The 115,343-nt window shown below is 46.3% G+C and carries 101 protein-coding genes and 1 pseudogene (1 of these 102 running past the window's edge); 67 read left to right on the top strand and 35 right to left on the bottom strand.

Annotated features, from left to right (window positions below; genetic code table 11):
* Together HH301_RS14185 and HH301_RS14180 are read left to right on the top strand one after the other, a co-directional pair.
* Positions 1–1,108: the 3' portion of a Na/Pi cotransporter family protein gene (locus HH301_RS14185; protein ID WP_169569686.1), read on the top strand. Its footprint begins 599 nt before the window's first position; 1,108 of the gene's 1,707 nt are visible here — the last part of the coding sequence; the start codon falls outside the window, past its left edge; it ends in the stop codon at positions 1,106–1,108.
* A gap of 10 nt (positions 1,109–1,118) precedes the next feature.
* Complete coding sequence (locus HH301_RS14180) at positions 1,119–1,988, top strand: GNAT family N-acetyltransferase (protein WP_169569685.1); 870 nt, start codon at positions 1,119–1,121, stop codon at positions 1,986–1,988.
* Between the two features lie 11 nt (positions 1,989–1,999).
* Here the strand turns inward: HH301_RS14180 and HH301_RS14175 are convergent, their stop codons facing one another.
* On the bottom strand, positions 2,000–2,743 hold the full coding sequence (locus HH301_RS14175) for a glycerophosphoryl diester phosphodiesterase (RefSeq protein WP_169569684.1): 744 nt from the start codon (positions 2,741–2,743) through the stop codon (positions 2,000–2,002).
* Between the two features lie 29 nt (positions 2,744–2,772).
* On the bottom strand, positions 2,773–3,474 hold the full coding sequence (ung, locus tag HH301_RS14170; RefSeq protein WP_169569683.1) for a uracil-DNA glycosylase: 702 nt from the start codon (positions 3,472–3,474) through the stop codon (positions 2,773–2,775).
* Between the two features lie 220 nt (positions 3,475–3,694).
* Between ung and HH301_RS14165 the strand changes: the two genes are divergently transcribed.
* Genes HH301_RS14165 through HH301_RS14140 form a run of 6 tightly spaced genes read left to right on the top strand, consistent with a single transcriptional unit; the run spans position 3,695 to position 11,189 of the window.
* Positions 3,695–4,633 (top strand): FAD binding domain-containing protein, encoded by a 939-nt coding sequence (locus tag HH301_RS14165; RefSeq protein ID WP_169569682.1) that lies wholly within the window; start codon positions 3,695–3,697, stop codon positions 4,631–4,633.
* Positions 4,522–5,931: a 6-hydroxynicotinate reductase gene (locus tag HH301_RS14160; RefSeq protein ID WP_169569967.1), complete on the top strand. Its 1,410-nt coding sequence runs from the start codon at positions 4,522–4,524 to the stop codon at positions 5,929–5,931. The genes HH301_RS14165 and HH301_RS14160 overlap by 112 nt, the downstream gene beginning before the upstream one ends.
* A 3-nt stretch (positions 5,932–5,934) precedes the next feature.
* Positions 5,935–6,804, top strand: coding sequence for a UPF0280 family protein (locus HH301_RS14155; RefSeq protein ID WP_169569681.1), 870 nt, complete (start codon positions 5,935–5,937; stop codon positions 6,802–6,804).
* Complete coding sequence (locus tag HH301_RS14150) at positions 6,801–7,388, top strand: amino acid synthesis family protein (protein WP_206378341.1); 588 nt, start codon at positions 6,801–6,803, stop codon at positions 7,386–7,388. Before HH301_RS14155 ends, HH301_RS14150 begins: the two co-directional genes overlap by 4 nt.
* A gap of 35 nt (positions 7,389–7,423) precedes the next feature.
* Complete coding sequence (locus HH301_RS14145; protein WP_169569680.1) at positions 7,424–9,472, top strand: hydantoinase/oxoprolinase family protein; 2,049 nt, start codon at positions 7,424–7,426, stop codon at positions 9,470–9,472.
* The gene (locus HH301_RS14140; protein WP_169569679.1) at positions 9,459–11,189 is read left to right on the top strand and encodes a hydantoinase B/oxoprolinase family protein; all 1,731 of its coding nucleotides are present in this window, start codon (positions 9,459–9,461) and stop codon (positions 11,187–11,189) included. Before HH301_RS14145 ends, HH301_RS14140 begins: the two co-directional genes overlap by 14 nt.
* On the opposite strand, the gene HH301_RS14135 is transcribed toward HH301_RS14140, so the two are convergent.
* From HH301_RS14135 to HH301_RS14120, 4 genes are read right to left on the bottom strand one after another with little or no spacing between them, the layout of a single operon-like run.
* Positions 11,186–12,154, bottom strand: coding sequence for an ABC transporter permease subunit (locus HH301_RS14135; RefSeq protein WP_169569678.1), 969 nt, complete (start codon positions 12,152–12,154; stop codon positions 11,186–11,188). The two genes, HH301_RS14140 and HH301_RS14135, sit on opposite strands and share 4 nt — an antisense overlap.
* A complete protein-coding gene (locus HH301_RS14130; protein WP_169569677.1) occupies positions 12,144–13,001 on the bottom strand; it encodes a branched-chain amino acid ABC transporter permease in 858 nt (285 codons plus the stop codon). The genes HH301_RS14135 and HH301_RS14130 overlap by 11 nt, the downstream gene beginning before the upstream one ends.
* A gap of 1 nt (position 13,002) precedes the next feature.
* The gene (locus tag HH301_RS14125) at positions 13,003–13,707 is read right to left on the bottom strand and encodes an ABC transporter ATP-binding protein (RefSeq protein ID WP_169569676.1); all 705 of its coding nucleotides are present in this window, start codon (positions 13,705–13,707) and stop codon (positions 13,003–13,005) included.
* Positions 13,697–14,431: an ATP-binding cassette domain-containing protein gene (locus tag HH301_RS14120; RefSeq protein ID WP_169569675.1), complete on the bottom strand. Its 735-nt coding sequence runs from the start codon at positions 14,429–14,431 to the stop codon at positions 13,697–13,699. The genes HH301_RS14125 and HH301_RS14120 overlap by 11 nt, the downstream gene beginning before the upstream one ends.
* Positions 14,432–14,684: 253 nt before the next feature.
* Here HH301_RS14120 and HH301_RS14115 point away from each other — a divergent pair, with 253 nt between their 5' ends.
* From HH301_RS14115 to HH301_RS14040, 16 genes are all read left to right on the top strand, one after another.
* Complete coding sequence (locus HH301_RS14115; protein ID WP_169569674.1) at positions 14,685–15,854, top strand: substrate-binding protein; 1,170 nt, start codon at positions 14,685–14,687, stop codon at positions 15,852–15,854.
* Positions 15,855–15,880: 26 nt separating this feature from the next.
* On the top strand, positions 15,881–16,609 hold the full coding sequence (locus HH301_RS14110) for an isochorismatase family protein (protein WP_169569673.1): 729 nt from the start codon (positions 15,881–15,883) through the stop codon (positions 16,607–16,609).
* A gap of 168 nt (positions 16,610–16,777) precedes the next feature.
* The gene (gene phnA / locus HH301_RS14105; RefSeq protein WP_169569672.1) at positions 16,778–18,016 is read left to right on the top strand and encodes a phosphonoacetate hydrolase; all 1,239 of its coding nucleotides are present in this window, start codon (positions 16,778–16,780) and stop codon (positions 18,014–18,016) included.
* A 12-nt stretch (positions 18,017–18,028) separates the two neighbouring features.
* Entirely contained in the window at positions 18,029–19,456 is a 1,428-nt protein-coding gene (gene phnY, locus HH301_RS14100; RefSeq protein ID WP_169569671.1) for a phosphonoacetaldehyde dehydrogenase, read from the top strand.
* Between the two features lie 143 nt (positions 19,457–19,599).
* The gene (locus HH301_RS14095; protein WP_169569670.1) at positions 19,600–20,664 is read left to right on the top strand and encodes an ABC transporter ATP-binding protein; all 1,065 of its coding nucleotides are present in this window, start codon (positions 19,600–19,602) and stop codon (positions 20,662–20,664) included.
* Between the two features lie 10 nt (positions 20,665–20,674).
* A complete protein-coding gene (locus HH301_RS14090; RefSeq protein WP_169569669.1) occupies positions 20,675–22,018 on the top strand; it encodes an ABC transporter substrate-binding protein in 1,344 nt (447 codons plus the stop codon).
* Positions 22,019–22,047: 29 nt separating this feature from the next.
* Positions 22,048–22,914, top strand: a complete 867-nt coding sequence (locus HH301_RS14085; protein WP_338091386.1) for an ABC transporter permease — start codon at positions 22,048–22,050, stop codon at positions 22,912–22,914.
* Positions 22,911–23,741, top strand: a complete 831-nt coding sequence (locus HH301_RS14080; protein WP_169569667.1) for an ABC transporter permease — start codon at positions 22,911–22,913, stop codon at positions 23,739–23,741. Before HH301_RS14085 ends, HH301_RS14080 begins: the two co-directional genes overlap by 4 nt.
* 33 nt (positions 23,742–23,774) lie before the next feature.
* Positions 23,775–24,677 (top strand): ribokinase, encoded by a 903-nt coding sequence (locus tag HH301_RS14075; protein ID WP_169569666.1) that lies wholly within the window; start codon positions 23,775–23,777, stop codon positions 24,675–24,677.
* Between the two features lie 209 nt (positions 24,678–24,886).
* Positions 24,887–25,663: a FadR/GntR family transcriptional regulator gene (locus HH301_RS14070; protein WP_169569665.1), complete on the top strand. Its 777-nt coding sequence runs from the start codon at positions 24,887–24,889 to the stop codon at positions 25,661–25,663.
* 182 nt (positions 25,664–25,845) lie between these two features.
* Positions 25,846–26,808 (top strand): 1,2-phenylacetyl-CoA epoxidase subunit PaaA, encoded by a 963-nt coding sequence (gene paaA, locus HH301_RS14065; protein WP_169569664.1) that lies wholly within the window; start codon positions 25,846–25,848, stop codon positions 26,806–26,808.
* Between the two features lie 15 nt (positions 26,809–26,823).
* A complete protein-coding gene (gene paaB, locus HH301_RS14060) occupies positions 26,824–27,123 on the top strand; it encodes a 1,2-phenylacetyl-CoA epoxidase subunit PaaB (protein ID WP_169569663.1) in 300 nt (99 codons plus the stop codon).
* Between the two features lie 17 nt (positions 27,124–27,140).
* Positions 27,141–27,902, top strand: coding sequence for a 1,2-phenylacetyl-CoA epoxidase subunit PaaC (gene paaC / locus HH301_RS14055; RefSeq protein WP_169569662.1), 762 nt, complete (start codon positions 27,141–27,143; stop codon positions 27,900–27,902).
* Between the two features lie 10 nt (positions 27,903–27,912).
* Positions 27,913–28,413 (top strand): 1,2-phenylacetyl-CoA epoxidase subunit PaaD, encoded by a 501-nt coding sequence (gene paaD, locus HH301_RS14050; RefSeq protein WP_169569661.1) that lies wholly within the window; start codon positions 27,913–27,915, stop codon positions 28,411–28,413.
* A 14-nt stretch (positions 28,414–28,427) separates the two neighbouring features.
* Positions 28,428–29,507 carry a 1,2-phenylacetyl-CoA epoxidase subunit PaaE gene (gene paaE, locus HH301_RS14045; protein ID WP_169569660.1) on the top strand — a complete coding sequence of 360 codons (1,080 nt, stop codon included), beginning with the start codon at positions 28,428–28,430 and terminating at the stop codon, positions 29,505–29,507.
* Between the two features lie 86 nt (positions 29,508–29,593).
* The gene (locus HH301_RS14040; RefSeq protein WP_169569659.1) at positions 29,594–31,270 is read left to right on the top strand and encodes a glycosyltransferase; all 1,677 of its coding nucleotides are present in this window, start codon (positions 29,594–29,596) and stop codon (positions 31,268–31,270) included.
* A 20-nt stretch (positions 31,271–31,290) separates the two neighbouring features.
* Here HH301_RS14040 and HH301_RS14035 read toward each other — a convergent pair whose 3' ends face one another.
* Positions 31,291–32,523: a glycosyltransferase family protein gene (locus tag HH301_RS14035; RefSeq protein WP_169569658.1), complete on the bottom strand. Its 1,233-nt coding sequence runs from the start codon at positions 32,521–32,523 to the stop codon at positions 31,291–31,293.
* A 479-nt stretch (positions 32,524–33,002) separates the two neighbouring features.
* Between HH301_RS14035 and HH301_RS14030 the strand changes: the two genes are divergently transcribed.
* Positions 33,003–33,608, top strand: coding sequence for a Flp family type IVb pilin (locus HH301_RS14030; protein WP_169569657.1), 606 nt, complete (start codon positions 33,003–33,005; stop codon positions 33,606–33,608).
* Here HH301_RS14030 and HH301_RS14025 read toward each other — a convergent pair.
* The 4 genes from HH301_RS14025 to HH301_RS14010 form a co-directional block, all read right to left on the bottom strand.
* Positions 33,522–34,388 carry a DUF1853 family protein gene (locus tag HH301_RS14025; protein WP_169569656.1) on the bottom strand — a complete coding sequence of 289 codons (867 nt, stop codon included), beginning with the start codon at positions 34,386–34,388 and terminating at the stop codon, positions 33,522–33,524. The two genes, HH301_RS14030 and HH301_RS14025, sit on opposite strands and share 87 nt — an antisense overlap.
* Before the next feature lie 72 nt (positions 34,389–34,460).
* On the bottom strand, positions 34,461–35,291 hold the full coding sequence (locus HH301_RS14020; RefSeq protein WP_169569655.1) for a sulfite exporter TauE/SafE family protein: 831 nt from the start codon (positions 35,289–35,291) through the stop codon (positions 34,461–34,463).
* Between the two features lie 79 nt (positions 35,292–35,370).
* Positions 35,371–36,837, bottom strand: coding sequence for a VWA domain-containing protein (locus tag HH301_RS14015; RefSeq protein ID WP_169569654.1), 1,467 nt, complete (start codon positions 36,835–36,837; stop codon positions 35,371–35,373).
* Complete coding sequence (locus HH301_RS14010; RefSeq protein ID WP_169569653.1) at positions 36,837–37,784, bottom strand: AAA family ATPase; 948 nt, start codon at positions 37,782–37,784, stop codon at positions 36,837–36,839. Before HH301_RS14010 ends, HH301_RS14015 begins: the two co-directional genes overlap by 1 nt.
* A 234-nt stretch (positions 37,785–38,018) precedes the next feature.
* On the opposite strand from HH301_RS14010, the gene alaS reads away from it, so the two are divergent.
* Together alaS and htpX are read left to right on the top strand one after the other, a co-directional pair.
* Positions 38,019–40,673 (top strand): alanine--tRNA ligase, encoded by a 2,655-nt coding sequence (alaS, locus tag HH301_RS14005; protein ID WP_169569652.1) that lies wholly within the window; start codon positions 38,019–38,021, stop codon positions 40,671–40,673.
* Positions 40,674–41,003: 330 nt separating this feature from the next.
* A complete protein-coding gene (gene htpX / locus HH301_RS14000; RefSeq protein WP_169569651.1) occupies positions 41,004–41,954 on the top strand; it encodes a zinc metalloprotease HtpX in 951 nt (316 codons plus the stop codon).
* Here htpX and HH301_RS13995 read toward each other — a convergent pair.
* Complete coding sequence (locus HH301_RS13995; protein ID WP_169569650.1) at positions 41,951–42,580, bottom strand: TetR/AcrR family transcriptional regulator; 630 nt, start codon at positions 42,578–42,580, stop codon at positions 41,951–41,953. The two genes, htpX and HH301_RS13995, sit on opposite strands and share 4 nt — an antisense overlap.
* 133 nt (positions 42,581–42,713) lie before the next feature.
* Here HH301_RS13995 and HH301_RS13990 point away from each other — a divergent pair, with 133 nt between their 5' ends.
* From HH301_RS13990 to HH301_RS13980, 3 genes are read left to right on the top strand one after another with little or no spacing between them, the layout of a single operon-like run.
* Positions 42,714–44,564, top strand: a complete 1,851-nt coding sequence (locus HH301_RS13990) for an AMP-binding protein (protein ID WP_169569649.1) — start codon at positions 42,714–42,716, stop codon at positions 44,562–44,564.
* Between the two features lie 20 nt (positions 44,565–44,584).
* The gene (locus HH301_RS13985) at positions 44,585–45,619 is read left to right on the top strand and encodes an NADP-dependent oxidoreductase (RefSeq protein WP_206378340.1); all 1,035 of its coding nucleotides are present in this window, start codon (positions 44,585–44,587) and stop codon (positions 45,617–45,619) included.
* 50 nt (positions 45,620–45,669) lie between these two features.
* Positions 45,670–47,754, top strand: a complete 2,085-nt coding sequence (locus tag HH301_RS13980) for a 3-hydroxyacyl-CoA dehydrogenase NAD-binding domain-containing protein (protein WP_169569648.1) — start codon at positions 45,670–45,672, stop codon at positions 47,752–47,754.
* Positions 47,755–47,811: 57 nt separating this feature from the next.
* Here the strand turns inward: HH301_RS13980 and HH301_RS13975 are convergent, their stop codons facing one another.
* Positions 47,812–49,284, bottom strand: a complete 1,473-nt coding sequence (locus HH301_RS13975; RefSeq protein WP_169569647.1) for a DHA2 family efflux MFS transporter permease subunit — start codon at positions 49,282–49,284, stop codon at positions 47,812–47,814.
* A 1-nt stretch (position 49,285) separates the two neighbouring features.
* Positions 49,286–50,410: a CaiB/BaiF CoA transferase family protein gene (locus HH301_RS13970; RefSeq protein WP_169569646.1), complete on the bottom strand. Its 1,125-nt coding sequence runs from the start codon at positions 50,408–50,410 to the stop codon at positions 49,286–49,288.
* 190 nt (positions 50,411–50,600) lie between these two features.
* Between HH301_RS13970 and HH301_RS13965 the strand changes: the two genes are divergently transcribed.
* Together HH301_RS13965 and HH301_RS13960 are read left to right on the top strand one after the other, a co-directional pair.
* A complete protein-coding gene (locus tag HH301_RS13965; protein ID WP_169569645.1) occupies positions 50,601–51,692 on the top strand; it encodes a substrate-binding domain-containing protein in 1,092 nt (363 codons plus the stop codon).
* A 79-nt stretch (positions 51,693–51,771) separates the two neighbouring features.
* A complete protein-coding gene (locus HH301_RS13960) occupies positions 51,772–54,267 on the top strand; it encodes an ATP-binding protein (RefSeq protein WP_169569644.1) in 2,496 nt (831 codons plus the stop codon).
* Positions 54,268–54,276: 9 nt separating this feature from the next.
* Here HH301_RS13960 and HH301_RS13955 read toward each other — a convergent pair whose 3' ends face one another.
* Both HH301_RS13955 and HH301_RS13950 read right to left on the bottom strand, forming a co-directional pair.
* Positions 54,277–56,550, bottom strand: a complete 2,274-nt coding sequence (locus HH301_RS13955) for a xanthine dehydrogenase family protein molybdopterin-binding subunit (RefSeq protein WP_169569643.1) — start codon at positions 56,548–56,550, stop codon at positions 54,277–54,279.
* 3 nt (positions 56,551–56,553) lie between these two features.
* Positions 56,554–57,012 carry a (2Fe-2S)-binding protein gene (locus HH301_RS13950; RefSeq protein ID WP_169569642.1) on the bottom strand — a complete coding sequence of 153 codons (459 nt, stop codon included), beginning with the start codon at positions 57,010–57,012 and terminating at the stop codon, positions 56,554–56,556.
* Positions 57,013–57,184: 172 nt separating this feature from the next.
* Here HH301_RS13950 and HH301_RS13945 point away from each other — a divergent pair, with 172 nt between their 5' ends.
* Positions 57,185–57,844: a TetR/AcrR family transcriptional regulator gene (locus HH301_RS13945; RefSeq protein WP_169569641.1), complete on the top strand. Its 660-nt coding sequence runs from the start codon at positions 57,185–57,187 to the stop codon at positions 57,842–57,844.
* Between the two features lie 18 nt (positions 57,845–57,862).
* Here HH301_RS13945 and recQ read toward each other — a convergent pair whose 3' ends face one another.
* The 7 genes from recQ to HH301_RS13910 form a co-directional block, all read right to left on the bottom strand.
* Positions 57,863–59,656 carry a DNA helicase RecQ gene (gene recQ / locus HH301_RS13940; RefSeq protein WP_169569640.1) on the bottom strand — a complete coding sequence of 598 codons (1,794 nt, stop codon included), beginning with the start codon at positions 59,654–59,656 and terminating at the stop codon, positions 57,863–57,865.
* A 58-nt stretch (positions 59,657–59,714) separates the two neighbouring features.
* Positions 59,715–59,972 carry a transposase gene (locus tag HH301_RS13935; RefSeq protein WP_169569639.1) on the bottom strand — a complete coding sequence of 86 codons (258 nt, stop codon included), beginning with the start codon at positions 59,970–59,972 and terminating at the stop codon, positions 59,715–59,717.
* A gap of 42 nt (positions 59,973–60,014) precedes the next feature.
* Positions 60,015–60,341, bottom strand: a complete 327-nt coding sequence (locus tag HH301_RS13930) for a RebB family R body protein (protein WP_169569638.1) — start codon at positions 60,339–60,341, stop codon at positions 60,015–60,017.
* A 41-nt stretch (positions 60,342–60,382) separates the two neighbouring features.
* Positions 60,383–60,748, bottom strand: coding sequence for a RebB family R body protein (locus HH301_RS13925; protein WP_169569637.1), 366 nt, complete (start codon positions 60,746–60,748; stop codon positions 60,383–60,385).
* A 111-nt stretch (positions 60,749–60,859) separates the two neighbouring features.
* A complete protein-coding gene (locus HH301_RS13920; protein ID WP_169569636.1) occupies positions 60,860–61,222 on the bottom strand; it encodes a RebB family R body protein in 363 nt (120 codons plus the stop codon).
* A gap of 44 nt (positions 61,223–61,266) precedes the next feature.
* Complete coding sequence (locus tag HH301_RS13915; protein ID WP_338091385.1) at positions 61,267–61,545, bottom strand: RebB family R body protein; 279 nt, start codon at positions 61,543–61,545, stop codon at positions 61,267–61,269.
* 91 nt (positions 61,546–61,636) lie between these two features.
* The gene (locus tag HH301_RS13910; protein ID WP_169569635.1) at positions 61,637–61,984 is read right to left on the bottom strand and encodes a RebB family R body protein; all 348 of its coding nucleotides are present in this window, start codon (positions 61,982–61,984) and stop codon (positions 61,637–61,639) included.
* 207 nt (positions 61,985–62,191) lie between these two features.
* Here HH301_RS13910 and map point away from each other — a divergent pair, with 207 nt between their 5' ends.
* Positions 62,192–62,929, top strand: a complete 738-nt coding sequence (gene map, locus HH301_RS13905) for a type I methionyl aminopeptidase (RefSeq protein WP_169569634.1) — start codon at positions 62,192–62,194, stop codon at positions 62,927–62,929.
* A 9-nt stretch (positions 62,930–62,938) separates the two neighbouring features.
* Here map and HH301_RS13900 read toward each other — a convergent pair whose 3' ends face one another.
* Together HH301_RS13900 and HH301_RS13895 are read right to left on the bottom strand one after the other, a co-directional pair.
* Entirely contained in the window at positions 62,939–63,385 is a 447-nt protein-coding gene (locus HH301_RS13900) for a RebB family R body protein (RefSeq protein ID WP_169569633.1), read from the bottom strand.
* Between the two features lie 47 nt (positions 63,386–63,432).
* Complete coding sequence (locus HH301_RS13895) at positions 63,433–63,825, bottom strand: RebB family R body protein (RefSeq protein ID WP_169569632.1); 393 nt, start codon at positions 63,823–63,825, stop codon at positions 63,433–63,435.
* A gap of 243 nt (positions 63,826–64,068) precedes the next feature.
* Between HH301_RS13895 and HH301_RS13890 the strand changes: the two genes are divergently transcribed.
* Positions 64,069–64,719, top strand: coding sequence for an RNA polymerase sigma factor (locus HH301_RS13890; protein ID WP_169569631.1), 651 nt, complete (start codon positions 64,069–64,071; stop codon positions 64,717–64,719).
* Between the two features lie 27 nt (positions 64,720–64,746).
* Here the strand turns inward: HH301_RS13890 and HH301_RS13885 are convergent, their stop codons facing one another.
* Together HH301_RS13885 and HH301_RS13880 are read right to left on the bottom strand one after the other, a co-directional pair.
* Positions 64,747–65,154: a DUF1801 domain-containing protein gene (locus HH301_RS13885; protein ID WP_169569630.1), complete on the bottom strand. Its 408-nt coding sequence runs from the start codon at positions 65,152–65,154 to the stop codon at positions 64,747–64,749.
* Positions 65,155–65,249: 95 nt separating this feature from the next.
* Positions 65,250–66,569 carry a DEAD/DEAH box helicase gene (locus HH301_RS13880; protein ID WP_169569629.1) on the bottom strand — a complete coding sequence of 440 codons (1,320 nt, stop codon included), beginning with the start codon at positions 66,567–66,569 and terminating at the stop codon, positions 65,250–65,252.
* A gap of 440 nt (positions 66,570–67,009) precedes the next feature.
* Here HH301_RS13880 and HH301_RS13875 point away from each other — a divergent pair, with 440 nt between their 5' ends.
* Positions 67,010–68,545, top strand: a complete 1,536-nt coding sequence (locus tag HH301_RS13875) for a SulP family inorganic anion transporter (RefSeq protein ID WP_169569964.1) — start codon at positions 67,010–67,012, stop codon at positions 68,543–68,545.
* A gap of 99 nt (positions 68,546–68,644) precedes the next feature.
* A complete protein-coding gene (locus tag HH301_RS13870) occupies positions 68,645–69,475 on the top strand; it encodes a mechanosensitive ion channel family protein (protein ID WP_169569628.1) in 831 nt (276 codons plus the stop codon).
* A gap of 47 nt (positions 69,476–69,522) precedes the next feature.
* On the opposite strand, the gene HH301_RS13865 is transcribed toward HH301_RS13870, so the two are convergent.
* From HH301_RS13865 to fahA, 4 genes are all read right to left on the bottom strand, one after another.
* Positions 69,523–70,002: a potassium channel family protein gene (locus tag HH301_RS13865; protein WP_169569627.1), complete on the bottom strand. Its 480-nt coding sequence runs from the start codon at positions 70,000–70,002 to the stop codon at positions 69,523–69,525.
* A 73-nt stretch (positions 70,003–70,075) separates the two neighbouring features.
* Positions 70,076–71,683: a GMC family oxidoreductase gene (locus tag HH301_RS13860; protein ID WP_169569626.1), complete on the bottom strand. Its 1,608-nt coding sequence runs from the start codon at positions 71,681–71,683 to the stop codon at positions 70,076–70,078.
* Between the two features lie 112 nt (positions 71,684–71,795).
* Positions 71,796–72,443: a maleylacetoacetate isomerase gene (gene maiA / locus HH301_RS13855; RefSeq protein ID WP_169569625.1), complete on the bottom strand. Its 648-nt coding sequence runs from the start codon at positions 72,441–72,443 to the stop codon at positions 71,796–71,798.
* A 4-nt stretch (positions 72,444–72,447) separates the two neighbouring features.
* Positions 72,448–73,767 (bottom strand): fumarylacetoacetase, encoded by a 1,320-nt coding sequence (gene fahA, locus HH301_RS13850; protein WP_169569624.1) that lies wholly within the window; start codon positions 73,765–73,767, stop codon positions 72,448–72,450.
* A 184-nt stretch (positions 73,768–73,951) separates the two neighbouring features.
* Between fahA and HH301_RS13845 the strand changes: the two genes are divergently transcribed.
* The 5 genes from HH301_RS13845 to HH301_RS13825 all read left to right on the top strand — a co-directional run bounded on the left by HH301_RS13845 (position 73,952) and on the right by HH301_RS13825 (position 80,103).
* Positions 73,952–74,914, top strand: coding sequence for an MBL fold metallo-hydrolase (locus HH301_RS13845; RefSeq protein ID WP_169569623.1), 963 nt, complete (start codon positions 73,952–73,954; stop codon positions 74,912–74,914).
* A 99-nt stretch (positions 74,915–75,013) separates the two neighbouring features.
* Positions 75,014–76,267 carry an NAD(P)/FAD-dependent oxidoreductase gene (locus tag HH301_RS13840; protein WP_169569622.1) on the top strand — a complete coding sequence of 418 codons (1,254 nt, stop codon included), beginning with the start codon at positions 75,014–75,016 and terminating at the stop codon, positions 76,265–76,267.
* Between the two features lie 97 nt (positions 76,268–76,364).
* On the top strand, positions 76,365–78,392 hold the full coding sequence (locus tag HH301_RS13835; protein ID WP_169569621.1) for a molybdopterin-dependent oxidoreductase: 2,028 nt from the start codon (positions 76,365–76,367) through the stop codon (positions 78,390–78,392).
* Between the two features lie 18 nt (positions 78,393–78,410).
* On the top strand, positions 78,411–78,806 hold the full coding sequence (locus tag HH301_RS13830) for a GFA family protein (RefSeq protein WP_206378339.1): 396 nt from the start codon (positions 78,411–78,413) through the stop codon (positions 78,804–78,806).
* Positions 78,807–78,822: 16 nt separating this feature from the next.
* Entirely contained in the window at positions 78,823–80,103 is a 1,281-nt protein-coding gene (locus HH301_RS13825) for a glycerate kinase type-2 family protein (protein ID WP_206378338.1), read from the top strand.
* Positions 80,104–80,109: 6 nt separating this feature from the next.
* Here HH301_RS13825 and HH301_RS13820 read toward each other — a convergent pair whose 3' ends face one another.
* Positions 80,110–80,685: a helix-turn-helix domain-containing protein gene (locus HH301_RS13820; RefSeq protein ID WP_169569620.1), complete on the bottom strand. Its 576-nt coding sequence runs from the start codon at positions 80,683–80,685 to the stop codon at positions 80,110–80,112.
* Between the two features lie 93 nt (positions 80,686–80,778).
* On the opposite strand from HH301_RS13820, the gene tdh reads away from it, so the two are divergent.
* The 12 genes and pseudogenes from tdh to HH301_RS13760 all read left to right on the top strand — a co-directional run bounded on the left by tdh (position 80,779) and on the right by HH301_RS13760 (position 97,206).
* Positions 80,779–81,837, top strand: coding sequence for an L-threonine 3-dehydrogenase (gene tdh, locus HH301_RS13815; protein ID WP_169569619.1), 1,059 nt, complete (start codon positions 80,779–80,781; stop codon positions 81,835–81,837).
* The gene (locus tag HH301_RS13810) at positions 81,834–83,027 is read left to right on the top strand and encodes a glycine C-acetyltransferase (protein WP_169569618.1); all 1,194 of its coding nucleotides are present in this window, start codon (positions 81,834–81,836) and stop codon (positions 83,025–83,027) included. Before tdh ends, HH301_RS13810 begins: the two co-directional genes overlap by 4 nt.
* Before the next feature lie 231 nt (positions 83,028–83,258).
* Positions 83,259–85,193, top strand: a pseudogene (locus tag HH301_RS17980) (serine protein kinase).
* A gap of 14 nt (positions 85,194–85,207) precedes the next feature.
* Positions 85,208–86,464 carry a YeaH/YhbH family protein gene (locus tag HH301_RS13800; RefSeq protein ID WP_169569617.1) on the top strand — a complete coding sequence of 419 codons (1,257 nt, stop codon included), beginning with the start codon at positions 85,208–85,210 and terminating at the stop codon, positions 86,462–86,464.
* 6 nt (positions 86,465–86,470) lie between these two features.
* Positions 86,471–87,928, top strand: a complete 1,458-nt coding sequence (locus tag HH301_RS13795; protein WP_169569616.1) for a SpoVR family protein — start codon at positions 86,471–86,473, stop codon at positions 87,926–87,928.
* A 78-nt stretch (positions 87,929–88,006) separates the two neighbouring features.
* Positions 88,007–89,470 carry a betaine-aldehyde dehydrogenase gene (gene betB, locus HH301_RS13790; protein ID WP_169569615.1) on the top strand — a complete coding sequence of 488 codons (1,464 nt, stop codon included), beginning with the start codon at positions 88,007–88,009 and terminating at the stop codon, positions 89,468–89,470.
* A gap of 98 nt (positions 89,471–89,568) precedes the next feature.
* A complete protein-coding gene (locus HH301_RS13785; protein WP_169569614.1) occupies positions 89,569–90,471 on the top strand; it encodes an EamA family transporter in 903 nt (300 codons plus the stop codon).
* A 121-nt stretch (positions 90,472–90,592) separates the two neighbouring features.
* Complete coding sequence (argE, locus tag HH301_RS13780; RefSeq protein WP_169569613.1) at positions 90,593–91,759, top strand: acetylornithine deacetylase; 1,167 nt, start codon at positions 90,593–90,595, stop codon at positions 91,757–91,759.
* A 132-nt stretch (positions 91,760–91,891) separates the two neighbouring features.
* Positions 91,892–93,487: an ABC transporter substrate-binding protein gene (locus tag HH301_RS13775; protein ID WP_169569612.1), complete on the top strand. Its 1,596-nt coding sequence runs from the start codon at positions 91,892–91,894 to the stop codon at positions 93,485–93,487.
* Between the two features lie 72 nt (positions 93,488–93,559).
* Positions 93,560–94,534 carry an ABC transporter permease gene (locus HH301_RS13770; protein ID WP_169569611.1) on the top strand — a complete coding sequence of 325 codons (975 nt, stop codon included), beginning with the start codon at positions 93,560–93,562 and terminating at the stop codon, positions 94,532–94,534.
* A 2-nt stretch (positions 94,535–94,536) separates the two neighbouring features.
* The gene (locus HH301_RS13765) at positions 94,537–95,466 is read left to right on the top strand and encodes an ABC transporter permease (protein ID WP_169569610.1); all 930 of its coding nucleotides are present in this window, start codon (positions 94,537–94,539) and stop codon (positions 95,464–95,466) included.
* 12 nt (positions 95,467–95,478) lie between these two features.
* The gene (locus HH301_RS13760) at positions 95,479–97,206 is read left to right on the top strand and encodes an ABC transporter ATP-binding protein (RefSeq protein ID WP_169569609.1); all 1,728 of its coding nucleotides are present in this window, start codon (positions 95,479–95,481) and stop codon (positions 97,204–97,206) included.
* Positions 97,207–97,282: 76 nt separating this feature from the next.
* Here the strand turns inward: HH301_RS13760 and HH301_RS13755 are convergent, their stop codons facing one another.
* On the bottom strand, positions 97,283–98,365 hold the full coding sequence (locus HH301_RS13755; RefSeq protein WP_169569608.1) for a M14 family metallopeptidase: 1,083 nt from the start codon (positions 98,363–98,365) through the stop codon (positions 97,283–97,285).
* Between the two features lie 121 nt (positions 98,366–98,486).
* On the opposite strand from HH301_RS13755, the gene HH301_RS13750 reads away from it, so the two are divergent.
* Positions 98,487–99,494, top strand: coding sequence for a glutathione S-transferase family protein (locus tag HH301_RS13750; RefSeq protein ID WP_169569607.1), 1,008 nt, complete (start codon positions 98,487–98,489; stop codon positions 99,492–99,494).
* Between the two features lie 32 nt (positions 99,495–99,526).
* Here HH301_RS13750 and HH301_RS13745 read toward each other — a convergent pair whose 3' ends face one another.
* Complete coding sequence (locus HH301_RS13745) at positions 99,527–101,734, bottom strand: PAS domain S-box protein (protein ID WP_169569606.1); 2,208 nt, start codon at positions 101,732–101,734, stop codon at positions 99,527–99,529.
* Positions 101,735–101,996: 262 nt separating this feature from the next.
* Here HH301_RS13745 and HH301_RS13740 point away from each other — a divergent pair, with 262 nt between their 5' ends.
* The 4 genes from HH301_RS13740 (at position 101,997) to HH301_RS13725 (ending at position 105,547) form a co-directional block, all read left to right on the top strand.
* Positions 101,997–103,019 (top strand): YeiH family protein, encoded by a 1,023-nt coding sequence (locus tag HH301_RS13740; RefSeq protein WP_169569605.1) that lies wholly within the window; start codon positions 101,997–101,999, stop codon positions 103,017–103,019.
* Between the two features lie 175 nt (positions 103,020–103,194).
* Complete coding sequence (locus tag HH301_RS13735) at positions 103,195–104,049, top strand: 5'-nucleotidase, lipoprotein e(P4) family (RefSeq protein WP_169569604.1); 855 nt, start codon at positions 103,195–103,197, stop codon at positions 104,047–104,049.
* A 288-nt stretch (positions 104,050–104,337) separates the two neighbouring features.
* Positions 104,338–104,973, top strand: a complete 636-nt coding sequence (locus HH301_RS13730; protein WP_169569603.1) for a CGNR zinc finger domain-containing protein — start codon at positions 104,338–104,340, stop codon at positions 104,971–104,973.
* A gap of 70 nt (positions 104,974–105,043) precedes the next feature.
* A complete protein-coding gene (locus tag HH301_RS13725; RefSeq protein ID WP_169569602.1) occupies positions 105,044–105,547 on the top strand; it encodes a DUF2867 domain-containing protein in 504 nt (167 codons plus the stop codon).
* Here HH301_RS13725 and HH301_RS13720 read toward each other — a convergent pair.
* Positions 105,534–107,042 (bottom strand): malonate--CoA ligase, encoded by a 1,509-nt coding sequence (locus HH301_RS13720; protein ID WP_169569601.1) that lies wholly within the window; start codon positions 107,040–107,042, stop codon positions 105,534–105,536. The two genes, HH301_RS13725 and HH301_RS13720, sit on opposite strands and share 14 nt — an antisense overlap.
* Positions 107,043–107,353: 311 nt before the next feature.
* Between HH301_RS13720 and HH301_RS13715 the strand changes: the two genes are divergently transcribed.
* The 8 genes from HH301_RS13715 to HH301_RS13680 all read left to right on the top strand — a co-directional run bounded on the left by HH301_RS13715 (position 107,354) and on the right by HH301_RS13680 (position 115,126).
* Positions 107,354–108,670 carry a malonyl-CoA decarboxylase gene (locus HH301_RS13715; protein ID WP_169569600.1) on the top strand — a complete coding sequence of 439 codons (1,317 nt, stop codon included), beginning with the start codon at positions 107,354–107,356 and terminating at the stop codon, positions 108,668–108,670.
* A gap of 133 nt (positions 108,671–108,803) precedes the next feature.
* Positions 108,804–109,169: a group I truncated hemoglobin gene (locus tag HH301_RS13710; protein ID WP_169569599.1), complete on the top strand. Its 366-nt coding sequence runs from the start codon at positions 108,804–108,806 to the stop codon at positions 109,167–109,169.
* Between the two features lies 1 nt (position 109,170).
* Positions 109,171–110,211 (top strand): adenylate/guanylate cyclase domain-containing protein, encoded by a 1,041-nt coding sequence (locus HH301_RS13705; protein ID WP_169569598.1) that lies wholly within the window; start codon positions 109,171–109,173, stop codon positions 110,209–110,211.
* Positions 110,212–110,308: 97 nt separating this feature from the next.
* Complete coding sequence (locus HH301_RS13700; RefSeq protein WP_169569597.1) at positions 110,309–111,253, top strand: 2-hydroxyacid dehydrogenase; 945 nt, start codon at positions 110,309–110,311, stop codon at positions 111,251–111,253.
* A gap of 184 nt (positions 111,254–111,437) precedes the next feature.
* On the top strand, positions 111,438–112,355 hold the full coding sequence (locus tag HH301_RS13695) for an SDR family oxidoreductase (protein ID WP_169569596.1): 918 nt from the start codon (positions 111,438–111,440) through the stop codon (positions 112,353–112,355).
* A 14-nt stretch (positions 112,356–112,369) separates the two neighbouring features.
* Positions 112,370–113,227 (top strand): MaoC/PaaZ C-terminal domain-containing protein, encoded by an 858-nt coding sequence (locus HH301_RS13690; RefSeq protein ID WP_169569595.1) that lies wholly within the window; start codon positions 112,370–112,372, stop codon positions 113,225–113,227.
* Between the two features lie 60 nt (positions 113,228–113,287).
* Entirely contained in the window at positions 113,288–113,959 is a 672-nt protein-coding gene (locus tag HH301_RS13685; RefSeq protein WP_169569594.1) for a nitroreductase family protein, read from the top strand.
* Between the two features lie 12 nt (positions 113,960–113,971).
* A complete protein-coding gene (locus tag HH301_RS13680) occupies positions 113,972–115,126 on the top strand; it encodes an acyl-CoA dehydrogenase family protein (protein WP_169569593.1) in 1,155 nt (384 codons plus the stop codon).
* The last annotated feature ends 217 nt before the right edge of the window (positions 115,127–115,343 follow it).

Genomic DNA, 115,343 nt, shown 5'->3' with positions numbered 1-115,343 from the left:
TCTCGTTAAAACTGGCGGGATTCCGCTTGATGTGGCGTTTGCTATGATTTTGGGGGCAAACCTTGGGGGAGCACTTCCACCGCTACTTGCGACGTTGAATGCAGATGCTGCGTCAAGACGTCCTCCACTCGGCAATTTGATTTGCCGGTTGACTGCCGTGATTGTCGTGCTTCCTTTCCTGACTCTGGTGCAGGCAGAGATGGCTCGTCTCACGCCAGATATCACCCGTCAGGTAGTGAATTTTCATACCTTCTTTAATTTAGGTTTAGCTGCCTTCTTTATTTTCTTTACGGGACCAATGGGCCGTTTAACTGAAATTCTCGCCCCTGAGCGGGCATTGACTGACAGTAATGCGCCTGGACCCATTCACCTTGACCGCGCAGCTCTTGAAAGTCCTCAGTTGGCGATTGCAAATGCAATCCGTGATACTTTGCGGCTTGGGGATGTCGTTGAACAAATGTTTCGTAATTATCAGGTGGCATTTGAGAAGAATGACCCTCAGCTTCTAGAGAAGGTTAGGGATGCGGACGAGAGCATCAAAGAGTTTAACGCTGGCATCAAAAGCTATCTAACTGAACTTGGGCGGGAAAGTCTGGAAGAGGAAGATGAAGCCCGCTGTACAGAGATCATGACGTTCACGACCAATATGGAAAATATTGGAAATATCGTAGTCTTGAACATGGCCGAGCTTCTTGAGAGAAGTCGGGTCGATCAGGTGGTTTTCTCAAAAGAAGATATTGATGATCATCATAAACTCTTTGAAATGTTATTGAACAATCTCAAGCTATCTTTCACGGTTTTCCTCACTCAAGAAGTCGGGCAAGCCACAAATTTGCTGTCTGGGAAGCAAGCTTTGAGAGACAAGGAGCGTAAAGCCGTTAATTCACACCTTCAAAGGCTTCGTCAGGGTCCCGGTATGGATGAAATGTCCAGTGGCCTGCATCTTGGTTTGTTAAGTGATCTTCGTCGGATTAATTCCATGATTACGGCGGTTGCCTATCCGGTACTTGCGAAAGAGGAGAAGAAAAAGAAGTCAGCTCTTCAAAAAAATGAAACAAAAAAGAAGGACAAGTCGAAGAAGAAGCTGAAACCGGAACACAAGCTTTAAGGAGTGAGGAATGCGCTCACCTGAATTGGAGGTAAAGTCGCTGACAGTTTCAGATGCAGATCGACTTTTGGCATTGTCGCTCTCATTGGACTGGGACTTTACTCTAAAATACTGGCAGGTACTTTTAACGCTGGGACAGGTTGTTGGATGTTGTGATGAGAATGGAGAGCTTGTCGGGACGGCGTCTTTCATTTGTTATTCAGATCAATATTGTTTTGTCGGCGCCGTGATTGTAGCCGAACATATGCAGGGTCAGGGTATTGGTAAATCATTGATGGCGGAACTTCATCGCCGGATTGATAAACTCGGGTTACCAGCAAAATTGATTGCGACAGAAGAGGGGTTTCCGCTCTATCAAAAGCTTGGCTATGAAGTCGTGGATCATTGTACGAAAATGGTCATTGAAGAAAGTCAGGAGAAGCCCGCTTTGCCTGAACTGCCGGGAGTGACATTCCGTCCCATAACTGCAGAGCTTAGGGGAAAGATACAAGAGTTTGATGCGCAATTTTTTGGGGGGGATCGCACCCATGTCTTAAGCGCACTGCAGCAAGCTGAATATCCAGGCATAGTCGCCTTAGACAAAGCATCAGAAAGGGTGCTCGGCTTTGCTATGATGATCGATCGTTTCGAACATCTTTGTATCGGGCCATTAGTGGCAGAAACGGAAAATCTTGCGATCGCACTTATTCAAATGATGATTTATGGTCAGTCCAGAGCTATTCGTACGGACAGCTTATCTGATAAAGCGTCCTTCCGAAGCCGCCTAAGCGACTTGGGTTTTAAGCAAGATCAAACATCCCCAATGATGTTGCGTAGCCAGACAGGGTTTCATCAGGCGCGAGAGCAAGTCTTTGGAATAGTCACTCAGGCTATCGGGTAGCTTTTGGCCTCTCAAAGAAGAGGGAGAAGCCGGTCTGGATAATCTGTGATAATTGCGTCAACACCCCAATCCAGGAGTGGCTTGGCTGTTTCAGCATCATTAACTGTATAAATCAACAATTTGATACCTGCTCCTTGAACTGACTTCACGATCTCTGGCGTGACAAAGTCTTTGTCCATATGAAGACTGACGGCGCCAACGGCTTTAAGTCGTCGTTCCCATTCATCGGGTAAGACGTCTGTCAAATAGCCTCTGGGAATTTCAGGGGAAATTTCCTGGACAACTTCAAGGGCTTCGATATCAAATGAGGAAATCAGTGTTGGGGGTGACTTCTCACCCAGGGTATTGAGTTCCTCGAGGACTTTGCGTGCCGTTGGAACTTGCCAGCCTTCAAGAGGTTTGATTTCTAGATTAACACTCATTCCGAGTTCAACCAATCGCTTGAAAGCTTCCGTCAGAGTTGGAATACGGGCATCTGCAAACTCTGGTGCAAACCAGCTTCCGGCATCCAGGGATTGTATTTCAGAAAGTGTTTTTAGGCGAACCTTACCTTCTCCGTTGGTGCAGCGCCGAACATTATGGTCGTGACAGATGACGCATTGGTCATCACGTGTGAGCATGACGTCAATTTCAACAGAATTGGTTCCAAGCTCTAATGCCTTTTCCATTGAGGCAATTGTATTTTCCGGAGCATGTCCACACGCACCTCTATGGCCGATAATTCTCGGCATTACTTTAAAAAACTGATTGGACATGGATTGCTCCTGAACGGGTCGAGTGGGTATCAAAATAGGGTTTGTTGTTCGTCTGTTATCGCCCAATTTATAGGAGAAATACCATGCTCCTTCAAATAGTTATTTGTTGCAGAAAAATGTCCATTTCCGAGAAAACCCCGATTGGCAGATAAAGGGGAGGGATGAACACTTGTGAGGACCAAATGCTTGGTAGGGTCAATTAATTTTGCCTTGGCGATAGCATGATTTCCCCACAAGAAGAAGACCAGGTTCTGGCGCTCCCTGTTCAGTGTTTGGATGACTTCATCGGTCAGCCTTTCCCAGCCCTTCTTTTGGTGGGAAGCGGCTTTTCCTTGCTCAACTGTTAGAACCGTATTGAGCAGAAGTACCCCCTGGTTAGCCCAGCTCTGTAGGTTTCCATGTGTTGGAATTGGAAGTCCAAGATCTCTCGATATTTCTTTAAAGATATTTTTTAGAGACGGTGGGGTTGGAACTCCTCGCTTAACCGAGAAGGCGAGCCCATGAGCTTGACCAATCCCATGGTATGGGTCTTGTCCAAGAATAACGACTTTAACATCGGGTAAGGGGGTGGATTTCAGAGCAGTAAAAATTTCAGCCTTGGGCGGTAGAATGACCTTTCCAGACAAATATTCCTGTTCAAGAAACTTCTCAAGATTTTGCATAGGCTCACTTTGAAAAGTCGAAGTGAGATGCTTATCCCATGTCGGTTCAATTGTCGTAAACTGCATCATCTTATTAGTAAAATCATCGTTTTTTGAATGGCTTAATTAACGTTCTTAAGTCATTCTGGTATTTCATTCGAACCAAACTACTGCTGCGAAAGATGGATGCCAAGTTGATTATCTTTCGTATAGAAAAATTGGGTTTCAATTAAGTTTGCCTTTTAAAGTTAGACTTGACTTGTTTCTAAATTATCGCATCATTGTTTGTGTACATATAAAGGGACTGAGCATGGGGGACTATATTCGGCCAACGGAGCTTGAAAATGCTTTGTCCGTCTTGTCAAAAGGCGGATGGAAAGTCCTTGCGGGGGGCACGGATTATTATCCGGCCAAAGTTAATCTTAATCTCGACGATAATATTCTAGATCTTACGGCCCTTGAGAGTCTCAGAGGCATCTCAAAGCAGAATAACGGATGGTTGATAGGGGCTACAACCACGTGGACAGATGTTGTTCGCACCAATCTGCCAACCTTATTTGATGGACTGAAAAGTGCGGCAAGAGAGGTTGGGGGTATCCAGATTCAAAACAGTGGAACCGTCGGCGGAAATATTTGCAATGCATCCCCTGCTGCAGATGGTGTAGCGGCGCTTATTGCTCTAGATGCTGAGGTTAAAATTATTGGCCCTAACAGTGAGCGGAAACTTCCTTTAAAAGATTTTGTTTTGGGCAATCGGAAAACCGCGTTGGCCGCCAACGAACTTTTAAAGGGAATTTGGATCCCAGAAATTAAATCTGAAAATCTATCCAGTTCATTTTTAAAACTGGGTTCTCGCAAATATTTGGTCATCTCGCTTGTCATGGTTTCTGGCGTCGTAGGTTGGACATCTGATGGAACAATTACAGATATTCGCATCTGCCTGGGTGCATGCTCCCCGGTTGCCACTCGTCTCCACAAACTGGAGCAATCTTTACTCGGAAATCAGCTGACTTCTGATCTTGCACAAAAAGTTGAGGATCACCACTTCAATGAGCTTCACCCGATAGATGATGTTCGTGCGTCTGCAGAATATCGCATTGAGGCAGCCCAGATACTGGTGAAAAGACTGTTGTCGGGATCCTTGATGATCAGGAAATTGTTCGCTGCGATGCCTGCCCCGTTCTTTGTCGCATTCGCAAAGGCAAAAGTGGAGCCTGTGATCGTTATGGGAATATTGAAGGCAAATTGACACGATTGGATCCGCTTGTCGTGATGGAGCGTGGTGGCGCAGCTGTGCCGCTTCCAGAGTCTCCAGATCAGTGGGACGGTGAATTGCTGGCATCGTCTATCATGGTAACGGGTGTCGGCTCTGGTACAACCTATCCAGATTATAAACCTGCCCCATTTATTGTCGGTGCCGAGATTAATGGTGCGGATACAGTGACTGTCGTATCTGAGGGGGTATTCAGTTATTGCGGCGCTAAAGTCAAGATCGATACCGACCGGTATGTGGGGCCGGAAACAGCTCCCGTTTATGCGAAGGGAGAGCAGGTAGGTCATGTCACAACAGCTGAATATGGCAGTCAGATGCTGTCTATTGGCGGGGTGCGCCATCTAACCGGGGGATCGAAGAAAGAGGGGCGTATCACCTGCGATACGCTTCTCAGCCTTTGTAACCGGGAGGCAGTGGAGCTCACTGTTGAGGGAGGAGCGGAGCTTGTTGTCCAAGCTGGAGAGCCACCTGTAATTGATGGTACCCGTGAAGAGCGGATGAGGGTTGGCTGCGGGTCTGCTACGATCGGGATTTTTGCCCCCCAATGGCATGGAAAGGTAGATGAGGTGATCGTTGTCGATGACCATATCACCGGTGTTTTGAGTGAGCATCAGGCAGGGCAGTTTTTAGAAATGCCGGTTTCTGGCATTCGGGTTCGTGGCCGTCGTTCCACACCTGGTCGGTATTTTCAGGTTGCTGACCACGGTGCAGGGTGGGGCGGGACGAATGTAACCAATCCGCTTGATATTATCGATCGGATTGAACCGGACAAAGCCTTTCCAGGTATGCGATTACTCATGGTTTCAACAACGGGCCAAGATAGTGCTTGGTTTGTCCTTGATGAAAATTTGAATCCTGTTCAACAAGAGATGCCTGAGGAAATTTCTCTGGCCGTTGAGAGGATTGCTGAGAACTGTGAGCCAGCGCTTTGTTCTGTGTTGTTTATGGCCGGCGCAGGTGGGTCACTCAGGGCTGGGGTCACCGAGAACCCGGTTCGATTGACCAGATCAGTGAAAGATCATTTGACGAATGTCACTTGCGGTGGGGCTGAGACATTTATTTGGCCGGGCGGCGGAATAACCTTCATGGTGGATGTCTTGAAAATGCCTGAGAACTCATTTGGCTATGTACCGACCCCGGCCATTGTCGCCCCCATCGAATTCACAATGACCAAGCTGAATTTTCAAGCTTTAGGGGGGTATTCGAACCGGATCGTAACGGTTGATGAAGTCCTGAGCCGAGAAGCCGGCAGACTTGAGAAGCGTGAGACTTGAACGATGTATGCGCCTGCAATAGCTCGGTTGATGAAAGATGGAAAGCGGCTGCATTTACAGCATGGTCCGTCTGATCTGATCTGTGAAGCCTGGGGAACGCCAGAAGCTGTTGCAGCTGCATATAACGAAGTCTCCCGGTTTTTTGAAACGGTTTTAGAGGGATTAGTGGCAGATCTAGCAACGTTAAGACAGCCAGCACCAATTGTTCCAGTTTCCATTAGGAGCCCAATTTCAAAGCGAATGATTGAGGCGGCTAATCTGTTTTCAGATTATCATTATGTGACGCCCATGGCAGGTGTGGCTGGTGCCATCGCAGATGCCGTTCTGAGGAAGATAAGTGCCATAAAAGGTATTGAGAAAGCCTATGTGAATAACGGTGGAGATATTGCTGTTTATTTAAAACCGGATCAGGAGTTTAAAGCTGCCATCGTTAATAATCATGATGATCCAAGTTGGAATGGCACAGTTCATATTAAAGCTACAGATCAGATTGGTGGAATTGCAACCTCCGGATGGCAAGGAAGATCTTTTTCCTCTGGTATTGCTGACGCTGTGACTGTGTTGGCATCTAATGCCGTCTTGGCTGACGTGGCTGCGACCCTGATTGCGGGGGACGTTTTTGTTAAGAGCAGCGCCATCAAACAGACCCCAGTCTTTGAGTTGGATCCTGATAGTGATCTTGGGGATCGGTTGGTTACAACTGATGTCGGGGAACTGACTGACCGAGAAATAAACAAAGCATTGTCGGAAGGTGAAAAGACGGCCAAACTGTTTCAGTCTGCTGGATTAATCGGCGGGGTATACATATCCCTAAAGGGTGAGGTTCGGCAATTCTCACAACAGCGAACAATAATAAGGGAGAGAGTGGCATGAGTGATCTGGTAAAGGTACGCAAAATTATTACCGAAGTTGAAGAGGTCTGGCATGAAGGTGGTCCAGTTTTAGAAGCACCGATTTTAAAAGGCTCGATTTCGGCCGTTGTCGAAAACCCGTACGCTGGAAAATATGTGGAAGATATTACGCCTTTCATGGATGCCTTAAAGCCGTTGGGGCTTAAGCTTGCAAATCGTTTGATTGATGCCTTGGGCGGGGATGCAACGAAGATTTGCAGTTATGGCAAAGGTGCCATTGTTGGGGAAGACGGTGAAATGGAACATGGCGCTACATGGCATGTTGCGGGTGGCTATGCCATGCGCGAAGCCCTTGGAACTGCTCATGCCATAGTGCCTTCCAGCAAGAAAGTCTCTCATGTCGGTGGTCGTCTTGATATTCCGCTGACCCATAAAGATGCCTCCTATGTTCGAAGTCATTTTGATGCTTTGGAAGTGGGGATAGGGGATGCACCGCGTCGCGGGGAAATTCTATTTGCGCTGGTCATGGCAACAGGTGGCCGTGTTCATGCCCGGCTTGGCGGCCTAGCCGCAGAGGATATTTCAGAGTTCAATGGCTTAAGATAAGCCAACTAGTTTAAGTCGCGTAATGTGGGGGCAGTATGACGGGGAAACTTATCGGCGTTGATGTTGGGGGTACTTTTACGGATTTGATTTCTGTGGACCCTATTTCGGGTGCACTGGAGATCGCCAAGGTGCCAACAACTGTTGATAATCAGGCTTTTGGTGTGCTCTCAGCCCTTGAAAGTGCAAAGGTTGATTTGACAACTGTGGCCGCTATTAACCACGGCACGACTACAACAACCAATGCGCTGCTGGAACGAAAAATCGCCAAAGTTGGTTTGATAACGACAAAAGGTTTCCGCGACGTTCTTGAACTGGGGCGTCGAACCCGTCCAAAACCATATGGTTTGAAGGGAAGCTTTTCTCCCCTTATTCCCCGAAAACTCCGTCTGGAAGTTGCTGAAAGGATGGATGCTGATGGAAATGTTGTCATTCCTTTGGATGAGGAGGGGTTTTTGGATGCTCTTACTCAACTGAAGGATGCCGGCGTGGAAAGCCTGGTCATCCATTTCCTACATTCCTATAAAAACTCTTCGCATGAACAGCGGGCTTTGGAAATTGCCAAGCAGCATTGGCACAATAATTACATCACCGCCGGGCACCAGATCCTGTCGGAATACCGAGAGTATGAACGGGGAACGACGGCTTCTATTAATGCGGCGATCCAACCTGTTTTAGACCGGTATATTTCTCGCTTGCAAACTGAACTGACAAGCTCTGGCTTTCAGCATGATCTCTTGGTGATGCAAGGAAATGGAGGTAGCGTGGCGGCCCCCATAGTTGCTGAAAGTGCTGTAAATACAGTCATGTCTGGTCCGGCATCAGGTGTGATGGCTGCTGCTGCTACGGCGCGTGCCGCGGGAGTGGCCGGTGTTATCACCTACGATATGGGTGGAACCAGTTCAGATGTTGGAATTGTTCAGGAAGGTGTTCCTCAAGTGACCTCTGAGCTGGATCTGGAATATGGCATGCCTCTGCATGTACCAATGGTGGATGTTCATACGATTGGAGCTGGTGGTGGTTCTATTGCATGGATAAATGAAGCCGGACTATTAGAGGTCGGCCCCCAAAGTGCTGGCGCGATGCCGGGTCCAATTTGTTATGGTCGTGGGGGTGCGTTGCCGACAATTACGGATGCAAATCTTCTTCTTGGCCGTTTGGATCCAGATGCGCTTCTGTCCGTGGATGGTACCGTCTCCCGTGAAAGCCTGGAAAATATATTCAAAGAAAAAATTGGTAACCGTCTTGGGTTGACTGCCATTGAGGTGGCGGAGGCCATTATTCGGATTGCAAATGACAAAATGGCAGGCGCCATCCGAATGGTTAGCTTGTCCCGAGGGCATGACCCCAGAGATTTTGCGCTTTTTGCGTTTGGCGGCGCCGGGCCACTTCACGGTGGTGCGCTTGCAAGAGAGCTCGGTATTCCAAAGCTTTTATTACCGGTTCGCCCTGGCATTACAAACGCGCTTGGTTGTGTGGTTTCTGACCTTCGCCATGATTTTGTAAATACGATCAACAAGCCACTTGCAACGTTGGATCAAGAAGAGGTTCGGTCCGTTATTCAGGGGCAGATTGAGGCCGGTCACGAAATGATCAAGCGGGATAATATTCCAGTGAGTGAGATCAATTTGATTTTTACAGCGGATATGCAGTTTCAGGGGCAGAGCCATATGCTGCCCGTTAGTATTAGTGGACCAGAGGTGACAATTGAAGAGCTGCAAAAGCGATTTGATGAGGTTTATTGGTCCCGTTTCGGAGTGGAATTACCGGAAATCAGGGCCGTTTTGGTAAACGTTCACACGGCCATCATTGGAAAGAGAGAAGGAATTTCATTCCATTCCTTAAAATCTGATGAGGCTCGATCAAACTTGATCGACGCTCAAGTGGGGGTTCGGCCGGTTTATTTTGCGGGGGAATGGCTGGAGACGCCTATATATTCTCGTAATCTACTTCCCGAAGACTTGGAGTTTTCAGGGCCTGCAATTATCAATCAGCTGGATACAACAATCGTGATTGAACCGGGATGGCGCGTGACAGCAGATGAAATTGGAAACCTGGTGGTGGAGGTGACTAATGACGCAAATTGATCCAATTACCTTGTCCGTTATCCAAAACGGATTAATCCAGGTGTGCAATGAAATGGATCTTGCTTTTGTTCGGGCTGCTTTTAGCCCGGTCATATCAGAGGCGCTGGATCGATCAGATGGAATTTATGGTGCTGAGACAGGGGAATTGATTGCGCAGGGGGAGCTGGGATTACCCGTATTTGTTGGCACCATGCAGTTTTCAACCCAGGCCGTCATCGAGAGGGCGAAGAATGTGCGCCCTGGCGATATCTATATCGTCAATGATCCCTATCTTGGGGGTACGCATCTGATGGATGTCAAGTTCGTGAAGCCCTTTTATTACAACGGTAAACTTTGGTCATGGCTTGCCAATACGGGGCATTGGCCGGATCTCGGTGGATCCGTGCCGGGTGGGTTTTCTGCAAACGCGACAGAGGTTGAACAGGAGGGACTTCGCCTTCCCCCGGTGAAGCTGTTCAAAGAAGGGGAATTGGATCCTGAAATTCTCTCCATCATCCTTTCCAATATCCGGATTTCAGATCAACGGATCGGTGATATCAAAGCTCAGGCTGCGGCACTGAAAGTTGGAGAAGATAGGCTCACCGCGCTTCTTGATAAATACGGTGAGGAAACTGTCCGCCAATCGATCGCAGAATTGAAAGACCGTGCCGAAGAACAGATGCGTGCTAAAATTCGGCAGATCCCTGATGGTCAATATCAAGGGCAATCTTTTGTCGACTCTGATGGCGTTGTGGATGCGCCGCTCGAGATAAATCTCGATATTGAAGTGAAGGGTGAAGAGATGATCTTTGATCTCTCCCGTTCAAGTCCGCCTTGTATGGGGCCAATGAATTCGGTTCTAGCAACAACAAAATCATCTATTTATCTGGCAGTAAAACATATTTTTCCAGATATCCCCATTAATTCCGGGACGTTTGCCCCATTGATCGTTCATGATCCAGACGGAACGTTCTTATATGCAAAATATCCAAGACCAGTTTCTGGGTGTGCTGCCGAAGTTAGCCAACGAATTGCGGAAGCCGTTTTCAATGCTCTCGTGGACGTTATGCCAACAGAATTGTTTGCTGCGCCAGCCGGAACCTCTGGTAACCTAGCGGTTGGGGGGTATGATACGGAAAAAGATAAGTCCTACGTCATGTATGTCATCTCCGGCGGTGGTTATGGCGGTTATTTGGATAGCGATGGATTGACGAACGGTTGCTCAACCATCGGGATTTCCAAGACAACGCCAATCGAAGTTATGGAGCAATATTATCCGGTTTTGTTTGAAGAATATTCCTTGCACGAAGGCTCCGGCGGTGCCGGCGAATTTAGGGGTGGTTTCGGGATTAATTACACTTTGTCCTTGAAGAGGGGAGAGGCGAGAGCATCCATGGTGATGGACCACGGTCGATACGGTCCTAAGGGAGCACTCGGCGGCAAAGACGGCGGAACCAACAAAGTTCGGGTTCACGCTGGTGATGAAGATTATATTCCGCCTCATTTATCCAAAGATCAAAACATCCGGATTTCTGCAGGCGATAAAATATTTATCTCGACGCCAGGTGGCGGTGGCTACGGAAATCCCTATGCTAGAAACCCAGCCAAAGTGGCTGAGGATGTGGATCAGGGTTATTACACGCCGAAACAGGCTCTTGACCTATTCAGGGTCGCGCTGGATCCTCAAACGGGAAAAGTCGATGAGGGTGCAACCGCCGCTTTAAGAGCTGAGCCTTAAGTTGATTTACGGGGTTTTTGGAGCCAGTCGATTAGGCTTGCGATTAATCCCTTGGGCAGAAGAACGACACTGATCATAAAAAGGGTTCCAAGGATCAGTATCCAGTAATCTCCAAAGATTTCCGATAGCCAGCTTTCGGTGAGGCGCGTCAGGACAGCCCCGAGAAAGGCAGCAATCAAGACTTCTTTCCCACCTATGGCAACCCAGATTAGGACCTCAGTGGAAAGACCAAATCCGATTAACGTGGGGGAGGCAAACCCGTCTATCGTGACAAAAAGTGCCCCAGCAAGTGCAGCTATTGCAGCGCTTAGGCAAAAAACCTGTAGCCTGATGGTGAGGGGGCGAAATCCAAAATAAGGCAGTCGGTCGGGATTTGTTCTGAGGGCAATGAGTTTCAAACCAACATCAGACTGAGTTAGCCAGCTCAGCCATAATGCAATCGTAAAAACAATGCCCCATAGAATATAGAAGGTCGGTAGAGGGTCCCATATATCTATTGGATCGCCAAATAGGGCAAGATTGATAGGCGGTATATCCAGTAGTCCGTTGTAGCCTCCCAGCTCATACCAATTGCTCATCAACCGTTCCAGTACCATTGCAATGGCAAGTGTTATGATCGCGAGATAGGCCCCGTGGATGCCTCTGCCAGCAAAAAGGAAATAGCCGAGCAGTGCAGCAAATGCCGCGCCTGCCATCATGGCAAGGAGAAGCCCCAGGTAAAAACTGGTGGGTATGGGATCCAGCATCCCTTTGGTGGTAACCGCCATGACATAGGCTCCGATCCCGAAGAAAATTGCTTGTCCCAGGCATAGGATGCCTCCATATCCCCAGGTTAGCGATAGGGACATGGCAAATAGCCCGTATATTAAGTAATAGTTGAGCTGACTTGTCCAATAGTCGGAAGTAACAAGCGGCAGGAGCCCCATCGCTACGAAGACAATGAGGGTCGGAAGATTATTTCTCACGGCGTCCTCCCAAAATTCCTTCGGGTCGGAGGCGTATGATGAGGATGGCCAGTATAAAAACAGCTATTTGAGCGGCAACTGGCGAAATCCAAACTGTCAGTAAGCTATTCGTTCCGCCAACGGCAGTGCCGCCGACCAAAACCCCTGCTAGTGGACCGGCACCGCCCACCAAGATGGAGAGAAAGCCTGGAACGAGATATCCAAGACCCATTTGAGGGTCAACACTGATGGTGGGTGCGATAAGTGCGCCCGCAAGTCCTGCTAACGCTGTGCCTATAACAAAGCTCCATCGATACATGCGCCGAGTATTAATCCCAAGAGTGGCTGCGGTGTCTGGGCGGGCAATTACGGCTCTCGCCATGAGGCCGAAGTCGGTTTTCAGGAACAGCCAGAATGTTCCGCCGATAAGGAACAGTGAAATTCCCATAACAAGTAAACGGTATAGCGGATAGCTAAATTCACCCACCGTCAGGGTGGAGCTGATTGGTGTTACGACACTCTGTGCTTCCGGCCCAAAAAGCAAAACAATAGCCTGCTTTAAGGCAATTGAGAGGCCCCAAGTGGCGAGGATTGTATCTATCGGCCGCAGATAAATATGTCGAATTAGGCAGTACTCAATGACAAGACCAATGGCGCCAACGACTATAGGCGCCAGTACGATACCAAGCCAGAAAGGGAGGCTCAGGCTTTGGGCCATGACCATGACATAAGCGCCCAACATAAAGAGCTCACCATGTGCCATGTTGATGACGCCCATCATGCCAAAAATAATCATTAGCCCGAGCGCAATAAGAACGAGGATCAGGATGTAAGACGACGCATCGACGAGAGGAATAAGAATATCCATATCAGATCCCCAAATACCGATGGGTCAGTTCTGGAGTGGAAGCGAAGACTTCCGAGCTTACGGTCTTCTGAATTTCCCCATTTTCCATAAACTGTATTTCATCCGCCATGGTTCTGACCATATCCAGATTCTGCTCCACCATAACAATGGTAAGGCCAGTTTCGGTCGCAATCATTTTCAGTGTTTCTGCAATTTCATGAACAATACTTGGCTGGATCCCCTCGGATGGCTCATCCAATAACAGAATTTCGGGATCAGTGATCAGGGCGCGGGCGATTGCAAGGATCTGTTGCTGGCCACCGGAAAAAGTTCCTGCTTTTTGGCGCAATCGCTCTTTCAGGATTGGAAACCAATTATAAATTTGGTCCAGCATATCAAGATTATTAAGACTGGAACCTAAAGCGGCTAGACGTAAGTTTTCTGCTACGGTGAACTGCTCAAAAACTTCTCTACCTTGTGGGACATATCCAATTCCCAGTTTTGCAATCTGGTTGGTTTTTAATTTATGCAACTGAGTGTTTCGAAAAGAGATTGAACCGCTTGAAACTGGTAATAACCCCATAACAGTTTTGACGAATGTGGTTTTGCCCATCCCATTTCGACCCATGATCGCTGTGATCTTGCCTTTTTCGATCTGTGTAGAAAGACCTTTCAGGATTATAGCCTCTCCATAGCCTGAAATAAGATCCCGCGTTTCAAGCAACATGACCACCTCCTGTTCCGAAATAGAGTTCCTGAACTTCTGGGTCATTGCGAATAGTTTCAAAGGGGCCGGATTTCAGAACATGGCCTTTACTCATAACTGTGAGGGGGCACCCCAGTTTTTCAATGAAGGCAATATCATGCTCAATCACGATAACCGTCAGGTCCTGCTTATGTGTGAGCGTCTTTATGAGATTAGCTGTCGCAGCAGTCTCCCCAACAGTCATTCCGGCAGTTGGCTCATCCAATAGAAAAAGTTTCGGCGATTGCATCAGGACCATTCCAATTTCCAGCCACTGCTTTTCCCCGTGTGAGAGATGGCTTGCGGTGATCTCTAATTTATTGGACAGGTTTGTCAGTTCCAAGATTTCCTCTAACTTCTTGCCGGGGCTATCAGACTCGGAATGATGTGGCGCTAAACTTGGTAATCGCAAATTCTGTCTGACAGTTAAATCTGGAAAGATTGAGGGCACTTGGAATTTCCGCCCAACTCCCAAATCGGCAATTTGTTGAACGCCCAGCGGTGTCATATTCACTCCGTCAAGGATGATATGGCCGCTATCTGCAGAAAAAGTTCCACTAATCAGATTGAACAGCGTTGACTTGCCACAGCCATTGGGGCCGATGATAGCTGTCAGGCTCCCTTCTTCAATGGATAGGGAGAAATTATCAACGGCAGTTACTCCGCCGAATCTTTTCGTGAGCGATTCTATTTCAAGAAAAGACATTCTTCTTTCCCGATACTATAAGTAGACAAACAGAAAACAGTCTCTATTTGTCAGTACTCAAATAAACTTATTTGTTGGTGTGCAAAAGAGTTTGCTCAATTTTTGAACAAAATTCAAAAAAATGGCTAAAAAACAACCTTCTATACTTGCGGAATTATTCGAATGAGCCATAAACACCCCAATAGAACTCTAGATATTTTTCATATTTTATGAAATAATATTGTTTGTAAACGAATAATTTTGGGGACTGGCCATGACACTTATCTCACGAAGAAATTTGCTCCTGACAACTTCTGCGGCAGTGGCTGCCGCGGGTTTTCCAATGCCTTCCATCGCGGCTGGAAAGACGATTAAAATTGGTGCCGTGCAACCATTTTCCGGCGGGCTTGAGCTATTTGGTAAGCAGGCTCAAATGGGATTGGAGTTGGCCGCTTCTGAAATTAATGCCGCTGGTGGGATTATGGGCCATCAGGTAGAAGTTCTCTATGAAGATAACAAGACAGACCCCAAAACTTCTGTTGAGCGAGCTCGGAAAGTCATTCAGCGGGATGAGGCAATAGCTGTCTCTGGACCGATTACATCCGCTGCTCGCGATGCTATGGCTGGCACCATGAAACGAATGAAAACCCCGCTCTTATATGCCACCAACTATGAGGGCGGTATTTGTGACAGATATCTATTCTCATTCAATACAGTTCCAAACCAGGATACGGCACCTCTCATCCCTTATCTGAAAGAGGCGGGTGTTGGAGATAGCTACTATATGTTCGGTGCAGATTATGTCTGGCCACGGAATATGTTCAAGGCGGCCAATGCCATGATCAAGCAAATTGGCGGAACGTCTTTGGGCGAAGAATATACGCCGTTTGGCGTTAAGGACTTTTCATCGGTTATCCGTAAAATTGCGGACTCAGGTGCAAAAATTCTACTGTTCGCGTTGCCGGGTGCTGACGGTATCACCTTCATCAAGCAGGCTGAAGAATTTGGCTTGATGCAAAAAGTAACTGTTGCCTTCCTCGGTTTCGCAGAAACCTATCTAGGCGCGTTCGGTGTGGGTAAAGGGGAGGGCATGTATGCCGGTCTTCCAATGGTTGCCAATTCAGAAGAGCCAGGTGTTCAGGAATTTGTCTCCAAAATTCGCAAGCGTGAGGGTGATGACGCTGTAGTATCCTTCTATGTCATGACCCATTACAATTCCTTGATGGCAGTTAAGGGTGGTCTTGAAAAAGCCGGTAAGGTTGATAAAGAAGCGTTGATTGACGGCATGGCGGGTCTTACCTTTGATATACCAACGGGTAAAGCCATGATCACGGAAGCCGATCACCATGTCGCCATGAACATGTATATTGGTAAAACGGGCGGCGGAACTCTGAATGTTGAAAAGGCACTTGGAGTGATTGAGCCTGCGAAGCAGTGTGGCTAATTTATAGAAGATAACGGGAACTAGCGATGCAAACCGATCAGATTACTACAGCACTTACCGAGGCGATGCCAATTGCGATCGGCAAACTGGATCTTGAAAAAGATTGTAAGCGGGTCGGTTTGATCATTGTTGACGAAGTGAATGGCTTTGCGACGGTTGGGGCTGGAAATTTGGCCCCGCCTGTTCCTAACGAGCAGGTTTCCACAATGGTCAGCGAGACAGATCGGCTAGCCAAGCAGTTTACTGAGCAAGGTTGGCCTATTTTGGCCTTTTTGGATACCCACGTTCCGGGAAAACCTGAGCCACCCTATCCACCTCATTGTGAGGCAGGCACAGGTGAAGAAGAATTAGTGCCTGAATTGAAGTGGCTAGAAACAGACTCCAACACCACACTAGTGCGCAAAGACTGTATCAATGGATTTATTGGTGCAATTGCCAAAACAGGCGAAAACGCTGTTGTCGAATGGGTAAAAGCCCATCAACTCACTGATATTCTTGTGGTCGGAATTTGTACTGATATTTGCGTGATGGATTTTGTGCTGACCAGCCTGAGTGCCAGAAATCATGACATGATGCCGGGGCTTGAAAACATTCATGTCTATGACAAGGGATGCTCCACTTTTAATTTGCCGTTAGAGGTGGCGCGTGAGGCTGGTTTGCCGGATCAGGCAGCACATCCACAGGATGTTACCCATTATATGGGGCTATATTTTATGGCCTCTCGAGGTGCTAATCTGGTCGGAAGTGTCGCCTAAATAATGCATAAATTCGATTTATAAGTTTGATTAAGAATATCGATTTTATTTATTTATAATTCATTCCTATACTCCCCATAAATCTGCAATAGAGTTATGGCATTCTGAAGAGCTATCTTGAAGTGAATTCAAGGAGTTGCAGAATGAACTGGAGTAAAGGATCCAAAAATGTCGAAAGCTGAAATCGCTGTTAATGGACGCAGCTATGCCTGGCCGAAGCAACCGGTTGTCGTGGTCTGCATCGATGGTAGTGAGCCCGCATATATTGAACAGGCCATCAAAGACGGTGTCATGCCTTACATGGAGAAGGCTTTAGCAAACGGCGCGGATCTAAGAGCTGATTGTGTGGTGCCGAGCTTTACCAACCCCAATAACCTGTCCATCGTTACAGGTCAGCCACCCAAGGTCCATGGAATTTGTGGTAACTACTTTTACGATGTTGATGCTGATGCAGAGGTTATGATGAATGACCCTAAATTCCTTCGGGTCCCAACTATTTTTAAAGCCTTTTTTGATGAAGGCGCGAAGATTGCCGTTGTCACAGCAAAGGATAAGCTCCGGAAATTGCTCGGCCATGGGTTGGACGTGACAAGCGGGCGGGCGATCTGTTTTTCCTCGGAAAAATCTGCAGATGCGACGATGGCAGAAAATGGTATTGATGATGCGGCTAGTTGGATCGGCCGGGAAGTTCCATCAGTTTATTCTGCAGAATTGAGTGAGTTCATCTTTGCCTGTGGCGTTAAATTGATGGATGAGTTTAAGCCAGACCTCATGTATCTCTCCACCACTGACTATATTCAACATAAGCATGCCCCTGGAACGCCAGTGGCAAATGAATTCTACGCGATGCTTGATAAATACATGGCTGAGTTGGACGCACGTGGTGCCGTAATCGCATTGACTGCCGATCATGGTATGAAACCAAAATTTGGAGAAGATGGCCAACCGGATGTCATATATCTGCAGGATGTCTTGGATGAATGGTTAGGGGATGGAAAAGCGCGGGTTATCCTGCCGATCACAGATCCTTATGTCGTCCATCATGGCGCTCTCGGATCTTTTGCAACAGCCTACCTGCCAGAGGAAAATCGCTCAGAAATCATTGAGCGTTTGAAGGCGCTGGATGGCATCGAAGAAAGCCTTTCCCGTGCGGAAGGCTGTGCGAAATTCGAACTTCCGGAAGATCGAACAGGTGACGTGATTTTGGTGTCCACAACGAATAAAGTTTTGGGCACCAGCGTTAGTAAGCATGATCTCACTGCGCTGAAAGAGCCACTTCGCTCACACGGTGGAGTTTCAGAGCAGCGTGTTCCTCTGTTGTGCAACAAACCTGTTCAGGGAATAGATGATGGGCGCCGACTTCGCAATTTCGATATATTCGATATGGCTCTAAACTATGCGCAATAAGGATACTCAACTATGAAATTTGCATTTCGAAAAGAGCAGATGCGCATCGCAGGTGAAAAGGTTGATACGCCTGAACATATTGGCGTTTTTCACCCTTTTAATGGTGAAGAAATTGGTTCAATTCCTGCAGGCCAGGTTGAACATGTTCGCTCAGCCTTTCAAAAGGCAGCAGACTACAAGTCCACACTTTCCCGTCATGATCGCTACGCCATTTTACAAAAGACTGCCGATCTTTTGGTAGAACGAAAAGAGGATATTTCGGACACCATAACGGCAGAAGCTGGTCTCTGTAAAAAAGACAGCCTTTACGAGGTTGGTCGTGCCTACGATGTTTTTAGCCTTTCTGCGCGCTTATGCATGATGGATGACGGCGAGATTTTCTCTTGTGATATCACGCCGCATGGCAAGGAGCGAAAGATCTTCACCTTGCGCGAACCCCTTCAGGCTATTAGTGCAATTACACCGTTCAATCATCCTTTGAACCAGGTTGCGCATAAAGTGGCCCCCTCTATTGCCACAAATAACTGCATGGTCTTGAAGCCTACTGAGAAAACACCACTGACTGCCTTGCTTTTAGCAGATGTGCTTTATGAGGCAGGGTTGCCTCCCGAAATGTTTTCTGTAGTGACTGGCCGACCAGAGGACATTGCTGACGAAATGCTTCTCAATGAACACGCAGAGTTGGTGACTTTCACTGGTGGTGTTCCTATTGGCAAATATATTGCGGAAAAAGCAGGCTATAAACGTAAAATTTTGGAGCTCGGAGGTAATGATCCTCTTATCGTCCTCAAAGATGCGGATCTTGAAAAGGCAACAGATCTTGCGGTAGCCGGTGCCTATAAAAATTCCGGTCAACGTTGTACTGCTGTTAAACGGATCTTGGTCGATGACAGCGTTGCTGATCGGTTTGTTGAGTTGTTGGCAGAAAAGACTGCTAAGTTGAAATATGGTGATCCGTTCGATCCATCAGTTGATATGGGCACGGTCATTAATGAAGCCTCTGCCAAGCTCTTTGAGGCGCGAGTTGAAGACGCTGTTTCCAAAGGAGCGAAGCTGATCCTAGGCAACAAACGGGAAGGGGCACTTTATTCTCCGACCGTTGTAGATCACGTGCCATTTGATTGCGAACTTGTAAAAGAGGAAACTTTCGGACCAGTTGCACCAGTCATCCGTTTTAAGGATATCGATGATGCCATCCGAATTTCAAACTCAACAGCATTTGGATTGTCATCTGGTGTTTGTACAGATAGCTGGCCTCATATAAAGCGATTTATTGAGGAATTGAATGTTGGGACGGTAAATATTTGGGAAGTTCCGGGTTATCGAATTGAGATGTCTCCGTTCGGTGGTATTAAGGATTCTGGCCTTGGCTATAAAGAAGGTGTTCTCGAAGCGATGAAAAGCTTCACAAATGTAAAAACTTACTCATTGCCCTGGTAAATTGATCACTCGAAATCTTAAAAACCGCATCGCCTTGCGATGCGGTTTTTTTTATGTTCACATCTATTTGATCAGTAATTTTCCCCAAAACCAGTATGGTGAAGCGGTTTTTTGGGGTGCCCGGAACTTGGGAGAATTGAAGTTTGTCCAAGCTTGAGCTTAGAGACGTCGTAGCGGGGTTCGAGAATGGGGGAGAGTTGGGCCCTATAAATCTCTCAGTTAAAAAAGGCGCGATGCTAGCTCTGCTGGGAGCCTCAGGATCTGGTAAAACGACAACTTTGAGATTGATTGCCGGACTACATGAGCCTTTGTCTGGGGATATCCTCTTTAGTGATCATTCATTATTAACGCTCTCCTCAAAGAAGCGAAAAGTTGGAATGGTGTTCCAAAATTTTGGCCTTTTCCCGCATATGACGGTGGAGAACAACATCAATTTTGGCCTTCGCATGAAGAAGGCTGGCAACTCAGAAATATCCAAGCGGACAAAGGATATGATTGCAGCGATGAAACTGGGCGGTTTGGAAGGGCGATTTCCCCATCAATTGTCCGGTGGGCAACAGCAAAGGGTCGCACTTGCAAGAACGTTAATTCTCGATCCAGACATTCTTTTGTTGGATGAGCCACTCTCTAATCTGGATGCTAATCTTCGAAAAGAAACCGCGGCCTTTATTTCCAATCTTCAGCGCGAGTTTGGAATTACAACGGTTTTTGTAACCCATGATCAGGAAGAGGCCCTTCTCCTTGCAGATGAAGTGGCTGTTATAGATCAAGGTGCAGTTTTACAGGTTGCCTCCCCCAGAGAGATTTCAGAAAAACCGAATTGCTTATCAGTGGCAAAGTTTATGGGAGTAGAGAACCTTATACCGGTTTTGGGTAAATCGGAGTTTGGATTTGAAACACCCATTGGGGAAGTCCAATTGCAAAACGGCCAATCCAACCTCTCAAATATTCCAAAGTTTTTAATGGTCAGATCAGAGCAAATTGTCCTCTCTGACATTTCGGAAGATGCTACCCAAACACTGATGAATAGCTATGTAGGTGAGATTTCCGATGCGCGATACTTATCTGGTTTTATGACCTACAAAATTCGCGTCAACAATGAAGTTTTGACCGCAAGATCAGCAAAAGATCGAATATTTAAAACGGGTCAGAGAGTAGGGGTGATGCTCAACCCTGAGACCTTATGGCCGATAGAAGATGAGAGATGAGGCAAGTAGGATGAAAAAAACTTTAGTCGCAGGGATAACGCTTGGGATCAGCCTTTTGACAGCCAGTGCTTTCGCAAAGGATGAGGGTGCGGAAAAATTCCAGAAGGCCTTTTTGAGCGGCGAGCTTGAATGGCAGGCCATATTGGAACGGGCAAAAGAAGAAGGGGAAGTTAATTGGTTCCATTGGGGAGGCAGTGAACAACTGAATGGCTGGATTGCAGCAAAAGTCGCACCGGAACTTGAGAAGTTGGGAATTGAATTAAAGACAACCCGTATTGCAGGTACCCGCGAAGCTGTTGATTTGGTTTTGTCCGAAAAGCAGACAGGACGCGGCCTTGGAGAGGGGAGTGTTGATGCGATATGGCTAAACGGGGATAACTTTCTGACACTATCAAAACAGGATGCACTGTTTGGCTCATTTGCAGCCAAATTGCCAAATTCAAAATACTTTTTCTTTGATCCGGCGGATGCTGCTTCAGAGTTAAACCTTTCTGACTTTGGAACACCGACTGAAGCGCGGGAGATGCCATGGTCGGGAGAACAGTATGTCTGCTACGTGGAAACAAATCGTTTGAGCCGCCAGGATGCTCCATCCACGTTTGAGGAGTTATACGTATGGCTTCAGAAAAATCCGGGCCGTTTTACATATGTGAAACCACCTCATTACATTGGAAATACATTCGTTCAATCAGTTTTGTATGCTTTTAATCCAAGGGGGAATGGCTATCAGGAATTCCAGCGTTCCATCGATAGTTTTTCTGAAGATGAATTTACAAAAATTGTTCAGCCCGGTTTTGAGTATTTAAAACGGCTAGAGCCGCTGCTTCTTGGGGATGGGGAACCAATCTATCCGCAAAATCAGGCTGCAAATCAAACGCTCTTCAATAATGGCGAAGTGGATATGGGGTGTGAGTTTGGCTTATACCTCGTTGCCAATATGCGAAAAACGGGGGCATTTTCTGAAACAACAGAGACCATCATTTTTCCCAAAAGTGGCATGATCAAAAATAAGAACTTTATTGCTATCCCCGGAAATGCACCGCATCCAGCCGCTGCCTTGGTGTTGGCAAACGTTCTTTCCTCGTTGGAGTTACAGATTTCAAAATTGAAGGAAATTGGTTATCCACTCGGAGTGGATATGGGTAAATTGAATTTTGACGAAAAAACTTTAGTTGCTAATGCCGCGCCAGATCATTTTGGTGTCACTGCAGATGAACTTTCCAAAGTTGCTGTCCCGGACACAAATGCATCTCTGGTTAAGGTTATTCAATCTATCTGGATTGAATATATCGAACGGGACTCCGAAACACCTTTCCCTGAGATTGTCAGAATGTCGATGGAAAAAGCAAAGTGAAAGGGTCAGAAAACCAGATAGGCTCACTAATGAGGGGACAGGCATTCGTCAGCTTGTTCCCCATTCTTTTGGTCTTGACGGTTTTCTTCTTTGGGGCTTTTGCTATGGCCCTAGCGCAAAGTTTTGGATACGCCCCTCAATACGGAATTCAGCTATTTCCTACGCTGAACTATTATCAGACGCTGTTTTCGGACACTGCTTTTTGGGGAAGTTTGGGGCTTACCTTTTACTACGCTTTGGTTCCGACTTTGATCGGGGTAGGATTGAGTATTGGGTTCGCCCTTTATTTGGCTCGTACCTTTAGATCGAATAGTATAGCGCTGCTTTTCTATCAAATCCCTATGGTTCTGCCTTATCTAGTTGGGGTTAGTCTAGCTATTCTGCTGTTCTCAAACGGGGGTTTATTTGCACGGTTGCTCTATCAGATAGGGGCAATTGGGAGTCCATCTGATTTTCCTCGGCTCATTAATACCAGCAATGGGGTTGGGATAATGATTGTGTACCTTTGGAAGCAGGTTCCGTTCATGACTTTAATCCTCTATTCGAACCTGTTGGTGCTGGGAAATCGTGAAGAAGAGGGAGCATATCTGCTAGGGGCAGACAGGTGGCAAGTTTTTCAACATATCACGTTACCGAAACTCGTACCGTCTCTGGTATCTGCCTCACTTATTGTTTTTGCCTTTAATTTTGGCTCTTTTGAAGTCCCATATCTATTAGGAGCGGGATTTCCCAATACTTTGCCAGTAGAAGCCTGGCGATACTTTGATAGTCCCGATCTGAATGACCGACCCAAGGCAATGGCGATTGTTGTGCTTGTCAGTCTTATTTCAGCTTCATGCCTTTATGTCGCCCTCTATGCTTATAGACGGTATGAGGTAAGCCGGGGTCGTAAATGAAAAAGCAAAAGACTTTATACGCAATAATTCTTCTTATAATTCTTGGCCCTTTCTTGCCGGTTTTACTGTCTTCTTTGGCCTTTCGCTGGGGATGGCCAGATCTGATGCCCTCTATTTGGTGGTGGGAAAGGCGAGATCAGGTTTCGTTTCCAATCGCCTGGGACTATATTCTGGACCCGGTTTCCAGGGTTCTACCGGCAATCGGGAATACCATCCTGATTGCGATTATGGTGACCGCGCTCTCGTTGCTTGTTTCTTTGCCGGCTGCCAGATTGATTGCGCGACATACATTTCGCGGAAAAAAAGTGATTGAAGTGTATCTTCTAACTCCTTTGATCGTACCGGAGATTGCGCTTGGCATTGGGATGTTGGTTATTTTCCTGCAGCTGGGTTTGCATGGCTCTCTTGTTGCTGTTGCGATTGCTCATATGATCCCGGTCATTCCCTATATGACTCGAATTTTGATTACGATTTACGGAGAAATGGACAGAGGTGTGTTGGAGCAAGCCGGCCTGTTGTCGCAAAATAAATGGCAAGTTTATTGGTATGTCGAACTTCCGTTGATTGCGCCCGGTCTGTTCGCCAGTGCTTTGTTTTCTGTATTGATATCCAGCAACATTTTTCTGCTAACCTTTTACATGGGGAAAGGTCAAATCGATACTCTGGCGACCTTGTTGTTTTCCAAACTGGCAGGCGGTGGCAGTCTTGACGCTGTGGCAGCAGGTTTAACGCTACTTATAACCTTACCAGGACTTGTTTGCCTGTTTTTCATCCAGAGCCGCTATCGGAAAAAAGGCTTTGTTGGCCAATCTTCAGGGTATAAATAGACTTAGTTACCGACACATATAGTGGCAAATTTCATGATTACAGTTTTTGGCTCAATCAATATCGATCAGGTATATCAGGTCCAGGATTTTCCGAAACCAGGTGAGACGATCATTGGAAAAGGCTATTTGGAGGTGCCAGGGGGGAAGGGTGCCAATCAGGCTGTCGCGGCACGTCGGTCCGGAGCTGTGGTGCGTATGATTGGATGCGTTGAAAGCTCCGGCATGCCAAATAGTGCGCTCAAATACCTTATTTCGGATGACGTCAATCTAGACGCTCTACAGAAGGTTGAAAGTCCAACAGGCTCAGCCTCTATATGGGTTAGTGACCAAGGCGAAAACAGCATAATCGTGAACCCAGGGGCAAATGCTCTAATTAAGGCAGAGTTGGTTGCGGATGAGAGTATCGCTAATTCAGCATATCTCCTGATGCAAATGGAAGTGCCAGTTGAGGAGAATTTGAAGCTTATTGAACGTGCCAAGTCTTTAGCTGTTCAGACGGTTCTTAACCTCGCTCCGGTTGGTAAGGTGCCGGAGAGTATTCTCAAAAGTCTGGATTATTTGGTAGTTAATGAAGGGGAAGCAGAGGCATTGGCCCAAATGATTGGTATGGAGTTTTCTGATCATCGTCAGTTTTTGATGCAACTCTCTGCTCGTTTTAATCTGAACACGATCCTCACTTTGGGTGCTGACGGGGTAATAGCCTCGTACAATAACGAGGTTTTTGAACTTCCCGCCAAGCAAATTAAAGTTAGAGATACGACGGCGGCGGGAGACAGCTTCATTGGAGCTTTGTTCGCGGAATTGAGTTTTGGAACTTCTTTTCTGGAAGCGCTTGCCTATGCGGTAAATTTCGCCAGTGAAACCTGCTCCCGAAATGGGGCGCAAAGTAGTATTCCTTATAAATTTGATATTCTCTCCTCTGAAAACTTTTCTTGATTCAGTTCTAGTTTTTGGTTCATTGACCAGATATTCATTCTCGGATTAGTCAAATTCATAAAAAAAATTGATTTATAATCATATTTAATGCGGTTTTTTGCCCCTATTGATAACTATTTTATATAAAACCATAATTATCAGTATATATTTGAATATTAAGAAAATATTATAAAACCGACTTCGGGGTACAGACTAAGTCGGGGGACAATATGTTTGTTTTTGGTCATGTAGATAGAACTTATCCCAGATCGGGAATTCATGGACGTGTCGTTCATGAGTTGGGTCGGGAGATTGTAACGGGAGTTTATCAGCAAGGGCAGAGGTTGCCCTCAGAAGATGAATTTTTACGGCGCTTTAACGGCAGCCGTACGGCTATTCGCGAAGCATTTCGTGTGCTCACAGCTAAAGGCCTGTTAGAAGCTAAGCAACGATCAGGTACAATCGTAAGATCCAGGCAGTTCTGGAACCTTTGGGATCCAGATATATTAATGTGGCATCAGCCGAGAAGTCTCAGTCAGGGGCATGTGAAGCAACTGATGCAACTCAGATTAATTGTTGAACCTGAGGCAGCTCGAATGGTTGCGGCATCAGAGCAGGAAACAATCGGCTACAACCCTGTAGAAAAGTCCTTTATTCTGATGGAACGAGCTTGGGAGGAAGGCAACTTGTTGCGGGCCTGGGAGGCAGAGTTGGCATTTCATTGTTATTTGCTAGAAAGCTGTGGGAACGAGTTTATTTCCAGAGCTAAAGAGCCAATCAAATTATCCATTCGCCATTGCCAGGAAAAACGGCAGGAATATTCAGAGAGTATTAAAGGCAGCGGGCGCTGGTACTGTATGATTGTTGATAAAATCAAAGCCGGCGATGGAGAAGGGGCTTCAAATGGTGTTAGGTCGCTCATCCAAAGGGATATAGAGCTTCTTTTTGGTCGGAGTAAGAATGGAACTCAAAAGAAGGGGCCATCTTTGGGGTTGGTTTCATTTTGATCCTCATTCTTTATTGCAAAGCAGCGTGCTTTTGACCTTCTTACTATGCTCCTAAAAATATTCAAGCAGTATTGGGCTTAGTGCACCCTGTCATAAATGATACAAAATGTATTGATTTTCTAAAAATAATGTATCATAAAGGCATAATAGATAAGCAAAGTGTGTGGAGACTGGGTGAAAAGATGACTGAGCAATCACTGGCAGAACTTGAAGAAGCCTTTCAGAAAAAAGTCGATGCAGAAATCAGAATCGAGCCAAAGGACTGGATGCCTGAAGGGTACCGAAAAACACTGATCCGGCAGATGTCACAACATGCTCATTCGGAAGTTGTCGGTATGTTGCCCGAAGGGAATTGGCTCACCCGTGCGCCTTCGCTGAAAAGAAAAGCAGTTCTGATGGCCAAAATTCAGGACGAGGGTGGGCACGGTCTATATTTGTATAGTGCTACTGAAACCTTGGGGATATCCAGGGACGAAATGTATGAACAGCTGCACAGCGGCAAAGCGAAATATTCATCTATCTTTAATTACCCAACACTCAATTGGGCTGATATTGGGGCCATTGGCTGGCTCGTTGACGGTGCGGCAATCACAAACCAGATTGCACTTTGCCGGTGTTCTTATGGTCCATATGCCCGGGCCATGGTGAAAATCTGTAAAGAAGAAAGTTTTCATCAGCGTCAGGGTTATGAAATCATGATGGTCATGGCTCAGGGCACTAAAGAGCAGAAAGAAATGGCTCAGGATGCGCTGAATAGATGGTGGTGGCCAGCGCTCATGATGTTTGGGCCGCATGACAAAAACAGTGATCATAGCAGCCAGAGTATGACTTGGAAGATCAAGCGGTCTTCTAACGATGAGCTTCGTCAGCGGTTCATTGATGCAACTGTTCCTCAGGCAGAATATCTTGGTCTGACAATTCCCGATGACAAACTCGCGTGGAATGAGGAAAAGCAAAGCTATGATTGGGGTGAGATCGACTGGGATGAGTTTAGAAACGTTGTTGCAGGTAATGGTCTGTGCAACCGGGAACGGCTTCAAACACGTCGTGACGCACATGATGGCGGTAGATGGGTAAGGGATGCCGCTTTAGCCTATGCAGAAAAGAAACGTAAACGTCAGCAGGCCGCTCAGCAGGCCGCTTAAGTTGAGGAAAAAATTATGAGCGATACGACTGCTAAGAATGAACTGCCGCTGTACGAAGTGTTTGTGCGGAGTAAAAATGGATTGCATCACAAACATGTCGGGAGCTTGCATGCATCGGACGATGAAATGGCCTTGACCAACGCCCGTGATGTTTATACCCGCCGGAGTGAGGGGGTTAGTATTTGGGTGGTTAAAACGTCTGACATAGTTGCCTCTAGTCCAGACGACAAAGGCTCATTCTATGAGCCGAACGATAATAAAATGTATCGTCACCCCACATTCTATGAAATCCCCGAAGAAGTCGGCCATATGTAAGGTAAGGGTTCATATCAATGACACAAGATCAGGATTACCTGTTCCAGTACCTTTTACGGCTGGGCGATAACTGCGTCATTCTTTCTCAAAGACTGGCGGAATGGTGTGGACGCTCTCCAGTCCTAGAGGAAGAGCTCGCTTTGATGAATGTTGGCCTGGACCTGCTGGGGCAGGCGCGTCTTATTTTAGATTATGCTGGAAAGGTTGAAGGCAAAGGTCGTGATGAAGACAAGCTTGCTTTCTTTCGTGATGCGCAGGAATGGCGGAACTTGTTGCTTGTCGAGCAGCCGAACGGCGATTTTGCGAAAACCATGGCGCGTCAGTTGATGTTTGATTGTTTCCAATCTCTACAGTTCGAAGCTCTACTTGAATCTTCTGATAAGACTTTGGCAGAAATTGCAGCAAAATCTGTGAAAGAGATTGCCTACCACAAACGTCATAGCGCTGATTGGGTGATCCGTCTTGGTGATGGAACAGAGGAAAGTCATCAGAGGATGCAAGATGCACTTGAGAGCCTTTGGGGATATGTCCCTGAGATGTTTGATATGGATGAAGTTGAAGAGGCAATGGTTGCAGCAGGGGTAGGAGTTGATCTGTCTTCCTTGAAACCCAAGTGGGATGCCATGATGAATGATATTTTGGCAGAGGCGACCCTCAAGCGTCCTGAAGATACATGGGCGGTGAGAGGCAGCCGTGTTGGTAAACACTCTGAACATTTAGGATATCTGTTGGCAGAGATGCAGTTTCTGCCACGAGCCTATCCGGATGCCAACTGGTAGGAGCTGTAGAATGGCAGGAGTGCCAGAGCCGACATATACAGCGGACGCCGTAGGGCAGGTTTTGGAGCTGGTTAAGGATCCTGAAATTCCGGTACTGTCAATTGCGGATATGGGGATCATTAACTCCATTGATACGACAGAGGGTGCTGTTACAGTCCGCATCACGCCTACCTATTCTGGATGTCCTGCAATGGACCAAATATCCTCGGATATTAAGACAACCCTGAAACTTCACGGTTATGACCAGATAGAAGTTGAAACGGTTTTATCGCCAGCCTGGACGACAGATTTTATCTCTGAAAAAGGGCGGCAACAGCTTTTTGAATATGGAATTGCTCCTCCGCTTAAAGGCGCTGGAAAAGCCTCTTTGTTGGGAGAGGATGAAATCAAGTGTCCGCAGTGTGGATCAACAGATACCGAACAGGTTAGTCAGTTTGGATCCACGGCTTGCAAAGCCCTTTACAGATGTAAAAGTTGTGCAGAGCCGTTCGATTATTTCAAGTGTGTATAGGATAAAAAATAACCATGACTGTATTTAACAGCCTGACAGTTTCTGATGTAATTAGGGAGACATCAGACGCCATTTCCGTTGAGTTTCAGGTTCCTGAAAGCCTTAAGCCAGACTATGCCTATACACAAGGGCAGCATCTTACCCTAAAAGCAGATATTGACGGGGAAGAGGTGCGCCGTTCCTATTCCATCTGCAGTTCTGTCGGTGAAAAGAAGCTGAAAGTTGCTATTAAGCAGATTGATGGTGGGAAGTTTTCTTCATTCGCAAATACAATGCTTAAAGCCGGTGATACGATTGACGTTATGGTGCCGCAGGGGCGTTTTTTCACGGACCTTGATAGTGCTAACGAGAAAAGCTACCTACTCATTGCGGCTGGTAGCGGAATTACGCCCATAATTTCTATTTTGAAATCTGCCTTAGAGGCAGAGCCGGAAAGCACTGTAACGCTGATATACGGTAATCGATCAGTCTCGAGCATTCTATTTCTGGAGGAACTTGAGGATCTTAAAAATCGATACAAAGAACGGCTAAGTCTAATCTATATCCTCAGTCGGGAGCCGCAAGACAGCGAGATCTTTAATGGTCGTATTACCGCTGAGAAGTGCGACGAATTGTTCAAGGGACCCTTGAGTAATTCCAAGTTTGATGAAGCGTTTCTATGTGGGCCTGAAGAGATGATTATGTCTTGCCGGGATTTTTTGAAATCCTCGGGTCTTGATGCCTCGAATATTCATTTTGAGCTGTTTATCACCGACGCAGCTATTGCAGCGGAAAAATCAAGTCAGGCAAAAACGTCAGTTGCTAAAGGCCCTGAGCATTCTGTTCAAGTTATTATGGACGGACGGACAACTGAAATTAAAATTCCTGAAGAAGGGGTGTCCATTCTGGATGCTGCCCTTGCAGCAAACATGGATGTTCCCTTTGCCTGTAAAGGCGGGGTTTGCTGTACTTGCCGAGCAAAAGTCCTGCAAGGTGAAGTTCGTATGGATATCAACTATGCTCTGGAAGATGACGAAGTTGAAGACGGTTATGTCCTAACCTGCCAATCTCATCCTCTTTCTGACGACGTTATTGTGGATTTTGATCAGCAATAAACGAAATTAAGAAAGTTAAGATCAGTTAGTTACAAGTCTCATTTGCACCCTTAAGATATCGTCTTAAATCAGCGAAGGGGGATATCGTGGCAATTGAGCTAGCGAATGCTGCAATTTTCTATGAGGTCGATGGCTTTAAGACGACAGGGCAGCGCCTGTTAGGTCGACAGGCAGCGGGAGAAAGCTTCTTAAAAGGGTTTGCCCGTGCTATGACTGCTCAGACGCTCTATTGTTATGCTGATCATCCCCAGAAGTATGAAACTTTTAAACAACAGGTTTCGGAATATGCGGGTCAATCTATTGCGACCGAATGGATAAACCCGCTTAACCTTCAAAAAATGTCAGAGCCTGGTTGCCTTTTTTATTCGGGCCCCGGTATTGAAGATTTTGCTTGGCAGCGCAGGTTTATATCCCCGGCTCACTTCAGTTTATGTGGCTTGACACATACGACCTGCTCGAAAGAAGCCATGGCGGCTTTTGGCGGTCTGCTTACAGGTCCATTGGAGGCATGGGATGCGCTTATTTGTACCTCGCATTCTGCCAAAAAAACCGTTGAGCGAACTCTTGAAAACTACGGGGAGTATTTAAAGCAGCGTTTTGGTGGTGATTTTAAATCTCGCATTCAATTACCGGTGATCCCGCTCGGTATCAATTGCGATGATTTTAAAGAAACGGATGACGGAGCAGCCTTTGCCAAAGCATTTCGTGATCAATATGGAATTTCAGAGACTGATATTGTTTTTCTTTATGTCGGTCGACTGGCATCTCATGCGAAAGCGCATCCACTTCCGATGTATCAAGCCCTTCAAAAAGCTGCAGAGAGAACAGACAAAAAAGTTCATCTTGTTCAGGCTGGGTGGTTTGCGAGTAAAGCGATTGAGCAACAATTTACGAAGGGAGCGGCAAAATTTTGCCCTTCTGTATCATGTCATTTTGTTGATGGTCGTGACCCCGAGGTTCGTCGCCACATCTGGTCTGTTGCGGACGTCTTTACAAGCCTTTCTGACAATATTCAGGAGACGTTTGGAATTACCCCAGTAGAGGCAATGGCTGCAGGACTTCCAGTCGTTGTAACGGATTGGGACGGTTACCGTGAAACGGTAAGGGACGGTATCGATGGGTATCTTGTTAGAACAACCATGCCGTCTGCGCAAACTGGTTTACCGCTTTCCTATCGATATCATACTGGGGTTGACCATTATGATCGTTATGTTGGTCAAGTTAGTTTATTTACTCACGTTGATAGTCAACATTGCGCAGAGTTGTACTTAAAGTTAATTGAGAACGCTACCCTGCGTCGCCAAATGGGGACAACTGGTCAAAAGCGGGCTCGAGAGAGTTTTGACTGGCAAAGTCTCATTCCAAAGTATCAGGATTTATGGGCAGAACTGAAGACACGCAGATTGGCCGCTTCAATAGATGCCGATAAGAGTATGCCTTACATGCCTCTTATGGATGATCCCTTTGTTTCTTTTGAACACTATCCGACAGAGCACATTACGACTTTGACGCATCTGTCACTCGTAAGTGATGCGCAAGAGCGACTTTCCATCATGTTGAATGACCCCTTAGGAAGTGGGGTTCGTCACCTTCTGCCTGCTCTTGAGAAGCTCCAGGAAATGTTGAGATGTATTGGGCAAGAAGGGCCGATAGCAATTGGTGAGCTTGCAAGACTCTTCAAAGTTAAGCCAAACAGCATGATTTTATATGCTGCATGGCTTGCAAAAATGGACCTCGTTACGATCGCTAACGCAAAGGGTTAGATTTTCAGTTGCCCACTTGTCTAGTAGTTCTTGAAGCTAACAGTTCCGCCAACGTCTGTATTAAATAAGTCGCGGTCTTTGAAACGGAGTTGAGCCAACCGATTAACATTGGTTAATCCATCAAGTAGGCCCGGAATAACAATATCCGAAGGTTTGTTTTGCTGGCTGAGTTGTTTCAATGCAGTTTGCATGGTTTCCGTTGCGCGAACATCATCGTCGACCAATACACTGATTAGTCCAAGTTCTGCAGCCCGAGTTGCGCGGATATATTGCTCAAGTCTTGGCACAGTTCTTGGAATAATGAGTGCCCGCTTATCCATGGAGAGGACTTCACAGAACGTATTGTACCCGCCCATGGCGACAACAGCCGACGCTCGATCCATCAAACTTTCCATCTTGTTGTTAAATGTCACCGATTTTGCGTGATTAAGCTTGGCGATGCGCTCGCGGAAACTGGATCTCAGGTCTGGTGGCATGAAAGGACCCAGAACAAACAAGGCATTCATCGGCATGTTCGGATCGGCTTCGTAGGCACGAAGAACCCAGTCTGTGAGGACTTCACCATCTCCGCCGCCACCGACTGTGATTAAAATGTAAGGTTCGTCAATTTCATCCAAAATGGCTGGATCCGTAGCCGGTTGCACATTCCGCGGAAGATAACCGGTGTAGGTCACCTTGCGTTGGATATCTGCAGGCAGTTCTATCCCTTTTAGAGGATTGTAGAGTTGCTCAACACCGAATACCCAAATGTCATCATAGTATTTTGAAAGGGCTGGAAGAACATTTTTGCGTTCCCATTCCGGGCCTAGCAAAGAGGGGTCATCAAGAACATCGCGAAGCCCCAGAACTAATTGTGTTCCTCTTTCCTTTAGAACCTCTAGGGTTTCTTCAACTTCTCCCTTCAGTCCATAAGGTTCTTTGTCCACAATAAATATATCCGGATCAAAGGTCTCAGCCGTGTGGCGAATGATAGAAGCTCTCATTGCCAAAGTTTGTTCTGTATCGATATGGAGGCTAAGGGAAGTATACTCTCCATTTCTCAGTTTGATGATACCGGGAATGCGGACAAAGTCGACACGTGCCTTGAAGTCAAAGCTCCCAATAATCGGTGAGCCGGACAGAATGAGAACTGAAAGGTTTTGATTTTGTTCAACCAATGCATGGGCAAGGGTTCGGCATCTTCTCAGGTGTCCGAGGCCAAATGAATCATGACTGTAGATAAGGATGCGGCGCGCCTTGGACTTTAGGGACATAAAGACCCCCCCGGGATAAACTCTAAGATCAGACCTAAGTCTGCATTCTAACGATCATAAAGGCTTGTGTATACAGGTTGTCATTTTTTTTCGAAAGGGTGAAAAAAAATGAGATTCGCGGATAAGTCTCTTGATAATAATATATTATTAACGATAAAACACCCATAAGTAATATTAATAATAAAAATAAGAATTATGGTAAATAAAATTATATTTATTAAATTATGCTAATTAATACAGTGATATAAAAAAATTCCACCATCATTCGTATTATTATTGAGAAACCATTTTGCTAAAATTTTTCTAAATGATATGACTTTCTCAAAATTCCTTGCTTAGTCTTTATTAAGTGATCTGGAACGAGCGAATTAGTCAGTTGCTTGTTATAAGATCCATAAAAAACAATTAGTTGAGAGCCGTATGTTTCGGTGCTTAAAAATTGTTTAGTAAATAACGACGACCTATTGCGGAGGCTATAAATGAAAAATTTTATTATGAGGTTGGTTAAAGATGTAAGTGGAGTTACAGCTGTTGAATATGCCCTTTTGGCGGCAGGCGCTGCGGGTGTCCTTACGGCTGTTGGAAACAACTTTTACGATAATATCAAACAAACACTAGAGGGGAGCGTGGCCCGTGGTGATCTAAAATTCAACCGGGGTCTAATTTGGGCACGGCGTCTATTAGATGACAGATGGCAGTTTGAGATGGGATTTCACCAAGACATTCAAAATGACCCGCAAAAAATCATCCTCGTGATTTTGGGAAGTTCTCCCCAATTATCTGCTGAAGAAACATCTGACCTGATAGATAGCTGTTCCAAGTTGGCCGATGAAGGGATACGCCTAACATTGATCAATTGGAGTGAAGACAATTCTTGGCCCGATTTACTCTCCGCCTGCTTGTCTGATGGGCACTATAAACATGTTCAAACAGTGGCTGAGTACAACTCGGCTTTGGCCGATTTTTTCAAGACATTGCTTGAAATTCGTGTGGTGGCTTTAAACTTGAACAGGATCATATCGCCAGTGTTCCGGCATAATGAAGTTGCGGGCAAGTTCCCGAATGATTTTGTTTTGTCGATCTAATTCACCGAAGGCTACCAGGATTGGACGATCATTCTTGGTCACAATAGATTCAAGTCTGGGGCCTATGAAGTCAGATGAGGTTTCTTCCCATTCTGCGGGATGAACCTTCCCCATCCAGTGCAGTTTTTTTAAAGGCCTTAAATGGGTCGTTCCATGTGGTAACTGCAAATTATTGAGATCGTACCAGGTTTGTTGAAGGCAATCTGGGTTAATGGTTTTCGGTAATGAGGGATGCTTAAGCTGAACTTCGTTTTCATGGAAAAGACATCCTTTAACAAAGGGGTAGGAGTGGGTGGTGTCGGTATTTATCCCAAGTTTCGACAGTGCTTGTGATCCGGCTGCTGAATTTGGAAGTTGAAGCTGATGATCGAATAGTCGGGCAAATTTGCGGGCCAGTGTATCCTTCTTCATGGGTCCAATCCAATTAGCTTCTTTCAGCGGGTCGCCAAGATTGGCGTATAGTTTTATTGAAAGTTCCCAATGAAAAACGACCCCTTGATACTGGAAAAGAAGGTCGAGCTCACCAACGGTTCTTTTTCCTTCCCATATCTGCAGGTTATGCTCAATAAGATCTACTTCTGGTATTTTCTGGAGCCAAAAATAGACAAGGGTTTCAAAATAACCGCCGAGATTAACTCGTTTCATGGCCTCGAGTAGCGGCAAGATCTGCTCCGGAGATTTACGAAGCTCAGCGATAATTATGTCATTAATGGGCAGATCGACTAGGTTTGGTTTTGGCGCATCGATGGTCAGAAAGGGCGAGCGGATGACCCATTCCAAGTCATCCGCAACCCGGTCCAGATGTGATTTCCAGTCGCGATGGGGAATGGCTATATCCCTTCAATAGATCCTTTAGAGTAGGCTATAAAACATCCGTAGCGAGGTTAAAAAGAGGAAGAACGCAAAAGCTTTTTTCAGGAGACCTGTATTGATGCTATGCGCTATTTTTGCGCCCACAGGCGCGAAAAGCATAGTCATCGGAACAATGGCAAGAAAGCCAATTATGTTGACGTAGCCAATATTTCCAGGTGGCAGGTTATCTACGGAAAGGCCGGAATACAGAAATCCAACAGTTCCTGGTATCGCAATAATCAAACCAATTGCTGACGCAGTTCCAACAGCCTTACGGATTGGATAACTAAACAGAGTGAGAATAGGTACTGTAAACGTTCCCCCGCCAATTCCCATCATGGCAGAGAACCAACCAATAAAAAGGGCTAGGCCTTCCTTGATTGGTGATGGAGGGAGCTTTTCCGCTAAATGAGCGCCTTCAGGTCGAAACGCCATGTTTGCGGCGACAACAAGGGCTAAAACTGCGAAAACAGCTGTCAGGATGGTGGCATTGACCATATTTGCCATCCAGGTCCCGCCAAGTACGCCAAGGAAAATAACAATACCCCAACTTTTTAGAAGCTGAGTATCGATTGCCCCTTTTTTATAGTGGGATCTTGCCGACGAGATTGAGGTCAGGATGATTGTGGCAAGAGAAGTTCCAACAGCGATATGCATGCGAATATCATCTTCAACCCCAAAAAATGGAAGAAGATGAAAAAGAACAGGCACAATAACAATTCCGCCGCCTACACCCAGAAGGCCAGCAAGAATTCCGCCTACAACACCAGTCGCGGCAAGGGTGGCGATCATACCGACGAGGAGAGGAATATTACTAAATTGGTCTGACATTTGAAATCCACATACATCGTACAAAATTTTTTTACAGGCTAATGGCCGTAATGGGAAAAGAGCCCTCTAATTAGAACGTTCAGTTGGTTTTAAGCAAGTTCCGAATGACCAGTTCCAGTTTGTTCAATGAATTACACACTTCGGCAACCGTACAATTTGGTGTGATCCTGTTCATTTCACTATCACCGGAACCCCAAATATTTTTCCGCTCTGGATTGAGCCAGATCACGCGCTTCGATTTGTTTTTGATTTCCCGCAGGATATCGACACGAGGGTCAGTTCCGTTGGAGCGACCATCTCCTAGGAAAATTACAGTCGTCCGGTTATCAATTTCGTTCATCACAAGATCACGGAAATCTTCCATTGCTCGGCCATAGTCGGTAGACCGACCACCAAAGCGTTCGATAGCTTCTGGAACGGCCTGTTCAGGGCCATATCGGTCGAAAAGGTCTGTAACCTCTCCAAGTGTGCCTGAAAAGGCAAATGACCGGACATTGGGCAGTACTTCATTCATGCTATAGAGAAAGAGAAGTAAGAAGCGGGCAACAGCCGCAACGGATCCACTGACATCGCAGACAGCATAGACTTTTGGTCTGTCTTTTTCTTTTTGCTTCCAATGTGTTTCAAAGAGCAAACCATCATACGCAACATTCCGCCGCATGGTTTTTCGGATGTCCAAATGTCCCCGATTTTTGACTTTTTTGACCCGGGAGTTCATATCAGTAAGACGTTTGGCCATTTTTCTGACCATGTCCCGCATGACCTTGAAATCCCGATGTTCAATATTTGAAAGACTTACCTTTTTAAGAAAATCTTGCCGAAACTCCAGGCTCTTTCCGGCACTGGTAAGGGCAAGTTGACGCTCCACCATATCCCGTACCGCATCGAACAGGATCCCCAGTCGTCGGTCCAGTTCTTCCGCGCCAGTTTCATCATCAGCTTTTCGCCGGTTTGAGATTTCTCTAGTAACCTCAGAGAGACCCATCTCTTCTACAATTCGCCGTGTGAAGAGTCCGCGCTGGGTTGAAAGAACAATGTTAGAAAGGCCAACAGCATCTGCGGCCTGCGTCATAGAAAGTGTAAGTGCTGTTCTGTCCGCTCTCTCCAACATGGAAAGGAGTGAGCCATCATTTTCTGCGCTGGTACTTCCGTTTCCCGTACCCGATTGATCTGTATCACCACTTCCGCCGCCTGCGCCGCCGCCCATAGGTGCGCCCGAAGGAGATGAGTTTTCATCCAACGCGTTCAAGCTCTCTGAAACTTGTTCTGCTGGATCTATGTTTTCTTCTTCTTGAAGATTGTTTTCCAGATCCTCTCCGAGATCCAATTCCGTATTGATCGAGAAAAATTCGTCAAAACATTGGTCAAAGTTGACCATTTCATCAGTGGTTTTCGCCATGACTTGCGACAAGGCTGATTTTAAAAGTGCCTTGTCACTATAGCCGATCAGATCAATTGTTCTCGCAGCATCAACAGCTTCTCCGATCGAGACCGGTACATTTGAATAGCGGAGCATATCCACAAATTCTGCGAGAGGACGGTTCATCAGCGGTTTACCTTCCGTGCTGCGGCAACCATCTTGGGAACTTCTGGGTCCATGCTATCGATATCGTCTTCAAACTTCAGCAGCATGTTCAGGGTATTTCGAACAAGCTCAGTGTCCAGATTTTCTGCATGTAATAGCATTAGGGTTCTCGCCCAATCGATGGTTTCACTCACTGCAGGTAGTTTCTTCAAATCCTGAGTGCGGAGCTGCTGGACAAATTCGACCAGCTGGTTTCTGAGGCTTTCGTCGATTTCTGGGACACGGGCCTTGATAATCTGACGTTCCCGTTCTGCATCTGGAAAGGGGATATATAGATGCAGGCAACGTCGTTTCAACGCATCTCCCATTTCACGGCTATTGTTACTCGTCAGAAAGACAATCGGCTTAGTTCTGGCTTTAATGGTGCCGATTTCAGGGACAGTAATTTGATAGTCAGACAGGATTTCAAGAAGATAGGCTTCGAACTCGTGATCGGACTTATCAATTTCATCAATTAACAAAACGCACTGCTTTTCAGATTGAAGAGCTTTGAGGAGCGGCCTGGTTTCCAAGAACTTCTCGGAAAAGAAATGATCACCAAAAGTATGGAGTTTATCCATAGAGGCTTCCAAACCGACGGCGTCCTCAAGCAAATCGCCCAGTTTTTCCTTCAGTATCTGGGTGTAGAGTAGCTGCTTGCCATATTTCCATTCGTAGAGGGCTTTGCTTTCATCCAGACCCTCGTAGCACTGAAGCCGGATTAAGTCTGCATCCATCAGATCAGCGGTTGCTTTTGCAAGTTCGGTTTTGCCTACACCTGGAGGACCTTCAACCAAAATTGGCTTGTCCAGCTTTTGAGACAGGTAGATGGATGTTGCAATATGCCGGTCGCAAATGTAGCCGGACTTTTCGAACCGCGATTGGATTTCTTCAATGGCCGAAAGCGGCTCTTTATCAATTACTGTCACTTGAATTTCCGATATGTTGATTTCCGGTCTTTGAACCGCTCTATTCTTGATTATTATTGATTGATTTTCCTTCCTTAACAGGAAAACGTCGTTTGATCCAGTATTAGCCGTACTTACATGCAGGTATGGTGCTGGACATAGATCGGCCAGCACTGTAAAAGGCGAGGCTGGACAACAGTTTGACTGAGCTTAAAGTAGCCCTTGCCAGAAGATTGGCGATGGAGAGTGTGAAAAATGACAACAGCAAAAGAAATTCGATCCGGGTTCCTTAATTATTTCGGTCAGAACGACCATGAGATAGTCGAGAGTTCGCCCTTGGTCCCCCGAAATGATCCAACTTTGCTGTTTACGAATGCGGGTATGGTTCAGTTCAAGAATGTCTTCACTGGACAGGAAAAACGTCCTTACGACCGAGCCGTTACGACCCAAAAATGCGTTCGCGCCGGAGGCAAACACAACGACCTGGAAAATGTAGGGTATACAGCACGCCATCACACATTCTTTGAAATGTTGGGGAACTTCTCTTTCGGCGACTATTTCAAGGATAGAGCAATTGAGCTTGCCTGGAATTTGCTGACTAAGGAGTTTGGCCTGAACAAGGACAAGCTACTGGTCACTGTTTATCATGATGATGATCAAGCCGTTGATATCTGGAAAAAGGTTGCTGGTTTGACGGATGATCGGATTATCCGAATTGCGACTTCTGATAACTTTTGGTCAATGGGGGACACAGGGCCTTGTGGTCCCTGTTCTGAAATCTTTTATGATCACGGTGAAGACATCCCAGGTGGCCCTCCCGGCTCACCGGATGAGGATGGAGATCGGTTTATTGAGATTTGGAACCTCGTTTTCATGCAATTTGAACAGCAGGCAGGCGGTGATCGAATAAACCTCCCTCGGCCTTCCATTGATACAGGTATGGGGCTTGAGCGGATTGCGGCTGTTCTGCAGGGTAAGCATGACAACTACGACATCGACCTGATGCGTCATATCATTGAAGCCTCTGCCGATGTCTCAAACGTTTCAGCAGATGGTGAATTTGCCGTGTCCCATAGGGTAATAGCAGATCACTTGCGATCTTCTTCGTTTCTGATTGCCGACGGTGTACTTCCGTCAAACGAAGGCCGGGGATATGTGCTTCGGCGGATCATGCGCCGGGCCATGCGCCATGCCCACCTTCTGGGTGCAAAGGATCCCATGATCTGGAAATTGGTCCCAACATTGGTTGATGAAATGGGCGCCGCATTCCAAGAACTGGAACGGGCTCAATCTCTGATTACAGAAACACTAAAAACAGAAGAAACCCGGTTTAAGGAAACTCTTGGCCGTGGTCTGAAGTTGCTAGAAGATGCAACGGACAAGCTTGGTAGCAGTGAAGCTCTCTCCGGTGATGTAGCCTTCAAGCTTTATGATACTTATGGCTTCCCGCTTGATCTTACCAAAGACATTCTTCGCGGGCAGGGGCGTGAGCTGGATGAGGCCGGTTTTGATGCGGCCATGACCAAACAGAAAGAAGCGGCTCGTGCCGCTTGGTCTGGATCTGGTGATGCAGCTACTGACAAGCTTTGGTTTGATCTCAGTGACAAACTCAGTGCGACTGAATTCTTAGGATATCAGACAGAATCTGCTGAAGGCCAGGTGCAGGCTCTCATTGTTGATGGGAAAGAGGTTCCTTCTGTGACTGAAGGGGATGACGTAATGGTGATCCTGAACCAAACCGCATTCTATGCTGAGTCCGGTGGTCAGGAAGGGGATTGCGGCGATCTGGTGAATGACAGTGGCTTCAAAATCGATATCACCGATACTCAGAAAAAAGAAAACCTGTTTGTGCATATTGGTAAGGTTTTGAGTGGTACAGTTAAAGTCGGTGATGTTGTCGATACGCAGGTGAAAAAAGACCGGCGTGCTCGTCTGAAAGCCCATCATTCAGCAACACACTTGCTGCATGAAGCCCTGCGCCAACATCTTGGAGATCATGTAACGCAGAAAGGCTCTTTGGTTGCCGAAGACAAGTTGCGGTTTGATATTGCTCACCCAAAACCGGTCACGTTTGAAGAATTGCGGCTGGTCGAGAAAGATGTCAACGATCGCATTCGTCTGAATGCGGATGTTGAAGTTCATCTGACAACACCAGAAGAGGCAATCAAAGCAGGAGCTATGGCGCTCTTTGGAGAAAAATATGGAGATGAGGTCCGGGTAGTCTCCATGGGGGGACCTGAGCCATCCAAGGGTAAGGGTAAAAACTATTCCACCGAACTTTGCGGCGGAACTCATGTGAACCGGACGGGTGACATTGGGTTTTTCAAAATTGTATCCGAAGGTGGCTTGGCTGCAGGCGTGCGTCGAATTGAAGCTGTGGCTGGTGCAGCTGCGCTCGATTACGTGAATGAGCGGGAACAGCTGCTTACTGAAGCTGCGGGTGCTCTGAAGTCTTCTCCTCAAGAGCTGACAGCGCGTGTCAGTGGTTTGCTGGAAGAGCGTAAGAAGCTTGAAAAAGAACTCAAGGAAACTCGCAAAAAGCTGGCAACCGGTGGAGCGGGCGCTGTTGAGCAACCGACTGAAACTGTGGGTGGTAACACATTTGTTGCTCGTGTGCTTGAGGGTGTCCCGCCAAAAGATCTGAAGCCTATGGCAGATGAGATCAAAGCCCAGATTAAATCCGGTGTTATTGTTCTCATTGCAGCTAATGATGGTAAGGCTTCAATTGTTGTTGGTGTGACAGATGATTTGACCGGGCAAGTTAGTGCGGTTGATCTTGTCCGTGTGGGCTCTGAGGCACTGGGCGGTAAAGGTGGCGGTGGCCGTCCTGACATGGCTCAGGCAGGTGGACCGGATGCCTCCAAAGGCAATGAGGCCGTTGAAGCGATCAAGGCCAAGCTGAGCAGCTAAATAAAATTGTTTGAAATAGAAAACGGCAGGTGGGGGACCTGCCGTTTTCCTCTGTGCAATGCGGGAGCACAGAACGCCTCCGAGTGACTACTCGAACTCCCTTTACATTTATATATGTCAGTGCTTTGCAAAGGGAACTTTACATTTAGAATTAATAAATGGCAGGCTTAAGACCGACTTTGGGAAAAATTAAGGCAAGTTAAGTTTAACCGGTTAGGTAGATGTTTGCGGCCGAGATTAGTTGGACCTGCTTCGCGTGAGCCTCTCTATTGAATCTCCATAGCAGAATTCTTATTTCTCAGTCATGGTTTTTGGCGGGGCTAGAGCTCAATGAATTTCTTCAAAACAGGTATCTTAATTGCGGGTATTACCGCCCTTTTTCTAGGCGTTGGTTTTGCTGTCGGTGGTGAAGGCGGTATGTTGATCGCGCTTGTAATTGCAATCGCCATGAACGGTTTCGCCTACTGGAATTCCGACAAGATGGTTCTGCGAATGTATGGCGCGCGGGAAGTCAGCGAGGCCGACGCCCCTGAATTTGTCGGCTTGGTTAGACAACTCGCCATGAGAGCAGAATTACCAATGCCCCGGGTCTATATTATGGAGAACCCACAACCAAATGCTTTTGCAACGGGGCGAAATCCCGAAAATGCTGCAGTTGCAGCAACAACCGGTTTGCTAAATATGATGAGCCGGGAGGAGTTGGCAGGTGTCATGGCGCATGAGTTGGCTCATGTGCGCAATCGGGATACCTTGATCATGACGGTGACAGCGACCATTGCGGGTGCCATTAGTATGTTGGCCAATTTTGCTCTCTTCTTCGGAGGAAACCGGAACAATAATCTTGGAATTATTGGAACTCTGGCCATGGTAATTTTGGCGCCGATCGCTGCGATGTTGGTTCAAATGGCGATCAGTCGAACACGTGAGTACTCTGCTGACAAAGCGGGCGGGGAAATTTGTGGAAACCCTGAATGGCTGGCGAGTGCACTTGTAAAACTTCAAAATGGAGCCTCAAGGATTGAAAATGTGACTGCTGAGCAAAACCCTGCATCTGCTAGTCTGTTTATTATCAATCCACTTCATGGAAAAGGGGCCGATAATCTCTTTTCAACCCATCCTTCAACAGAAAATCGGGTTGCCCGTCTCATGGAGTTGGCAAAATCTTTTAGGCGTGGAGCCCGGAAAAGTACTCAAAAACCAGCAAGTGGTCGGACATCAGTCCCTTCTTCAAACCCATCGGGTGGAAAGGGGCAGGGGCCGCATACGCCGTGGAGCAACTAAGCTTTCTTCGGGTTTTTCACCATTGCCCGAATAAGGAAATTTGCCAATAATTCTACAAATTCTTCACGGCTTTTGCCCATGCGGTAGGCTTGTGGGGCAGATGACTGGATCAATCCCATCATCGCATGTCCCATCAGCTCAGGGTCGACATCATCATAAAGCTCATCCTGGGTTTTGGCCCGCATCAGGATTTTGATAAAGCCTGATGCAAATTTGCTTCGCACAAATTTACTGGTGGAATCAGTCGGATCAAAAACCTTGGTATCAACCAGCGCAGATCGCAGTAAACCCGGATTTTGTTCCGCGAACTCTTGAATGGCGTTAAGTGAGAAATGGATATATTCCTCAAAGCTATCAACTTGGGGAATGCGTGCTGTGACGAACTCGTGCAGATCTTCCTGAGCTTCACTGGCGAAGGCGAGAAAAATCTCACGCTTGTCATGAAAATGACTGTAGAAGGTGCCATGAGCGACATCGGCAGCTTTTGCAATGTCCTGAGGGCGGGTTTCATGATAACCCCGCTGAATAAACAGTTTACGAGCAGCTGCCAGCAGTCTCCCTCTTTTTTCTGCCTTACGCTTGCTCGCACGATCGGTTGCTGGCTTCCCCTCCAGTGCATCCGTCATGTGGCTTTTACCCCTTATTATTTTTTTTTACAGCTGACGCTGGTATTTCTTGTGACATTTTGTCAATATCGCAAAAAGACTACCAGTCAGCCTATAAAAACTGAACTAAAAAATTGGGGGAGACGCGACCGGTATGAATAGCCAAGTCCTATTTCGGCCACTCGAAAGACCAAAGCCAGACATCTCCGTTCAAAAAACGAAAGATGGCTCTTATCTTATTGTGAGTAACATTGCAATCGGAGAATACGAGGATAACATTGCCAATTATTGGCTGAAATCTGCTGAGGAGGTGCCAGATCGGGCATGTTTGGTACAGTGCCGCGCAGAGGGTGATTGGCCGGAACTGTCGTATCGGGACGCTGTTGATAAAGCGGATCGGATCAGTACATGGCTGCTCAACAACGGCTATTCAAAAGAAACACCCATTCTCATCCTATCGACAAACAGCTTTGCGCACGCACTTCTGACGATGGGGGCTATGCAAATTGGAGTTCCTATTGCGCCTTTATCGCCTTCTTTCTCTCTCATGAGCGGTGATTTCGAACGGTTGAAATACGCGGCGGATCTAGTTGACCCAAAAATGATCTTTGCTGAGGATGGTGATCTGTTTTCAAAGGCAATTAATGCTCTAAGTGATCGGAGAGATCAGATTGTAACGGTCACCGGCGTTCTGCATGGAGGTCTGGTATTCGATGATCTTCTGTCCGATTTGAATGTTGATGCAGTTGCCAAAGCGCGAGCAACTGTAGGTCCAGACACACTTGCGAAAATCCTTTTTACCTCTGGCTCAACAGGAATGCCTAAAGCCGTTCCCAATACCATGAGGATGCTGTGTTCTGCCCAGAAAATGGTGGAGCTCATTTCGGAGCCCAGGGATCCATTCGATAATCCCAGTATTTTTCTCGATTGGTTACCTTGGCATCATACTTTTGGGGCGAACGCTAACTTCCTTGGAAGCTTGCGGATTGGGGGGACCCTTTACATGGATGATGGAAAGCCTGTGCCAGGTCTTTTCCATCGGACCATTGCCAACATCAAGAAGATCCGTCCAACCCGATTTAGCAGCGTACCGACAGCTTTCAGTTTTTTACTTGATGAGTTGGAAAAGGATGAAGAATTAGCACTCGCTTTTTTTGATCGTCTCCGAATGTGTAACTATGGCGGTGCAGCGTTATCCCAGGAAGTTTATGAGCGTTTGCAGGTTCAGGCGATAAAGCACACCGGGATGAAAATTCCAGTGGGAACCGGATGGGGGGCGACAGAAACTACAGCAATGGGGACCTCTCTTTTCTGGAACGAAGACAAAGTTGGTATTATTGGGGTTCCCTATTCGGGCATGACCGTGAAATTAGTTCCTGTTCAGGATAAGTATGAAATCCGGATCAAGGGGGATGCGGTTCACACGGGTTACTACAAACGACCAGACCTGACCTCCACCTATTTCGACGAAGAAGGGTTTTACTGTATCGGTGATGCAGTGGTCTTTCAGGATCCTGAACGGCCAGAGCGAGGATTGGCTTTCAAGGGGCGCGTGTCAGAAGATTTCAAACTTGCCAACGGAACATGGGTTGAGACGGGTAGCTTAAGGCTTCAGTTGATTGATGCTTTGGATCCTTTTGCTCGTGATGTCGTGATCGGTGGGCATGATGAAGAGTTTCTTGTAATCATGATTGTTCCGAGTGAATTTGTTGTGAAGGATGCAGAAGCCAGAGGGTTTCACGCTGAAGGAGACTTGAGTGTTATCGAGGATCCTGAGATCTTAAAAAAGATAAAGACTAAGCTGGAGGCGCATAACCAAAAATATCCAGCCAGAAGTCGATTTGTTGGCCGTGCTTTAGTTATGGGAAGTCCCTTGTCAGCAGATCGCAACGAGATTACGGATAAACAGTATATCAATCAAAAAGCAGTGCTTGAAAATAGGTCTAAGTTAGTGGACCAGCTATTAAGCTCTGAGACAATGGGCGCAATCCTGAAGTTCGATTGACAAGATATAGGGAAGAAAACATGTCAGAAATGAACAAACAATGGCTTCTTAAATCAAGGCCTGTGGGAGAGCCAACGCTCGACAACTTTGAATATGCGGAAACGCCTGTCCCTGAACCGGGTCCTGGTGAGATGCTGCTCAAAACGATCTATATGTCTCTCGACCCCTACATGCGGGGCCGGATGAATGATACGAAAAGCTACGCTGCAAAAGCTGAGCTTGGAGAACCAATGAGCGGAACGGGTGTTTCCGTTGTTCTTAAGTCGAACGTAGATGGCTTTAAAGAAGGGGAATATGTTGTTTCCCAAAGCCGCTGGCAATCTCATAGTATTTCTGATGGACAAGGGGTTATGAAAGTTGATCCCGCCAACGCTCCGATTTCCACAGGTGTGGGTATCCTGGGCATGCCAGGACTGACTGCCTATGCAGGTTTTCTTGATATCGCTCAACCCAAGCCGGGTGAGACAGTTGTTGTTTCCGCAGCCTCAGGTGCTGTGGGTGCTATTGTTGGTCAGATGGCCAGGATCAAAGGCTGTAAAGTTGTTGGAATAGCAGGCTCACCAGAAAAATGTGCTTATGTTGTTGATGAGTTAGGGTTTGATATCTGCGTCAATTATAAGGATCCAGATTTTGTCGAGCAGCTGAGTAAGGCCTGTGACAAAGGTGTGGATATATATTTCGAAAACGTAGGAGGCGCTGTTTTTGATGCCGTCTTTCCTTTAATGAATGATTTTTCCCGTATCCCAGTATGTGGTCGGATTGCCAATTACAATATGACAGGTGATCCTGAGGGGCCGAACAAATTGCCCGCTTTTTTTGGACAGGTTCTCGTAAAGCGGATCATGATCCGTGGCTTTATCAGTTTTGATCACTATGACCGCTTCCCGACAGTAGTCAAAGATATCGGTGGCTGGATCCGCTCTGGTGAAATGAAATACAAAGAAGATATCGTACAGGGAATTGAAAATGCACCGGAAGCCTTCCTTGGGCTTCTCAAGGGTAAAAACTTTGGCAAATTGTTGGTTCAGGTCTCGGAAGATCCGACCCGCAATTAGGTTCAATTTTTTGATCGTTTAAAACAGTCAAACCTCGGAAGGAAAAATAAATGACTGCGATTACGGATATGGTGAGTTACGAAACCGAAAATGGTGTCGGTATCATCAAAATTGACAATCCCCCGGTCAATGCGCTGAGCGCTGGTGTCCGTGAAGGGATTAAAAGTGGCATTGAAATGGCTGGACAGGATGACAGTGTTTCTGCTGTTGTCATCTGGTGCGAGGGCCGTACATTTATTGCCGGTGCGGATATCACAGAATTTGGAAAGCCACCGAAAGGCCCGGCACTGAACGAGGTGATTGCCTCCATTGAAATGTCATCCAAACCCGTTGTCGCAGCCATTCATGGTACTGCCCTTGGGGGAGGATTGGAGACAGCATTGGGTGCCCATTATCGTGTCGCGAATGCGGGTGCAAAACTAGGGCTGCCAGAGGTAAAGCTTGGTATTCTTCCAGGGGCGGGCGGAACGCAGCGTCTGCCAAGGGTTGTCGGAGTCCCGATGGCACTAGAAATGATTACAAGTGGTGTCCCAATTTCCGCTGCAAAAGCGCTTGAAGTTGGTCTGATCAGCGAAGTTGTTGAAGGTGACTTGAAAGCTGGTGCAATTGCTTTTGCCAAAAAGGTTGTCGCTGAAGGCCGTCCTCTTGTGAAGATCAGTGATCAGACAGAGATGTTGCAATCTGCGAAGGATAATCCTGGTATCTTTGAGGAATTCCAGAAATCCATAGCGCGGAAAATTCGGGGTTTCCAGGCGCCTGTTAATTGCATCAAGGCTGTGCAGGCCGCAGTTGAACTTCCTTTCCCAGAAGGCCTCAAGCGTGAACGGGAACTGTTCATGGAGTTGATGCAGGGTGAGCAGTCAAAAAGCCAACGGTACTTCTTCTTTGCTGAGCGGCAAGCCGCTAAAATTCCTGATGTTCCAAAGGATACGCCACTCATTGACATAAATACCTGTGGTATCGTCGGTGCCGGTACAATGGGTGGTGGCATTGCCATGAACTTCTTGCAAGCTGGGATCCCCGTCACGATCGTTGAAACTACGCAAGAAGCTCTTGATCGTGGTATTGAGATTATCCGGAAAAACTATGCGGCTACAGTTTCCAAAGGTCGGATGAAGCAGGAGGCTATGGACAAATGTATGAGCCTACTGACAGGTACAACCAACCTTGAAGATCTGAAAGACGTGGATATCGTCATTGAAGCTATCTTCGAGAATATGGACGTAAAGAAAGAGCTGTTCGCCAAATTGGACGGTATCTGTAAAGACGGTGCAATTCTTGCGACCAACACATCCACGTTGGATATCGATGAAATCGGGGAGGCAACCAAGCGCCCTGAATATGTGATCGGCCTTCATTTCTTTAGCCCAGCTAACGTTATGAAGTTGCTGGAAGAAGTGCGGACTAAGAAAACAAACAAATCTGTTATGGCAACCTGTATGGCGCTTGCAAAACGGATTGGTAAAGTTCCGGCTATGGTTGGGGTTTGCGAAGGCTTTGTTGGGAACCGGATCCTGCACCGCCGCGCCGAACAAGCAACGGCTCTATTGATGGAAGGAGCATTGCCGCAAGACGTTGATCGGGTTCTCTTTGACTTCGGTTTGCCTATGGGGCCATTTGCCATGTCTGATCTTGCGGGTAATGACGTTGGCTGGCGGATCCGCCAGGGTAAAGGCGTTAAAAGCCCGATTGCAGATGCAATCTGCGAACTGGGCCGCTTTGGTCAGAAAACCGGTTCAGGATATTATCTCTATAAAGATGGTGGTCGGACACCAACGCCTGATCCAGTGGTTGAGGAAATCATTGTTAAAGCTTCAAAAGAGGCGGGTATTGAGCGTCGTTCTATTTCCGACGAGGAAATCCTTGAGCGTTGTATTTATCCAATGATCAATGAAGGGTGCAAAATCCTTGAAGAGGGAATTGCCTCCCGTGCAAGCGATATTGATGTGATTTGGGTCTATGGCTATGGCTGGCCAATCTATCGGGGTGGACCAATGCGCTATGCCGATGCTGTGGGCCTTGAAAAAGTTTACAATACGCTTTTGAAATATCAGGAAAGCCATGGCGATTTCTTCAAACCGTCTGCCTTGCTGGAAAAAATGGTCAAAGAAGGTCAGACGTTTACAAATGTCTGATTGATCTGCAGGTCAAAACAATCGAAGAAAAGCCTCGCCGAATAAGCGGGGCTTTTTTTATACGCTTAGGCGTTCTTTTCGGTGAGAGAGTGCTAAATAAATGCCAGGGATCAGCGAAACAGAGAACACTATCCCTGTGACCAGGAAAACATCATGGAAGATGGATGTTAGGGCCTCCAATGTTTGGGCATTTTCCGCAGTGATTTCGTGGAGCTTAATTCCCTCTTCACCCAGATGAAACTCTGTGCGGCTAGTAATAAGGATAGCTGTCAGATTAACGCCGATCGTACCACCCAGCATTCTCAGGAAATTGAGGGCACCTGATGCTTGTGGTACTTGCGGCGGCGCTACGTTGGAGAGGGCAAATGTGCTGTTAGACGGCATGATAAAGCCAATTGCAATTCGTCCAAAAATTACCCAGCCAGCCAACATCAGATAACCAGTATTTCGATCGGCCCAACTAAGAATTATGGTCGCGATAATAAAGCCGACCTGTCCAACCAGGATCAGTCTGTAAGCCGGCATTCTGTCAATCAAGCGGCCGACAATCGGAAATACAACCGCGAGCATTAGTCCAGCAGGTAAAAGCAACATACCTGCGTCTGTTGCCGTTGCAGATTGGACGGTTCGGGCAAACAGTGGGATCGTATAAAAACTTGAAAACATTCCGGCACTTGTAAAAGCGCCGATAACTGCAGAAGACAAAAGACGCATATTGCCAAACATGCGCAGTTCTACAAGTGGTGTTGCGCTTTTCATTTCCCGGATAAAAAAGAGCATGAAGCCGATGAGAGCAATCAACAGGTAGGGAAAAACCTGAAGGCTTCTCAATTCAAAAAACTGGCTATTTGATAGACCTGTCAACAGACATCCGACTGCGAGACTAACTAGGAGTAGGCTTTTCATGTTGAAGCGGGAGAGAGGTTTATCACTGGATTTATCTGGCAGTAAAACCATTCCAATAATTCCGGCTATGATTGCCAGAGGAATGACCACGGCAAAAGAAGTATGCCATTCTAAAGTATCCGTAATAATACCGCCGATAACAGGGCCAACTGCAGGGCCAATGACGACGCCCATCCCGAACATCCCCATAGCGCGACCCCGCATTTCCGCCGGAAAGAGTAGGAAAATCAGGGACATGGATAAAGGTTGTAAAATACCTGCACCAACACCTTGCAGTAACCGTGCTATGACTAATGTTGTGTAGTTTGGGGAGATCCAGCCGAGGAAACTACCGATGATAAAAAGTGCGATAGCCAACAGAAAGGTAGCACGAGATCCAACATTATGCATCAACCAGGCTGTTGTCAGCATAGCCACACTTGATGCGCAGAGAAACGCAGTTGACATCCATTGTGCCAGGCCCTGACTGATATGGAATGTTTCCATGATGTCGGTCAGCGCCACATTGACCATCGTTGATGAGAAAATGGTCGTCAGCAGGCCGAGCACAACGGCAAATCCGGCAAGCCATTTATAGGCAGCACCATATTTATCCTGTAGGGCGGCGTTTCGGGCTGCAGACATCTTATTCCTTAAACTCTGCTTTTAGACTTTCGTTATGCTCGCCAAGTGCTGGAATAGGTTTATAGCTCTCTTCTTGTCCTGCAAACTTTATGGGAGAGGAGACTAGATTGACTGGTCCTTCTGGGCTGTTCACTTGAACCCGGTCTAACTGAGGATGAGAGGATAGGTCCTCTACGCTGTTTAATGATCCAAAGGCAATTCTTGCTTTCAGGAGTTTTTCAGCGGCTTCAGCACGTGTCATTTGGGAAAAAATTGCGCCGATCGCATCATGGAGAATTTCACGGTTTTCAACACGGTCCTCATTGGTTTTATACCTTGGATCTTCAATGAGCTCAGGAGCGTTAAGTGCATCTATGCACAAATTTTTCCATTCCGTTTGGTTCTGGATTGAGAGGACAATTTTATTTCCGTCTCCTGTCTCAAATGCTTCATAGGGGGCGATGGAAGGATGCCGTAACCCACCGCGTCCAGGTGGTTTTCCACCGTATTCCTGATGGAGGAGAGGGACCGTCATCCAATCTGCCATGCCGGCAAATAAAGTCGATTTTACAGCTTTCCCTAAGCCAGTTTTTTCTCGTTCATAGAGAGCTTCTAAAACGGCAACAAGGGCATGCATCCCTGCCGCGATGTCACAAACTGAAACACCAACACGGCCTGGTTCTGAAGGTGAACCTGTTACCATAGCGAGGCCTGTTTCTGACTGAACCAGCATGTCATAGGCCTTCATCTTGGCGAAGGGGCCAGTTTCGCCATAACCTGAAATATCAACAGTGATAAGTTCAGGACGGTTTCGCCTGAGAGTTTCACTATCCAGACCAAATTTATCGACAATTCCCGGTGCAAGATTTTGGATAAAGATATCCGCTTTTGAAATCATGCGTTTCAGAAGTGCTAGGTCATCGTCTTCTTTGATGTTGAGTTGGATGGATTCTTTTCCTCTATTCAGCCAGACAAAATAGGCACTTTGTCCATGGACAACGCTGTCATAGGCGCGGGCAAAGTCACCTTCCGGTCGTTCGATTTTGATAACGCGGGCACCGGCATCAGCGAGGCGAGAGGATAAGTAAGGAGCGGCAACAGCCTGCTCCAGTGAAACAACAAGGATATCTTCGAGTGGTAGGGGCATTATTCTAATTATTCTGATTTTCTATAGACGTTAGGCTATCTTTTTTTCGAGCACTAACCAACTGTTAATATTGTTTAATAGCAAACAACTTGGGTGTCTTTATCAATCTGGAGAAATTTAGTTTATGTATACTTTATTCATTTTTTGATGCTAAATTAAGCTTGGGAGTTTAAACCAAGGGGTCATTTCAATGTATCGATTAGTATTGATCTTACTGGCCTTATCAGTGTGTACATTTGCGAGAGCAGAAACATTAGGTGAGTACTGGACTGTCGACCAATACTTAAAGAATAATCCTGATCAAATTGAAAAATTTACCAGTTTCAATAAAGCGGTTCAGGGAGCGGCAGCCGATAATTATAGCGACAACAAGTTAGTGACCATTGCTGTCGTCTATCCAGGGTTACAATATTCAGATTATTGGAAAAGAAGTATTGTCTCTCTTGAAAAGCGTTTGATTGAGTTGAAGCAGCCGTATCGACTGTTGTCCCATTTTACCAAGCCGGGTCTCTCAGCGATTGAGCAAGGGGAAAAAATTCGGGAGTTTCTCAAACAGAAACCTGACTTTCTTATCTTTACTTTGAACATCAGTCGGCACACTGATCTTGTTTACAAATTATTGGCAAAGAAGTCGACCAAACTTATCCTTCAAAATATCACAACACCTCTCAGGATTTTTGACCAGAATCCCCCTTTTCTGTATGTCGGATTTGATCACCAAATTGGCACCGGATTGCTAGCTGAGGAGTATCTTAGGCGTTTCAAGTCGGGGGCTGAATACGCCATTTTTTATGGGCCACAAGGTTATGTGAGTGATATGCGCGGCGACACGTTCCTTGCGAGGATGCAGAAAGAGCCTGGCATGAAATTAAAAGAACGATTTTATGTCGGATTTGATCGGGAAAAGGCATATGCGGCCGCCAAAGAAGTGTTGAAAGCTCATCCAAATCTGAAATTTATTTATAGTTGCTCAACAGATATTGCCATTGGAGTTGCTGAAGCAGTTAAAGAAATGGGACTAAATGGCCAGGTGATCACAAATGGTTGGGGCGGCGGAGCAGCGGAGTTGGAGGAAATTGCAAAAGGGGGATTAGCGTTCACAGTTATGCGTATGAATGATGATAACGGCGTTGCTATGGCAGATGCGATTGCAATGGAGACACATGGTGAAGGTGCACAAGTTCCAAGAATTTTTTCGGGTGAAATGTATCTCGTAACCAAGGAGATGCAGCCTGAACAGATTGAAAGCTATCAAAAACGTGCGTTTAGATACTCGAACTAAAAGTTCTAAAAGCTGGTCATTTTCGCTTCTTATTCTGGTCGGCCAATTACTCTTGCTAACTATGTTCGGTTTGGTTGTATTGGCTGTAACTTTTTACGGAGCAAACCTAGTTGTTGATCAGGGTGCGAAACAGCTGGAGCAGAAGACGGGTGTTATAAGTGAGTTAGTCTTCAAAAAAGAGCTGGACATTATTGAGGAATGGACAGAGCTGCTCTCTGAGGATGCCGCATACTTGAAGGCGCGGAATGTGGATGAGCTACAGGATTTGTTCCAAAGGGCTTTTTTGACGCAGCATGAGCATAAAGTCGATTATCTTGCGGTCCTAGACAATAACAACGAGTTTGTATTCAATATCAGTACCGAACTGGAAGAGTATGAAGAGATCGCTCGCGCTTTTAGGAGCAATAGATATTTAGCGCAAACCTGGAATTGGTTAATTGAAGTTGACCAAAATAAAGCAGTTGAAAATGTTTTGGTTTTTTTCAATACGCCCATTATGGACGCAAATACTGGGCGTGTGGCTGGTACGCTTATAAGCGGAATGTTTTTGAGAGATAATCTTTCTCTTGTGTCGGAATTGGCGACTCAAAGCGAGGCAAACACTGTTGCAATCATTTTTGATGGTACTGTGTTGTCTACAGTGGGTGATTGGCCCCGCACTAGGTTCCAAGAATTATTCGATGTAGATGCCACCCGAGATTTTCAAGATGGTTTGATGATCCAGTCCAAGCCATTGATGAACATATTCCCGGATGGTCAACTTCAAACGCTTACTCTTCTTCAGCAAGATCCGTCCAGAAACCTCAAGGAACTGTATTTATTCGCAGGCGTCGCTGCCGTCCTGTTGATTGTTGGACTATCTCTTTTGGCTAATTTTGTCATTCGGCGTCAGATTTTGTCACCGTTGAATAGTCTTACCAGCTATGCGGGAGCCTTAATTCAAAGGGATGAAAATCCAGAAGTTCCCATCTCGAATGTAAAGGAATTTAATGAAGTCAGTCAGACGATGGCTGGTATTCTTACCGATCTGCAAGAAAGTGAACGACGTATTGAAGACTTTCTGAGTGTCATTTCAGACTCCATCTGGGAGACAGATTCTGAACATCGTTATCGACTGATGTCCACGGGTCCAAATTTGAAGAAGTTGGGTATTCATCCGGAAGATTTAATTGGAAAGAAACGCCAGGAAGTTGGTGTTTTACAAATCGTAGATATGTCCTGGGAGGAATATGAAGAGCTGTTGAATAAGCATGAGCTTTTCAGAAATCTCCGGTTTAAGTGGATCTTGGGGGATGATGAGGAAAGCTTCATTTCGACAAGTGGAAAGCCTCTATTTGATGCCGACGGTAACTTTGCAGGATATCGAGGTGTGTCATCCGATATTACCTCTGAAGTGCAAGCAGAACAAAAAACCAAACATATTGAAGAGCAATTACGTCAATCTCAGAAACTGGAGGTGGTAGGCCAGTTGACGGGTGGGATTGCTCACGATTTCAATAATCTACTGTCAATTGTCATGGGGAATTTGGAGCTGGCACTTGAACAGAAAGATCTTTCTCCGCCGATGAAGCAGTATTTGCAGGATGCAATGGTTGGTGTCGAGAAGGGGGCCAATCTCACTCATCAGTTGTTAGCCTATTCTCGGCAGCAGAAGCTGGCGCCAAAGCGGTTGCTGAGTAAGGAGGTAATTGAAGGGGTGAAACCCTTGTTGGAGCGGGCTTTGGGTGAAGGGGTGGAAATGTCCCTATATCTTGAAGATACATGGTTCATCATGGCTGATCCTACCGAACTTGAAAATGCGCTATTAAATTTGGTGGTAAATGCGCGAGATGCAATGAATGGCGTCGGTAAGCTTTCAATAGAGAGCTTCAATATTCAAGTAGAAGAAAAAGAAGCGCAGGAAAAGCCGGATGTAAAGCCTGGTGAGTATGTCTGTATCATTGTAAGCGACACAGGTGCAGGCATATCTGAAGAAAATCTTTCTCGGATTACTGAGCCTTTCTTTACAACCAAAGAAGTGGGCAAAGGAAGTGGCCTGGGCTTGAGTATGGTCTTCGGTTTCGCAAAACAATCAGGTGGACATCTGGATATATACAGTGAGCTTGGAAAAGGAACTTCTGTGAAGCTGCTGTTACCTAGAGCTTCCAGCTCGGAGGATCCCATACATGAAAAGAGAGGGCGCGGCATTATTAAGGCTGGCGCTGGACAAACCGTTCTCGTAATTGAAGACAATGATAAGCTGCGAGAGCTAATTGAGCAGCAATTGATTTCTATTGGCTATCATGCTGTTGCAAGCGCAAATGCAACAGAGGCTTTTGCCAAGTTAAAGACAGAGGCCATTGATATTGTTCTTTCAGATGTCGTGTTGCCGGGAGGGATTTCCGGTATCGAAATATACAAGGCTGTTAAGGAAAATTATCCTGACATAAAAATATTATTGATGTCTGGTTTCACTGGTAAGGCACTGGAATTTGACGAAAGCTTGCCCTCGCACGTTACTATTCTGATGAAACCATTTACAAAGGTGAAGTTATCTGAAGCGTTAGCCGATAATCAGACTGACTACGGTAGCTAAAACACTAATTTAAACAAAAAACCCATGCTTAGATAGCGGAAGCTCTCTTATCCGTTCTCCAGTTGCATTAAAGATCGCATTGACAAGAGCTGGGGCTATCGGAGGTGTTCCAGGTTCTCCAGCTCCACCCAGTGGGCGCCCTGAAGGTGCTAGATGAACATCTATTTCAGGACAAGCCGCCATTGTTAGCATTTCATAGTCAGGGAAATTTTCCTGAACAACTTTGTTGTCTTCAATAGTAATTTCACCGAAAAGGGCAGCTGTTAGGCCGTATATGATAGCACCTTCCATCTGGGATATGACGCCATCGGGGTAGAGAACTTCTCCGCAATCAACGACGCAAGTTACTTTTTGGATAGTAATTTCTTTGTACTCAGAGACACTAACCTCGACTACTTGCCCCACAATTGTGCCAAAGCTCTCATGTAACGCTACACCTCTTCCATGTCCTTCCGGTAGGGGCGCGGCCCAATTGCTGACTGAGGCCAGAGACGTTAGAACCTGATGAAAATCTTCATGGCCAGCTAGATGTCTTAGCCGGAACTCAACCGGATCGATGCCAGCTTTGTTTGCGAGCTCATCCATAAAGCACTCAGTGAAAAATCCGTTGTAGGAGTGTCCGACACTCCGCCAATAACCGATCGGAATAGGGGTAGGGCCGGGATAATGTTCCACAAGTTTTGTAATGAACTGATAAGGTAAATCGGCAGCACCCTCGGACGTAGTGTTGTCCGGCATGTCAGCACTTGCCCATGGAAGAAGGCGATGAACATAATCTCGGGTGATGGAGGGGCTGGCCACTTGATTATGCCAGGCCTCAATCCGTCCATCATTGGTAAGACACCCGCTGAACTGGGCAAGAGCAGCAGGACGATACATATCATGCTGCATATCATTTTCTCGGGTCCAGATCATTTTGACAGGACGCCCATTAAGGGCTTTGGCAATTGTTATGCCCATTATGATGTAGTCAACTTCCAGCCTTCGCCCAAAGCCGCCGCCGAGTAAAGGATTGTGAATTTTGACATTTTCACCAGGCACATCTGCAATTTTTTCAGCAAACCATGCCGCAAGAGTTGGAACTTGTGTAGGCGCCCAAACTTCGACACTGTCATCAGTGACAAATGCGGTACAATTCATTGGCTCCATCGTTGCATGGGCAAGAAACGGAGCTTTATAAATAGCGGTAAAGACATCGCCATTTTTCAGAAGAGTTGCTTTCGCATCTCCGTCCTCAGCGTAGGTCCGGCCATCGTCCTCTGAAATCTGCTGTGCAAATTGATCAAAGATGTCATTTGTTGAAATGGTACCAGATGCAGGTTTTTCGAACTCAATTTCCAGTTCTTCCACTGCACGTTTTGCTCGCCAGAAGCAGTCGGCAATAACAGCAACGCCATTCTCAAGCATCACAGGCTTAGTAAGTATGCCTGGCATACCCTCAATACTAGCTGGGTTTATTGATTTTATGGAGCCACCGAAATAGGGGCACAAGCGAACGGCAGCGAAAGCCATATCCGGTAAAATCGTATCTACGCCAAATTTGGCCTGACCTGTTATTTTGGCTGGAATGTCCAGCCGTTGGGGCGATGTTCCAATTACTTTCCGCACTCCAGCAGGCTTCAACTTGATATCCTCTGGAATTTTTAAGGCAGCAGCTTCAGCTGCGAGTTCTCCAAAGGAGAGGGAACGGGAGCTGGTTGTATCGATTACGTCCCCATCACGAACATCACATTTATTGGGAGATATACTCCATCTTGCCGCAGCGGCCTGCTTCAGCATTTCCCGGGCTGCGGCACCAGCCTGTTGCATGGGTTCCCAAAAATTCCGAACACTCGTGCTGCCGCCTGTAACCTGAACACCAAGCAGCTTACCAACTTTTTTCATTGCCCATGCGCCGGCTGTTTTTTCCCCCAAATGATGACCGTCGGAGAAGGGAAGGGAATCCTGTATTACAGTGAAATTCCCATAAACAGAGGAAACAGGTGCTTGTTCAGGTGTTATCTTGTCAACGGAAACGCCGAGTTCCTCCGCGACGAGCATGCATAATCCCGTCAGAATTCCCTGGCCCATTTCCGCTTGGGAAATCGCGACTCGAATTGAATTGTCAGTGTTAATCTTCACCCAAGCATTCAGAGTATAATCCCCATCTGCACCTGTTTGTGCGAAGGGCTCCTTGTTTGCTGCTCCATCTCCGCCAAGCGCATAAGCGACAGCTAGTCCGCCACCTACAAGGCTGCCTGTTATTAGGAATTTGCGGCGGGTTATCAGTTTCATTTTTGCCATGATTTATGATCCCGCTTGAAGTTTTACAGCCTGCTTAATGGCTTTTCTAATTCTGGGGTAAGTCCCACACCGGCAGATATTTGTGATTGATTGATCTATATCTTCATCGCTTGGATCCGGGTTTTCAGATAAAAGGGCACTGACCGCCATAATCATTCCTGATTGGCAGTAACCACATTGGGGAACCTGTTCCGCGATCCAGGCTTTTTGAACGGCAGATAAACCTTCCGCGCCAACGGCTTCGATGGTTGTCACTTTGCTGTTTCCAACATCACCGACCGGGATAGAACATGACCGTGTTGCAACACCGTCCAAATGAACCGTACAAGCACCACATGCGGCAATGCCACACCCAAATTTCGTACCAGTTAATTGAAGTGTATCTCTTAAGACCCAAAGAAGTGGCGTATCTTCTTCTACGTCCACATCTATGGATTGACCATTGACATTTAATGAAAGCATTCCCAAGCCCCGATTTACGCGTATCTTTCGAATTTTTATAAATGACCGCTGGTCAGTATATTGATATCCTCCTCATTATATGTCAATAAAATGATAGAAAAAAGATCTGGGAAAAAGTCTCTAATGGTCTAAAAAGAACCCAGAAACAAAGAATGTGATCGGTATGCTGGAAATGAAGCTAACAACAAGACAGCGCGCGACAAGCGAAGATCAAAAATTATTGCGCAGAAAAAGCGTTCTTCAGGCTGCCAAAAAACTCTTCAGTTCAAGTGGCTTTTTTGATGTCAGTATGTCCAATATTGCCAAAGAGGCCGGAGTGGCAAAGGGAACAGTGTATCTGTACTTTGAGACAAAGGAAGAGATCTTCTTGACATTGGCCCTTGAAGAGCTTTCGAGCTGGTTTTGCCATGTCGAAAAGGAGCTTGTGGCAACAACCGGCGAACTCAGTAACACACAGTTTCTCGAAATCATTCGCGGAGCATTGCAGGGCCGGGATTCGATGTATGAGCTTGTGTCACTTTTACATTCGGTGCTTGAGAAAAATGTTTCCTTTGAACAGGCCGTGAGCTTTAAAAAAGAGCTACTCACGCAAATTGAGAAATTGTCCCCACTGATAGAAGCGCGATTGCTTTATTTGAAGGACGGCCAAGGAGCTGAGGTGCTAACACAGTTTTATGCTTTGATGCTCGGCTGGGTTCAAATGACGCAGCGCTCACCTATCCTCGATGAGGTGCTGACAATACCTGAGTTGGAGGCTTTCAAGCATGATAGAGAGGCAGCCCTTTTCAGATCGATGTCGCTGATCTTGGATGGATTCAAGGTCCAAGGGTGAGGCTCTCATTAGTCAGGCTTAGCCTTCATTTGTTAATAACTCGAGGAACACCTCACCATATTTTTCCTGTTTGTTTTTTCCGATGCCGGGAATTCGTGACAGCTGCTGTAAATTTTGAGGCCGCTGGAACACAAGCTCAAGCAGCGTTTTGTCATGGAAAATGATATAAGGGGGGATATCTGCTGCTTTAGCGAGACGCCCTCTAAGCGCCCTCAGGTTTTCAAAGAGTGACTGATCCGCGTCTGACTTGAATTGAACCTGCTTTCGATCTTTTCCGCCGCTTTGTTTCAGATAGGGTTGCTTTCGACTGAAAAACTTTTCTTCGCCACGAAGCAAAGAGCGGCAGTTTTCATTTAAACTTAATCCACCGTATCCATCTGTGTCTTGAGCGACAAAGTCCTTAGAAACAAGTTGACGAAAAAGAGCCTGCCATTGCTGTCGGCTTTTATCTTTGCCAACCCCAAAAACTGCTAATTTATCGTGGTCGAATTCTTTGATTTTGTCGGTCTCATTTCCAAGTAGTACTTCAATCAAATGAGTAACGCCAAAAAGCTGGCCAGTTCTATAGATTACTGACAAAGCCTGCTGAGCTGCTTCGGTAGTATCTTCGGTCTCAGGTGGTGACAGACAGTTATCACAATTTCCGCAAGCTTCTGATTGTTCACCAAAATAGGAAAGTAGATGGATCCTACGGCAATCCAGTGCCTCGCAGTAACTTAATAAGGCATTGAATTTGTGTCGCTCTGCTTGAAGCTGGTCTTGGGGTTGGTTCAAGTTCATCAAGTTTCGGACTTTAAAGATATCCTGTGTTCCAAAGGCAAGCCAAGCTGTCGCTGGAAGGCCGTCACGGCCTGCGCGGCCCGTTTCTTGATAATAGGCTTCTAAATTTTTGGGGAGATCGAGATGAGCAACAAAGCGCACATCAGGTTTATCAATTCCCATACCAAAGGCAATCGTAGCGACCATGATCACCTTTTCAGATTTGATAAAGGCCTGCTGGTGTTTCTCACGCAGTTCAGGACTCAGGCCAGCATGATAGGGAAGTGCATCAAACCCTTTTTCCTTTAGTTTTTCAGCGATCGACTCGGTTTTCTTGCGGGACATGCAATATATAATGCCAGAGTCGTTAGGGTGTTCAGACTGAATAAAATCCACTAACTGGCGCACGCCATTTTGTTTTGCAGTAATCCGATATTGGATGTTGGGTCGGTCAAAGCTTGCTCTGAAAACGGTTCCATATCCGAGATTCAGACGATCGATTATATCTTTTTCTGTTTGCTGATCAGCTGTCGCTGTAAGTGCGAGTCTTGGGATATGCGGGAATAGATCATGAAGTTTGTTTAGCTTCAGGTATTCTGGTCTGAAATCATGTCCCCACTGGGAAATACAGTGCGCCTCATCTATGGCAAACAGGTTTATGTGAAGGGTTTTGAGAAATTCGATAAAACCAGGGGCTGAGAATCTCTCCGGCGCAAGATACAACAGTTTAAGACGTTTCTCTTTCAGGTCTTGGTGTATCTGGGCTCTGTGTTCTGGTGTGGTGCCAGAGTTATATGCTGCGGCGGTAATGCCCAGCTCGTTCAGGGTTTCGACCTGATTTTGCATGAGTGCGATTAAGGGAGATATGACGACTGTGAGACCGTCCATTGCCAATGCAGGAATCTGATAACAGAGCGATTTGCCACCGCCAGTGGGCATCAGGACTAATGCATCCCGACCTTGCATCACATGGTGGATGACAGCTTCCTGATTACCTCTAAATTCTGGATAACCGAATACATCTTGTAGGATTTGATGAGGTTCACGCAACATATGCCGGTTATACAGAACTACTTGGTCGGTTCAACCGGGAAATTAGTGACACCGTGAATTATCCGATTTTTTCCTTTAAGGCTTGTATTTCGAGAGCGGCATCAGCCAGTAGATTTCTTAGTCGAACATTTTCCTCTGCCACATTCTTTAATTGTTGCGCTTTTTCATTCGCACTCTGTAACTGTTTTTTTCGCCAGCGATACAGGGTGGCTTTTGAGATATCGTAACGTTCAACCAGTCGCTTTATATCAACTCCACGTTCTAATTCCGCCAAAATTACGGATCTGTCCTCTGTGGATAAATGTCCATAAGTCATCTGTTAAATACTCTTTGTGTTGAGGGGGGTATTGGGATCTATTCACTTGCCCATTTTGCTGACCACATCCTGGATTGCAGCCAAATTCTCGGCAACACCACTGTCGTTGATCAGGGCCTGCGACGCTTTTGCTGCCGCAACTGGATCTGTAGCAATCAACTGCCTTGAAGCGGCGAGCGTGATGGCATTGTGAATTGAATAACTATGCTGCTGTTGGGATATTACATTCTGCAGCGCCAGACCAATGCTATGGGCCATCTGTTGGTAGAGCATACCAACAGCTTCGGCGGGTGCTTCGCCAACCACCTGAAGGTTCGTTTGACCGATCGCGTCAGTTATCTGACTATTTACGTAATCTTCTTTGCTCATTTACAGCTCCTGCCTTGTCTCGTTCTCATCAAGCCAGAGGATCATGCTGAAGTGCTTTTGGGGGATCGGGCGCGCACTTTCCTTTTTCGTTTTCGAGTTTCACCAGAACTCCAGTTCTCAATGATGATAGGGGGAAGTGTTTGTGGGGTAGCTTGTGTCTGTTTTGGTTGCAAAATAAGCTGAACATTCTGCGCCAGAGAAGCCAGACTGATCGAGTTGATATGTTGCTGGTTCGAAACGGAATTTTGGAAGGCTGTTCCCATCGATTGTGAAAGCGTCTGATAAAGAGCACTTAAAGAATGTGCAGGTGCCATTCCCGTCAACATTGTGTTTGACTGAGTGATCGCATCGGTAATTTGACTGTTAACGCTTCTGATCTTTTCTGATTTGTTTCCAGGTGATGGCATGGTCTTCTCCGTAAATGAAAGTCATCTGAACTTCATCGCACGCAACCAAGGGGAAGGGGCGGCGGTGAAGTTCAGACTTGGACCCTGACTTCTTATGGGAGTCGGTTTAGACTACCGGTTGGTGAAGCTAGGGGTGTTGTCGTGGCGGTCCCGCTCATAAGCCGAGAGAACGCCTTTCAGAGACGCCATTGACTCTGCGACAGGATTGCCACTCAGAATTTCCTGTGTGGCTTTTCCTGTTGTGGCAGTATCCAGTGTATAGAGCACGGTTACCGCACCTGTTACCACAGCACTATCAATAGAGTTTTTATGCTGCTGGTTAGCGACCATGTTTTGCATGCTCATACCTGTACTCTGTGCAAGCATCTGATAAAGCATGCCCATTGATTCAGCGGGGGCATCACCTAATACCTTAACATTCGATTGGGTCACCGCATCGGTGATCTGACTGTTCATCCATGTGTTTTCAGCCATGGTTTACTCCTTATAGAGATGACTATCTTCTAGTGATGAAAAACTTAAAACGCGTTGGCAGCAGCCTGCATAGCAGTCAAGGATTCAGCGACAGGATTACCTGCAAGAATCTCAGAAGTTGCTTTTGAAGCTGTTGCGGAAGACAAGCTATAAAGAACACTTGTCCCCTGTGTGGTGACGGCCAAGTCAATAGTGGAGGCGCTTTGCTGGTTGGATACGGCATTTTGCATGCTGGCGCCAACAACCTGACCAAACACTTGATAAGTGTAGGCCATGGATACGGCAGGGGCTTCCGCTAGGCTAGTGACATTGGCCTGGGTAATGGAATCAGTGATTTATGAGTTTACGGGTGTATCGCCGGGCATTTAGGTACTCCTTTCATATGCGACAGACGTGTAAGTGATGAGAGATGTGTTAATTTTCCTCATCATCTTTTTTGGCTTTCAGTTCTTGAATGATTGCCTGCAATGTCGCTAGGACTTCAGCATTTGAGTCATCTGCCAGCATGACCTTGGCTGAGCGTGCATCTACAGCCCCGTCAAGATTGAACAGTAGGCTGATACCCTGAGAGACGATGGCGCTGTCAATGGTGTTCATGTTCTGCTGATTTGCGACAGCATTCTGCATGGAAACACCAACCGACTGGGCTAATAACTGGTAGGCGGTTGCCATTGATTGAGCGGGCGCATTGCCCAACGCGGTCATATTTGATTGTGTGACGGCGTCAGTTATCTGGCTGTTCACCGGAGTGTCATTTGCCATTCAGTTGATCCTCCATGGATTTTAGATGACTATCTTCTGTCGTCCTTGCGACAGCGATTAGACGCCGCTTTGGGAACAGGTGTGAAATTCGGTTGGAAATTTTCTTTTCCAGAATGCGAAATCTCGCATCAAAATCGAGTGTAGTTTGGTGAGGTGTATGGTAGGACTAGCCGTTGAGGATGGACTGCTAATTGAGAGTGGATACTAATGATTGCCAAGTCAGATGCTGAAATTTCCGGGTTGATGGAAATTGGCGGTATCATTAAGGAAATTCTGGATACAGTGGAGCAGCTGGTCAAGCCAGGCGTGACAACACGAGAGTTGGATGAACTGGTTGGGCAAATGCTGAGCGACGCAGGGGCTAAATCTGCGCCAAAACTTGCTTATGATTTTCCAGGGTTTTCTTGCATAAGTGTTCATGATGAGGCTGCTCATGGTATCCCGGGCTCGAGACGTCTTCTGGAGGGGCAGCTTGTGAATGTCGATGTCAGCGCAGAGAAAAACGGTTTTTGGGCTGACTCCGGGCGATCGATTGCAGTGGGTTCTATATCAAACGATTTACAGGTTTTGTGCCAAACAACGAGAGACTCCCTGGATGCTGGTATCAAAGCTGCAAGAGCTGGATCTCCTATCCATAATATCGGCAAAGCCGTCGAAGACGTGGCAAGTCAGGCCGGCTTTAATATCATTGAAGGGCTGGTAGGGCACGGTATTGGCCGGAATATTCATGAACCTCCTGAAGTTCACAACCGGTTTGCAAGTTCCGGCAGTGAGGTTCTTCAGGAGGGGCTGGTGATTACAATTGAGCCGTTTCTAACACCTGGTATCGGTGCTTATCGAGAAGGTCGTGATGGCTGGACGTTATTAACACTCGATGGCTCTCCTGCTGCTCAGTATGAGCATACAATGATCATTACCAATGATGAGCCAATCATCCTCACCTAAAGAGTTGCATTAACCTCCCATCTTTTTAACAATACTATCCATCGCCACCGCTGTGGCCGCAATTGCATCAGCGGTTATGCCAGCTATTTCCTGACTGGTCTGGGCACTTAAGGCAGTTGCACCTGCGCTGGATACTGAGTTTAACCCTGTTACCGCTGTTGTAGTCTGGGAGTTCATCGCTTCAGTAATGGCGGCTGTCTGAGAATTGTAAGAACTTCCGATGGTGGTTTGTTGAGAGCTGAGTACTGCTGCTTCAGCGTTTTTGAGGGCCGTTAGTACATTTCCGTTGGCCGTATTCACACTATTCAGAATACCAGCATTTATCGTTGCGTTTTCCAAGGCAAGACCTGAAGAGTGGGCGACGAATTGGTAAAGCAACCCCATGGCAAAGTTGGGGGATTCTTCGACATTTGCATAGAGGCTGTCGAGTTTGGGAGGCGAAGGTTTTTCAGCCATTGGAACTCCGTATATTACATATAAAACTAAAGAAGGGGCGAGAATGTTTAACGCCGTTCGGGTTCTCCCTCTGCTCTTTGATCTGGCTGATTGTCTTCAGACCCTTGAGCGTCCTTACTAGATCCATCATTGCCTTCAGAGACAGACAGCATTGTTTCCCAATTCTTCAATCTTTCTGAAATAGTGAGCTCCGCAACTTGGTCGTTCATACCGCTCCATAACAGATTGCCTGTACCAGCAGCAATTGTGGCTGTTCCCAGTATATTTCGGTTCTGTTGAGTGGAGACAGTCCCCAGGCTGCTAATGCCGGCAGCTTGTGCCATCGTGATGTACATCGTGGCCATCGCAGTAGATGCGGCACTACCTAAAACAATTTCATTTACTTTTACTACGGATTCTGTAACTCGATCATAGTATTCGCCTGATTTTTTATCTGTCATTAGATTTTGTCCTTAATATTAAAATATTTATTACTTTAAGAGACGGGGTATTACTAAGATTTATGAATTTTTATTGCTTCTATATTGTGAGTAATTTTTAAATCTAAAAATAAATCGTATTTTCTCCAAAAAGATGAAAATATAAATAAAAAAGCACTTTAAAAGTGTATAATGCAACCTAAGTCTAGTTCCTGATCTAAGAAAAGCACTTTAAAAGTGCATAACAATTGAAGGAGAAGGGCTTTGCCGCGATCATCTGTACAGCCTCAGGTTTCATCTGCTGGATCCATGCCGAGTGAGATAAAAAAGGCGCAAACTCTAGAAGTTCGTAAATCTCCAATAAGTGCGAGGAGAGAGAAAGGAGTTGAGGAGCGGTTCTGGCTTGCCTGGAATGAGCATCGTGAATATCTAAAACGCCTTAGCATGCTCTGGATGAATATCAGCGCAATGGAAGTCGAGGATGCTTTAAGCGATGCGACGATCAGGGCATTGGAAAAGTACAAAATTCATGAAAAGAACATAAATAATCAACGCGCTTGGTTCGCACGATTACTCCACAATATATGTATCGATCGTCATCGCTCTAATCGTCGTCGGGTGCAATTGGGAGATAAGCTAAAAGAAATCAGAGAAATTAGCGAAGCCGTAATCACGCTTGATGCGGGTACACCGGAGGGGCATTTGCTCAATCAGGAGCTTGGAAGAATATTGCGCTCTAAAATTGAGCAGCTTCCAGAGAAGTTGAAAGGCCCTCTGATTATGAGACTGGTACAAGAGGAGACTTACGATGAAATTGCAAGGCGTCTTGATATATCAAATGACAATGCCCGTAAACGGGTACAGCAGGCACGGGCGATTTTGCGGAGGGATTTAGCGTTTTTACAGCAGAAATAATAAGGGCCTTACCAAATATTATCAGGTTTATAGGTGATAGGTTAGTGCCCGAAAAATAAAACTCTTGAGAAGATCCAGATCCAACTTTTCCTTGCATGAGAACCAAAGCCCCCGATTTTTCTCATATTCAAACGCGTTCGGAAATTCGTGACGGAAGTCATCAATAAGACGAGTTTGGCAATGGACTAGTAGCCCGAGCCTATCTGCTGTTCCATCATAGTCAAAACGAATGGTTGTGCCACTTTTTGGCGCGTACGGGACAAAGCTGATTTGTCCCCATTTAAGGCATTCCTCGATTTTTCCGACTTGCTGTGAGTTTGATGAAAAATCAAAAATAACGTTGCGCAGAGTGGCGAGATGGGCTTGTGCAGCTTTTGGAAGCGCAGAAAAAACGTCTCTGACATCCGGGTTTTGTATCGCTGGAGAGATATGCATGTATGCGCCTGATCGCTGACCTGTCTGAAGATCTGAAAAATCAGTCTACAAACTAGGTCAGCTGTTTCAAGTTATGATTGCAACTGCAATCAGGCTCAGCTTGCTTTCTTGAGGCGAGCTGTCCGTTTGGGGGATGGTTTACCAGCATTTTTGCTGGGTTTACGTTTCCATTTCTTAGGGCCTTGATTTTTGAACTCACCAGCTTTGTGAGTTTTCGGTCCTTTTTGTCCTGGCCGCTTAAATGAGGGGCGTTTGGCTTTTTTCTTTTCCTCAGGTGCCGGGAAAGGATGATCATTATCGATCCGGACACTTTGTTTGAGGAGGCGTTCAATGTCTCTCAAAAGGTTACGCTCACGGGGCTCACAAATTGAAATAGCAGTTCCGTTGGCGCCTGCTCGTCCAGTTCTACCGACCCGATGAACATAGTTTTCGGCTTCCATAGGCAGGTCATAGTTGATGACATGTGTGATGTCTTTGACGTCAATTCCTCGGGCAGCAACGTCAGTTGCAACAAGAACTGAAATTCGGTTGTTTTTAAACGCCCTTAAAGTCTTTTCGCGGGCCCGCTGAGGTCGGTCACCATGGATCGCGGTTGCCTTAATATGCTCAAATGTCTCTTCAATGAGCTTTGCGATGGCTTCTGTTGTTGCTTTAGTGCGCACAAAAACAATAACTTTTTCGATTTGCTCAAGGCCAATCAAATGAAGAAGCAAATCTTGTTTATGCTCTTTTTTGACCATCAGGACAGAGTGATCAATTGTATCAGCGACAACGCTCTGGCGAGGGGCTTCAACAAATTTTGGTTCTGTCAGAAGTTCATTGGACAATTTTCGGATGTTCGGGCTCATGGTTGCCGAGAACATAACCGTCTGGTGCTCTTCAGGGAGGGTTGCCGCAATTTGTTGAACATCTTCGATGAAGCCCATGTCGAGCATTCGGTCAGCTTCGTCCAAAATAAAATGATGAGTGTTGGAAAGATCAACTGTTCCGCGTTCCATATGGTCTTTCAGGCGGCCTGGTGTGGCAACCAGAATATCAACGCCTCTTTTTAATTGTTGCAGCTGTGGCCCATAAGGTGCACCACCATAAACAATTGTATGAAATAGCTTGATACCTCTTGTCAGCAACTGGATTTCTTTGCCGATCTGCAAGGCAAGCTCACGGGTTGGGGCCAGAATAACGGAGGTTGGCTTGTTCGGTTTTGGCCGTTTGCGATCATGTTGCAGGCTTTGAAGCAGCGGCAACAGAAAAGCTGCGGTCTTGCCACCACCGGTTTGGGCAATACCCATCAGGTCCTGTCCATCTAGAAGGGCAGGGATGGCGCGTTTCTGAATTTCTGTAGGTTCAGTAAAATTCTGTTTTTCAAGGGCGCGCAAAAGCGGACCTACCAGTTGTAGGTCGGAAAAAGCTGTCATAAATTCCTCATACTTGTGAGCTGCCGTCCTCATGGATCGACATTCACTTTCTTAATAGCCAATAGGTGGGAACCGTTTCTCCCAGCCTGGCTTGAATTTGGAAAATACAACCGGCAGACAGCATCATGAATGCTGCGGAAAGACTGTTCGCAAACCTGAAACAAAAGCAGAGTATATGCTGCAATTGCTAAATGCGTCATTAATTCTGCGCTGCCGATATGCGGTTTTTCCACAGGAATGTCAAGAGATCATTTTGTATGTATTTAATAAATTTATGTAACTTGTTGAATAAAATGATGATTTTTCCGTAATCTAAATATTAGAAAAAGTGGGTAGTAATTTTAAGGGGAATGGGTTAGAACTGCTGACATAAATTGTGCAATGCACAATAAGCTAAAGTAGGAAAATGTGTTCGGGAAATTAGAGTGCAATCAAAATCTATGACAATTCCATTCATCGGTGACTTATCTCCATTACGTCTGAAAACTGAACTTCTATCCGGGCTGACTGTTGCGCTGGCTCTGGTGCCAGAAGCTGTGGCCTTCGCTTTTGTTGCAGGTGTCCATCCGCTTGTCGGCCTTTATGCAGCTTTTCTAGTCGGATTGATAACAGCGGTGATGGGTGGTCGCCCAGGCATGATTTCCGGTGCGACGGGTGCATTGGCGGTTGTCATGGTCAGTTTGGTTGCCTTGCATGGCGTGCAATATCTTTTTGCGACTGTTGTGCTGATGGGCGTAATTCAGGTGCTCGCGGGCGTTTTCCGTCTTGGTAAGTTTATCCGAATGGTGCCACACCCTGTCATGCTGGGTTTTGTAAACGGCTTGGCTATTGTGATTTTCTTAGCCCAGCTCGGGCAGTTCCAAGTTCCGGACACCAATGGCCAAATGGTTTGGATTGAAGGGATGCAGTTATACACCATGCTGGGACTGGTTGCCCTTACTATGGCGATCATCTTTCTTACGCCAAAAATTACCCGTGCAATTCCAGCGCCCTTGGTTGGTATTCTTGTCGTGTCAGTCTTGGTAATTTGGTTGGGCCTTGAAGCACGCACCGTTGGTGATCTTGCGTCAATTGCCGGTAAGTTTCCAGAATTTGCTATTCCCTCGGTTCCAATGAATTTGGAAACCCTTTGGATTATTCTGCCTTATGCCTTCATTTTGGCGGCGATTGGATTGATCGAAAGCCTGCTGACACTCAATCTGGTGAGTGAACTTACCGATACACGGGGCGGCGCAAGCCAAGAATGTATTGCCCAGGGTACTGCGAACGTGGTTACAGGCTTCTTCGGTGGCATGGGTGGTTGCGCCATGATCGGACAGAGCATGATTAATGTGACGTCTGGTGGACGGGCACGTCTTTCAGGCATTTCAGCAGCTCTCTTTTTGTTGGGCTTTATTTTGTTTGGTGCTCCTTTAATTGAGCAAATTCCTTTAGCAGCCCTTGTCGGTGTGATGTTTATGGTTGTTATAGCGACATTTGCCTGGTCCAGTTTTCGGATCATTACGAAAATCCCGAAATCAGACGCGTTTGTTCTGGTATTGGTTTCTGGCGTCACGGTCGCTAGTGACCTTGCGATTGCCGTTGTTGTTGGGGTTATTGTATCCGCTCTCGTATACGCATGGGAGACTGCTAAGAAGATCCACGTCAAGACGGAAATAAATGATCAGGGCTCCAAGGTTTATAAACTGGAAGGTCCCTTGTTTTTTGGTTCTGTTGCAAGCTTTCAGGAGCTTTTCGATCCGAAAAATGATCCGGAAGACGTGATTATCGATTTTCAAGGTAGTCGCGTGGTCGATCATTCAGGTTTGCAGGCGATTGATAGTCTGGCAGAAAAATACACGAATGCAGGTAAGCAGCTACATCTTCGCCATTTAAGTAAAGATTGCAGAAGTTTGCTTCACAAAGCGCGGAATATGGTGGAAGTGTCTGTTCTGGAAGATCCAAAATATAGCGTTGCCGCAGACTACGAGAAATAAATTCTCAAGTTACGCCAAATTTCTGGACAAAACTGGAGCATCCTGAAACATTAGAGCCTTAATAAACAACTATCTAAGACTCTAAGAGGGGTGTCTCCTATGAATTCTTGGGAAAATTTTGATATTCAGGCAGTAACGGAGGAGTTGGTTACTATCCTGACGACTTATGGTCTCGATGTTATTGGGGCCATTATTATCCTGATTATCGGGAATATCATCTCCAAGTGGCTTCCAGGTCTGCTCGCAAAGGCAATGAATAAACGCAAAGTTGACGTAACTGTCGTCAACTTTTTGAGCAACCTGATGCGCATGTCCATTATGGCGATTACGCTACTCTTGGTCCTGGCGCAGTTCGGTGTGCAAACGGCCAGCCTGATCGCAGTATTGGGTGCTGCCGGTTTGGCAATTGGTCTTGCTTTGCAAGGAACGCTTTCCAATGTTGCTGGCGGCGTTATGCTTCTTTTGTTCCGGCCTTTCCGCGTCGGGGACTTTGTTGAGGTTGCGGGCTACAGTGGAACCGTCAAGGCACTGAACTTGTTCAACACCGAAATGGCGACCCCCGATAACGTCCAGATTATTTTGCCGAACGCGAGTGTATGGGGAAGCGCAATTAAGAATTTCAGCTTCCATTCCACCCGTCGGGTTGATCTGCTGATGGGGATTGATTACGCGGATGATATGGACAAGGCGCGTGACTTGATGCTTTCCGTTATTCAAGGGGATGAGCGGGCTCTAAAAGACCCTGCGCCAATGGTTGTTGTTTCTGAACTTGCTGACAGTTCAGTCAATTTCACGGTAAGAATATGGTGTAACGCCAGCGATTACTGGCCTCTGAAATTTGATATGACGAAGCAGTTCAAAGAAACTTTTGATAAGAATGGTATTAGTATTCCATTCCCACAACGTGTTGTGCATACCGTTAAGGAATAGACGGAAATTTAAATAGTTCAGAAAGCCCCGGCCATTGGCCGGGGCTTTTATTTGTCTTTCGGGGATTGTTCTTCGTGATCCAGATACGGGGGGATATGAGCAGACATACCATGTTTGCGCCAGTAGAACGCACGAACATTTACCAGAAAGGCTGTACTCCAACCGAACAAGAGAATGCCGCTTACAGCCTGTAGTGAAGAGGTTATTCTCCAGTCTTCAGATAGGGTAATGTCGCCAAATCCAAGTGTGGTAAAGGTAACTGTGGAAAAGTAGACGGCTTCCGACAGAGTTTCGTTTTCCTCTGCCAGCCAATAGAAAATTGCCCATATCCATGCCTCGATCGTATGCGCCAAAAAGATGCCGAGAACAACGATTATCATAATAACCACATGGCCAAGGACGGGCATTCGCAGTTCCCATTTCTGGCCTGAGACTTTGACGCGCCGGAGCAATACCTCAAGACATAAGGCATGATTGATAACGCACAGGATAATTAGAACAGTTCCGACAAAAAGCTGAAGAGCCATAAAGTTTACCAGAGTTGTTGTCTTTCACCGACTAAACGGTGAAAGACATCCCGGGTCAAGTTACTTTGCGGATTTATGCAGCTTGATGTGATCTCTGCTTTGCGCTGGCCTTGATCATGTCAGACGCTTTTTCAGCAATCATGATAGTTGGCGCATTCGTGTTTCCGCCAATCAAGGTGGGCATGACGGAAGCATCAACAATCCGCAAATTCTCCATCCCATGAACCCTTAATTCCGGATCAACCACAGACATATCATCGGTTCCCATTTTGCACGTGCCAACGGGATGGTAAACCGTGTCAGAGCGATTTCGAAGAGCTTCTATTAGCGCTTCGTCTGAACTCAAATCCACCGGATAGAGTGCTTTGCCTCGGTATTTGTCGAAAGCTGGAGCGTGAAGAAGTCTCTCCATTTCCTTGACGGCTTTTAAGAGAGTTTGAAGATCATCTTCATTCCCAAAAAAGTTCGGATCAATTCTTGGGGCGGCTTGTGGGTTTGGCGAGTTTAGCCTGACCGTACCCCGGCTCTTTGGACGAAGGACACAGCAATGACAGCTAAATCCATAACCCAAATTGGTTTTTCGTGCATGATCATCAATCATTCCAATGACCAGGTGGAGTTGATAATCAGGCACCTCCAGACTTGGAGAGGTTTTAAGAAACGCACCAGCTTCCGCAAAAGGGGTTGTGATAATCCCTGTCCGCTTTTTTCGCCATTCAGAAATGCCACTTAAAATCTCACCTAGCCCGCCAAGGGTTATGCCGAGGGTATCTTTAGAATCTGAGCGGTAGGCAGTCACATAATCAATGTGATCTTGCAGGTTCTCCCCAACACCTTTCAATTCATGATGAACATCCAGGCCTTGCTCCTTAATTGCTTCAGCAGGCCCTATTCCAGAAAGCAGCATGAGTTGCGGGGTCGCAAACGCACCGCCGCAGAGGATTACCTCTTGAGTTGCTTTTATTTCCTTCAACTCTCGACCTTGTTGATACTGGACCCCAACCGCCTTTTTTCCATCCAGCAGGATTTTGGTTGCGGGCGCGTGGGTAATTACAGTCAAATTAGGTCTATCTAAATTCGGGGTAAGATATCCCTTCGCGGCGCTCCATCTTTCGCCATTTTTTTGAGTGGTTTGGTAAAACCCCACACCTTCTTGGTCTGCGCCGTTAAAGTCATCTGTTATTGGGAATTGAAGTTCTCGGGCAGCGTCCAGAAAAACATCGCCGATTTTCTTTTTGGATCTGAGGTCTGCAACATTCAATGGGCCGCCTGTGCCGTGAAATTCGTCACCGCCCCGCTCATTATTCTCTGCTCGTTTAAAGTAGGGAAGGACTTCGTCATAAGACCAACCCGTATTGCCGAGGCTTGCCCAATGATCGTAATCCCATTTGTGGCCACGGACATAGAGCATCGCGTTAATTGAGCTGGATCCGCCGAGGGTCTTGCCACGAGGCTGATAGCCTTTGCGATTATTCAGACCGGGTTGTGGCACAGTTTCAAAGGCCCAGTTGTTAAGCTTCCGGGGCAGCATAGCGGCGACGCCAATCGGTGCATGGATCAGAATACTTTTATCCGGACCGCCTGCCTCCAGAAGGCACACTTTAACTGCCGGATCTTCGCTCAGCCGACTGGCCACGACAGATCCGCCGGATCCACCACCGACAACAATATAGTCATACATGTTTTTCCTCCCCAATGATTTGCAGTTACCTGCCAATCAAGCCGAATATTAATTATTTATTTCAGCTATGAGGAGAATGGTACATATGATTTTTCCCTAAACCAAGCAGTTTCTAGGTTTTCAAATCCGGTGGGCAATCGGACTGGTTTTCAGGTGCCGCGTCTTTAAAGGCTGGCAACTGATTGCAGGCAGAATAGATTGCAGCAATTTTGGGGAAGGGGGTCAGGTCTACCTTAAAGCGAAGGGCATTATAAACCTGTGGTACTAGATAAAGGTCTGCCATTGTAACTTCAGGGCCTGCACAATAAGGTGATCCTACAAGTTGGGGCTCCAGGGCAGCGAACCCTTTTTCAATCCAGTAAGCATACCAAGTGAGCTTATCTTCTTCTGAAACGTTAAGTTTCGACGTTAAGTAATTCAAAACACGAAGATTATCTATTGGATGAATGTCGCAGCCGATAATGTCGCACCAACTTTGAATTGAGGCGGCTAAGAAAGGATCTTCTGGCAGAAGTTTGACCTCGGCATAGACCTTTTCAAGGTAGTTTAAGATCGCAGGCGATTGCGTCAGAATACGACCATCATCAAGTTTGAGGGATGGAACAAGCCCTTGGGGATTGAGTTTTAAGTATTCAGGAGACTGATGTTCCTTTTTCACCAGGTTGACTGGTGTGAGAACATGTTCGATCTCCTTTAAATTAAGTGCGATCCTCACCCGATAAGCCGCGGAAGAGCGGAAGTAGTTAAAAAGTTCAAGCATGTTGTTAGCTGTTCCTTGCAGCAATGACAGTTCCAACAGAGCTGCCAAAACCAATTCTGACGGCTCCCTCGCGCTCACAGTGTCCAGTGATCACAATGGTATCGCCATCTTCTATAAAAGTTCGGCTTTCGCCATTGGGAAGAGTAATTGGTTCTTTACCGCCTTTAGTTAGCTCAATCATCGCACAGGCCTCCGTCGCATCTGGGCCTGACATGGTTCCAGTTGCCATCAAGTCGCCTGGGTTCAGGTTGCAGCCACCAACAGTGTGGTGGGTCACCATCTGCGCTACTGTCCAATAGCTGTATTTCATATTGGAGGTGGCGAGTGAGTGAGGGGCCTGTTCTTCAGATTTCATTTTCTCTGTCTGAATAAGGACATCCAGGTTGATGTCCAGACCACCTGATTTGCTGTTTTGTTCAGAAGCCAGATATTCCATAGGTTGAGGATCATCTGCTGGATGGGCAAAGCTGGTCCTATAGGGCGCCAGTGCTTCCATGGTTACGATCCATGGCGACATGGTTGAGGCGAAGTTTTTGGCCAAGAACGGACCAAGGGGCTGATATTCCCAGGCCTGAATGTCTCGTGCTGACCAATCATTGAACAGGCACATACCAAATACATGCTCTTCCGCTTGATCAATTGAGACGCTGTCTCCAAGTTCAGTTCCGGGGCCGACTAAAATGCCCATTTCAAGTTCGAAATCCAGGCGTTTACAGGGCCCAAAAGAGGGGGTTTCTGCATCAGGAGTTTTTGTTTGACCCTTCGGGCGTGGAAAGGTTTGGCCAGAAACACCGATAGAAGAAGAGCGACCATGATATCCGATTGGAATCCATTTGTAATTGGGCAGCAGTGGATTGTCCGGCCGGAATAATGCACCAATGTTGGTTGCATGATAAACTGACGCATAAAAGTCTGTGTAATCGGGAATAGTACAAGGAACTGTGTATTCTGCCTCGTCCATGGGGAAAAGGCAGGATTTAAGTTGACCCTCGGCGGCTGACCCCTCGCGAAGACCCTGTGAAAGAGCTTTGCGCAATGTTGACCAGCTCTTTGCGCCGAGGCTCATTAACTCATTTAATTTTTCAGATTTTATCGCGGAAAGAATGTTTTGATCGCCAAGGTCCAGAGCCCCAGTGTTTGCTACTTTTCTCAAGTTGAGGATTTGATCGCCGATTGCAACGCCGATTGCAAATTGATCTGAGCTGCCAGCTCTACGAAACACTGCAAACGGAAGATTTTGAATTGGAAAATCGGTTTTCCCATCATTTGCAGTAGCAATCCAGCTTTTCAGATTTGGAGCATGGGTTTCATTCAGGCTCAACATGGGGATCCCTTTTCGTCCGATTGATCATTGAATTTAGTTTCAGTTGAAATTACTTTAACCTCATGGGAAGCCAAGGGCAATAAAAAATAGTTACTTTTGAAACTAAATTGTGCTATTGGCTTTAAACCATAAGATCGCTCCAAAGGGGCCAGGATCAAATAGCAACTTATGTAAGGGTGAGAAAATGGCAAAAAAACCTTTTGCGTCTTCAGCAGATACCGAAGAAAAAACCGAAACGCTAGAAGTGTTGAGCGAAGGGGTCTATGCCCTGACGGCGGAAGGTGATCCAAATGTTGGTGCGATTGAGGCAGAGGATTTCTTGATTGCATTTGAAGCCAGAGCAACTCCGCGGGCTGCTAATGACTGGTTGGAAAAACTTCGGGAGCATACTCAGAAGCCGGTAAAATATTTGGTGCTGTCCCATTACCATGCAGTTCGTGTTCTGGGAGCGAGTGCTTTTCAGGCTGAGAGCATTATCACCCACGAGAAAACCAAGTTTCTGATTGAGGAGCGTGGAAAAGAGGACTGGGATAGCGAGTTCGGCCGCATGCCAAGGCTATTCCGGGAGCCGGAAGGTATTCCAGGTCTAACTCATCCTGATATTACATTTAACGACAAGCTCACTATTCCACTTGGCGGCGATAGAGGGGACCTGGTTCTCGAGTTCTGCGGCCGTGGACACACGGCTGGTGACATCATTGCTTGGTTGCCAAAGCAGAAGATCTTGTTTGCTGGTGATTTGGTGGAGGCAGCCGCGGCTTTGTATACAGGTGATGCTTTCCATTTTGATTGGGCCTCAGAAACTTTGGACAAGGTTAAGTCTTATGAAGCTGAGATCCTGATCGGTGGTCGAGGTGCTGTTGCACGTGGCCGAGATCAGGTAGACGCAGCCATTGAGCAGACACGTGGTTTTCTAAACGGTATGATTGAAAAAGTTGGTGAAGTTCATAAAAGAGGCGGTACGCTAAAAGAAGCCTTCTTGGCCACTCATGAACATCTGGCGCCAAAATTTGGCATGTGGCCAATATTTGAACACTGCCTGCCATTTGATGTCCAACGTCTTTGGGATGAATTTGACGGCATTGACTGGCCGCGGATCTGGACGGATGAGCGAGATCAGGAAGTATGGGATCAGTTGCAGGACTGACATCAAAATTCACAGAGCCACCTTCGGGTGGCTTTTCTTTTTTGCAGCCCGCGCTCGATCCGGTTACACTGTAGCGGAAGATAAAACGTGGGAAGGTAAATGGCTAAGAAGGAACAAAAAACTGCAATTGTAGTTGGAGCCGGCATAGTTGGTGTCAGCAGTGCATATATGCTCCAAAAAGCGGGTTTTCAAACCACTCTCATTGATCGTGTCGGCCCTTGTGCCGGGACGTCTTATGGGAATGCGGGTGCAATTGTCGCAGATGGCTGTGTTCCAAATTCAATGCCGGGTATCCTTAAAGATGTACCATCCATGTTGTTGGACCCAACCGGGCCTTTAACCTTACGTTGGTCATATTTTGGCAAGGCTTTGCCATGGCTGTTACGATTTGCACAGGAAGCCCGCGAAGAACGTGTTCATCATAATGCGACCTATCTGAAACAGATAACGCAATACGCCACTCGGGATTGGGCCCGTTTCATGAAAACCCTAAAACTTGAGCACCTGATCCAGGATGTTGGCTGGCTGAAAGTCTATGACAGTGAGGAGGGTTTTCAGGCAACACGGGATATGCGCCAATTAATGACGGAAATGAAAGCGCCGTTTGATGTATTGGGGCAAAAGGAGATCACGGATCTGGAGCCGAACCTTAATGGAATTTTCCAGCATGGCATTTATCAATCCAAGGCACGCTTTTTACTCAATCCTGAAAAAGTTGTTCACGGTATTGCTGATGCATTTCGCAGTATTGGCGGAACAGTTGAGATTTCCAACATAGATACCATTCACATTGTTTCAAAAGACAAGGTGTCTGCGAGTGGTGGTGGCAAAGAATTTACGGCTGATAAGCTGGTGATTGCAACTGGGGCCTGGTCCAAACATTTGGCTGAACAGGTCGGCTCGGAAGTCCTGTTGGACACCGAGAGGGGGTATCACATGATGCTACCACCCCTCGGTGATAAGGGAATTTCACGTCCTATTGTATATGGTGAAAAATCCTTTGTATTGGCGCCCATGGAAAGGGGCATCCGCATGACCAGTCAGGTCGAATTTGCCGGATTGGAGAGAGGTCCCGATTTTAGAAGAATTCGCAAACTTCTTCCTTTTGCCAAGAAAATGCTTCCAAACCTCGACACAACTGAGCAGGATGTTTGGCTAGGGTATCGACCATCCACACCAGATTCTCTACCTGTTATTGGGCGATCTCAGAAGAGCCGGAATGTTATTCTTGCCTTTGGGCATCAGCATTATGGAATGACGATGGGAGTCACAACGGCACGTCTGGTTCGGGATCTAGCATTGGAAAAACCTGAAACCATATCCTTGTGGCCTTATCGCGCTAACCGTTTCTAGCACAAATTGGTACCTCACTGATTGACGCAGTGGATCTTTTGAAGGAACCGGTTTGATTTAATCTTTAGGCTGGTCCTAGAGTTAGAAGAGGTCTGAAATGCGTCTGGAACGCCCGAGTGTCTGCACATTGGATTGCCCTGATACCTGCAGCTTATCCGTCACCGTTGAAGATAACCAGATTGTCAAAGTTCGCGGATCCAAAGCAAACCCCCTGACAAATGGGGTTATTTGCAACAAAGTATCCCAGTATTACCCAGAATTTGTGCATGAAGCCGGCCGACTGATGTATCCGCTGAAGCGAATAGGTGCTAGAGGCGGTGACGAATTTGAACGGATCAGTTGGGATGAAGCGCTCGATGCAATCTTCGATCGTTTTTCAGACATCATCGCAGAATATGGACCTGAAGCCATTTTGCCGCTGAATTATGCGGGCCCCCATGGGATGTTGGCAGGTGGTTCCATGGATTTGCGCTTCTTTCACAAATTAGGAGCGACGTTGCTTTCACGGCGCCCGATGTGCGGCGGTGTTAAAGGCGAAGCCTATATGGGGACTTTTGGGTCAGCGCCAGCCATGCAGCCTGAACAAATTGTGCATGCGAAGCTAATTGTTGTTTGGGGAAACAATGTCACTTTTTCCAACCTCCATCTAGCGCCGTTGATTAAGAAGGCAAAAGCGAGTGGAGCTAAAGTTGTTGTTGTGGACCCCAAAAAAATTAAGGTTGCGGATCAGGCCGATTTATACCTGCCGGTAAAACCAGGTACAGACATTGTACTGGCGTTTGCCTTGCTTCAGTTGCTTGAAGCAAAAGGAGCATTTGATCAGGCATTTATTGATGCGCATGTCAAAGGTGCTACAGAGGTAATGGAGCAGGCAAAAAGCCTCTCTCTTGAAGCCGCGTCGGAAATATGTGGAATTAGTCTTGAACAGATAGAGGAATTCGCGTCCTTGATTAAGGAGCGTAGCCCTGCGGCTTTTGCTGTTGGGAATGGAATTGAGCGCAACCAAAATGGTGGAAATAGTGTTCGCGCTATTTACGCTATTCCAGCACTGACAAATAAGTTCGGAGTTCGGGGGGGCGGTATCGTCGGTGGCTCGGGTAATCTGTTTCCCAAAACATCAGCCAAATTGACGCGTCCTGATTTTGTGCCGGAGGGAACCCGAACTCTGAATATCCTAGATATTGGACGGCACTTGGATGAGGACGATTTGGAAACACCGATCAAAGGCGTGTTTATCTATGATCATAATCCGGTCATTGTCGCACCGGATCAGAACCAAATGAAAAGAGGGCTCGCAAGAGAAGATCTGTTCATCGTTGGATGTGACGTGACCATGACGGATAGCATGAAATATGCTGACATTATCTTGCCGGCCTGTACCCATTTCGAACATGACGATATTTACTGCGCATATGGACAACCTTATGTCCAGCGGGCAGAACCTGTCATAGACCCAGTGGGAGAAGCCCTGCCTAATATGGAGATTTTTCGCCGTTTAGCGAAGCGCTTCGGATTTAATGATCCTGCCTTTGCCGCAACGGATAAGGAGCTCATGGATGAAGCGTTGGATCCTAATGATCCTCGGTTTCACGGAGTTCGGCCATCTGAATTACTGGTCGGGACTTCTGTTTCGATGGAACAGGAACTGGGCGAAGTGATCCTCTTTGAAAATGTGATGCCAAAAACACCTTCTGGGCGGATAGAGCTTAGCTCTGATTATCTAGAGCAGAAATATGGTCAGCAGATCCCAACCTTTCGGCCTTTAGAAAGCCAGTACCCTTTGGTCCTTATTACACCTTCTTCGAATAAATTGATTACGTCGACTTTTGGTGGAGTTAAGGCGAATACAAAAACGCCCGAACTTGAAATGAATCCAATTGATGCAAAAGCAAGAAGCCTGAGAGATGGTGCCGAGGTTCGGGTGTTTAATGACTTGGGTGAGGTGTTCCTTCCTTTGAAAATCACGGAAGATGTTCGACCAGGTGTTGTCTATTCTCCCAAGGGCTCCTGGTTTGTGACGACACGCAACAACCAAACGGTTTCTGCTTTGGCGCCGACATCTAAGGCTGACCTCTGTGAAGGGGCATGTTACAACGATGCGCGCGTCGATGTGGAAATTGCTTGAATAGGGGGAAAGACAGCGGTGACCAAAGTTGTAAGAGGAGGCTGTCTCTGCGGTGAAGTTTCGTTTGAAATTCAGGGAGATATGCGGGATCCCATTGTTTGTCATTGCAAGATGTGCCGGAAATTTCACGGAGATGCGGTTGCTTATACGACCGCACCTATGGAAGGTCTCAATTTCATCAAAGACGATGGCTTGACCTGGTATCAATCCTCAGACATCGCGAAGCGTGGTTTTTGTAAAACTTGCGGTGCCAGTATGTTCTTTTTTGAGCTAAATAGGCCCCAAACAATGAGCATTACAGCAGGCTGTCTTGAGGAGCCCACGGGTATTCGTTCGGCCAGCCATATCTTTGTTGGCTCTAAGGGAGATTACTATGATATCCATGATGATCTACCCAAGTATGAAGAAGAGTAAAGCCTGAGCCTAAACTGTGACTGACGATATTTTAGCACCTGAAGAGTTTCTTTTATCGCTCTTCCGACTGGCGGTTACGACTGCTTATCCTTCTGCGGAAAAAATGCCTCTCCCTGAACCTGTTTCAGGCAGAACGATTGTGGTTGGCGCTGGAAAAGCGGCAGCCTCCATGGCAGAAGTTATTGAGAAAAACTGGGCACATGGCCCGCTTGAAGGAGTAGTGATTACTCGCTACGCCCATGGCTTGCCCCTTGAAAAAATTGAAGTTGTTGAGGCAGGACATCCTGTGCCGGATGAAGCCGGTCAAAAAGCAGCTGAGAAAATTCTGGCGCAAGTCTCCGACCTTACCGAGGATGATCTTGTCATCGTGCTGATTTCCGGTGGCGGATCTTCGCTTCTCGCCTTGCCGGCAGACGGCGTTAGCCTGGAAAGCAAAAAGGCTGTCAACAAAGCTTTGCTAGCCTCCGGTGCAGATATCAGTGAGATGAACACTGTTCGAAAGAAACTCTCCAGCATTAAAGGTGGGCGTTTGGCCGTTTCCGCGTACCCAGCTAAAGTAGTGACTTATATGATCTCGGATGTGCCTGGTGATGATCCATCGGTTATTGCATCGGGGCCTACAGTGCCGGATCTGACAACTGTAGCGGATGCAAAAGCAATCCTTAAAAAATACCAGATCGACATACCTGCTGATGTGGCAGTTCATCTGGAAACAGAAGCGGCCGAGCCTCCGTCAAAGGATCATCCTGCCTTTCAGTCTTCAGATGCTCATATGATGACCATCCCACAGGATATATTGCAGGAAACGGCTATTTATGCGCGTTCCCTTGGAATTACACCTGTCGTTCTTGGTGATCAGCTGGAGGGAGAGGCGAAAGATGTCGCTAAAGTCCACGCTGCAATTGTCCGGCAAGAGAATGATTATGATCAGCCATTGCCGAAGCCCTGTGTAATCTTATCTGGCGGTGAAACAACCGTTACAGTCCGATCGACTGAAACACCCGGTAGGGGCGGCCGAAACGCTGAATTTCTGCTTGCTCTTGCAGATGCATTGGGACCAATGGAGAATGTATTTGCGCTGGCAGCTGATACAGATGGTATTGATGGAACAGAAGATAATGCAGGTGCTCTTCTCAATCCGGGTCTTTATGAAAAAGCAGAAGAAGAGGGGCTTTCAATTCGGGAATATCTGGAGCGTCACGATGCTTACAGCTTTTTTGAGAAGCTGGGATACTTGGTCAAGACCGGCCCAACCCGGACGAACGTCAATGATTTCCGGGCGATCCTGATTTTGTAATCTGAATTAGGTCGTGCCGCCCATCATCATGACGAGAAGAGCTCTCGCCACCTTTTTGGTTTTATTTTTGATGTAATGGGGTTGGTCAGCTCCATAGCGGGCGGTTTCGCCTGACTTAACGGCACCAACCTCACGGCCACATTTTACTTCAACCTCACCTTCCAGTACTGTTAGATGCTCCATTGTTCGGGCAGGGTGAGGTTCTGAGTCCAAAATTCCACCCGGCTCCAATGAAAGCTCATACCATTCAATATTATTCACGAGATCAGCTGGGCTAAGGACTGTCAATGTATAAGTCCCATTGGGATCATGCAGGATAGGGATTGATGAACCGCCAACAATTGAAAGGCTTGTCTCGCCTTCTTCCCCGCGAATGAGATCATCAATAGTTTGACCCAGTGCATCTGCCAATCGCCAGACAATGGCAAGGGTAGGATTGGTCTCATTCCGCTCTATCTGTGATAACATAGACTTGGAAACACCACACTGACTGGCCAGTTGGTCCAGTGTGAGCTGTTTTTGTTTTCGAAGACGATTTACGGTTTTTCCGACCGTTGGTGTGGCAAAAGCTTTTTCAGTCATATTTCCTGTTGACAGGATAAAAATCCAATATATTGTACGGACAATTTTTCCATTATACTGGATTTTTATCCAATTGCTAGTGAGATTGAAAAAATGTTTACGATAGCCAAAGCCAAAGCGGAATATGGGATCTGGTCCAGTGACCAGCCAGCTCTTGAAAAGCCAGGCCGCGGTATGGTTATGGTAGATGTCATTGCTGCTGGTATTTGTGGAACTGATTTTCATATTTACCAATGGGATAGCTGGTCATCTGGCCGTATCCGAACACCCATGACAATCGGGCATGAATTTGTCGGTGTTATCAGCGCTATTGGCGAAGAAGTCAGTGGCTTTGAAGTTGGGGAGCGGGTTTCCGCCGAGTGTCATATTGCCTGCGGTCAATGCACACTTTGTCGGACGGGAAATGCGCATATCTGCGAAAAAACCGAGATTATTGGTGTTGATCGGGCTGGTGCTTTTGCTGAACAAGTCTTGGTTCCTGCCACAAATCTATGGAAGGTGCCGGCTGCAATTCCGGATGAGCATGCCGCTGTTTTCGATCCGGTTGGCAACGCAATGCACATGGTGGCAACAGCCAAGGTTACGGCGAAAGATGTTTTGATTGTTGGCGGCGGTCCTATTGGCCTGTTTGCAGCGGCAATTGCAAAAGCGCACGGTGCCAGAACTGTTTCAGTGCAGGAGCCGAACCAGGCTAGATCGGCGATTGCTAGAAGCCTCGACATAGATCTTGTTGTCAATCCGCGGCACGAAACCTGTAAATCAGATATCCTGGATTTAACGAATGGGCATGGTCCTGATGTTGTGCTGGAGGTTAGTGGTAACGGCCGGGCCTTGAACGACGCATTGGAAATCGCTGCGCCCGGTGCGACTGTTGCGCTTTTAGGGATCCCTGGTGGTCCTGTTGAGCTGGATCTTGGTGGCAAGGTTGTAATGAAAGGTATTAGCCTGCTGGGTGTAACCGGTCGGCGTATGTATGAAACCTGGTATCAGGTGGAGGCGTTTATGCTGAAAAACCCCGAACTGATTGATAAGGTGATTACGCACACCTTACCTGCCAGAGATTTCGATACTGGCTTTAAGCTGATGGAAGAAGGGGCTTGCGGTAAAGTTGTGCTGGATTTCAAAAGCCTGAAAACAGGAGTTCTGCAATGAGCAATCAATTACTCGATCGTTTATCAGATAACCTGAAAGCGGCGGAAACTAGTGGTACTTATAAGCACTTGAAGTCAATTGAAGGTCCGATCGGTGCCCAGATCAAGTTGGAAGGGAAAGAAGGGGTATCCCTTCTGTCTTCAAATGATTATCTGGGATTGGCAAATCATCCAGAGGTCGTCGAGGCAGCGAGAGGTGCCTTGCTTGATTATGGTGCTAGCACTGCCTCTGTGCGGTTTATTTGTGGCACGCAAGATATCCACCAGCGACTTGAAGCTGCCTTGGCAGATTTGCATGGAACAGAAGCTGCATTGACCTACTCATCCTGTTGGGCCGCGAATACGGGTCTCTTCGCAGCCATCTGCGGGGAGGGGGACGTGATCCTTTCAGATGAGTTAAATCATGCCAGTTTGATCGATGGTATTAGGGCGACAGGAAAAGGAGTTGTCCGCAAGGTCTATAGTCATTCTGATATGGCAGATTTGGAACGGTTGCTAAAAGAATATTCAGGCTCACCCAGTCGGATCATCGTTACGGATGGTGTTTTCTCAATGGAGGGGGACATTGCACCCCTCGATCAGGTTGTCAAACTGGCTGAGGAGTATGACGCCTTAATTGTCTTGGATGATAGCCATGGTCTTGGCGTTCTGGGGGCAACTGGCCTTGGTGTCGCAGAACATTTCGGCGTATTGGATCAAATTGATATTTTTACGGGAACGCTTGGTAAAGCATTGGGGGCAGGAACTGGCGGATTTGTCGCAGGACCCAAGGCAGTTACTGAAACATTGATCCAGAAATCCCGGCCTCATTTGTTTTCAAATGCTCTTCCTCCATCTGTGGCGGCTGCGGGTCTCAAATCTATAGAGCTACTGAAATCTCATCCAGAGTGGGTTGCTGCCCTTCAAGAGAAGGCAGGATGGTTTCGAAATTACCTGAGAGAGTTGGGATTGTCTCCTCTGGAGGGGGATAGTGCCATCGTCCCTGTGATATTGGGTGAGACTTCAACTGCAATTCGTATTGCAGGCGAATTACTCAAAGAGGGTATTTTCGTTACTGGATTTGGATTTCCCGTTGTGCCTGAAGGGGAAGCGCGCCTGCGTTTCCAGGTATCTCGTGCGCATAGCAAAGAACAATTGGAAGAGGTTGCCATCACACTGAAAAAATGTCTGGAAAACTCCGGATTAGCCTGACCTTCAAACTCGCAATTTACTGGTGTGTGACGATCTGTAATGATCGTCACATTTTTCTCATTTTCAATTTACGTCATAAATAATTTAATAAATTCAAATGTTTGTGATGTGCGGCTAAATAAAAATTTTGCCGCCTCATACTTGATTTAATTCTAAATTAGAGCACTTCGTTAACATGAGCATATGCCAGAATTGGCATAAGTTGAGTTGTCACAGGACGGAGTGATTTACATGCCACGCAAGAAAGAAGACTTTAGGGAGATTATCAACAAAGACCACGAAGATCGTAAAAATCAGAGTTGGAGCGGAACGTTTTTGGACTATCTGGAACTTGTTCGGGAAACTCCAGAAATATACGCCCTCTCTCATAAGCATATGTATGATGTTATCGCAGGGACCGGGATGGTTCCAGCAGAGGAAATGGACGACAGCGCGAGAAGTTTGAAGCTGTGGGGGGACACACCACCCAAGATGTATAACTTCTTTAAAAATGAATTTTTTGGTGTTGAGCCTGCACTTGAAAAAATTGTCCGATACTTCCACGCCGCTGCAATGAAGGGTGAAGAAAGCCGGCAAGTTCTTTACCTAATGGGGCCCGTAGGTGCCGGTAAAAGCTCAATTTCCGAACATTTGAAACGCAAACTGACTGAAGCGCCACCAATTTATGTGATAGAGGGCTGCCCTATCAGAGAGGAACCCCTTCACTTAATTCCGCGTCCTCTTCGTGAGAAATTTAACGAAATGCTGGATGTGCAGATCGAGGGTGAATTGTGTCCTGTTTGTCGTCACCGCCTTGAGCATGAGTTCGATGGTAAGTATGAAAAATTCCCAGTAACAACAAGTACCTTTTCCAGAATGCATCGCAGGGGGATTGCTGTCGTTCCACCCGTGGATCCCAATAATCAGGATACATCCGTTCTGATCGGTTCTGAGGATATCTCAAAACTGGATCAGTATTCTGAAGGGGATCCGCGGGTTCTTGATCTCAATGGTGCTTTTAACGCAGGAAACCGGGGGATTGTCGAATTTATTGAGGTTTTCAAGAACGAAACTGAATATCTCCATTCAATTATTACGGCTACACAGGAAAAGTTCGTACCGGCGCCTGGTCGCCATGGAACCATTTATGTGGATTGCGTGATTTTGGCTCATTCAAACGAGGCGGAATGGCGAAGGTTCAAGGCTGATCACACAAACGAGGCAATTCTGGACCGAATTGTCACTGTTAGAGTGCCCTATAATTTGCGACTTAATGAAGAGATCCAGATTTATGAGAAAATGCTAGGACGCTCGGGCTTTAAGTCTCATATCGCACCTCACACCTTGGAGGTCGCAGCCATGTTCGCGATCATGAGCAGGCTTGAATAATCTCCAAAATGCGATGTGGTCACCAAGATGCGTCTCTATAATGGTGAGGACGTTGTTGAAAAAGGCCGTACCAAGAAAATTGACCTTCAGGAACTGAAGGAAGACGCGCTTAATGAGGGAATGAGTGGGATTTCCCCGCGTTTCATTATGAAGGCGATTGACACGGCGCTAACGGATAGTGTGGATGGAATTACACCAATTCATATCCGCGATGTCATGATTAAAATGGTCAAGGAAATGGAGTTTGCGGATGATGTGCGCAAATACTATCTGGAGCTGTTGCAAGACGTCATCCACAAGGCCTATCTGGAGATTTTAGAAAAAGAAATCACCAAAGCATTTGTCTATGCCTACGAGGAACAGGCGGAAACTCTGTTCCAGAATTATTTGGATCATGCCGAGGCCTACGTAAATAAAACCACTTTGAAAGATCGAAACTCCAGCGATGAGATGGAGCCTGACGAAAATTTCCTGAAAAATATTGAAGAACAAATCGCGATAATTGGCTCTTCTGTAGATGGTTTCCGTCAAGAGGTGATTTCATACCTCTGGTCAGTTGGTCGGCGCGGCAAGAAAGTGGATTATAAAAGTTACGATCCATTGCGAGAGGCGATTGAAAAGAAACTGATGGAATCTGTCAGGGACATCAGCCGGATTATTACTAAGGCAAGAACCCGGGATGAAGATCAGCAGGATAAGTTCAACGCGCTTGTCGAAAATATGTTGGAGCGGGGCTATACCGAATTTTCAGCAGATATAGTTCTGAAGTATGCCGCCAATCATCTTTGGAAGGATTAGAAAGGAGAGCTGAAATGGGTGCTATTTTCCGCCCTTATTCGCCTTCTGACAGTCTACAGTCTGATCGCTCATCTGGGGATCGGCAGCGGCATAAAGAGAAACTGCGGGAGGTTTTAAAAGAGAATGTCGCAGATGTAATTTCGGAGCAGTCGATCATTGGTCGCGCTTCAGACCAAATCATCAAAATTCCAATTCGTGGAATTAAAGAATATCGCTTTATCTATGGTCAGAACCAACCTCGTGTTGCCCAGGGAAATGGGGGGACTGAGGAGGGGCAGATTGTTGGTAAGGTTGATCAGGATGGCGACGGCAGCAAGCCAGGTGAGGGTGAGGCAGGTAATCAGCCTGGCGATGACTATTACGAGACAGACGTTACGCTTGATGAGTTGATTGAGTTGATGTTTGAAGATCTCGAGTTACCAGATCTTGAGAGTAAACCGTTAAGAGCTATCGAAGCGGAGTATACCCATAAACGAAGTGGGACTAAACGGGTCGGAATACGGGCCCACCTGGATAAGAAGAAGACGGCGAAAAGTCGCCTCCGTCGCAAATTTGTCCATCAAAAATTGGAAGCAGCCCGAACCGAGGATGCAGAGGCGATAGTCGATCCGCTCGAAGTTGAAGAAAAAGAACGTTTTCCATTTAATCAAAGGGATTTTCGCTACCACAGACATAAACCGGATATCCGTTATGAGAGCAATGCGGTGGTGATGTGTATTATGGATACATCTGGTTCCATGACGGTGCTGAAAAAATACTTGGCAAGAAGCTTCTTTTTCCTTCTTTACCAGTTTGTCCGACTAAAATACCGGAACACGGAACTCGTGTTTATCGCGCATGACTCAGCGGCGAAAGAAGTCAGTGAAGACGACTTTTTTCACAAGGGAGAATCCGGGGGAACTATGATTTCATCCGGCTATCAAAAAGCCCTTGATATTATTGATGAGAGATTTGATCCATCCCTTTGGAATATTTACGCATTTCATTGTTCGGATGGAGATAATTTTCAGGAGGATATTCCAAGAACGCTGGATTTGGCTGGCAAGCTTTGCGAGGTTTGCAACCTCTTTGGATATGGTGAGATTAAACCAGAAGGGACAATTTCTTGGGGAACACCGATGCTCGAGAAATACGATGATTTTTCAGAGAAGAACTTTACAACAGTCTGCATCACGTCAAAGGCAGATGTTTGGCCGAAATTCAAAGCTTTTCTGTCGCGAGAGCGAGAGAAGAGCAACGCTATTCATGCTGATCCAGAAAGCTGGGGGTAGCAGGCTATGGGACGGAGTTATGAGTTAAAAGATTTGGAAAAGTGGGAAGCCAGAATCTCTGAGAAAGTCGCTGAATTTGGTCTGGACTGTTATCCGCAGGAGTTTGAAATCTGTGATCATGTGCAGATGTTGGGGATGATGGCCTATCACGGTATGCCGTCTCATTACCCCCATTGGTCTTTTGGAAAATCATTTGAAAAGACTAAAACCTTTTATGATTACGGTGTGCAGGGCATTCCCTATGAAATGGTGATTAACAGTAACCCCTGTATTGCCGGTCTGATGAGGGATAATTCCTTATGCCTGCAGATCCTGACCATGGCGCATGTTTATGGGCATAATGATTTTTTCAAAAACAACTTCACGTTTTCCCATACTGAGGCGGATCGGGTCGTTGCTCGTTTCAAAGCGCATGCTGACAGGGTTCGGGGATATGTGGAAGACCCTTCAATTGGCCAAGAAGCTGTGGAGAGTATTCTTGATGCAGCGCATGCACTTTCATTCCATTGTCAAAAAAATCAAGGAATTCGCCGGAGGACTCATGAACAGCAGTTGGAGCGTGCGGTTCATCGGGTTGAAGCCGATAATAAGAAACAGAAGGCTGATGGCGAAGTGTTGAGCGAGCAAATAGTGCACAAGTTTCCAATTGAACCTGATGAAAATTTACTTCTTTTCATTCGCGATCAAAATCCGAGATTATCTGAATGGGAAAAAGACTTACTGACGATTGTTCATGAGGAAGCTCTTTATTTTCAGCCACAAATGGAAACAAAGATTATCAACGAGGGTTGGGCCTGCTATTGGCATCGAGAAATCATGAATAGTCTCGATCTGCCTTCCGATATTCATATGGAATTTTTGGTCCGCCACAATCAGGTGGTTCGTCCCATTCCTGGTGATATCAATCCATACAATATTGGTCTCACGCTCTGGGACCGGATTGAGGAAAAATTGATTGGAGAGGCGCGTGATCATTCAACTGATCAACAGCCCCTAGATGTTCGCGAGGCTCTCTTTGAAATTCGGGAAGTAGATCGTGATGCTTCCTTCATCCGGCGTTTTATGGATAGAGAGACTATGGAAAAACTGGACCTCTTCGAAGCGGAAGTTCAGCAATCAGAATGGATTGTGACCAAAACCTCTAACGAAGTGGATTGGAAAGATGTTCGGAACCTTTTAATTAAATCAGTAGGTCTGGGAGGCATTCCAAATATTCTTGTTACTGATGGCGATTGTGACGGAGCGCGTGGCTTAAAGCTCAGGCATGAGTTCGATGGTCGGGAGTTGGATGCCGGGTATGCTGAGAAAACGCTGGAGCATATCTACCGGCTATGGGGACGGAAAGTCTTTTTGGAAACACAGCTCAAGGAAAGCTCGGCCTGCTATGTTTTTGATGAAAAGGGATTGAGCATGACATCCGATTTGATGAAAGACCCAATCACAAGTTATTTTCTTCAGGATTGAATTGCCAGGTCCGATCCTTTAGAGGTCTAGTTAAGCATCAGGTGTTTGATTAACTTTCGATTGGTTCGTGGGGGATCTATGGCAATATCTACATTACCCTTATTTATTGGCGGTAAAGCTGTTTTCTCAAGTAGTGGGGAAACCTTTACTAACTATCGTCCAATGGACGGGGCTGTCGATAGGGAGATCAGTCTTGCGGGACCAGATGACGTTGAACTCGCGATTTCAGTAGCGCAGAATGCTCAAGAAGAATGGGCAACAGTGCCAGGGATTGAGAGAGGCCGTATTTTGTTGGCGGCGGCGCGAATTATGCGGGATCGTCGACAAGAGATAGCGGAAATTGAAACACTGGACACCGGTAAACCGATTTCAGAGACACCTTATGCTGATGTTGATAGTGCCATTGACGCCCTAGAGTTTTTTGGCGGGATTGCCATGGATATGAAAGGTGACTTTCATGATCTTGGAAACGGGTCAATGGCTTATTCCATTCGGGAACCTCTCGGTGTTTGCGCTGGTATCGGGGCTTGGAACTATCCTTTACAGATTGCGACCTGGAAATCTGCGCCGGCTCTGGCGGCTGGAAACGCAATGATTTTTAAGCCGTCTGAGCTCACGCCCTTGAACGCATATACTCTTGCCGAGATTTATAGGGAAGCAGGGCTTCCGGATGGCTTGTTCAATGTTGTTCAAGGAATGGGGCAGGTTGGGGCAATTCTGGCGTCACACCCAGGCATTGATAAGCTGACATTCACAGGGTCAGTCCCCACAGGCAAGAGGGTGCTCGAAGCCGCAGCTTCTACTGTGAAACATACCACTATGGAATTGGGGGGTAAGTCTCCTTTGATCATTTTTGAGGATGCGGATCTAGATAACGCTGTGGCTGCTGCGATGAATGCCAATTTTTATAGTCAGGGAGAGGTTTGCTCCAATGGGACGCGGGTATTTGTACATGCGTCAATCCGGGACATGTTTCTTGAAAAGCTGGTGGAGCGGACTGAGAAGATGGTCATTGGGGATCCAATGGCTGAAGAGACACATGTCGGTGCTCTGATTAGTGAAGACCATGGTGAGAAAGTTTTGTCTTATGTCGAGCTCGGTGTTCAACAGGGCGCAACGCTTATTACGGGCGGCGAAAGAGTAGAAGTGCCTGATATGGAAGGTGGCTTCTATATGTCTCCAGCCGTTTTTGCAGGGTGCGAAGATCATATGCGGATATGTCAGGAGGAAATTTTTGGTCCTGTAATGTCTGTTTTGACATTTCAGGACGAAAAAGAAGTCATTAAGCGGGCGAATAATACGGAATTTGGTTTGGCTGCAGGGTTATTTACAAAAGATCTGGCTCGCGCACATCGTGTCGTTCGCAAATTGCAGGCTGGGTCCTGCTGGGTAAATAACTATAACCTGACACCGGCCGGTGTTCCCTTCGGCGGCAGTAAGCAATCTGGAATCGGCCGTGAAAACTGTGCTCGTACCCTCGACCATTTCAGTGAAATTAAGAGCGTCTATGTTGAACTTGGGGATGTTGAGAGTAGTTACTGAGTGCGGAACATGGCAGCTATGCGCAGCAAATAATTGACAGGGAATAGAAAGCTTTTAGGCTTTCAGTCTTCCAAATAAAAACAAATCAGGACTGTTCTATGGAAGCCTGGATTCCCATAACAATTTTTGCAGCTTTTTTTCAGAATGTCAGAACTGCACTTCAAAAATACCTGAAGGATCGGTTGACGACAGGCGGCGCCACACATGTTCGCTTTTTCTACGCAATGCCTTTTGCGCTGATTTATGTGTTGGCTTTGCATCATGGTGGTGGGTTCGAATATTTTTCGCCAAACCCCGAATTTTTAACTTATGTGGTCGTTGGTGGGTTGTCTCAAATTCTGGCAACGGCGCTATTGGTTGCTCTTTTCTCTCTTAGAAATTTTGCTGTTGGAACCGTCTATAGTAAAACGGAAACAGTTCAGGCTGCAGTTTTTGGAATTGTCCTTCTGGGGGATCATTTGTCGGTTCCCGCTTTAATCGCCATTGCTATCAGTCTTGTTGGAATCATGTTGATCTCGGTGTCTGGTAGCCGCATCTCACTTAAAGAGCTGCTGGTTGGTTGGACAGGCAAGTCTGCCCTATATGGATTATTGTCCGGTGGCCTGTTTGGAATTTGCGCGGTTTGTTACAGAGCAGCTTCACTTTCCCTTGGTGGAGAGGGAGTATGGATGCAAGCAGCTACTTCAATCCTATTTGTTCTTATTTTTCAGTCAGTTGTTGTCACTATTTATCTGACGGTTTTTGAAAAAGGGCAATTCTCGCTTGTTCTCCGGTCATGGAGGGTTGCTGTTTGGGTCGGGGTCACAAGTATGTTAGGGTCAATCGGTTGGTTTACAGCGATGGCCTTGCAGAACGCGGCTTATGTACGGGCTGTTGGACAGATAGAACTCGTGTTTACTTTTTTAATCTCCTATTTCTATTTTAAGGAGAAAACTTCCCTTAATGAAGGAATGGGAATCTTACTGATTATTGCGGGAATCCTAGTCTTAGTTTTGGGATAATTACAAAAAGCCGATAATTTATCATCGTTTTGCAAAAAATTAAAAAATGGGCTTTGAATTCCAAAATTTATTTGTTTAAAGTTTGCGGCTTAAGTTGAAGTCAAACAAATGGAGGAGTGCTTTGGCCACCCGCTATACACCTGTCGAAATGATCGAAAAATTAGTTTCTTTCGACACGGTTTCCCGAAATTCGAATTTGGGACTTATTGATTTTGTTGCTGATTACTTGGAAGAGTACGGCGTAAAATCGGAAAAGATTTATAATGATGATGGCACCAAAGCGAACCTTTTTGCGACAGTAGGACCCGATATAGAAGGCGGTATTGTCCTCTCTGGTCATACAGATGTTGTTCCTGTCGATGGCCAGCCATGGGTAACTGACCCTTTTAAAGTGACTGAAAAAGACGGTAAGCTATACGGCCGGGGAACTTCTGATATGAAGAGCTTCTCTGCCATCGCGCTGTCTCAAGTTCCGTTGATGCTCGAAAAAAAGATTAAGCGCCCAATTCACTTTGCTCTGTCATATGATGAGGAAATTGGCTGTCTAGGCTCACCTCGCATGATCCAAAAAATGGTCGATGATGGAATGAAGCCACATGCAGTTGTAGTTGGTGAGCCAACCATGATGGGCATTGTGACCGCTCATAAAGGAATTTGGGGACTTAAAACAAAGGTTATTGGTAAAGAGGCGCACTCAAGCCTTGTCGAAGATGGCGTGAGTGCTGTCATGACGGCTGCAAAACTTGTCAACTTCATTGGCGAAATGATGGCTGAAAACAAGGCTAAGGCTGATCCAGATAGCCTTTATCACCCAGCCCCAGCTTATACCACTTTGCACGTTGGCGTGATGAATGGTGGGACAGCTATGAACATTATTTCCCGTGAATGTGAATTTGCATGGGATATTCGGTATATTTCTGACGATAACCCGCAGGATTTTGTCGATCGCTTCAATAAATACTGCGAGGAAGAGATTCTGCCAGCTATGAGAGCGATTGATCCTGAATGCTCTATAACGACAGAGCTTGTTTCTTCAACTTCAGCGCTTGGTCCGGAAGAAAAAGGTGCTGCGGAGGAGCTGTGCAAGAAGCTCACTGGTCGGAATAGTACTACATATGTTGCTTACGCTGCGGAAGCAGGGCAATTTCAAGATGCTGGCTACTCAACTGTAATTTGCGGACCGGGATCAATTGGAATTGCACACCAGCCAAATGAGTATATTGAGTTGTCTCAGGTCAAGGAATCCGAGCAATTTATACGCAAGCTTATTGATGATTTAGCAAATTAGGGAAGTAGACAGCATCACAACTATTGGGTACTCTCACTTCCTTATTCGACATACCAACAGGGTAACGGGATGTCGTTCCTCAGCATTTTAAATTGCTGAAACTTATGTAACCATGAACACAGGGAGATTTTTATGAAATTGCGTCATGGATTTTTAGCAGCAGCTGCAGCTGCCACACTGGCATTGTCTGCGCCTGTAGCTAAAGCGGAGACGTTCAAATTTGCTTTCCAGGGGAACTTGAGTTCCTTGGATCCGCATTCCTTGAACGAAACCTTCCTTTTGGGAACACTCGGTAACATCTATGAAGGTCTTGTCCTTTATGATGATAACCTTGCTGCTGTTCCTGGACTTGCAGAGTCCTGGGAGACAATTGAGCCAACTAAATGGAAGTTCAACCTGCGTAAAGGTGTAAAGTTCCATAACGGTAATGCTTTTACTGCTGATGACGTTGTATTCTCTTGGAAACGTGCCTTGAGCGAAGGGTCTGACCAGATTGCTCGCGCTTCCAAAATCAAAAACATCGAAGTTGTCGATGATCACACAATCATCATCGAAACACCTGCGCCAAACCCAATCCTGACCTCAGACCTTGCTTATATCTACATCATGGATAAGGAATGGTCTGTAGAAAATAAGACAGAAAACGCGACTAGTGCTTCTGCCGATAATTCAGGTAACTACGCGAACCTAAATGAAAATGGCACAGGTCCATTCGTGGTCGTTGAACATAAAGCGGACGTGAAGACAACATTCAAAAAGTTCGACGGCTATTGGGGGACAATGAAGTCTAACGTCACTGAAGTTGAGTTTACGCCTATTAAAGAAGCTGCAACTCGTGTTGCTGCTCTGATTTCAGGTGAATTGGATCTGGTATACCCAGTTCCTGTTCAGGACTGGAACCGTCTGGAAGAAGCTGCTGGCGTTAAGCCACTTGCTGGTCCAGAGGCGCGTACAATCTTCCTTGGAATGGATCAGGGACGTGATGAGCTTCTCTATTCCAACATTAAGGGTAAGAACCCATTCAAGGACGTTCGTGTTCGTCAGGCATTCGCACATGCTCTGAACCTGGATGCAATCAAGAAGAAAGTTATGCGCGGCGCATCAACTCCTTCTGGTTTGATGGTTGCACCTCAAATCAATGGTCATATTCCTGAGCTGAATACTCCATACGCATACGATCCTGCTAAATCCAAAGAACTTCTGGCTGAAGCCGGATATCCAGATGGATTTGAAGTGACTATGGACTGCCCGAATAACCGTTATGTAAATGACGAAAAAATCTGTCAGGCAGTTGTGTCTATGCTGGCTAAAGTTGGTGTTAAAGTTGACCTGCTTGCGCAACCTAAATCCAAATACTTTGGTAAGGTTCTGGCAACAGGTGGTTACGACACAAGCTTCTACCTTCTCGGCTGGACACCAGGTACTATGGATGCCGAAAACGTCTTCTCTTCTCTGATCACATGTCAGAACAAAGAAGCCAAAAAAGGTATGTTCAACCTGGGTAACTACTGTAACCCAGAAGTTGACGCACTGGCTGAGAAGATCGGTTCAGAGACTGATCAGGCGAAACGGAATGCTATGATCAAAGAAGCATTCTCAATCGTTCAGAAAGAATACGGTTACCTGCCACTTCATCAGCAGCCTCTGTCTTGGGGTGTTAAAGATGGCGTTACTGTAAACCAGCGTGCTGATAACGTACTTGATTTCCGCTATGTGGTAGTCAACTAATTAGCCGTTCGATTTAGGGCCTGCAAACGCAGGCCCTATTTTTATTTTAATATGTAAATACAATTTATTGCCATGGTCACATTTTTGTTCAAGCGATTGTTGCAGTCATTCATTGTGATGTTCACTGTCGCGCTAATCGCTTTCTCAATGTTCCGGTTCGTTGGTGATCCGATCAACAATATGGTTGGTCAGGACACGACTCAAGCCGAACGGGAAGTTCTCAGAGAAAAGTTGGGGTTGAATGATCCTTTTATCGTCCAATTTGGACGATTTGCAGCAAATGCTGCTGTTGGAGATTTCGGAAATTCCTACAAATTTAAAATTCCCGTTAGAGACATGATCTTAGAGCGGATGCCCGCAACTTTGGAACTGGCATTTGTTTCGGCCATTTTGGCGTTGTTAATTGGAATTCCCTTTGGGGTTTATACAGCCCTCAGGCGAAATGGGTTTTGGTCTAAAGTCGTCATGACCATGTCCCTGGTCGGGGTGTCTCTTCCTACATTCCTGATCGGTATTCTTTTAATTCTTTTCTTTGGTGTGATTTTAAGGTGGTTACCAACCTTCGGCCGGGGTGACGTGGTTGATCTTGGCTTTTGGACCACAGGCTTCCTCACCTGGTCTGGTATTCAGTCTCTAATCTTGCCATCAATTACATTGGCATTGTTCCAGATGACATTGATCATGCGTCTGGTAAGAGCAGAGATGCTTGAAGTTTTGAGAACTGATTTCGTTAAGTTTGCAAGAGCAAGGGGACTTCCTGATCGCTCTGTTCACTTTAAGCATGCGCTCAAAAATACACTTGTGCCGGTGATTACAATTACGGGTCTTCAGCTTGGCTCCTTGATCGCCTTTGCGATTATTACGGAAAGTGTATTCCAGTGGCCAGGTATGGGTTTGATGTTTGTTCAGGCGATATCTGACGTGGATATTCCGATTATGGCGGCATATCTGGTTCTCATCGCCTTCTTCTTTGTAGTGATTAATATGATTGTGGATATTCTGTATTTCGCGGTAGATCCTCGTTTGCGGACTAAGGACGGATCGTAACAATGGATAAAGCTGTAGAAACAACACGTCTCGAGCGTTTTCTCGATAGCGATATCTGGCACAGTTTCAAGACGAACCCAGTTGCCATTGTCTCTTTTGTGATCACCGTAATTATGCTGGCGGCTGCGATATTCGCTCCGTTCGTCGCACCGCATGATCCGTTTGATCTGGCTAAGATTGATATCATGGATTCGAGCCTACCTCCTGTATGGATGTTAGAAGGTGATCCACGTTTTCTCTTGGGGACAGATGATCAGGGCCGCGATATTCTCTCCACGATTATTTATGGAGCGCGGATTTCCTTGTTGGTCGGGTTTGCCTCTGTGATTTTTTCAATGATCGTTGGTATTACACTCGGACTTATCAGCGGTTATGCTGGTGGCCGGGTCGATGCATTTATCATGCGTGTGGCGGATATCCAATTGTCATTTCCTGCCATTTTGATTGCTCTGCTGATTGATGGTGTCGCGCGCGGTATTTTCCCGAAAGAGCTTCATGAAGAAATTTCCATTTACGTTTTGATCTTTGCGATCGGAATTTCCGGTTGGGTGCAGTATGCGCGGACAGTCCGTGGCTCTACTCTTGTAGAGAAAGGTAAGGAATATGTTCAGGCAGCTCGTGTTATTGGTATTCGTCCAGTCACGATCTTGCACCGTCATATTCTTCCAAATGTGATGGGACCGGTCATGGTTATTGCTACCATTCATTTGGCGGTTGCTGTGATTACAGAGGCAACTTTGTCATTCCTGGGTGTTGGTGTTCCACCAACCACTCCCTCGCTTGGGACGTTGATCCGAATTGGTAACGAGTATTTGTTCTCTGGTGAATGGTGGATCACGATCTTTCCTGGTGCGGCACTTCTCATTCTAGTCTTGGCAGTGAATCTGTTGGGTGACTGGATGCGTGATGCCCTAAATCCGAAACTGCGTTAAGGGAGATCAGAGATGGAATTATTAAATATTAAAGATCTCCAAATTGAATTTCCAAGCCGCAGGGGAACAGTAAAGGCCGTTAAAGGTGTAAGCTTGACTGTTCGTCCAGGTGAAGTTCTTGGTGTTGTTGGCGAGTCCGGTGCAGGTAAGTCAACTATTGGGAACGCGGTTATTGGATTGCTGGAACCTCCTGGGCGTGTGTCCGGTGGGGATGTGTACCTCAAGGGTGAACAGATCAACAATCTGGACAAAGAGGCTATTCGGAAAATTCGTGGCCGCCGCATTGGTATGATTTTCCAGGATCCTCTAACGTCTTTGGATCCTTTGCAGACGATCGAGCAACAACTTGTCGAAACCATTGATCTGCATTTGAAGCTTGGACCTCAGAAATCACTGGAAAGAGCTATCGAGCTACTGGATCAGGTAGGTATTCCAGATCCAGCTGAACGGATTAAGCATTATCCGCATCAGTTTTCAGGTGGTATGCGCCAACGGGTTGTGATTGCCTTAGCCCTTTGTGCCGAACCTGAGGTAATTATTGCCGATGAGCCGACTACAGCCTTGGATGTGTCTATTCAGGCTCAGATCCTCGAACTGATGAGGAAGCTGTGTCGCGAGAAACAGGTTGGGATGCTCATCATTACCCACGACATGGGTGTGATTGCAGACATCACTGACCGGGTAGCTGTGATGTATCGCGGTGATTTGGTGGAAGAGGGGACCACTGCAAAAATCCTCGGAAACCCTGATCACCCATATACAAAAAGTTTGATCAGTGCCGTTCCGCGTCCTGATGTACGGCTGCACCGCTTTCCAATGGTGAACTACATTGAGAAAGAGGAAGACCGGAAAAAGGACTTCGATATCTCGACCCACTGGTTGGGTAAGGCCCAGAATTTTGATGAAATCAAAGGACCGTTAGTTTCAGTAGAGAACCTGGTGATGAAATTCATCACAAAGGATTCTATCTTTAAGAGCAAACGGAAGTTTTTCACTGCCGTAGATCACGTCACATTTGATATCAAACAGGGCGAAGTCTTTGGTGTTGTTGGTGAAAGTGGTAGTGGTAAGTCTACAGTAGCTCGGATGATTTGTGGACTATATCGCCCAGCTAGCGGTGCTGTTCGCTTCGGCGAAACTGATCTCACGCAGATCAAGTCACAAACAGAGCTAGACTATTATCGTCGGCAAATGCAGATGATCTTCCAGGACCCATTTTCTTCGCTGAACGGTCGGATGCGGGTGCTGGATATTGTTGCAGAGCCTATTCGGTTCCATAAGCTTGCTTCAACTAATGCTGAAGTGGAATCTATTGTTCTGGATCTTCTGGAACATGTTGGCCTTGGCCGTAAAGCCGGTATGCGATACCCACACGAATTTTCTGGCGGTCAGCGTCAGCGAATTTCGATCGCTCGCGCATTGGCGACCCGCCCACGTTTCTTGATTTGTGATGAACCGACCTCAGCTTTGGACGTGTCCATTCAAGCACAGATCCTCAATCTTCTAAAAGATCTTCAGGAAGAATTGGGTCTTACCATGCTCTTTATCAGTCATGATTTGCCGGTTATCCGACAAATGTGTGACCGCGTCGGAGTGATGAAGTCGGGTAAACTGGTTGAGGTTGCAGAGACTGAAGAACTCTTTGAAAATCCAAAGGCTCCTTACACACAAGAACTGCTGTCCTTGATGCCAAAATTGGATAATCTGGATCATACAGGATTGGATATCGAAAAAGAGTGATCTCTTCTTATGGTATTTGGTTGATTTAAGAACTAAAAAAGGGGCCGGCCGGCCCCTTTTTTGATGAAGGTAAAAACTAGCTTTTTGCTAACCCCTTGATTGCTTTTTCAATCGTTTCAATTCCACGCTTCCAGACCATTTCTTTCCAGTCATCTGCATCACAGTAAAATGCGTCTCTCACCTGTTTTTTGATTTTCTGACCAAGTTCGCTGTCCACGTCTCCATAGGCATAAAGCCAATTATCTGCCCTTAAGGAGTTCAGCACTTCCATGAGCTCCAATGTACCATACTCGATAGCAACGCAGGTGTTAGTGGCATTGGGTACACTTTCAGTGATACCCTTGTTCATCGTTCCTGTAACCGGCGCTGATGAAGACGTTCCTGTCTCATGGGAGGTCACTTCGCCATCATACCATTCCATAGCCCGATCGATACCATCTAGGTCCCCAACATAAATCAGTTCACCATAGCCGTAGGGACCAAGGCCTGTGTGGATATCAAGGAGTGCCACATGCGCTGCGTTGCCTGCATGCTTGGCGGTGACGGCGCGAAGCGTTTCATTGCTCCAGGCTGGCTTGGAGCCGCCATAAAAGATGCCATTTGGTTTGATATACTGACCACCTGATACAGCAGCCTGGTATTTAGGCATTCCATTCTTTTGGATATATGCCTCAATCGCTTTCTCGGCGGCTTCTCTGGCTGGACCGTCCCAGTCAGCAGGCACGATCATGTCATGGACTTCCTGATAGGCTCCATTGTCGGGAAGGGGCTCAGAAAAATCCCGAAAATTCCTGTTAAGGTCAATATTATCTTCATTCACACGGCGGACATGAGAGAAACCATAGGGATTGATTGCGTGAATAAAAACGACTGCGACATCTTCAGGCAAGCTTTCAAGGTAGTTCTGTTCTAAAAGAGCTACTTGAATACCTGAACCACAGAAACCCTCGCCTCCATGGGTGCCAGAGCTAACGAAAAGGACTTTTGACGCATCTTCGGGGCCCAATCGCGCAACATCCATATAGAGCTCTTCACCTTCCCGTCCTTTTGCGTTTGGGTTTAGGTTGTTTTCGACAACCAACCCTCTCTTTTCACAAGCCTTCAAAAATTTTTGTCTTGCTTCTGAATAGGTGGCGGAAAAATACTGTGGTATGGACATTGTTTGATGACTCCTACTTTAAAATGCGAGATGATTTTACAGCAAACAATGTGATGCGAAATAAAAAAGCTCAGTAGAAGCCAACAAAGTTAAAGATCAAAAACAACAATCGGGAGAAACTATGGCTGACAAACATTATCTCATATATGGATCTGAATATTCACCGTTCTCAGTCAAAGTCAGATCTTACTTTCGATTTAAAAATATTCCCCATGAATGGAGAGTAAGAACCAGAGATAATTTTCAGGAATTTCAAGAGCTCGCAAAGTTACCTCTCATTCCACTTGTTTATGATGGAGTAGAGGAGGTTCTTCAGGATAGCACCCCCATCATGGAAAAAATGGAGGAGAGATATCCAGATAACCCTATTGTTCCGAGTGATCCAGCTCTCGCTTTCATTTCCTATTTGGTGGAAGAATATGCAGATGAGTGGGTGAATAAACCGATGTTTCATTTCAGGTGGTGGCGTGATGAGGATCAGATCGCTGTTGCTAATGGACTCTCTGAAACACTTGCACCCAATGCTTCAACTGAGGATCGGCAAAAGCTAAGTGCTCAAATTCGGGAACGCATGGTTCCAAGGTTGAGTTTTGTTGGATCGAATGAACAAAACAAAGAAACAATTGAGCTATCTCTGACGATGTTGTTGGAGAGTTTTGAGCCGATTTTAAAGAAACGTCCTTATCTCTTTGGCGGAATTCCATCCTTTGGAGACTTTGGTCTATTTGCGCAGCTCTATTGTTGTACCCAACAACCAACGACAGATCGGTTGATGGAGAGTTACCCTCATGTTTTGAAGTGGATAAACCGAATGCTTGATCCATCCATCGAAGGGACGTGGGCAGACTGGGATGAAGTGGTTCAGGATTTTGGTACTATACTGAAATCCCAGATTGCAGGTCTTTATCTTCCCTGGGCTATTTCCAATCAGGCTGCTCTCAAGGACGAAAAAGACGACTTCTCAGTGGATTTATTGGGCCGCGAATTTAAACAGGATACCGTTAAGTATCTGGGGCGATCCTTTGCCATACTGAAAACCAGACTACAGCCGCTGAAAGGCAATGAGAAACTAGAGCAGGCGCTTCTGAACAACGACTGTCTTGCACCTTTGGTTGGTGAAAGTTGGTAGCGTAGAGACCTGTAAATCCGAGAAGGAAGGTATTATTTCTCGATCGCTTCTCGGATCTTGTCAGCCAGATCTTTTTTCCGAAATGGTTTGTTGATTAAGAGCGCACTATCTCCAAGCTCTGTATGGGCCTCCAGTGCATTCTGGGTATAACCTGACATGAAAAGCACATTTAGTTCAGGTTTACTCTCTCTTGCTTTGATAGCGACTTCCGGTCCTCTTAACCCCCCGGGAAGAACAACATCAGACAGCAGCAAATCAATGTCATCATTTTTGTCAAGGACATCGAGTGCTGAGGCACCATCATGAGCCTGCAGTACGTTATATCCTAAACTTTTGAGTTGCAGCACTGTAAGCTCACGCACATCTGGATCATCCTCCAAGACAAGTATGGTTTCTGATCCTGTCTTAAATTGTTGTTGAGTCATGTCTTCATCAACTCCTGCGCTTTCTTCCAGTGCCTTTGGCAAGAATAGTTTTACTGTCGTACCTACATTTACTTCACTATATACTAACACATGTCCGCCGGATTGCTTTACAAATCCATAGATCATGCTTAACCCAAGTCCCGTTCCTTCGCCAACTTGTTTAGTTGTGAAGAATGGCTCGAAAATTCGGTCAAGAATTTCTTCCGGGATGCCGGATCCATTGTCTGAGATGGAGAGCATGACATAGTCGCCCGCGATAACATCCTCATTATGACGCGCGGCCTCTTCATCTACAGTCGTATTGGCAATCTCAATTGTCAGAACGCCTTCTGGTACATTTGCCGAGTTGATTGCATCCCGAGCATTGATCGCCAAGTTGATAATTGCATTTTCAAGTTGCCCTTGGTCCACGTTGCAAGGCCAAATCTCGCTTTGGAAGCGGGTGTTGACTTTGATGCTCTCACCAAGAACGCGGGCTAGCATACCTGCCATTTTATCGACCAGTTCCGTCAGATTGGTCGTTTTGGGTGTCAACATTTGCTTGCGAGAGAATGCAAGGAGTTGCTGCGTCAGCTCGGCCCCGCGTAATGCCGCAGAAATAAGCACCTTCAAGTGACTCATTTCTTCACCTTCAGGCTTTAATTTTTCTTCGAGCAGTTCTGCGTTCCCAAGAACAATAGCAAGCAGGTTGTTGAAGTCATGCGCGACACCGCCAGTCAATTCACCAACTGCACGCATCTTCTCAGACTGTCTGAGTTGTTCCTCACTTTTTGCAAGAGCAATTTCTGACGCTTTACGATCAGAAATATCCTGCATGCTGATGCCCGTAAAAATTTGACCCGCTCTTTCCAGACTATGGTAAGCAAATTGAACAGGTACCTTCTTTCCGGATTGGCTGACTACCTCACGCTCAATCAAGCTGGTGGTTGCGCCGCTTGTTGCCGCATTAAAACGTTCTCTTTCAGCCTCTATCTCACTTTCTGGTGTTATGTTCCAGATAGATAGACCGGTTAGCTCCTGACCCTCGTAACCAACAATTTTTCTGAATGCTGGATTCGCATCCACAAAAGTTCCATCTTGTTTAGTTAATGCAAGTCCGATCGGAGACTGATCAAATAACATGCGGTTATATTGTTCACTCTCTCTAAGAGCGAGATAGGACGTCTCAATGTTTTGTCGCATTAGATTAAGCGCTGAGACCACATCGTCGAGTTCATCTGGTCTGTCCGGATTGCGCGTTCGCGATAGCGATAGAGATGGCTGCTGGCTTTCAAGTTTGACGTTGCGAGCAAAGTTAGAGAGTGTCAGAAGATGCCGCGAGATTTGATACTGAAAAACAAATAGAAAGAAACCAGCGATCAAAGAGATCACAACTGCATTGCTTGCAAGAATGATAAAGGCTCTTGATTTGATATTCGCGAATACTGGATTAAGTCCTGCGACGATGCGGATTGAGCCTAGGTTAAAGCTTTGACCATCATTCGTTAGAGTGAGATTAACCTCACGTTCGACTGTTCTTTCAGATTTGATCGCGCCCTGAACCCATCTAACATCATTATCCTCTGTAATCGAAACGTATTCGATGTAGGGCGAATTTACCAAGCCTGTTAGGAAAACCTGAATCTGTTCGTCATCCAGAACCCAAATATTATATGTGAGGTTATTAAGCTGGTTTTCTTCTATTTCATTAAGACGTTCATCAATAACACCGAGTTCAGACCGGTAGTCTATGTACAACTGAATTACTGTACTTGCGAGTGTGATAATAACACTGAAACATACTATCCACAGGATCAGCCGTCTGGCTACAGTCATACTAATGCCTCGGTAAATTAGGGTATCCTTAGGCTAACTCTAATGAATTAGTCCGTCTACAACTATGTTTCAAGTAAATCTCATTTAGCATAGAAAAGTATCTGTATGTTGATTATCAGCAATAGTTTTAAATAATTGTTTCTAAGCTCGTTATTTTACAATTTTTTTCTGTTTATCTGTTGGAGGTCCAACAATTGGTATGGTATCAGCTAAATGTATGGTCATGCCTTGACTTGGGGACAGTAAACTTGGGTAAATAACTATGCCAGCAGAGAGCTCATCCAAATTTTTTAGACTAATAAGTGTGATCCAGGAACTCTTTCCGGGCGTTCTTGTGTGCCTGACTATAGCAATGGCAGCCACTTTCCTCAGTGATCATTACGGTGGGCCGGTTATGCTATTTGCCCTTCTCCTAGGGATGGCTTTTCATTTTTTGTCTGAGGAAGGGCCCTGTAAAAAGGGGATTGAGTTTGCCTCCAAAACAGTCCTTCGGGTCGGGGTCGCCTTGCTAGGAGTTCGAATTACATTCGGGCAAATTGCGGATCTCGGGGAAGTCACCATTTTGGGTGTCATTGTTGCGATTTTTGCGACAATATTTTTTGGATGGGTTTTCGCGCAGGTGTTTAAGTTGAAACCCTCCCAAGGACTGCTTTCAGGAGGCGCCGTGGCAATTTGTGGTGCTTCGGCTGCGCTCGCTCTTTCTGCCGTTATGCCTAAAAATAAACACTCCGAAAACAACACTATTGTTACCGTTGTTGCAGTAACAACATTGAGCACGATCGCAATGGTGCTCTATCCGTTGATTACTCAGCAGGCCGGTTTTGGAGCAATTGACTCAGGCGTGTTTCTCGGCGGGACAATACATGATGTCGCTCAGGTTGTGGGCGCCGGATATAGTATTTCAGATGAAACTGGTGACATTAGTACTGTTGTTAAGTTGCTGAGAGTGACAATGCTGGTACCTGTTGTCCTGATTTTCAGCTTTATTTTCAGTGCAAGAAACAAAGCAAAAGAGGAGGGGCAAAAAGCGAGCTTACTTCCTCCTGCTTTTTTGGTTGGCTTTATTGTCTTTGTTATCTTGAACAGCTTTAATTTGATGCCCGAACTGGCTGTAGATCACCTTACGGACCTATCGCGGGTTTGTCTCGTGACAGCAATTGCAGGCCTTGGAATGAAAACGTCTTTACAGGAATTGTTCAAGGTTGGTTGGCCGATTGTTGGTTTAGTCGTTTCAGAAACGATTTTTATTGCTTTGTTCATCTACGGTCTGGTTGCCTTTATCTAGGACGGCCAGGCTATTCTATGTTTCACTTTTGTTTCAAGTTTCTTTCAAGCTATTCAAAATAGAGCTTGTCTTGGCTTTTGAATTCTGTCGAAATAGATGCTTCGGCAAGTGCCGAATACACGGATGAGACTGTTACCTCAAAATCTGGGGTATTATGTGATCAGGGAGATATCAGATGACAGTTGGAAAACGCGCGTGGGGTGCAGTGTGTGGTTTGGCCGCTTTGGGGGCGGTCGCAATGATACCAGCAGTAAATGCTGAAGAAACACCAAATGATCTGATGAATGCGACAGTATGGACGCAGACTTCAGTTGAATTTAAAGCATCTTCCATGGCAGCGTTTAAGCTGGCTGAAGTGATGCTTGATCGGGCTTTAGAAAACAAGGATTGGACCGCAGCCCTCGAACAGGGCGATAATTATCAGGGTAAGCCACCAGCGGTTATTTTGGATGTGGATGAAACAGTCCTGGATAACACTGAGTATGAAGCATGGTTGATTAAGGCCGGCAAAAGCTACAGTTCAAAAACCTGGGGACCGTTTGTTGATGATGCAATTTCGGACCCGATTCCAGGATCTCTTGAATTTATAAATTATGCGAAATCTAAAGGCGTTGAAATTTTCTATGTTTCCAATCGTAAAAAACCAGGTGAAGCGGGAACACGAAAAAACCTGAAAGCTCTGGGTTATCCGATTAACGAAGCCATGGATACGGTTCTGCTTCGTGGTGAAAATGATTGGGGTTCTGAAAAAGGGACACGGCGTGCCCACGTTGCACAGAACTACCGCGTTGTATTGCTGTTAGGGGACAATCTCGGTGATTTTCTCGATGCCAAAAGTGCTTCAATAAAAGAGCGCGATGAAATCTTCGAGAAGTATAAAGCTAACTGGAACACCAAATGGATAACTATCGCCAATCCTATGTACGGATCATGGGAAGGTGCCGCTATTCAGTACAATTGGCGTGCGAGTTCAGCTGAAAAGCGGAAAATGAAAATGGATGCGATGAGATATTGGGAACCAAAAGAGTGAGGCTCATCCCGTAAACGTTATTAGAGAGGTCTCTGCCCAGTGGGCTGGGGCCTCTTTTTTTGTTATAAGAAACAAGCCTTTATCTCACCATATTTTTGCCAAAAATTAAATTAAGAATAATCAGAATATAACCTTTAAAAATAATTTTAACTGGTTATTATATTTTTATAAGTTTTTTGTTGAAATTTAGGGGTTTTCGTTACACGTGTTTTGGTGCAGATTGCGGCCGATGAGTCGCCCAATTGTGTGGAACTACTCTTAAATTCAGTAATCTGACGGAGAAGCGTTTTGGCAAAATTACGTGCCTTGGTGAAGGCAGGTGTAGTAAATTCTGAAGGTTTTTATTCTGTTGGCGGTCGAACCGCTGTGGATTTTGCTAATACGATTGTCAGGTTAGAGCGAAAAGAGGATGGTTTGGCCTCGTTTGAGGATTTGTTGACCTTCCTGAAGGCTCAAGAACTGCTCCATGAGGATGAAGCTTCAAGCTATCACATGTATCTTTTCCAGAATCCGGAAAGATGTGATCAGGTGATGGCGCAATTACGTGAAATCCGTGCAAAATTTCGCCAAGCTCTGGAACAATTATCTACTGGCTGGCCAATGGATCCGATGTTCGTGAGTGAAATCAATGATCAGCTCGCTGGATATAAAACTCAGATCCGTCTGGAGCCCGCTGAAGAGGGATATTCACTGCAAACCTATTTGACAGATGAAGGGCCTGAACAACTAACATATCCCATACTCAAGGATATCGCCGGGTTTTTGGCCAGTGATCAAACTGACAAAATTCGCCAATGTGCAGCTGATGACTGCCAGTTATATTTCATCAATACGTCCCGAAATGGGCGCCGGCGGTGGTGTTCCATGTCGACTTGCGGAAATCGCGCTAAGGTAAACGCTTATCTGAAGCGCCAAGAAGCGTAAGGCAGTTTGTCGCATCGCTATTTATTGCTCAGCTGTTATTGTTAGAAAAACAGTCTGAGAAGGGGCGCAAATGGCCTACCCATCTGAAATACCAGAAAACTGCTCGCTGATAGATCGATGGCGTTCGTGTTCGTATCGAGACTGTTTCAGCGAGAGATATGCCGTAAAATCAGATGAAACCGCGGCAGTTCTTTTCGCCCGTGTTATGAAGAATGAGCCTTGGTGGATCCGGGGATTGATGGCTGTCCGGAATTCGGTTGTCCGTATTTTTGGCTTAAAGTCTGAAACACCGAATGCTGATTTTTCTGAGGAAAGTGTTCGATCCTATAAACCAGGCGATTATATCGGTTTTTTTCTTATCGAGCGTGACGGCCCAGAAGAGTTGGTTGTCTCTACCAATGATCGGCATTTGGATGCTTATTTCTCGTTCCAGATTGGGAGTTCTCGGCAAGAGGTTACACTCACGTCAACCGTCACGACAAAGGAAAGGTTTGGCAAATTGTATATCTTCGTGATTGCCCCATTTCATAGGGCAATCGTCAAATATTTACTGAGCCGCCTTACCCGTTCGTAACCAGAGCTCTCAGCTCATTCTTCTGAACTTTGCCCATGGTATTGCGAGGTAGTTCTTCAAGTATGAAAACTTCTTTTGGTACTTTGAAGTTAGCCAAATTTTCCTTAACGAATTCAATAACATTTTGCTCGGTAACCTCTGCGCTCCCATCAAGAACAACGCAGGCGACCACAGCTTCGCCAAAATCAGGATGAGGCTTCCCGACAATAGCGCTTTCCAGAATACCCGGCATTTCATCCAGATAGCTTTCAATTTCTTTTGGATAGACGTTGTAACCGCCTGAAATAATGAGATCTTTTGCACGGCCGACAATTCGGTAATACCCGTCTTCCCCTTTTCGGGTCATGTCACCGGTAATAAAGTACCCATCTTTACGAAATTCCTGGGCCGTTTTATCGGGCATGTTCCAATAGCCTTTAAAGACGTTCGGACCCTTAATCTCAAGGATACCAATTTCACCATCTGCGACAATATTGCCATCTTCATCGGCAATCCGCACATCGTTATCTAACGGAAAACCGACAGAACCTGCGATCCGCTTTCCCTCATAGGGGTTGGAGGTAATCATGCCAGCTTCGGACATACCATATCGTTCTAAAATGACGTGCCCTGTCCTGTCGGTGAATTCGTTGAAGGTATCTTCGAGAAGCGGGGCTGAACCGGCTGTAAACAAGCGCATGTTACTGCACGTTTCTTTAGTGAATTCTGGTGTGCTGAGCAGACGAACGTAAAAAGTCGGAACTCCCATAAAGACGGTTGAGTGGGGCAGATATTTAATGACCAATGCGGGATCAAATTTTGAAAGGAAAATAACAGTGTTTCCTTTTAAAAACGCGCAGTGAAGCGCAACAAATAGGCCATGCACATGAAAAATGGGTAAGGCATGCAGGAGCACATCATCTGTCTCAAATGCCCAAGCTTTGATTAGGCTTTGGGCGTTACTGGCCAGGTTGTTATGGGTCAACATGGCGCCTTTTGAACGACCCGTGGTACCAGAAGTGTACAAGATTGCAGCAAGATCATCGCCGTCTCGCTTCACGGGATTAAACTTATCCTCCTGCTCGGAAGCTGCATCTGTGAGGGATCCATTCCCCTGATTATCCAGCGTAAATACTTTTAAGACATTTGCCTTGTCGGCAATTTTCTGAAGTTCCGTCAGGTTAGCCGGATCGCAGACTAGAATGGCCGGAAGGGCGTCAGTTAGAAAATAATCAACTTCAGCGCTTTTGTAGGCTGTGTTGAGTGGGAGGTACACCAATCCGGCTTTAAGACAAGAAAGATACAAAATGACAGCTTCTACAGTTTTATCGACTTGAACTGCTACCCGGTCACCAGGTTGAGCTCCGCTCTGAACAAGTAAATTTGCAATTTGCGAAGACTGCTTCATCAGATCTGCGTAGGAATAGCTCTTCCCTTCTGGGGTTTCAAAAGCAGTTTTTGTTGCATTGGCTGCAAATACGGATTCGAACTGGCTGTAGAGATTGTTATCGGTCATTAAATTTCTCAAGCAGTAGGCTGTTCATGATTAGATCTTGTGTTGAGGGGAAATCTGTAATGTGTTCTCCTTCACTTGTCACGTGCTCTCTGGGAATTATTACCCACAAATATGGCTAACAAACATGTGAAACACTCCTTAAATCGGGTTCTAAATATTTCTGAATAATGGAGTTTTACCTGAAAATTCCGCTTGGCCCATCTTGAAAGGAGTGCTTTCCCTCATGATCTGTAAAGGAGTAGAAAATATTGATGTGTGTAAATATAAAGGTATCTCAATTTATTACCTGAAAAGGTTATGGGGCATTTAGTATGAGACAAACTTTCGTATCGCAAATTTTGAATTCAATCGCGGATGCGGGGCGAGATCTTCTGGATAGGGGAAATGGCAAATCACGAAGCCACTCCATGGAAGGACTTTGTCGAGATCTTTTGACCCAGCGTGGTGAAGCTTCAGGAATGGCTCTCGCTCGTGAAATTGTTGGTTTGTGGTATAGCCTCAACGAAGAGGAAAGACTGTCCTTTTTCAGGTTTTTGCAAAATGAAGAGGGCGTAAACCAGGCAAAGCTTGATAAGGCTATTTCTGCTTATTCGAAAGATAAAACACCTGAAAACTTGCAGAATTTGACTCAAGCAGTTGAGGCTCCGAGGCAGGAATTGATGAGGCGGATAAATTTTGCTCCGGGCGGGACGGCTGCGCTCGTTGATATGCGAAAATTTATTGTCAGTCGACTGCGGGAGTTTCCTGACCTTTCCGAAGTGGACAGGGACTTAAAGCATCTCCTCGTAAGTTGGTTCAATCGTGGTTTTTTGGAGGTTCGACAGATTAACTGGAGGACACCAGCAGTAGTTCTTGAAAAACTCATTGAGTATGAAGCAGTTCATGAAATTGAGGGTTGGGAAGACCTTCGTAGACGTTTGGAGGATGACAGGCGCTGTTTTGCCTTTTTTCATCCGGCCCTACCAGATGAGCCATTAATCTTTGTTGAGGTCGCCCTCGTGAAGGGATTGGCCAGTGCCGTACAACCTCTTCTAGATCTTCAAGCTGATCGTTTGGATCCAGATCGGGCTGATACCGCTATTTTCTACTCTATCAGTAACTGTCAGGAAGGCCTGAAAGGCATCAGCTTTGGTAACTTCTTGATTAAGCAGGTTGTTGCTGAGCTTTCTGTAGAATTGCCAAATTTGAAGCATTTTTCAACACTCTCACCAATTCCAGGTTTTATGAAATGGCTGAATTCTGTGAACGGGAAGGCAGCAAAATTGTCGGCTGGAAAAGTTACCAAAGTCAAAAAGTTACTCTCTGAGAAAAACTGGTGGCAAAATGACGAAGTTGTAGAGCAGGTGAAAGACCCGTTAGAGCATCTTGTTGCTCATTACCTCCTAAACGAAAAAAGAAATGACCGGCCATTAGATCCTGTTTCTAGGTTTCATTTGGGTAATGGCGCGCGACTGGAACGGATTAATTGGTTGGGGGATACTTCACGAAATGGACTTTCCCAATCTGCTGGATTACTCGTGAATTACTATTACAGTCTCAAAAATATCGAGAAAAACCACGAAGCTTATGTAAATGAGAAGAAAGTTGTCGCGTCCTCTTCAGTTCAAGCACTCGCTAAATCTGTATAAATTCTAACGCAATACTATATAAGTTTTGCCTGTATTAAATAAAACTGATGGTATATGCTCGTGAAACCCCCACCAGTTGCGTTGTACGTCGGCGTTGTTTAACGCTTTAGAACAATAAGATGCGAGCAGTGTTATGAACAAGCGTACACTATTTGAAAAGTATGGTGGCTTTGCGGCCATTAGTCGCGTGGTACTCAGCTTCTATAACGATTTGTTAGACAGTGATGAGGTCGGCCCTATTTTTGACGACGTTGATATGGGCGGCTTGGTAGATCACCAAACAAAATTTATAGCCTCATTGCTTGGCGGACCATCTTCTTATACTCAGGCTCAGATCAAGCAGATTCATGAACGCATTTCGATTACGGATGCGCAGTATGATGAAACCATGAAAATCTTAGCTGATAACCTCTTGAGCCATGGTTTTAGTGAAGAAGATACTTCGTCAGTCATGCGGGTGCTGGAACAACACCGCGACTTGGTAGTCGGGTCAGCGTAATATGTCCATCGCAGATATAAACGAGCAATTGCTAAGGGCAATCGGCGTCGGTGTTGCTTTGCTCGAAGAAGACACGCTTGGCATTACATTTTCAAACGATACCTTTTCGGATTGGTTTCTAACTGATGATCCAACACTGCAGTTTGAGGAATTGTTTCCTCAGTTAGATGGGGAAAGTCTGCGAAGCGGTCTCCAAGAGAATAACCAATATACGTTGGAATTCAGTTTCAAGAAGGGGCGGCGCCCTATGATTTTCGCTGCGGACTTTTCTTATGCGAAAAACCAGGAGAATCCCTTGATCGTAATGGTTTGCCAAAACATTTCCCGTATTCGGGAATTGGAAACCATGATTGACAGTTATTCCAAGATGGTGGAGCGCAACACAAGGGAAATAAAGAGGGAAAAAGAGCAAGTCGAAAAACTATTGCTCAACATGATGCCACGGTCTGTTTACGAAGAATATAAAACCTTTGGGGTTGTAACGCCGACCTTGTATGACCCGATTACTGTATTGATGCTCGACTTTGTTGGCTTTACCGAAATGGCAGTGTCAGCAGATCCGAGTACAACAGTCAGCGAGTTGAATGATATCTACAGCGCTTTTGATCGAATTGGTGAGCAATATGGATGTGAGCGGATTAAAACGATCGGGGATGCATATATCACTGTCGCTGGCCTGCCGGAACCAACACCTGATCACACTCTTGCTGTTGCGAGCACGGCAATTCGTTTTGTCCGCTATCTAAAACGACGTAATCAAAGTCATTCAACGAAATGGAGATGCCGAATTGGATTGGCCACGGGCTCTGTGGTGGGCTCGGTTGTCGGCATTCAAAAGTATGTCTACGATATTTTCGGCCCGGCTGTAAATTTTGCATCGCGTCTTCAAGATTGTTCTGAGGCGATGGAAATTACAATAAGCAAGTCTGTGAGTGAGGCTCTGACAAATGAGTTTCTGGTAGAAGAGGCAGGTGTAAAACAAATCAGAGGGTTTGGAGAACAAGAAGTTTTCAAACTGAGAGACAGCCGAGTAGATTTGTGACTTCAAAAAAGTTGTCGCTCATGACTTGAGGCTGATTGTCTGATCACTGTAGGGTAACGCATTAATATTCACCAACGCCCCGACAGTGGAAAACTAAATGACATCCTTAATTCCTTTTGTAGGCCAGATCAGTTACGCGGAACAATGTGATTGGGCCCGTCAAATCTCAGACAAGTTACCTGATGTTGAAGTTGTTCCTTTTTCCGATTTAAGTTTGAAGGATTTTGATGCCGTCCAAATTGCCATTACGGCTAATCCTGACCCAGTCGAATTGGATAAATTAAAAAACCTGAGATGGATACATTCTGTTTGGGCAGGTGTTGAACGTATGGTTATTGAGCTTAAGGACAAAGAATTTGATATTGTCCGGCTTGTCGATCCTGAGCTCTCTAGAACAATGGCAGAAGCTGTATTAGCCTGGACACTCTATCTTCACCGGCACATGCCGCAATACCGTGAGCAGCAGCAAAAGAAAATCTGGAATGAACTGTCCTACAAGAAGGCATCGAATACAGCAGTTGGAATATTGGGCTTGGGGGCTCTAGGCCAAGAAGCCGCACTCAGATTAAAGGCCAATGGTTATCAGGTTAAAGGTTGGAGCCGGTCATTGAAGTCAGTTGACGGACTAGAGACATATTCCGGAGATGAAGGGCTTACTGAGATCCTGAAGACAACGGATATTCTGGTTGTTCTACTTCCCTTAACCGATCAAACACGAGGGTTACTCAATGAACGAATGCTCGGTTTGTTGCCTGCTGGGGCATCAATAATTAATTTCGCCAGGGGACCAATTATTCAGTCTGAAGACTTGTTGGCACTACTGGATGGGGGACATTTATCCCATGCCGTTTTAGATGTGTTCGATGAGGAGCCATTGCCGCAAACATCACCCTTTTGGGAACATGCACAGATTACAGTTCTGCCGCATATCTCTGCGCCGACCGATATGGATACGGCCTCTGAGATCGTGGCAAATAACATTCGTTTGTATCTGGAAAAGGGTGTAACCCCAACTTTTATTGATAGGCAGAGGGGCTATTAAATCAACTTCGCATTCCATAATTTTTTGCTTTTAAATTGTTATGGAATTGGCTAGATAATAAGCAAGCTAATTAATTGATCCTTGGTGTGGTGTTGAATGAGCCATAGATTAACTATAGCTACATACAGATCGGCCCTAAGGCCAATAAATAAGAAGTAAGAATAAGAACGAGGAGAAGGGCGCAATGTCCGGAAAAATGTTAGAAGGTAAAGTTGTTGTCGTAACAGGTGCTGGTCGCGGTGTTGGTCGCGGTATTGCGATCATGGCAGCAGAACAGGGCGCGAAAGTCGTGGTCAACGATCTTGGAGGTAACGAACAAGGTGATGGTGCGGATAATATTCCGGCACTTGAAGTTGTGAAAACCATCGAAGATAACGGCGGCGAAGCTATTGCAAACTTTGGTAATGTTGCGAATGCCGATGATGCAGGCCAGATGATTGAAGATGCGCGCAGCAATTTTGGGAGCATTGATTGTATCGTCAATAATGCGGGTATTCTTCGTGACGTTATTTTTCATAAAATGACAGAGGCCGAATTTGATGCTGTGATTGCTGTGCATCTGAAAGGCAGCTTCAACGTTTCTAGAGCCGCTGCCCCATATTTCAGAGAGCAACAAAGTGGATCATATGTACATATGACCTCTACTTCCGGTTTGATTGGTAACTTTGGTCAGGCAAACTATGCAGCTGCAAAAATGGGAATCGTCGGTTTGTCCCGGTCAATAGCGCTCGACATGAGCCGTTTTAATGTCCGTTCAAACTGTATCTCCCCCTTCGCATGGTCACGTTTGATCGGTACTATCCCTCAGGGAACTGATGCAGAACGCGAACGGGTCAAGAAGATCCAGCAAATGACGCCTGAGAAGATCGCGCCGATGGCTGTTTATCTTCTGAGTGATGAGGCCAAGGATATTACCGGCCAGATCTTTGTCGTTCGGAACAATGAAATCTGCTTGATGAGCCAACCAAGACCAATTCGGAACTTGCAAACGTCTGAAGGCTGGACACCAGAAAAAGTAGCTGAGCGGGTTGGGCCTGCTGTGAAATCTTCTTTGGTGCCGCTGGAACGCTCTGGTGATGTTTTCAACTGGGATCCGGTCTAAGTCGGGGGCATCTAATGGCAATTGATTATGATAAATTGATGAACTGGAAGTTTGATCCAGTCGAGCAGGAATATACGTCAAAAGACAGTATTCTCTATGCGCTTGGGGTTGGGTTGTCTGCCGATCCTCTGGATATGGACCAACTTCGTTTCACATATGAAGAAGATCAGCTGGCTCTGCCGACAATGGCAGTGGTCCTCGCTTACCCTGGGTTCTTCTTGAAAGATCCGCAATTCGGAGTTGACTGGGTCAAAGTCTTGCACGGTGAGCAAGGCATTGAAATTCACAAGACGTTGCCTGCTTCCGGGCATGTCATTGGGGAAAACCGGTTTACCGAAATCATTGATAAGGGTGAGGGGCGTGGGGCGCTTCTGTACTCTGAGCGCAAAGTCTTTGAAAAAAGCTCTGGCGACCTTCTTGCGACACTAACATCTACCACATTCGCGCGCGGTGATGGTGGTTTTGGTGGGCCGGCACGTGAGGCTCCTAAGCCTCATGATTTACCTGATAGAGCCCCTGACAGTATTGTGGAGACTGCAACCCTGCCACAAGCTGCGTTGATCTATCGGCTAAGCGGTGATTTTAATCCACTGCATGCGGATCCACGTGTTGCAAAATCTGCAGGTTTTGAAAAGCCGATTTTGCACGGGTTAGCCTCACTTGGGGTTGCAGGACATGCTGTTCTCAAAGATGCCTGCGGATATAATCCAGATCGCTTTAAGTCCTTCAAGTTACGTTTCACGTCACCTGTTTACCCAGGTGAAACAATCGTGACCGAAATCTGGAAGGATGGAGAAGATGTGTCTTTCCGTTGCCGGGTTAAGGAGCGGGATGTCGTCGTTCTCAATAATGGTTACGCGCGCGTAGCCTGATTGTTGTGATCAAGGCCTGGCGACTGCGTCAGGCCTTTCCCTTTTTTAATGGAGTTTTCCGTGCAACTTGTTGACGCGATCAGAAGCCGTAAATCCGTTCGTCAATTTACTGACAAACCAGTTTCCAAAGAAGTGATCGAAGAGATTCTGGAGATGGCGAAATGGGCGCCATCTGGCGGTAATCTGCAGCCTTGGACCGTGCATGTGCTGGTTGGTGATGACTTGAAAACCCTGCTTGAAACAATTCAGGATCATATGAAAGCCGGACGAATGGAAACACCGGAATACAATGTGTATCCACCAGATTTGAAAGATCCCTACCGGACCCGCCGTCGCATTGTTGGTCAACAATTGTATGACTTAATAGGAGTTCCGAGGGAAGATACAGCCGGAAAGCTGCGTCAACTGGCCAAGAACTATGAGTTTTTTGGAGCTCCGGTTGGAATGTTCTTTGTAATGGATCGTCAAATGGAGATCGGTCAATTTGCTGATCTTGGAATGTTTTTACAGAACATAATGTTGATGGCGCGTGAGAAAGGTCTTCAAACTTGTCCGCAAGAGGCCTGGGCACGTTGGCCAAACACAGTCTCTAAGCATCTCGAGCTTTCAGACGACGAGATGATGTTTTGTGGCCTTGCGCTCGGCTATGAAGATGATGCGGCTAAAATTAATGAACTTCAAAGTGAGCGTGCAAGCTTATCGGAATTTGTAACCTGGCGCGGGTTCGACTGAGGATTAAGGTTTATGGATGTAGGTGTAATTGATCAAATCCGGCAGACAGTTGTTCAGCTATGTCGGGATTATCCGGGGACTTATTGGCAGGAAAAAGATCGGGAACGGGCTTATCCAACCGAATTTGTCAATGCGCTGACAGAAGCGGGTTTGTTGTCTTCCCTTATCCCCGAGGAATACGGGGGTGCAGGTTTGCCCCTCTCGGTTGCTTCAGCAATTCTGGAAGAAATTCATGCGCAAGGATGTAATGGCGCAGCCTGTCATGCGCAGATGTATACCATGGGAACTCTGCTTCGTCATGGAAGCGAGGTTCAACGGAGAGAGTTTCTGCCAAAGATTGCGACCGGTGAACTGCGGTTGCAGGCGTTCGGAGTGACTGAGCCCACAGCGGGCACAGATACGACCAGTATATCCACCGATGCTGTTCGCGATGGCGATGAATATGTGATTAACGGACAGAAAGTCTGGACGTCCAGAGCAGAATATTCGGATCTTATGATCCTGCTGGCCAGAACCACGCCAAAAGAAGATGTGAAAAAGAAATCCGATGGACTATCCGTTTTTCTCGTCGATATGCGAAAAGCTGTCGGGAACGGTATGACCATTCGCCCCATTCGTACCATGATCAATCATGCAACGACAGAAGTCTTCTTTGATGATTTGCGGATCCCTGCTGATAGCTTGATAGGTGAAGAGGGCAAGGGCTTTAAATATATTCTGACCGGAATGAATGCTGAACGTATTCTGATCGCATCTGAATGCATTGGTGATGCACGTTGGTTTATAGAAACCGCATCAAACTATGTTCGGGATCGAAAAGTGTTTGGCCGTCCTATTGGTCAGAATCAGGGAGTGCAGTTTCCGATTGCCCGGTCTTATGCGCAGATGCAGGCAGCCAAGTTGATGGTTGAGCGGGCCTTTGAACTTTATGATGCCGGTGAACCGTGTGGGGCCGAAGCCAACATGTGTAAGATGCTGGCATCCGAGGCGTCCTGGGCTGCTGGTGAGGCATGCTTGCAATCTCATGGTGGATTCGGTTTTGCTGAGGAATATGACGTGGAGCGAAAGTTTAGGGAGACGCGTCTCTATCAGATCGCACCGATTTCAACGAACTTGATCCTTTCTTTCATTGCTGAACATGAATTGGATCTTCCACGTTCCTACTGATTTCCGTTTTCAGTGGAATAAGGCGTTGAATATATTTTTCTTAAAAATGGCAGTTTTGCTGACCTTTTTTTGCGAATGCAAAAAAATGACATTTTTTTTAAAAAAAGGGTTTGACGGTTTGTTGTGAGGGGCCTATAAACCGCCCCACGCCGCTTGGGGGGCAACGGTCCTGAGGCCAGCGAGACTGGTAGGGATTAGGAGCTGAACGGGTGGTTTT

Source organism: Sneathiella limimaris (genome assembly GCF_012932565.1).
In the GTDB taxonomy this organism is placed as follows: domain Bacteria; phylum Pseudomonadota; class Alphaproteobacteria; order Sneathiellales; family Sneathiellaceae; genus Sneathiella; species Sneathiella limimaris.
Note: the sequence above shows the minus strand (reverse complement) of the source record. Positions and strands in the feature narration are given on the sequence as shown.

Excerpts from the sequence above, each read along its gene's own strand:
- paaB (WP_169569663.1), top strand. The coding sequence starts at position 26,824 with ATGAGCGATACGACTGCTAAGAATGAACTGCCGCTGTACGAAGTGTTT.
- HH301_RS13925 (WP_169569637.1), bottom strand. The coding sequence starts at position 60,748 with ATGCCATCACCTGGAAACAAATCAGAAAAGATCAGAAGCGTTAACAGT.
- HH301_RS14080 (WP_169569667.1), top strand. The coding sequence starts at position 22,911 with ATGAAAAAGCAAAAGACTTTATACGCAATAATTCTTCTTATAATTCTT.
- HH301_RS14165 (WP_169569682.1), top strand. The coding sequence starts at position 3,695 with ATGGGGGACTATATTCGGCCAACGGAGCTTGAAAATGCTTTGTCCGTC.
- HH301_RS14085 (WP_338091386.1), top strand. The coding sequence starts at position 22,048 with ATGAGGGGACAGGCATTCGTCAGCTTGTTCCCCATTCTTTTGGTCTTG.
- HH301_RS13885 (WP_169569630.1), bottom strand. The coding sequence starts at position 65,154 with ATGCATATCTCTCCAGCGATACAAAACCCGGATGTCAGAGACGTTTTT.
- HH301_RS13745 (WP_169569606.1), bottom strand. The coding sequence starts at position 101,734 with ATGACTGTAGCCAGACGGCTGATCCTGTGGATAGTATGTTTCAGTGTT.
- HH301_RS14140 (WP_169569679.1), top strand. The coding sequence starts at position 9,459 with ATGACGCAAATTGATCCAATTACCTTGTCCGTTATCCAAAACGGATTA.
- betB (WP_169569615.1), top strand. The coding sequence starts at position 88,007 with ATGGCAATATCTACATTACCCTTATTTATTGGCGGTAAAGCTGTTTTC.
- HH301_RS13760 (WP_169569609.1), top strand. The coding sequence starts at position 95,479 with ATGGAATTATTAAATATTAAAGATCTCCAAATTGAATTTCCAAGCCGC.
- HH301_RS13970 (WP_169569646.1), bottom strand. The coding sequence starts at position 50,410 with ATGCCCCTACCACTCGAAGATATCCTTGTTGTTTCACTGGAGCAGGCT.
- HH301_RS13820 (WP_169569620.1), bottom strand. The coding sequence starts at position 80,685 with ATGACTGAAAAAGCTTTTGCCACACCAACGGTCGGAAAAACCGTAAAT.
- HH301_RS14120 (WP_169569675.1), bottom strand. The coding sequence starts at position 14,431 with ATGTCTTTTCTTGAAATAGAATCGCTCACGAAAAGATTCGGCGGAGTA.
- HH301_RS13770 (WP_169569611.1), top strand. The coding sequence starts at position 93,560 with ATGGTCACATTTTTGTTCAAGCGATTGTTGCAGTCATTCATTGTGATG.
- HH301_RS13895 (WP_169569632.1), bottom strand. The coding sequence starts at position 63,825 with ATGACAGATAAAAAATCAGGCGAATACTATGATCGAGTTACAGAATCC.
- htpX (WP_169569651.1), top strand. The coding sequence starts at position 41,004 with ATGAATTTCTTCAAAACAGGTATCTTAATTGCGGGTATTACCGCCCTT.
- HH301_RS13700 (WP_169569597.1), top strand. The coding sequence starts at position 110,309 with ATGACATCCTTAATTCCTTTTGTAGGCCAGATCAGTTACGCGGAACAA.
- HH301_RS13715 (WP_169569600.1), top strand. The coding sequence starts at position 107,354 with ATGAGACAAACTTTCGTATCGCAAATTTTGAATTCAATCGCGGATGCG.
- HH301_RS14155 (WP_169569681.1), top strand. The coding sequence starts at position 5,935 with ATGTATGCGCCTGCAATAGCTCGGTTGATGAAAGATGGAAAGCGGCTG.
- HH301_RS13720 (WP_169569601.1), bottom strand. The coding sequence starts at position 107,042 with ATGACCGATAACAATCTCTACAGCCAGTTCGAATCCGTATTTGCAGCC.
- HH301_RS14180 (WP_169569685.1), top strand. The coding sequence starts at position 1,119 with ATGCGCTCACCTGAATTGGAGGTAAAGTCGCTGACAGTTTCAGATGCA.
- HH301_RS14020 (WP_169569655.1), bottom strand. The coding sequence starts at position 35,291 with ATGTCAGACCAATTTAGTAATATTCCTCTCCTCGTCGGTATGATCGCC.
- HH301_RS13810 (WP_169569618.1), top strand. The coding sequence starts at position 81,834 with ATGAGCAATCAATTACTCGATCGTTTATCAGATAACCTGAAAGCGGCG.
- paaC (WP_169569662.1), top strand. The coding sequence starts at position 27,141 with ATGACACAAGATCAGGATTACCTGTTCCAGTACCTTTTACGGCTGGGC.
- HH301_RS14145 (WP_169569680.1), top strand. The coding sequence starts at position 7,424 with ATGACGGGGAAACTTATCGGCGTTGATGTTGGGGGTACTTTTACGGAT.
- HH301_RS13950 (WP_169569642.1), bottom strand. The coding sequence starts at position 57,012 with ATGCTTTCATTAAATGTCAATGGTCAATCCATAGATGTGGACGTAGAA.
- paaD (WP_169569661.1), top strand. The coding sequence starts at position 27,913 with ATGGCAGGAGTGCCAGAGCCGACATATACAGCGGACGCCGTAGGGCAG.
- HH301_RS13990 (WP_169569649.1), top strand. The coding sequence starts at position 42,714 with ATGAATAGCCAAGTCCTATTTCGGCCACTCGAAAGACCAAAGCCAGAC.
- HH301_RS13755 (WP_169569608.1), bottom strand. The coding sequence starts at position 98,365 with ATGTCCATACCACAGTATTTTTCCGCCACCTATTCAGAAGCAAGACAA.
- HH301_RS13735 (WP_169569604.1), top strand. The coding sequence starts at position 103,195 with ATGACAGTTGGAAAACGCGCGTGGGGTGCAGTGTGTGGTTTGGCCGCT.
- paaA (WP_169569664.1), top strand. The coding sequence starts at position 25,846 with ATGACTGAGCAATCACTGGCAGAACTTGAAGAAGCCTTTCAGAAAAAA.
- HH301_RS13690 (WP_169569595.1), top strand. The coding sequence starts at position 112,370 with ATGGCAATTGATTATGATAAATTGATGAACTGGAAGTTTGATCCAGTC.
- HH301_RS14090 (WP_169569669.1), top strand. The coding sequence starts at position 20,675 with ATGAAAAAAACTTTAGTCGCAGGGATAACGCTTGGGATCAGCCTTTTG.
- HH301_RS13870 (WP_169569628.1), top strand. The coding sequence starts at position 68,645 with ATGAATTCTTGGGAAAATTTTGATATTCAGGCAGTAACGGAGGAGTTG.
- HH301_RS13835 (WP_169569621.1), top strand. The coding sequence starts at position 76,365 with ATGCGTCTGGAACGCCCGAGTGTCTGCACATTGGATTGCCCTGATACC.
- HH301_RS13860 (WP_169569626.1), bottom strand. The coding sequence starts at position 71,683 with ATGTATGACTATATTGTTGTCGGTGGTGGATCCGGCGGATCTGTCGTG.
- HH301_RS13930 (WP_169569638.1), bottom strand. The coding sequence starts at position 60,341 with ATGAGCAAAGAAGATTACGTAAATAGTCAGATAACTGACGCGATCGGT.
- HH301_RS14125 (WP_169569676.1), bottom strand. The coding sequence starts at position 13,707 with ATGTTGCTTGAAACGCGGGATCTTATTTCAGGCTATGGAGAGGCTATA.
- HH301_RS13840 (WP_169569622.1), top strand. The coding sequence starts at position 75,014 with ATGGCTAAGAAGGAACAAAAAACTGCAATTGTAGTTGGAGCCGGCATA.
- HH301_RS13765 (WP_169569610.1), top strand. The coding sequence starts at position 94,537 with ATGGATAAAGCTGTAGAAACAACACGTCTCGAGCGTTTTCTCGATAGC.
- HH301_RS13785 (WP_169569614.1), top strand. The coding sequence starts at position 89,569 with ATGGAAGCCTGGATTCCCATAACAATTTTTGCAGCTTTTTTTCAGAAT.
- HH301_RS13975 (WP_169569647.1), bottom strand. The coding sequence starts at position 49,284 with ATGTCTGCAGCCCGAAACGCCGCCCTACAGGATAAATATGGTGCTGCC.
- HH301_RS13935 (WP_169569639.1), bottom strand. The coding sequence starts at position 59,972 with ATGACTTATGGACATTTATCCACAGAGGACAGATCCGTAATTTTGGCG.
- HH301_RS14115 (WP_169569674.1), top strand. The coding sequence starts at position 14,685 with ATGACACTTATCTCACGAAGAAATTTGCTCCTGACAACTTCTGCGGCA.
- HH301_RS14030 (WP_169569657.1), top strand. The coding sequence starts at position 33,003 with ATGAAAAATTTTATTATGAGGTTGGTTAAAGATGTAAGTGGAGTTACA.
- HH301_RS13865 (WP_169569627.1), bottom strand. The coding sequence starts at position 70,002 with ATGGCTCTTCAGCTTTTTGTCGGAACTGTTCTAATTATCCTGTGCGTT.
- HH301_RS13680 (WP_169569593.1), top strand. The coding sequence starts at position 113,972 with ATGGATGTAGGTGTAATTGATCAAATCCGGCAGACAGTTGTTCAGCTA.
- HH301_RS14150 (WP_206378341.1), top strand. The coding sequence starts at position 6,801 with ATGAGTGATCTGGTAAAGGTACGCAAAATTATTACCGAAGTTGAAGAG.
- HH301_RS13800 (WP_169569617.1), top strand. The coding sequence starts at position 85,208 with ATGGGTGCTATTTTCCGCCCTTATTCGCCTTCTGACAGTCTACAGTCT.
- HH301_RS13845 (WP_169569623.1), top strand. The coding sequence starts at position 73,952 with ATGGCAAAAAAACCTTTTGCGTCTTCAGCAGATACCGAAGAAAAAACC.
- HH301_RS13965 (WP_169569645.1), top strand. The coding sequence starts at position 50,601 with ATGTATCGATTAGTATTGATCTTACTGGCCTTATCAGTGTGTACATTT.
- HH301_RS14075 (WP_169569666.1), top strand. The coding sequence starts at position 23,775 with ATGATTACAGTTTTTGGCTCAATCAATATCGATCAGGTATATCAGGTC.
- HH301_RS14130 (WP_169569677.1), bottom strand. The coding sequence starts at position 13,001 with ATGGATATTCTTATTCCTCTCGTCGATGCGTCGTCTTACATCCTGATC.
- HH301_RS13880 (WP_169569629.1), bottom strand. The coding sequence starts at position 66,569 with ATGACAGCTTTTTCCGACCTACAACTGGTAGGTCCGCTTTTGCGCGCC.
- HH301_RS14035 (WP_169569658.1), bottom strand. The coding sequence starts at position 32,523 with ATGTCCCTAAAGTCCAAGGCGCGCCGCATCCTTATCTACAGTCATGAT.
- HH301_RS13750 (WP_169569607.1), top strand. The coding sequence starts at position 98,487 with ATGGCTGACAAACATTATCTCATATATGGATCTGAATATTCACCGTTC.
- HH301_RS13705 (WP_169569598.1), top strand. The coding sequence starts at position 109,171 with ATGTCCATCGCAGATATAAACGAGCAATTGCTAAGGGCAATCGGCGTC.
- HH301_RS14015 (WP_169569654.1), bottom strand. The coding sequence starts at position 36,837 with ATGAACCGTCCTCTCGCAGAATTTGTGGATATGCTCCGCTATTCAAAT.
- recQ (WP_169569640.1), bottom strand. The coding sequence starts at position 59,656 with ATGTTGCGTGAACCTCATCAAATCCTACAAGATGTATTCGGTTATCCA.
- phnA (WP_169569672.1), top strand. The coding sequence starts at position 16,778 with ATGTCGAAAGCTGAAATCGCTGTTAATGGACGCAGCTATGCCTGGCCG.
- HH301_RS13985 (WP_206378340.1), top strand. The coding sequence starts at position 44,585 with ATGTCAGAAATGAACAAACAATGGCTTCTTAAATCAAGGCCTGTGGGA.
- ung (WP_169569683.1), bottom strand. The coding sequence starts at position 3,474 with ATGATGCAGTTTACGACAATTGAACCGACATGGGATAAGCATCTCACT.
- map (WP_169569634.1), top strand. The coding sequence starts at position 62,192 with ATGATTGCCAAGTCAGATGCTGAAATTTCCGGGTTGATGGAAATTGGC.
- HH301_RS13875 (WP_169569964.1), top strand. The coding sequence starts at position 67,010 with ATGACAATTCCATTCATCGGTGACTTATCTCCATTACGTCTGAAAACT.
- alaS (WP_169569652.1), top strand. The coding sequence starts at position 38,019 with ATGACAACAGCAAAAGAAATTCGATCCGGGTTCCTTAATTATTTCGGT.
- HH301_RS13740 (WP_169569605.1), top strand. The coding sequence starts at position 101,997 with ATGCCAGCAGAGAGCTCATCCAAATTTTTTAGACTAATAAGTGTGATC.
- HH301_RS14070 (WP_169569665.1), top strand. The coding sequence starts at position 24,887 with ATGTTTGTTTTTGGTCATGTAGATAGAACTTATCCCAGATCGGGAATT.
- HH301_RS13710 (WP_169569599.1), top strand. The coding sequence starts at position 108,804 with ATGAACAAGCGTACACTATTTGAAAAGTATGGTGGCTTTGCGGCCATT.
- phnY (WP_169569671.1), top strand. The coding sequence starts at position 18,029 with ATGAAATTTGCATTTCGAAAAGAGCAGATGCGCATCGCAGGTGAAAAG.
- HH301_RS13980 (WP_169569648.1), top strand. The coding sequence starts at position 45,670 with ATGACTGCGATTACGGATATGGTGAGTTACGAAACCGAAAATGGTGTC.
- HH301_RS14110 (WP_169569673.1), top strand. The coding sequence starts at position 15,881 with ATGCAAACCGATCAGATTACTACAGCACTTACCGAGGCGATGCCAATT.
- tdh (WP_169569619.1), top strand. The coding sequence starts at position 80,779 with ATGTTTACGATAGCCAAAGCCAAAGCGGAATATGGGATCTGGTCCAGT.
- HH301_RS13775 (WP_169569612.1), top strand. The coding sequence starts at position 91,892 with ATGAAATTGCGTCATGGATTTTTAGCAGCAGCTGCAGCTGCCACACTG.
- HH301_RS14175 (WP_169569684.1), bottom strand. The coding sequence starts at position 2,743 with ATGTCCAATCAGTTTTTTAAAGTAATGCCGAGAATTATCGGCCATAGA.
- HH301_RS13725 (WP_169569602.1), top strand. The coding sequence starts at position 105,044 with ATGGCCTACCCATCTGAAATACCAGAAAACTGCTCGCTGATAGATCGA.
- paaE (WP_169569660.1), top strand. The coding sequence starts at position 28,428 with ATGACTGTATTTAACAGCCTGACAGTTTCTGATGTAATTAGGGAGACA.
- maiA (WP_169569625.1), bottom strand. The coding sequence starts at position 72,443 with ATGCTTGAACTTTTTAACTACTTCCGCTCTTCCGCGGCTTATCGGGTG.
- HH301_RS13795 (WP_169569616.1), top strand. The coding sequence starts at position 86,471 with ATGGGACGGAGTTATGAGTTAAAAGATTTGGAAAAGTGGGAAGCCAGA.
- HH301_RS13955 (WP_169569643.1), bottom strand. The coding sequence starts at position 56,550 with ATGGCAAAAATGAAACTGATAACCCGCCGCAAATTCCTAATAACAGGC.
- HH301_RS13910 (WP_169569635.1), bottom strand. The coding sequence starts at position 61,984 with ATGGCAAATGACACTCCGGTGAACAGCCAGATAACTGACGCCGTCACA.
- HH301_RS13920 (WP_169569636.1), bottom strand. The coding sequence starts at position 61,222 with ATGGCTGAAAACACATGGATGAACAGTCAGATCACCGATGCGGTGACC.
- fahA (WP_169569624.1), bottom strand. The coding sequence starts at position 73,767 with ATGTTGAGCCTGAATGAAACCCATGCTCCAAATCTGAAAAGCTGGATT.
- HH301_RS13995 (WP_169569650.1), bottom strand. The coding sequence starts at position 42,580 with ATGACGGATGCACTGGAGGGGAAGCCAGCAACCGATCGTGCGAGCAAG.
- HH301_RS13945 (WP_169569641.1), top strand. The coding sequence starts at position 57,185 with ATGAAGCTAACAACAAGACAGCGCGCGACAAGCGAAGATCAAAAATTA.
- HH301_RS13900 (WP_169569633.1), bottom strand. The coding sequence starts at position 63,385 with ATGGCTGAAAAACCTTCGCCTCCCAAACTCGACAGCCTCTATGCAAAT.
- HH301_RS13695 (WP_169569596.1), top strand. The coding sequence starts at position 111,438 with ATGTCCGGAAAAATGTTAGAAGGTAAAGTTGTTGTCGTAACAGGTGCT.